128 protein-coding genes, 1 other RNA gene, 2 pseudogenes, 1 riboswitch and 2 other annotated features are annotated in these 115,343 nt (G+C 34.2%); of the genes and pseudogenes, 61 read left to right on the top strand and 70 right to left on the bottom strand.

Annotated features, from left to right (window positions below):
- The first annotated feature begins 50 nt into the window (after positions 1-50).
- Both NYQ66_RS11385 and NYQ66_RS11380 read left to right on the top strand, forming a co-directional pair.
- On the top strand, positions 51-929 hold the full coding sequence (locus NYQ66_RS11385; protein ID WP_259869524.1) for a 5'-3' exonuclease: 879 nt from the start codon (positions 51-53) through the stop codon (positions 927-929).
- 63 nt (positions 930-992) lie between these two features.
- A complete protein-coding gene (locus NYQ66_RS11380) occupies positions 993-1,133 on the top strand; it encodes a small, acid-soluble spore protein L (protein ID WP_259869523.1) in 141 nt (46 codons plus the stop codon).
- A 33-nt stretch (positions 1,134-1,166) separates the two neighbouring features.
- Here the strand turns inward: NYQ66_RS11380 and NYQ66_RS11375 are convergent, their stop codons facing one another.
- A complete protein-coding gene (locus NYQ66_RS11375) occupies positions 1,167-2,069 on the bottom strand; it encodes a LysR family transcriptional regulator (protein WP_259869627.1) in 903 nt (300 codons plus the stop codon).
- A 135-nt stretch (positions 2,070-2,204) separates the two neighbouring features.
- On the opposite strand from NYQ66_RS11375, the gene gltB reads away from it, so the two are divergent.
- Both gltB and gltD read left to right on the top strand, forming a co-directional pair.
- Positions 2,205-6,761, top strand: coding sequence for a glutamate synthase large subunit (gene gltB / locus NYQ66_RS11370; RefSeq protein ID WP_259869522.1), 4,557 nt, complete (start codon positions 2,205-2,207; stop codon positions 6,759-6,761).
- 15 nt (positions 6,762-6,776) lie between these two features.
- Positions 6,777-8,273, top strand: a complete 1,497-nt coding sequence (gltD, locus tag NYQ66_RS11365; RefSeq protein WP_259869521.1) for a glutamate synthase small subunit — start codon at positions 6,777-6,779, stop codon at positions 8,271-8,273.
- 360 nt (positions 8,274-8,633) lie between these two features.
- Here gltD and NYQ66_RS11360 read toward each other — a convergent pair whose 3' ends face one another.
- Positions 8,634-9,053 carry a hypothetical protein gene (locus NYQ66_RS11360; protein WP_259869520.1) on the bottom strand — a complete coding sequence of 140 codons (420 nt, stop codon included), beginning with the start codon at positions 9,051-9,053 and terminating at the stop codon, positions 8,634-8,636.
- 49 nt (positions 9,054-9,102) lie between these two features.
- Positions 9,103-9,846, bottom strand: coding sequence for a CBS domain-containing protein (locus NYQ66_RS11355; RefSeq protein WP_259869519.1), 744 nt, complete (start codon positions 9,844-9,846; stop codon positions 9,103-9,105).
- A 201-nt stretch (positions 9,847-10,047) separates the two neighbouring features.
- Here NYQ66_RS11355 and NYQ66_RS11350 point away from each other — a divergent pair, with 201 nt between their 5' ends.
- The 12 genes and pseudogenes from NYQ66_RS11350 to NYQ66_RS11295 all read left to right on the top strand — a co-directional run bounded on the left by NYQ66_RS11350 (position 10,048) and on the right by NYQ66_RS11295 (position 21,692).
- Entirely contained in the window at positions 10,048-11,124 is a 1,077-nt protein-coding gene (locus NYQ66_RS11350; protein ID WP_259869518.1) for a branched-chain amino acid aminotransferase, read from the top strand.
- 179 nt (positions 11,125-11,303) lie between these two features.
- Entirely contained in the window at positions 11,304-12,227 is a 924-nt protein-coding gene (locus tag NYQ66_RS11345) for an LLM class flavin-dependent oxidoreductase (protein ID WP_259869516.1), read from the top strand.
- A gap of 176 nt (positions 12,228-12,403) precedes the next feature.
- The gene (locus tag NYQ66_RS11340) at positions 12,404-12,694 is read left to right on the top strand and encodes a hypothetical protein (protein WP_311202018.1); all 291 of its coding nucleotides are present in this window, start codon (positions 12,404-12,406) and stop codon (positions 12,692-12,694) included.
- 84 nt (positions 12,695-12,778) lie between these two features.
- Positions 12,779-12,993: a binding site (T-box leader), on the top strand.
- 82 nt (positions 12,994-13,075) lie between these two features.
- The gene (gene proB / locus NYQ66_RS11335; RefSeq protein ID WP_259869514.1) at positions 13,076-14,200 is read left to right on the top strand and encodes a glutamate 5-kinase; all 1,125 of its coding nucleotides are present in this window, start codon (positions 13,076-13,078) and stop codon (positions 14,198-14,200) included.
- Positions 14,193-15,437 carry a glutamate-5-semialdehyde dehydrogenase gene (locus tag NYQ66_RS11330; RefSeq protein ID WP_259869513.1) on the top strand — a complete coding sequence of 415 codons (1,245 nt, stop codon included), beginning with the start codon at positions 14,193-14,195 and terminating at the stop codon, positions 15,435-15,437. The genes proB and NYQ66_RS11330 overlap by 8 nt, the downstream gene beginning before the upstream one ends.
- 168 nt (positions 15,438-15,605) lie before the next feature.
- Entirely contained in the window at positions 15,606-16,529 is a 924-nt protein-coding gene (locus NYQ66_RS11325; RefSeq protein ID WP_259869512.1) for a manganese-dependent inorganic pyrophosphatase, read from the top strand.
- 300 nt (positions 16,530-16,829) lie between these two features.
- Complete coding sequence (ilvA, locus tag NYQ66_RS11320; protein ID WP_259869511.1) at positions 16,830-18,089, top strand: threonine ammonia-lyase IlvA; 1,260 nt, start codon at positions 16,830-16,832, stop codon at positions 18,087-18,089.
- 225 nt (positions 18,090-18,314) lie between these two features.
- The gene (gene add, locus NYQ66_RS11315; RefSeq protein ID WP_259869510.1) at positions 18,315-19,364 is read left to right on the top strand and encodes an adenosine deaminase; all 1,050 of its coding nucleotides are present in this window, start codon (positions 18,315-18,317) and stop codon (positions 19,362-19,364) included.
- A 380-nt stretch (positions 19,365-19,744) separates the two neighbouring features.
- Positions 19,745-19,948, top strand: coding sequence for a hypothetical protein (locus NYQ66_RS11310; RefSeq protein ID WP_259869509.1), 204 nt, complete (start codon positions 19,745-19,747; stop codon positions 19,946-19,948).
- 221 nt (positions 19,949-20,169) lie between these two features.
- A pseudogene (locus NYQ66_RS11305) lies at positions 20,170-20,496 on the top strand (HIT family protein); the annotation flags it as partial.
- Between the two features lie 96 nt (positions 20,497-20,592).
- Positions 20,593-21,045 (top strand): GNAT family N-acetyltransferase, encoded by a 453-nt coding sequence (locus tag NYQ66_RS11300; RefSeq protein ID WP_259869624.1) that lies wholly within the window; start codon positions 20,593-20,595, stop codon positions 21,043-21,045.
- 41 nt (positions 21,046-21,086) lie between these two features.
- Complete coding sequence (locus NYQ66_RS11295; RefSeq protein ID WP_259869508.1) at positions 21,087-21,692, top strand: YdcF family protein; 606 nt, start codon at positions 21,087-21,089, stop codon at positions 21,690-21,692.
- A gap of 116 nt (positions 21,693-21,808) precedes the next feature.
- Here NYQ66_RS11295 and NYQ66_RS11290 read toward each other — a convergent pair whose 3' ends face one another.
- From NYQ66_RS11290 to NYQ66_RS11255, 8 genes are all read right to left on the bottom strand, one after another.
- Entirely contained in the window at positions 21,809-22,162 is a 354-nt protein-coding gene (locus NYQ66_RS11290; protein WP_259869506.1) for a cupredoxin domain-containing protein, read from the bottom strand.
- A gap of 110 nt (positions 22,163-22,272) precedes the next feature.
- Positions 22,273-22,842 (bottom strand): hypothetical protein, encoded by a 570-nt coding sequence (locus NYQ66_RS11285; protein WP_259869505.1) that lies wholly within the window; start codon positions 22,840-22,842, stop codon positions 22,273-22,275.
- Positions 22,843-22,845: 3 nt separating this feature from the next.
- Positions 22,846-23,481, bottom strand: a complete 636-nt coding sequence (locus NYQ66_RS11280) for an SCO family protein (protein ID WP_259869504.1) — start codon at positions 23,479-23,481, stop codon at positions 22,846-22,848.
- Between the two features lie 66 nt (positions 23,482-23,547).
- A complete protein-coding gene (locus NYQ66_RS11275; protein ID WP_259869503.1) occupies positions 23,548-25,227 on the bottom strand; it encodes a cbb3-type cytochrome c oxidase subunit I in 1,680 nt (559 codons plus the stop codon).
- Positions 25,228-25,243: 16 nt separating this feature from the next.
- On the bottom strand, positions 25,244-25,705 hold the full coding sequence (locus NYQ66_RS11270) for a cytochrome c oxidase subunit II (RefSeq protein ID WP_259869502.1): 462 nt from the start codon (positions 25,703-25,705) through the stop codon (positions 25,244-25,246).
- A 13-nt stretch (positions 25,706-25,718) separates the two neighbouring features.
- A complete protein-coding gene (locus tag NYQ66_RS11265) occupies positions 25,719-25,865 on the bottom strand; it encodes a cytochrome c oxidase subunit 2A (RefSeq protein WP_259869501.1) in 147 nt (48 codons plus the stop codon).
- A 391-nt stretch (positions 25,866-26,256) separates the two neighbouring features.
- Positions 26,257-27,183, bottom strand: coding sequence for a 3'-5' exonuclease (locus tag NYQ66_RS11260; protein ID WP_259869500.1), 927 nt, complete (start codon positions 27,181-27,183; stop codon positions 26,257-26,259).
- Between the two features lie 92 nt (positions 27,184-27,275).
- Entirely contained in the window at positions 27,276-28,211 is a 936-nt protein-coding gene (locus NYQ66_RS11255) for an AEC family transporter (RefSeq protein ID WP_259869498.1), read from the bottom strand.
- A gap of 164 nt (positions 28,212-28,375) precedes the next feature.
- Between NYQ66_RS11255 and uvsE the strand changes: the two genes are divergently transcribed.
- The 3 genes from uvsE (at position 28,376) to cysK (ending at position 30,667) form a co-directional block, all read left to right on the top strand.
- Positions 28,376-29,341: a UV DNA damage repair endonuclease UvsE gene (gene uvsE, locus NYQ66_RS11250; RefSeq protein WP_259869497.1), complete on the top strand. Its 966-nt coding sequence runs from the start codon at positions 28,376-28,378 to the stop codon at positions 29,339-29,341.
- A 90-nt stretch (positions 29,342-29,431) separates the two neighbouring features.
- Entirely contained in the window at positions 29,432-29,728 is a 297-nt protein-coding gene (locus NYQ66_RS11245; protein WP_259869495.1) for a rhodanese-like domain-containing protein, read from the top strand.
- Positions 29,729-29,746: 18 nt separating this feature from the next.
- Entirely contained in the window at positions 29,747-30,667 is a 921-nt protein-coding gene (gene cysK, locus NYQ66_RS11240) for a cysteine synthase A (protein WP_259869493.1), read from the top strand.
- Between the two features lie 174 nt (positions 30,668-30,841).
- Here cysK and NYQ66_RS11235 read toward each other — a convergent pair whose 3' ends face one another.
- Positions 30,842-31,192, bottom strand: coding sequence for a hypothetical protein (locus tag NYQ66_RS11235; RefSeq protein ID WP_259869491.1), 351 nt, complete (start codon positions 31,190-31,192; stop codon positions 30,842-30,844).
- Positions 31,193-31,398: 206 nt separating this feature from the next.
- Here NYQ66_RS11235 and NYQ66_RS11230 point away from each other — a divergent pair, with 206 nt between their 5' ends.
- The 3 genes from NYQ66_RS11230 (at position 31,399) to ssrS (ending at position 32,232) form a co-directional block, all read left to right on the top strand.
- On the top strand, positions 31,399-31,545 hold the full coding sequence (locus tag NYQ66_RS11230) for a hypothetical protein (protein ID WP_259869490.1): 147 nt from the start codon (positions 31,399-31,401) through the stop codon (positions 31,543-31,545).
- 25 nt (positions 31,546-31,570) lie between these two features.
- On the top strand, positions 31,571-32,002 hold the full coding sequence (locus NYQ66_RS11225; protein WP_259869489.1) for a VanZ family protein: 432 nt from the start codon (positions 31,571-31,573) through the stop codon (positions 32,000-32,002).
- A 45-nt stretch (positions 32,003-32,047) separates the two neighbouring features.
- A non-coding RNA gene (gene ssrS / locus NYQ66_RS11220) (6S RNA) lies at positions 32,048-32,232 on the top strand.
- A 117-nt stretch (positions 32,233-32,349) separates the two neighbouring features.
- Here the strand turns inward: ssrS and NYQ66_RS11215 are convergent.
- From NYQ66_RS11215 to NYQ66_RS11205, 3 genes are all read right to left on the bottom strand, one after another.
- A complete protein-coding gene (locus tag NYQ66_RS11215; protein ID WP_259869488.1) occupies positions 32,350-33,807 on the bottom strand; it encodes an NADP-dependent isocitrate dehydrogenase in 1,458 nt (485 codons plus the stop codon).
- Between the two features lie 89 nt (positions 33,808-33,896).
- Positions 33,897-34,181 carry a DUF6407 family protein gene (locus NYQ66_RS11210; RefSeq protein ID WP_259869487.1) on the bottom strand — a complete coding sequence of 95 codons (285 nt, stop codon included), beginning with the start codon at positions 34,179-34,181 and terminating at the stop codon, positions 33,897-33,899.
- 289 nt (positions 34,182-34,470) lie between these two features.
- Positions 34,471-34,911: a YaiI/YqxD family protein gene (locus NYQ66_RS11205; RefSeq protein WP_259869486.1), complete on the bottom strand. Its 441-nt coding sequence runs from the start codon at positions 34,909-34,911 to the stop codon at positions 34,471-34,473.
- A 121-nt stretch (positions 34,912-35,032) separates the two neighbouring features.
- On the opposite strand from NYQ66_RS11205, the gene NYQ66_RS11200 reads away from it, so the two are divergent.
- From NYQ66_RS11200 to NYQ66_RS11190, 3 genes are all read left to right on the top strand, one after another.
- On the top strand, positions 35,033-35,887 hold the full coding sequence (locus NYQ66_RS11200) for a CvfB family protein (RefSeq protein WP_259869484.1): 855 nt from the start codon (positions 35,033-35,035) through the stop codon (positions 35,885-35,887).
- A 137-nt stretch (positions 35,888-36,024) separates the two neighbouring features.
- Positions 36,025-37,182 carry a M20 family metallopeptidase gene (locus tag NYQ66_RS11195; RefSeq protein ID WP_259869482.1) on the top strand — a complete coding sequence of 386 codons (1,158 nt, stop codon included), beginning with the start codon at positions 36,025-36,027 and terminating at the stop codon, positions 37,180-37,182.
- 89 nt (positions 37,183-37,271) lie between these two features.
- Positions 37,272-37,523 (top strand): sigma-G-dependent sporulation-specific acid-soluble spore protein CsgA, encoded by a 252-nt coding sequence (locus NYQ66_RS11190; RefSeq protein ID WP_259869481.1) that lies wholly within the window; start codon positions 37,272-37,274, stop codon positions 37,521-37,523.
- Between the two features lie 55 nt (positions 37,524-37,578).
- On the opposite strand, the gene dapA is transcribed toward NYQ66_RS11190, so the two are convergent.
- The 3 genes from dapA to NYQ66_RS11175 all read right to left on the bottom strand — a co-directional run bounded on the left by dapA (position 37,579) and on the right by NYQ66_RS11175 (position 40,869).
- The gene (gene dapA / locus NYQ66_RS11185) at positions 37,579-38,466 is read right to left on the bottom strand and encodes a 4-hydroxy-tetrahydrodipicolinate synthase (protein WP_259869480.1); all 888 of its coding nucleotides are present in this window, start codon (positions 38,464-38,466) and stop codon (positions 37,579-37,581) included.
- Between the two features lie 154 nt (positions 38,467-38,620).
- A riboswitch (Lysine riboswitch) is annotated at positions 38,621-38,811 on the bottom strand.
- A gap of 163 nt (positions 38,812-38,974) precedes the next feature.
- Positions 38,975-39,790 (bottom strand): ATP-grasp domain-containing protein, encoded by an 816-nt coding sequence (locus NYQ66_RS11180; RefSeq protein WP_259869479.1) that lies wholly within the window; start codon positions 39,788-39,790, stop codon positions 38,975-38,977.
- 128 nt (positions 39,791-39,918) lie between these two features.
- A complete protein-coding gene (locus NYQ66_RS11175; RefSeq protein ID WP_259869478.1) occupies positions 39,919-40,869 on the bottom strand; it encodes a nucleotidyltransferase domain-containing protein in 951 nt (316 codons plus the stop codon).
- A 135-nt stretch (positions 40,870-41,004) separates the two neighbouring features.
- Here NYQ66_RS11175 and NYQ66_RS11170 point away from each other — a divergent pair, with 135 nt between their 5' ends.
- Positions 41,005-41,838 (top strand): deoxyribonuclease IV, encoded by an 834-nt coding sequence (locus tag NYQ66_RS11170; protein WP_259869477.1) that lies wholly within the window; start codon positions 41,005-41,007, stop codon positions 41,836-41,838.
- Positions 41,839-41,887: 49 nt separating this feature from the next.
- Here the strand turns inward: NYQ66_RS11170 and NYQ66_RS11165 are convergent, their stop codons facing one another.
- Positions 41,888-42,136 (bottom strand): DNA alkylation repair protein, encoded by a 249-nt coding sequence (locus NYQ66_RS11165; protein WP_259869475.1) that lies wholly within the window; start codon positions 42,134-42,136, stop codon positions 41,888-41,890.
- Between the two features lie 191 nt (positions 42,137-42,327).
- Here NYQ66_RS11165 and NYQ66_RS11160 point away from each other — a divergent pair, with 191 nt between their 5' ends.
- The 12 genes from NYQ66_RS11160 to NYQ66_RS11105 all read left to right on the top strand — a co-directional run bounded on the left by NYQ66_RS11160 (position 42,328) and on the right by NYQ66_RS11105 (position 54,238).
- A complete protein-coding gene (locus NYQ66_RS11160; RefSeq protein WP_259869473.1) occupies positions 42,328-43,296 on the top strand; it encodes an HD-GYP domain-containing protein in 969 nt (322 codons plus the stop codon).
- Positions 43,297-43,314: 18 nt separating this feature from the next.
- Complete coding sequence (locus NYQ66_RS11155; RefSeq protein ID WP_259869472.1) at positions 43,315-43,503, top strand: hypothetical protein; 189 nt, start codon at positions 43,315-43,317, stop codon at positions 43,501-43,503.
- A 185-nt stretch (positions 43,504-43,688) separates the two neighbouring features.
- Positions 43,689-44,441, top strand: coding sequence for a nucleoside phosphorylase (locus tag NYQ66_RS11150; protein WP_259869471.1), 753 nt, complete (start codon positions 43,689-43,691; stop codon positions 44,439-44,441).
- A gap of 198 nt (positions 44,442-44,639) precedes the next feature.
- Complete coding sequence (locus NYQ66_RS11145) at positions 44,640-44,783, top strand: hypothetical protein (RefSeq protein WP_259869470.1); 144 nt, start codon at positions 44,640-44,642, stop codon at positions 44,781-44,783.
- Positions 44,784-44,847: 64 nt separating this feature from the next.
- Positions 44,848-45,375: a P-loop NTPase family protein gene (locus NYQ66_RS11140; RefSeq protein ID WP_259869469.1), complete on the top strand. Its 528-nt coding sequence runs from the start codon at positions 44,848-44,850 to the stop codon at positions 45,373-45,375.
- 143 nt (positions 45,376-45,518) lie between these two features.
- Positions 45,519-46,535, top strand: coding sequence for an ABC transporter ATP-binding protein (locus tag NYQ66_RS11135; RefSeq protein WP_259869468.1), 1,017 nt, complete (start codon positions 45,519-45,521; stop codon positions 46,533-46,535).
- Positions 46,528-47,319: an ABC transporter permease gene (locus tag NYQ66_RS11130; RefSeq protein WP_259869466.1), complete on the top strand. Its 792-nt coding sequence runs from the start codon at positions 46,528-46,530 to the stop codon at positions 47,317-47,319. The genes NYQ66_RS11135 and NYQ66_RS11130 overlap by 8 nt, the downstream gene beginning before the upstream one ends.
- A 2-nt stretch (positions 47,320-47,321) precedes the next feature.
- Positions 47,322-48,107, top strand: a complete 786-nt coding sequence (locus tag NYQ66_RS11125) for an ABC transporter permease (protein ID WP_259869465.1) — start codon at positions 47,322-47,324, stop codon at positions 48,105-48,107.
- A 695-nt stretch (positions 48,108-48,802) separates the two neighbouring features.
- Entirely contained in the window at positions 48,803-49,504 is a 702-nt protein-coding gene (locus NYQ66_RS11120) for an ABC transporter ATP-binding protein (RefSeq protein WP_311202020.1), read from the top strand.
- Positions 49,473-50,510, top strand: coding sequence for an efflux RND transporter periplasmic adaptor subunit (locus tag NYQ66_RS11115; RefSeq protein WP_259869464.1), 1,038 nt, complete (start codon positions 49,473-49,475; stop codon positions 50,508-50,510). Before NYQ66_RS11120 ends, NYQ66_RS11115 begins: the two co-directional genes overlap by 32 nt.
- Positions 50,511-50,520: 10 nt before the next feature.
- Positions 50,521-53,343, top strand: a complete 2,823-nt coding sequence (locus tag NYQ66_RS11110; RefSeq protein WP_259869463.1) for an ABC transporter permease — start codon at positions 50,521-50,523, stop codon at positions 53,341-53,343.
- A 1-nt stretch (position 53,344) separates the two neighbouring features.
- Positions 53,345-54,238: an ABC transporter ATP-binding protein gene (locus tag NYQ66_RS11105; RefSeq protein WP_259869462.1), complete on the top strand. Its 894-nt coding sequence runs from the start codon at positions 53,345-53,347 to the stop codon at positions 54,236-54,238.
- Positions 54,239-54,445: 207 nt separating this feature from the next.
- Here the strand turns inward: NYQ66_RS11105 and NYQ66_RS11100 are convergent, their stop codons facing one another.
- The 5 genes from NYQ66_RS11100 to NYQ66_RS11080 all read right to left on the bottom strand — a co-directional run bounded on the left by NYQ66_RS11100 (position 54,446) and on the right by NYQ66_RS11080 (position 59,092).
- The gene (locus NYQ66_RS11100; protein ID WP_259869461.1) at positions 54,446-55,315 is read right to left on the bottom strand and encodes a peptidoglycan-binding protein; all 870 of its coding nucleotides are present in this window, start codon (positions 55,313-55,315) and stop codon (positions 54,446-54,448) included.
- 561 nt (positions 55,316-55,876) lie between these two features.
- Positions 55,877-56,158, bottom strand: a complete 282-nt coding sequence (locus NYQ66_RS11095; RefSeq protein WP_259869460.1) for a hypothetical protein — start codon at positions 56,156-56,158, stop codon at positions 55,877-55,879.
- Between the two features lie 265 nt (positions 56,159-56,423).
- Complete coding sequence (locus tag NYQ66_RS11090) at positions 56,424-57,059, bottom strand: hypothetical protein (protein ID WP_259869459.1); 636 nt, start codon at positions 57,057-57,059, stop codon at positions 56,424-56,426.
- A gap of 550 nt (positions 57,060-57,609) precedes the next feature.
- Entirely contained in the window at positions 57,610-58,023 is a 414-nt protein-coding gene (locus NYQ66_RS11085) for a Mov34/MPN/PAD-1 family protein (protein WP_259869457.1), read from the bottom strand.
- Positions 58,016-59,092 carry a hypothetical protein gene (locus tag NYQ66_RS11080; RefSeq protein WP_259869456.1) on the bottom strand — a complete coding sequence of 359 codons (1,077 nt, stop codon included), beginning with the start codon at positions 59,090-59,092 and terminating at the stop codon, positions 58,016-58,018. The genes NYQ66_RS11085 and NYQ66_RS11080 overlap by 8 nt, the downstream gene beginning before the upstream one ends.
- 241 nt (positions 59,093-59,333) lie before the next feature.
- Between NYQ66_RS11080 and NYQ66_RS11075 the strand changes: the two genes are divergently transcribed.
- Both NYQ66_RS11075 and NYQ66_RS11070 read left to right on the top strand, forming a co-directional pair.
- The gene (locus tag NYQ66_RS11075) at positions 59,334-60,014 is read left to right on the top strand and encodes a BMQ_0737 family morphogenetic spore coat protein (RefSeq protein WP_259869455.1); all 681 of its coding nucleotides are present in this window, start codon (positions 59,334-59,336) and stop codon (positions 60,012-60,014) included.
- A 117-nt stretch (positions 60,015-60,131) separates the two neighbouring features.
- The gene (locus NYQ66_RS11070) at positions 60,132-61,424 is read left to right on the top strand and encodes a surface carbohydrate biosynthesis protein (protein ID WP_259869454.1); all 1,293 of its coding nucleotides are present in this window, start codon (positions 60,132-60,134) and stop codon (positions 61,422-61,424) included.
- A gap of 182 nt (positions 61,425-61,606) precedes the next feature.
- Here the strand turns inward: NYQ66_RS11070 and NYQ66_RS11065 are convergent, their stop codons facing one another.
- On the bottom strand, positions 61,607-61,996 hold the full coding sequence (locus NYQ66_RS11065) for a hypothetical protein (protein ID WP_259869453.1): 390 nt from the start codon (positions 61,994-61,996) through the stop codon (positions 61,607-61,609).
- Between the two features lie 650 nt (positions 61,997-62,646).
- On the opposite strand from NYQ66_RS11065, the gene NYQ66_RS11060 reads away from it, so the two are divergent.
- The 4 genes from NYQ66_RS11060 to NYQ66_RS11045 all read left to right on the top strand — a co-directional run bounded on the left by NYQ66_RS11060 (position 62,647) and on the right by NYQ66_RS11045 (position 67,361).
- The gene (locus tag NYQ66_RS11060; RefSeq protein WP_259869452.1) at positions 62,647-63,651 is read left to right on the top strand and encodes an SDR family NAD(P)-dependent oxidoreductase; all 1,005 of its coding nucleotides are present in this window, start codon (positions 62,647-62,649) and stop codon (positions 63,649-63,651) included.
- Between the two features lie 25 nt (positions 63,652-63,676).
- Positions 63,677-65,305, top strand: a complete 1,629-nt coding sequence (locus NYQ66_RS11055; RefSeq protein ID WP_259869451.1) for a glycosyltransferase family protein — start codon at positions 63,677-63,679, stop codon at positions 65,303-65,305.
- Between the two features lie 15 nt (positions 65,306-65,320).
- Entirely contained in the window at positions 65,321-66,718 is a 1,398-nt protein-coding gene (locus NYQ66_RS11050; RefSeq protein ID WP_259869449.1) for a hypothetical protein, read from the top strand.
- A 61-nt stretch (positions 66,719-66,779) separates the two neighbouring features.
- On the top strand, positions 66,780-67,361 hold the full coding sequence (locus NYQ66_RS11045) for a class I SAM-dependent methyltransferase (protein ID WP_259869448.1): 582 nt from the start codon (positions 66,780-66,782) through the stop codon (positions 67,359-67,361).
- Positions 67,362-67,365: 4 nt separating this feature from the next.
- Here the strand turns inward: NYQ66_RS11045 and NYQ66_RS11040 are convergent, their stop codons facing one another.
- Positions 67,366-68,076, bottom strand: a complete 711-nt coding sequence (locus NYQ66_RS11040; protein WP_259869447.1) for a hypothetical protein — start codon at positions 68,074-68,076, stop codon at positions 67,366-67,368.
- Positions 68,077-68,235: 159 nt separating this feature from the next.
- Between NYQ66_RS11040 and NYQ66_RS11035 the strand changes: the two genes are divergently transcribed.
- The 11 genes from NYQ66_RS11035 to NYQ66_RS10985 all read left to right on the top strand — a co-directional run bounded on the left by NYQ66_RS11035 (position 68,236) and on the right by NYQ66_RS10985 (position 77,915).
- Positions 68,236-69,180, top strand: coding sequence for a dTDP-glucose 4,6-dehydratase (locus NYQ66_RS11035; RefSeq protein ID WP_259869446.1), 945 nt, complete (start codon positions 68,236-68,238; stop codon positions 69,178-69,180).
- Positions 69,181-69,201: 21 nt separating this feature from the next.
- Complete coding sequence (gene pseC, locus NYQ66_RS11030; RefSeq protein WP_259869620.1) at positions 69,202-70,401, top strand: UDP-4-amino-4,6-dideoxy-N-acetyl-beta-L-altrosamine transaminase; 1,200 nt, start codon at positions 69,202-69,204, stop codon at positions 70,399-70,401.
- An 11-nt stretch (positions 70,402-70,412) separates the two neighbouring features.
- On the top strand, positions 70,413-71,144 hold the full coding sequence (locus tag NYQ66_RS11025; RefSeq protein ID WP_259869445.1) for a glycosyltransferase family protein: 732 nt from the start codon (positions 70,413-70,415) through the stop codon (positions 71,142-71,144).
- Between the two features lie 4 nt (positions 71,145-71,148).
- The gene (pseG, locus tag NYQ66_RS11020; protein ID WP_259869444.1) at positions 71,149-72,240 is read left to right on the top strand and encodes a UDP-2,4-diacetamido-2,4,6-trideoxy-beta-L-altropyranose hydrolase; all 1,092 of its coding nucleotides are present in this window, start codon (positions 71,149-71,151) and stop codon (positions 72,238-72,240) included.
- A gap of 3 nt (positions 72,241-72,243) precedes the next feature.
- Entirely contained in the window at positions 72,244-72,795 is a 552-nt protein-coding gene (gene pseH, locus NYQ66_RS11015) for a UDP-4-amino-4,6-dideoxy-N-acetyl-beta-L-altrosamine N-acetyltransferase (protein ID WP_259869443.1), read from the top strand.
- 3 nt (positions 72,796-72,798) lie between these two features.
- A complete protein-coding gene (gene pseI / locus NYQ66_RS11010) occupies positions 72,799-73,848 on the top strand; it encodes a pseudaminic acid synthase (RefSeq protein WP_259869442.1) in 1,050 nt (349 codons plus the stop codon).
- A 137-nt stretch (positions 73,849-73,985) separates the two neighbouring features.
- Positions 73,986-74,438 (top strand): hypothetical protein, encoded by a 453-nt coding sequence (locus tag NYQ66_RS11005; RefSeq protein WP_259869441.1) that lies wholly within the window; start codon positions 73,986-73,988, stop codon positions 74,436-74,438.
- Between the two features lie 123 nt (positions 74,439-74,561).
- Positions 74,562-75,539 carry a ring-cleaving dioxygenase gene (locus NYQ66_RS11000; RefSeq protein WP_259869440.1) on the top strand — a complete coding sequence of 326 codons (978 nt, stop codon included), beginning with the start codon at positions 74,562-74,564 and terminating at the stop codon, positions 75,537-75,539.
- Between the two features lie 249 nt (positions 75,540-75,788).
- Complete coding sequence (locus NYQ66_RS10995; protein ID WP_259869439.1) at positions 75,789-76,595, top strand: polysaccharide deacetylase family protein; 807 nt, start codon at positions 75,789-75,791, stop codon at positions 76,593-76,595.
- 148 nt (positions 76,596-76,743) lie between these two features.
- A complete protein-coding gene (locus NYQ66_RS10990) occupies positions 76,744-77,013 on the top strand; it encodes a hypothetical protein (RefSeq protein ID WP_259869438.1) in 270 nt (89 codons plus the stop codon).
- A 170-nt stretch (positions 77,014-77,183) separates the two neighbouring features.
- Positions 77,184-77,915 carry a hypothetical protein gene (locus tag NYQ66_RS10985; RefSeq protein ID WP_259869437.1) on the top strand — a complete coding sequence of 244 codons (732 nt, stop codon included), beginning with the start codon at positions 77,184-77,186 and terminating at the stop codon, positions 77,913-77,915.
- A 158-nt stretch (positions 77,916-78,073) separates the two neighbouring features.
- Here NYQ66_RS10985 and NYQ66_RS10980 read toward each other — a convergent pair whose 3' ends face one another.
- Positions 78,074-78,448 (bottom strand): SLAP domain-containing protein, encoded by a 375-nt coding sequence (locus NYQ66_RS10980; RefSeq protein ID WP_259869436.1) that lies wholly within the window; start codon positions 78,446-78,448, stop codon positions 78,074-78,076.
- Positions 78,449-78,600: 152 nt separating this feature from the next.
- Here NYQ66_RS10980 and NYQ66_RS10975 point away from each other — a divergent pair, with 152 nt between their 5' ends.
- From NYQ66_RS10975 to NYQ66_RS10965, 3 genes are all read left to right on the top strand, one after another.
- Positions 78,601-79,278 carry a serine/threonine protein kinase gene (locus NYQ66_RS10975; RefSeq protein WP_259869434.1) on the top strand — a complete coding sequence of 226 codons (678 nt, stop codon included), beginning with the start codon at positions 78,601-78,603 and terminating at the stop codon, positions 79,276-79,278.
- Positions 79,279-79,415: 137 nt separating this feature from the next.
- Positions 79,416-81,428, top strand: coding sequence for an ABC transporter permease subunit (locus NYQ66_RS10970; protein WP_259869433.1), 2,013 nt, complete (start codon positions 79,416-79,418; stop codon positions 81,426-81,428).
- A 318-nt stretch (positions 81,429-81,746) separates the two neighbouring features.
- A complete protein-coding gene (locus tag NYQ66_RS10965; RefSeq protein ID WP_259869618.1) occupies positions 81,747-82,553 on the top strand; it encodes a YitT family protein in 807 nt (268 codons plus the stop codon).
- Between the two features lie 82 nt (positions 82,554-82,635).
- Here NYQ66_RS10965 and NYQ66_RS10960 read toward each other — a convergent pair whose 3' ends face one another.
- Positions 82,636-83,208 (bottom strand): DUF2087 domain-containing protein, encoded by a 573-nt coding sequence (locus NYQ66_RS10960; RefSeq protein WP_259869432.1) that lies wholly within the window; start codon positions 83,206-83,208, stop codon positions 82,636-82,638.
- A 315-nt stretch (positions 83,209-83,523) separates the two neighbouring features.
- Here NYQ66_RS10960 and NYQ66_RS10955 point away from each other — a divergent pair, with 315 nt between their 5' ends.
- The 3 genes from NYQ66_RS10955 (at position 83,524) to NYQ66_RS10945 (ending at position 85,661) form a co-directional block, all read left to right on the top strand.
- Positions 83,524-83,655 carry a hypothetical protein gene (locus tag NYQ66_RS10955; RefSeq protein ID WP_259869431.1) on the top strand — a complete coding sequence of 44 codons (132 nt, stop codon included), beginning with the start codon at positions 83,524-83,526 and terminating at the stop codon, positions 83,653-83,655.
- Between the two features lie 513 nt (positions 83,656-84,168).
- Complete coding sequence (gene xerS / locus NYQ66_RS10950) at positions 84,169-85,251, top strand: tyrosine recombinase XerS (protein ID WP_259869430.1); 1,083 nt, start codon at positions 84,169-84,171, stop codon at positions 85,249-85,251.
- Between the two features lie 32 nt (positions 85,252-85,283).
- Positions 85,284-85,661, top strand: a complete 378-nt coding sequence (locus tag NYQ66_RS10945) for an rRNA methyltransferase (protein WP_259869429.1) — start codon at positions 85,284-85,286, stop codon at positions 85,659-85,661.
- Positions 85,662-86,150: 489 nt separating this feature from the next.
- On the opposite strand, the gene NYQ66_RS10940 is transcribed toward NYQ66_RS10945, so the two are convergent.
- The 42 genes and pseudogenes from NYQ66_RS10940 to NYQ66_RS10745 form a co-directional block, all read right to left on the bottom strand.
- On the bottom strand, positions 86,151-87,050 hold the full coding sequence (locus NYQ66_RS10940; RefSeq protein WP_259869428.1) for a PhzF family phenazine biosynthesis isomerase: 900 nt from the start codon (positions 87,048-87,050) through the stop codon (positions 86,151-86,153).
- A gap of 257 nt (positions 87,051-87,307) precedes the next feature.
- Positions 87,308-88,807: a UDP-N-acetylmuramoyl-L-alanyl-D-glutamate--2,6-diaminopimelate ligase gene (locus NYQ66_RS10935; RefSeq protein WP_259869426.1), complete on the bottom strand. Its 1,500-nt coding sequence runs from the start codon at positions 88,805-88,807 to the stop codon at positions 87,308-87,310.
- Positions 88,808-89,073: 266 nt separating this feature from the next.
- Positions 89,074-89,328: pseudogene (locus NYQ66_RS21520) on the bottom strand (GNAT family N-acetyltransferase); the annotation flags it as partial.
- 24 nt (positions 89,329-89,352) lie between these two features.
- Positions 89,353-89,952: a hypothetical protein gene (locus NYQ66_RS10930; protein WP_259869425.1), complete on the bottom strand. Its 600-nt coding sequence runs from the start codon at positions 89,950-89,952 to the stop codon at positions 89,353-89,355.
- Positions 89,953-90,139: 187 nt separating this feature from the next.
- A complete protein-coding gene (locus NYQ66_RS10925; protein ID WP_259869424.1) occupies positions 90,140-90,640 on the bottom strand; it encodes a hypothetical protein in 501 nt (166 codons plus the stop codon).
- A gap of 134 nt (positions 90,641-90,774) precedes the next feature.
- Positions 90,775-90,966: a hypothetical protein gene (locus NYQ66_RS10920; RefSeq protein WP_259869402.1), complete on the bottom strand. Its 192-nt coding sequence runs from the start codon at positions 90,964-90,966 to the stop codon at positions 90,775-90,777.
- Between the two features lie 332 nt (positions 90,967-91,298).
- Complete coding sequence (locus NYQ66_RS10915; RefSeq protein ID WP_259869423.1) at positions 91,299-91,646, bottom strand: hypothetical protein; 348 nt, start codon at positions 91,644-91,646, stop codon at positions 91,299-91,301.
- Between the two features lie 494 nt (positions 91,647-92,140).
- Positions 92,141-92,338, bottom strand: a complete 198-nt coding sequence (locus NYQ66_RS10910) for a hypothetical protein (RefSeq protein ID WP_259869422.1) — start codon at positions 92,336-92,338, stop codon at positions 92,141-92,143.
- A 74-nt stretch (positions 92,339-92,412) separates the two neighbouring features.
- A complete protein-coding gene (locus tag NYQ66_RS10905; RefSeq protein ID WP_259869421.1) occupies positions 92,413-92,994 on the bottom strand; it encodes a hypothetical protein in 582 nt (193 codons plus the stop codon).
- A 101-nt stretch (positions 92,995-93,095) separates the two neighbouring features.
- Positions 93,096-93,506: a CPBP family intramembrane glutamic endopeptidase gene (locus NYQ66_RS21515; protein ID WP_407652074.1), complete on the bottom strand. Its 411-nt coding sequence runs from the start codon at positions 93,504-93,506 to the stop codon at positions 93,096-93,098.
- 416 nt (positions 93,507-93,922) lie between these two features.
- Entirely contained in the window at positions 93,923-94,252 is a 330-nt protein-coding gene (locus NYQ66_RS10900; protein ID WP_259869420.1) for a hypothetical protein, read from the bottom strand.
- A gap of 189 nt (positions 94,253-94,441) precedes the next feature.
- Positions 94,442-94,636 (bottom strand): hypothetical protein, encoded by a 195-nt coding sequence (locus NYQ66_RS10895; protein WP_259869419.1) that lies wholly within the window; start codon positions 94,634-94,636, stop codon positions 94,442-94,444.
- Positions 94,637-94,762: 126 nt separating this feature from the next.
- The gene (locus NYQ66_RS10890) at positions 94,763-95,266 is read right to left on the bottom strand and encodes a DUF6199 family natural product biosynthesis protein (RefSeq protein ID WP_259869418.1); all 504 of its coding nucleotides are present in this window, start codon (positions 95,264-95,266) and stop codon (positions 94,763-94,765) included.
- A gap of 709 nt (positions 95,267-95,975) precedes the next feature.
- Entirely contained in the window at positions 95,976-96,608 is a 633-nt protein-coding gene (locus tag NYQ66_RS10885; protein ID WP_259869417.1) for a nucleoside phosphorylase, read from the bottom strand.
- A gap of 232 nt (positions 96,609-96,840) precedes the next feature.
- On the bottom strand, positions 96,841-97,284 hold the full coding sequence (locus NYQ66_RS10880; protein ID WP_259869415.1) for an HIT family protein: 444 nt from the start codon (positions 97,282-97,284) through the stop codon (positions 96,841-96,843).
- Between the two features lie 132 nt (positions 97,285-97,416).
- A complete protein-coding gene (locus tag NYQ66_RS10875; protein ID WP_259869414.1) occupies positions 97,417-97,827 on the bottom strand; it encodes a hypothetical protein in 411 nt (136 codons plus the stop codon).
- A 114-nt stretch (positions 97,828-97,941) separates the two neighbouring features.
- A complete protein-coding gene (locus NYQ66_RS10870) occupies positions 97,942-98,100 on the bottom strand; it encodes a hypothetical protein (RefSeq protein ID WP_259869413.1) in 159 nt (52 codons plus the stop codon).
- Between the two features lie 128 nt (positions 98,101-98,228).
- Entirely contained in the window at positions 98,229-98,360 is a 132-nt protein-coding gene (locus NYQ66_RS10865; RefSeq protein ID WP_259869412.1) for a hypothetical protein, read from the bottom strand.
- 261 nt (positions 98,361-98,621) lie between these two features.
- Positions 98,622-99,152, bottom strand: a complete 531-nt coding sequence (locus tag NYQ66_RS10860) for a hypothetical protein (RefSeq protein WP_259869411.1) — start codon at positions 99,150-99,152, stop codon at positions 98,622-98,624.
- Positions 99,153-99,335: 183 nt separating this feature from the next.
- Positions 99,336-100,265: a hypothetical protein gene (locus NYQ66_RS10855; protein WP_259869410.1), complete on the bottom strand. Its 930-nt coding sequence runs from the start codon at positions 100,263-100,265 to the stop codon at positions 99,336-99,338.
- 105 nt (positions 100,266-100,370) lie between these two features.
- Positions 100,371-101,249, bottom strand: a complete 879-nt coding sequence (locus NYQ66_RS10850; protein WP_259869409.1) for a GNAT family N-acetyltransferase — start codon at positions 101,247-101,249, stop codon at positions 100,371-100,373.
- A gap of 145 nt (positions 101,250-101,394) precedes the next feature.
- Positions 101,395-101,781 carry an outer membrane protein assembly factor BamD gene (locus tag NYQ66_RS10845; protein ID WP_259869408.1) on the bottom strand — a complete coding sequence of 129 codons (387 nt, stop codon included), beginning with the start codon at positions 101,779-101,781 and terminating at the stop codon, positions 101,395-101,397.
- A gap of 174 nt (positions 101,782-101,955) precedes the next feature.
- A complete protein-coding gene (locus NYQ66_RS10840) occupies positions 101,956-102,609 on the bottom strand; it encodes a hypothetical protein (protein WP_259869406.1) in 654 nt (217 codons plus the stop codon).
- Between the two features lie 123 nt (positions 102,610-102,732).
- Positions 102,733-103,026 carry a hypothetical protein gene (locus NYQ66_RS10835; protein ID WP_259869404.1) on the bottom strand — a complete coding sequence of 98 codons (294 nt, stop codon included), beginning with the start codon at positions 103,024-103,026 and terminating at the stop codon, positions 102,733-102,735.
- A complete protein-coding gene (locus tag NYQ66_RS10830) occupies positions 103,001-103,147 on the bottom strand; it encodes a hypothetical protein (RefSeq protein ID WP_259869403.1) in 147 nt (48 codons plus the stop codon). The genes NYQ66_RS10835 and NYQ66_RS10830 overlap by 26 nt, the downstream gene beginning before the upstream one ends.
- A 68-nt stretch (positions 103,148-103,215) precedes the next feature.
- Positions 103,216-103,407, bottom strand: a complete 192-nt coding sequence (locus NYQ66_RS10825; protein WP_259869402.1) for a hypothetical protein — start codon at positions 103,405-103,407, stop codon at positions 103,216-103,218.
- A gap of 51 nt (positions 103,408-103,458) precedes the next feature.
- Positions 103,459-104,172: an alpha/beta fold hydrolase gene (locus tag NYQ66_RS10820; protein WP_259869401.1), complete on the bottom strand. Its 714-nt coding sequence runs from the start codon at positions 104,170-104,172 to the stop codon at positions 103,459-103,461.
- A 132-nt stretch (positions 104,173-104,304) separates the two neighbouring features.
- Positions 104,305-104,505: a hypothetical protein gene (locus NYQ66_RS10815; protein WP_259869400.1), complete on the bottom strand. Its 201-nt coding sequence runs from the start codon at positions 104,503-104,505 to the stop codon at positions 104,305-104,307.
- Between the two features lie 162 nt (positions 104,506-104,667).
- On the bottom strand, positions 104,668-105,123 hold the full coding sequence (locus NYQ66_RS10810) for a GNAT family N-acetyltransferase (protein ID WP_259869399.1): 456 nt from the start codon (positions 105,121-105,123) through the stop codon (positions 104,668-104,670).
- A gap of 182 nt (positions 105,124-105,305) precedes the next feature.
- Entirely contained in the window at positions 105,306-105,473 is a 168-nt protein-coding gene (locus tag NYQ66_RS10805) for a hypothetical protein (protein WP_259869398.1), read from the bottom strand.
- Positions 105,474-105,643: 170 nt separating this feature from the next.
- Positions 105,644-106,237: a hypothetical protein gene (locus tag NYQ66_RS10800; protein WP_259869397.1), complete on the bottom strand. Its 594-nt coding sequence runs from the start codon at positions 106,235-106,237 to the stop codon at positions 105,644-105,646.
- 141 nt (positions 106,238-106,378) lie between these two features.
- The gene (locus NYQ66_RS10795) at positions 106,379-106,597 is read right to left on the bottom strand and encodes a hypothetical protein (RefSeq protein WP_259869395.1); all 219 of its coding nucleotides are present in this window, start codon (positions 106,595-106,597) and stop codon (positions 106,379-106,381) included.
- A 125-nt stretch (positions 106,598-106,722) separates the two neighbouring features.
- Positions 106,723-107,256 (bottom strand): hypothetical protein, encoded by a 534-nt coding sequence (locus NYQ66_RS10790; RefSeq protein WP_259869394.1) that lies wholly within the window; start codon positions 107,254-107,256, stop codon positions 106,723-106,725.
- 242 nt (positions 107,257-107,498) lie between these two features.
- A complete protein-coding gene (locus tag NYQ66_RS10785; RefSeq protein ID WP_259869393.1) occupies positions 107,499-108,059 on the bottom strand; it encodes a GNAT family N-acetyltransferase in 561 nt (186 codons plus the stop codon).
- A gap of 138 nt (positions 108,060-108,197) precedes the next feature.
- Positions 108,198-109,445, bottom strand: a complete 1,248-nt coding sequence (gene tyrS / locus NYQ66_RS10780; protein WP_259869392.1) for a tyrosine--tRNA ligase — start codon at positions 109,443-109,445, stop codon at positions 108,198-108,200.
- Between the two features lie 47 nt (positions 109,446-109,492).
- Positions 109,493-109,702 (bottom strand) — a binding site (T-box leader).
- Positions 109,703-109,898: 196 nt separating this feature from the next.
- A complete protein-coding gene (locus NYQ66_RS10775) occupies positions 109,899-110,657 on the bottom strand; it encodes a class I SAM-dependent methyltransferase (RefSeq protein ID WP_259869391.1) in 759 nt (252 codons plus the stop codon).
- 160 nt (positions 110,658-110,817) lie between these two features.
- Entirely contained in the window at positions 110,818-111,210 is a 393-nt protein-coding gene (locus NYQ66_RS10770) for a hypothetical protein (RefSeq protein ID WP_259869390.1), read from the bottom strand.
- A 51-nt stretch (positions 111,211-111,261) separates the two neighbouring features.
- Positions 111,262-111,528 (bottom strand): hypothetical protein, encoded by a 267-nt coding sequence (locus NYQ66_RS10765; RefSeq protein WP_259869389.1) that lies wholly within the window; start codon positions 111,526-111,528, stop codon positions 111,262-111,264.
- A gap of 109 nt (positions 111,529-111,637) precedes the next feature.
- On the bottom strand, positions 111,638-112,261 hold the full coding sequence (locus NYQ66_RS10760; RefSeq protein ID WP_259869387.1) for a hypothetical protein: 624 nt from the start codon (positions 112,259-112,261) through the stop codon (positions 111,638-111,640).
- Between the two features lie 516 nt (positions 112,262-112,777).
- The gene (locus tag NYQ66_RS10755; protein WP_259869386.1) at positions 112,778-113,140 is read right to left on the bottom strand and encodes an NIPSNAP family protein; all 363 of its coding nucleotides are present in this window, start codon (positions 113,138-113,140) and stop codon (positions 112,778-112,780) included.
- Between the two features lie 169 nt (positions 113,141-113,309).
- On the bottom strand, positions 113,310-113,885 hold the full coding sequence (locus NYQ66_RS10750) for a hypothetical protein (protein WP_259869385.1): 576 nt from the start codon (positions 113,883-113,885) through the stop codon (positions 113,310-113,312).
- Between the two features lie 210 nt (positions 113,886-114,095).
- A protein-coding gene (locus tag NYQ66_RS10745; protein WP_259867866.1) for an IS3 family transposase occupies positions 114,096-115,258 on the bottom strand; the annotation gives its coding sequence in 2 pieces (ribosomal slippage) (positions 114,096-114,976 and positions 114,976-115,258; 1,164 coding nt in all).
- Between the last annotated feature and the right edge of the window lie 85 nt (positions 115,259-115,343).

Genomic DNA, 115,343 nt, shown 5'->3' with positions numbered 1-115,343 from the left:
TATATATGTAATAAAAATTCTCGTAAAAAATATACAAAAGGATAGATGATATGAATAACAAAGAAACGATCTTACTTGTAGATGGAATGGCTCTTCTTTTTAGAGGGTTCTATGCTACTTCTTATACAGGAAACTTTATGATCAATAGCAAGGGTGTTCCAACCAATGGGATTTATGGATTCCTAAATTATTTCATTAATGCTATTGAAACATTTTCTCCAACACATGTAATTTGTTGTTGGGATATGGGAAAGAAATCATTTCGAACAGATATGTATGATGGATATAAATCCAATCGTGGTGAACCGCCAATAGAACTATTACCTCAGTTTGATTTAGTGAAAGAGGTTGTGGAAGCTTTTGAAGTACCAAATGTAGGCTTAGAAGGCTATGAAGCTGATGATTGTATCGGAACGTTAGCAAGGCATCACAGTAAAGAGCAACATGTCTTAGTTGTAACGGGGGATCAAGACATGTTACAACTTGTAGATGAACAGATTTCCGTTGCAATTATGAAAAAAGGACAGGGGAATTATGAAGTGAATACACATGATTCTTTTTATGAACAAAAGGGGCTATTACCACTTCAAATTATCGACTTGAAAGGTCTGATGGGTGATTCTTCTGACAATTATCCTGGTGTCAAAGGAATAGGAGAAAAAACAGCTTTAAAGCTAATACAACAATATGGTTCGATTGAGGAGATTCTAAATAATTTAGATCAGTTGTCTAAAGGAATTAAAAAGAAAATTGAAGAAGACTTAGACATGCTGCATTTATCTAGAGATCTTGCGAAAATCTATTGTGAAGTACCAGTAACGTGTTCATTAGAAGATGCATATTGGCAGTTGAATAATGAACGTGTGATGAATAAGTTAAATGAATTAGAATTTAAAAATATCTCTAGGTGGATGAACAAAGTTATATAATATCGTTTTATTGTGGGATAATAATCCGTTTTTATCAAACACTACTCAATGGAGGTGTTTGATATGAGTGAAAAGCGAAACAATAGAAATGATGTTAGACCAACATCTAGTGTGAACCCCCAAGGCTTAACAGAAGATGTTGCCAATCAACGACCTGACAGTCAATTAGAACAAAAGGCCAAAAAAGATAATACGAAAAGATAAGGTCATAACCTTATCTTTTATGAATTACCCATATTATTGAAACTGTTGCAACATGGAGAAAAAGTCTTTTACAAAGTTATAAAAAACTTTTTCAGAAGGTGCAAGGTTCCGGTGTTTTGGAATAATGATCCCAACTGTTCGTCTAATTTCCGGCGAATGGATGGGAACTTTTTTGGTATAAAGTGACTTCGTCTCACTGAACGCACTATCGGGAAGTAAAGTCATACCAATCCCAGCAGCTACTAGCCCTTTGATTGCGTCTAGATCCTCACCTTCCGACGTTACATTCGGTCTATAGCCAGCTTGCTTACATCCGTCAATAACTAGCTTGTGGAGAATGAAACCTTCTGGGAATAATACGAATGGTTCATTTCTTAATTCACGTAAGTTTAAACTCTCCTTTTCAGCTAACGGATGAGAGCTAGGTATTAAGGCATTAAGGTTTTCCGTGAAAAGGATATCCCCTTTTATTTCACTATGATCAGTCGGAACAGGCCCCAGAAATGCTACATCAATTTCGCGATTTACAACGGATTCAATTAAAAAGTTATAGGAACCTTGTCTTAACTGAAATCCGATTTTGGGATGTTTTTTCTTGAATTCAGAAACAACTGTGGGTAATAAATTACTTGCAAGACTAGTCGGAAATCCTATTTTAATTGTACCGCGTTCCGGATCTATATATTCATCTATTTGCTTTTTGGCATGATCAATTGCCTTCATCGCTGTTTTCGTATGTGCTAGAAATACCTTTCCTATATGTGTTAATTTAACGTTTCTACCTTCTCTTTCAAATAAAGATACGCCTAATTCAGCTTCCAAATTTGCTATTTGTCTACTAATGGCTGATTGAGCAACGTGTAATGCAGCTGCAGCTTCTGATACATGCTCACGTTCGGCCACTTCCATAAAATATCGTAATTGTCTGAGTTCGATTTCTACCACTCCTATCCAATGTATATCAAAATGAGATTGTTCTTATCTATATTATATATTGTTTCGATGAATAAGAAAACCTACAATAGAAATAGACACTGTAAAAGTATAGAAAGTAAATGGGGGGCGTATGTGATGAGTTACAATCAGATGCCTAGTGCACAGGGGCTGTACCGTCCTGAATTCGAACATGACGCGTGTGGAATTGGATTATATGCGCATATGAAAGGTTTAGCTACACATGACATCGTTAAGAAAGGTTTAAACATGTTATGTCAATTAGATCACCGTGGTGGTCAAGGTAGCGACCCGAATACAGGTGACGGTGCTGGTTTAATGGTTCAAATACCGGATAAATATTTTAGAAAAGTATCTCCTGAATTGGAATTACCTGAAGTAGGACGTTATGGCGTTGGAATGGTATTTTTATCTGATGATGAAAATGAAAGAACGCAGGTAATAAGTCGTATTAATACATTAATTGAACAAGAGGGACAAAAGTTGCTTGGTTGGAGAGACGTACCAACCGATGCAAGTAACATCGGTACTGGTGCAAAAGAAACATGCCCTGTTGTGAAACAAGTATTTATTGGTGCAAATGACGAATTAAAAGATGATTTGTCTTTTGAAAGAAAACTATATGTAATCAGAAAGCAAGCGGAACATTGGGGAACAGAACGCGAAATGCGCTTTTACTTTGCTAGTCTTTCTAACAGAACAATTGTGTATAAAGGATTGTTAACGCCTAAACAAGTAGATGAGTTCTATCTAGAGCTACAAGATGAAGATTTTGTATCCGTATTTTCTCTCGTGCACTCTAGGTTTAGTACAAATACATTCCCAAGCTGGGAACGTGCCCATCCAAACCGCTATTTAATCCACAATGGTGAGATTAATACGATGCGTGGAAATATTAATTGGATGCGTGCTCGTGAACAACAGTTCGTTTCTGATGCGTTCGGGGATGATTTAAAGAAAATCCTTCCTATATTAAATGCTGATGGAAGTGACTCCTCTACGTTAGATAATGCGCTAGAATTTTTTACACTTGCAGGAAGAACACCAGCACATGCAGCAATGATGCTAATTCCTGAGCCGTGGAAAAATAACCCGCATATCTCTGAAGAGAAACGAGCGTTTTATGAGTATCACAGCTGTTTAATGGAACAATGGGATGGACCAACTTCCATTACGTTTACGGATGGAAAACAAATTGGTGCTATTTTAGACCGAAATGGTTTACGTCCTGCAAGATATTATGTAACAAAAGATGATTATATCATTTATTCCTCTGAAGTAGGCGTTATTGATGTAGAGGAAGAAAATGTAATATATAAAGATCGTTTAAGTCCAGGAAAAATGCTTCTAATCGATTTAGAAAAAGGACGAATCGTCTCTGATGAAGAAATTAAATCAGAGGTGGCAAATGCACAACCTTATCAAAAATGGTTAGATGAAGAATTAGTACAATTAAATGATACGATCGCGGATGATTCAGAACAACCAATGCTTGATCTATTTGTTAAACAAAAAGCGTTTGGTTATACAACGGAAGATATTGAAAAGTATCTCATTCCACTTGTAGAACAAGGAAAAGATCCAATTGGTGCGATGGGTAATGATATTCCGCTTGCGGTATTGTCAGATCGACCACAATCGCTGTTTAACTATTTTAAACAGTTATTTGCCCAAGTAACAAACCCACCAATTGATGCGTATCGTGAACAAATTGTAACTTCTACCATGACATTGTTAGGGCCAGAAGGAAATATTTTGAAACCAGATCAAATAAATTGTCGTCGAATTCAATTAGACTCTCCAGTTCTTTCAAACTATCAACTGCAAGAATTAAAAGATAAGAAGTATGATGGATTTGTTGCAGAGACAATTGAGTCGTTATTTACTGATGACCTAGATTCAGCTTTAGAAGCTGTATTTGATCAAGCTGACAAAGCAATAAAAAATGGTGTTAACTTACTTGTATTATCTGATCGCAACATGAATGATAAGCGCGTTCCAATTCCTGCATTACTTGCTGTTAGTGCACTACACCAACACCTTGTAAGACAGGGAAGTAGAACAAAAGTAAGTATTATTGCCGAATCAGGTGAAACAAGAGAAGTACACCATTTTGCTGCATTACTAGGCTATGGTGTAGATGCTATTAATCCATATTTAGCACTAGAAACATATAGAAATGAAATCGAACGTGGAAATCTTTCTTTATCGTATGAAAAAGCGGTAGAAAAGTATATTGAAGGCGTTACAGAAGGTGTAATAAAAGTAATGTCAAAAATGGGGATTTCTACTGTTCAAAGTTATCGTGGTGCACAGATTTTTGAAGCAGTTGGTATTAGTAATGATGTGATGGCCAAATATTTCACTGGTACTGCTTCTCAAATTGATGGTATAGGTCTAGAAACGATCGCAAAAGAAGCTAAAATACGTCATATTGATGGCTACAAAAAAGCAATCGATCAAACATTGGAACCAGGTAGTGATTTCCAATGGAGAAAAACAGGTGAACATCATGCGTTCAATCCGAAAACGATACACACGCTTCAGTGGGCTTGTCGTAGAGGGGATTATAACCTGTTTAAGGAATTCTCTAAAGCAGCAGATGAAGAGCGTTTAGGATTCTTACGTAACCTATTCTCTTATGAAACAGACAATTCCATTTCTATTGATGAGGTTGAATCAGTAGATTCGATTGTAAAACGCTTTAAAACTGGTGCGATGTCCTTTGGCTCATTGAGTCAAGAAGCACATGAAGCCCTAGCTATTGCTATGAACCGCCTTGGTGGTAAGAGTAATAGTGGTGAAGGTGGAGAAGATTCAAGACGTTATATCGTAGATGAAAACGGTGATATCCGTAAAAGTGCGATCAAACAAGTTGCTTCTGGGCGTTTTGGCGTAACAAGTCACTATTTAGTGAATGCGGATGAACTTCAAATTAAAATGGCACAAGGTGCTAAGCCTGGTGAAGGTGGACAATTACCTGGTAAAAAGGTGTACCCATGGGTTGCGGGTGTTCGTGGATCTACTCCTGGTGTAGATTTGATTTCACCACCTCCACACCATGATATTTATTCAATTGAAGATTTATCACAATTAATTCATGATTTGAAGAATGCAAACCGTGATGCAAGAATCAGTGTAAAGCTAGTTTCTAAAGCTGGTGTTGGAACGATTGCTTCCGGTGTAGCGAAAGGGAATGCTGATGTAATCTCCGTAGTGGGTTATGATGGCGGTACTGGAGCATCACCTAAAACAAGTATCAAACACACAGGACTTCCTTGGGAACTTGGTTTAGCGGAAGCGCATCAAACATTGATGCTTAATGGCTTACGTGAACGTGTCATCTTAGAAACAGATGGTAAGCTTTTAACGGGTAAAGATGTTGCAATGGCAGCATTACTAGGTGCAGAAGAATTTGGTTTTGCAACTGCTCCGTTAGTTGTACTCGGTTGTGTTATGATGCGTGTATGTCACATGGATACATGTCCTGTTGGTGTAGCAACGCAGGACCCAGAGTTACGTAAGAAATTCACTGGAGATCCAGATCATATTGTTAACTACATGCGTTTTGTTGCCGAAGAGCTTCGTGAAATTATGGCTGAGCTTGGCTTTAAAACGGTTGATGAAATGGTTGGACGCACAGATGTACTTGGAATTAGTGATCGTGCAAAAGCACATTGGAAAGCAAAAGACCTTGATCTATCTAGACTTCTTTATCAACAAAAAGGTGGTCGTATTAACATAGAAAAACAAGACCATAAAATAGATCAATCATTAGATATGACTGAGATTTTACCTGCAGTCCAAAAGGCAATTGATAATAAAGAAAAAGTGGAAGCAAGCTTTTCAATTAGAAATATCAATCGTGTGGCTGGAACGATTGTAGGTAGTGAAATATCTAAACGTTATGGTGAAGAAGGTTTACCTGAAGATACAATTACACTTCGCTTTACAGGTTCAGCAGGTCAAAGTTTTGGTGCATTTGTTCCAAAAGGAATGACGATGTTGCTTGATGGTGATGCGAATGACTTCTTTGGCAAAGGATTATCTGGTGGTAAGCTAGTAGTTTCATCACCAAAACAGTCATCCATTGTACCAAGTGAGAATGTTATTGCGGGTAATGTATGTTTCTATGGTGCTACAGCTGGTGAGGCTTATATTAACGGTATTGCTGGTGAACGTTTTGCAGTTCGTAATAGTGGAGCTAGTGTAGTAGTCGAAGGTATTGGTGACCATGGCTGTGAGTACATGACTGGTGGACGTGTTGTAGTCCTAGGTGATGTAGGTAAAAACTTTGGCGCAGGTATGTCTGGTGGTGTCGCTTATGTGTATGCCGAGGACAAAGAAAAGTTTAGACACCTTAGCAACATGGAGTTAATTGAGTTTGAATCGTTAGAAGACGAAAATGAAGCGAACGATTTAAAAGGTATGCTACAAAAGCATATTCAATATACAAATAGTAGTAAAGCGATGAACGTGCTTGAAAATTGGGATGAGTCTGTAACTAAATTTGTTAAAGTAATTCCAAAAGATTACAAGCTTATCATGAATCAAATTCAAGCCTTTATGGATGCTGGTGAAACAGCAGAGCAAGCAAACATGAGTGCATTTATGGCTAAAAAAGAAAATAAATCAGTTTCTACTAAGAAACCTGAAAAAGTAATCGCACAGTAGAAAGGAGAAAAGAATATGGGAAAAGCTACAGGTTTTATGGAAATTAAGCGTGAAGAAGCAGTCGAGCGCGATCCAATTGAACGCTTAAAAGACTGGAAAGAATATTCTGCTCCTTTCTCTGACGAAGTTATGAGCAGACAGGGGGCACGCTGCATGGATTGCGGCACCCCTTTCTGTCACATTGGTATGGAGATTGGAGGAGCAACATCAGGTTGCCCTGTTTATAACTTAATACCTGAATGGAATGACCTAGTTTACAAAGGAAAATGGAAAGAAGCATTAGAACGTTTGTTAAAAACAAACAATTTTCCAGAATTCACTGGACGTGTATGTCCTGCACCATGTGAAGGTTCTTGTACAGTTGCTATTTCTGATCCGGCAGTTGCTATCAAAAACATTGAACAAGCCATTATTGATAAAGGATTCGAAAATGGATGGATTACACCTCGTATTCCAGAAGAACGTACTGGAAAGAAAATTGCAATCATTGGATCGGGCCCTGCTGGAATGGCAAGTGCAGACCAATTAAATCAAGCCGGTCACTCTGTAACCGTATATGAAAGAGCGGATCGTGCTGGTGGGTTATTAATGTATGGTATCCCTAACATGAAGCTTGAAAAAGACGTTGTTCAAAGAAGAATCGATTTGCTTCAACAAGAGGGTGTAGAGTTCATTTTAAACACAGAAGTAGGAAAAGATATCTCTGCTGAAGCGTTAAAAGAACAATATGATTCAGTTATTGTGTGTACAGGTGCTCAGAAGCAACGTAATCTTGTTATTGAAGGTCGTGAAGCTGATGGTGTTCACTTTGCGATGGATTACCTTACAACTGCAACACAAAGCTTATTAGATTCTAACTTTGAAGATAACAATTATATCGATGCAAAAGGTAAAGACGTGATCGTTATTGGTGGTGGGGATACTGGAGCTGACTGTATTGCCACTGCGCTTCGTCAAGGTGCAAACAGTGTTACACAGTTTGGTAAACACCCACAACTACCTTTAGCAAGAACTTCTGATAATATGTGGCCTGAATATCCTCAAGTATTTGCTCTTGAATATGCCCACAAAGAGGCAAAAGCTAAATATGGTGAAGATATTCGCCAGTACTGTATTCAAACGAAGAAATTTGTTGCCGATGAAAATGGTAAGTTGATCGAGTTGCATACAGTAGAAATGAAGAAAACAAGAGATGAAAATGGAATGTTCGTTTATGAAGAAGTTCCAGGTACAGAAAAAGTATGGCCTGCACACCTTGTTCTAATTGCGATTGGTTTCGAAGGTCCAGAACAGCCTTTATTAAAGGAATTTGGCATTAACATTGTTAATCGTAGAGCAGAAGCGGAATATGGCAAATTCACTACAAATGTAGACGGTGTATTTGCAGCGGGTGACGCAAGAAGAGGTCAAAGTCTTATTGTTTGGGCAATTAACGAAGGCCGTGAAGTTGCTTATGCAGTGGATGAATACTTGATGGGAACAACAGCGCTACCAACTGTAGCATCTATGTAACAAAAAAACCGATTCTTAATTGAATCGGTTTTTTTCTTTCATCATCCAAATCAGTGGTTGGCAGAAAAATACTAAATTAATCGGACATTTATTCCGTTATTCCAGTATTTCCTTAGTAATTTAGACTGTTTACGAACATTTGTTCCGATATTTCATAGAAAATGTAAGAAAACTGCTTCAAAATGAGGAAATAGCGGAAGGAATGTCCGCGAGTAGTATCAAAATGGCAGATTTTAGAGAAATAAAGGAATAAATGTCCGTTTGCAAACTTGCCATTGCTTCTAATAACGAGAACTAGAATCTAAGTTTTAATTTACGGCTCAGTCTATAGAAATTAAATAATCTTATAGAAAATAAAGTCTATCTTATAAAAAAGCTATGTTTCCTATTTCTTTGACGCTTTTTAATTAGTGCTACAATAATTATGATAATGAGGTAAGCAAAAAAGAAAGCAATAAATCCCCACAATCCTATTACGGCATCTGCAAATTCCATATTACCTCGATTTGTAATAGCTTGTTGAATTTCTATTGCAAACACAATGACGATCATAATCGTTAAGGTATAAATAAACGAAAACAAAGCTGTACTCCATTTTAATTTTTCAAGTAACTTAAACAAACCATAGACGATGATATATGTAATGATACCTATTATCCCCATGATCCAGAAATGTAACGATTTATCAGATAGCTGCAAACCTAATTGATCAGAAAGGGTAATAAGTAGATCATGAAATGCATTAACTAAGTCAGCCAATAGCTGAATAACTTCTCTCATATTCAACCTCCTTCATTTTATATTCAGAAACAAACAGGATGTTAGTACGTTAAACATGACTGGCAATCGATAATGTTGTATGGTCAATCTGTACTAAATCCCATGAAGTAACAATACCGATAGGCTTCTGATTTTTAGCACCCGTTTGTGTAATGATAATGGCCTCAAGTTTCATATTTTTATCAAAACAATCTTCAAAAACGGCTTCTAAATCATAAATCGAACTTTTACGATTTAAAATAGCCACATTATGGTCTTTCTCATGCTGGAGGATATCGGCAGCAGTAAGCTCTTTTAGAGAAATACTCTGATCTGCTAGTTGGTAAGATAACCATTTAGAAATGCCACCTGCTGTTAATAGACCTTTGAAACCAGTTTCATCATAAATAGGAAACTGTGAATATCCTTTCTCTCTAATCACTTCAAGAATTACGTTCAATGATGTTGACGGGGAAAAGCTAATTACGGGTTGAGACGCAATGGAAAGTGCTAGTGGTGGTTCATGTATTAACTCTGATAATTTCTCTATTTCCTTTACGATGTCTTCATGTGGTTCAGCGATATAATAATCTTCTCTTATTTTTCGATGTACAATAGCATTCCTTAACCGACCAAATTGTTTTAACGTGTCATAGTTATTGCGAACAACATTATGCGTTTTTCGAGATAAGTGTAGGATATCTCCATAGGAAATATAATCACTTTTTTCTTTCGATAAAGCGGTCAATTTTTTGTGAATTCGATTAAATGCCGCTTCAAATCTTTCAACTTTTTCACTTTTGTAGTATTTCATACGTACATCTCCTAAACAATGTTATTCATATAGTATCACAATATAATTAACGTTTTCTAAATAAAAGATAAATTGTTAGAATTTTTTAATAGTAATTGGTTGTTTTTCCTAACCACTTAGTAATAGAATAGAGTTTATAGATCATTTAAGTCAAACCAATTACATACTAATTAACGAATTTATATACAAGGGGTAATCATAATGACTAAGCAAAAAATCAGTACTAGAATAAGTGAGTCCAAAAAAGAAAAACCAGCATCTGAGCAGCTAGAGTTTGGTCGCGTTTTTACTGACCATATGTTTGTAATGGATTATAAAGAATCAAAGGGATGGCATGATCCAAGAATTGTACCATATCAACCAATTACTTTAGATCCTGCTTCTATTGTCTTTCACTACGGTCAAACGGTATTTGAAGGATTAAAAGCATATGAGACGAAACAAGGTGAAGTGCAGTTATTTAGACCAGAGAAAAATATGCAACGCTTGAATCGGTCCAATGATCGTATGTGTATCCCTCGCATTGATGAAGCTTTTGCTTTAGAAGCCATTAATCAGCTTGTACATTTGGATAGAGAATGGGTACCTAATGCACCTGGAACATCGCTTTATATCCGACCGTTTATCATCTCGACAGAACCTTATCTTGGTGTAGCTCCTTCTAAACAATATCAATTTATTGTTATTCTTTCTCCTGTTGGCGCTTATTATAAAGAAGGAATAAATCCTATACGTATTGCGGTGGAAAATGAGTTTGTTCGTGCGGTTAAAGGTGGAACAGGTGAAGCGAAAACAGCAGGGAATTACGCGTCTAGTTTAAAAGCACAAGAAATCGTATCAGAACAAGGGTTTGCACAAGTACTTTGGTTAGATGGACTTGAAAAGAAATATATTGAAGAAGTAGGAAGTATGAATGTATTCTTTAAAATTAGTGGAGAAGTAGTTACACCGGCTTTAAATGGAAGTATTTTAGAAGGGGTAACTAGAAATTCAGTCATTCAGTTATTAAACCATTGGGATGTTCCTGTTACAGAACGTAAAATCTCAATGGATGAAGTGTATCAGGCATATAAAGATGGCTTACTAGAGGAAGCTTTTGGAGCAGGTACAGCTGCTGTTATTTCACCAATTGGGGAACTCTCATGGAACGGTGAATCATTAGTTATTAATGAAAGTCAAACAGGTGACATCTCCAAAAAATTGTATGATACATTGACAGGTATTCAATATGGATCAGTTTCTGATCCATTTGGATGGACAGTGAAAGTGAATGAATAATAGTTAGCGCCCTTAACCTAAGGGCGCTTTTGTTTTATATTTAGGACGCTTTGCTAATAATTTTATAGCCTATAACAAAATCTACATAAACTATAGCTTAACTTGAACATGGATAGTCGCCTTATGCAGTGTACTACGATGCGTGATAATATATTATGAAAATAAGGAGATAGTTTAGAATGAAACTCAGTATCTTGGATCAATCACCAGTGTTGGAAGGGAAATCCGCAAATGAAGCATTACAAGAATCATTGAGATTAGCTACGTTTGCTGAAGAAAATGGTTTTCATCGGTTTTGGATTGCAGAACACCATGGATTTGATCAGCTAGCTAGCTCCGTACCCGAAGTGATGCTTGCCTATCTTGGTTCTCATACACACTCCATTCGTCTTGGTGCGGGAGCAATTCTTCTTCCACATTATCGACCATATAAAGTGGCGGAGACCTTTAACATGTTAGCTACTTTATTCCCAAATAGAATTGACTTAGGAATTGGCAGAGCTCCGGGTGGATCGGCCGAAGCTTCTATTGCACTTTCAGGAAATTTCTTGGAAAATGTCCGAAAAACACCAGCATCGATCGTAGAATTGTTTCACTTTTTATATCATGATTTTCCACCAGATCATGCATATGCCAATGTAGAGGCTTTACCGTTTCCTTTAGATCCTCCAGAACCTTGGATTTTAGGCACAAGTATGAAAAGCGCACAGTCTGCGGCAAAACATGGAACGGGATATGCTTTTGCTCACTTCATGAGTGATAACAATGGGAAAGAGATTATCAGAACTTACAAGGATAGTTTTAAAGTAAATAAGAGCATAAAAAGACCTTACGTCATTGTTGCGGTTCATGTGATATGCGCAGAAACAATGGAGGAGGCAGAGGCAGTAAGGAAATTAGCAAACAGTAGGATGGAAAGTGATAGTGGTAAAGCAGAAGACCAGCAAATGAAAGTGGTTATTGGTGATCAAAAAACGGTGAAACATCGCTTAAAACAAATCAAACAAGCCTACTATGCTGATGAAATCATGATTATAACGATGACCGATAAATATGAATCGCGTTTAAAATCTTACGAGCTAATTGCAAAAGCATTTATGTAAATATTGAATACGTCACTCTATGTATGAATTAGTGAATTCCGTTCATGATAAGAGTATCAGGGTTTCTGTTTACTACATACTTCGGAGAAATCTGTTGAACGATATTCTTTATGAACGGGTGAACAAAGGTTCATCCTTTCATTTATTTAAAAAATGATACATTTTGAAGGGGTGCAATGAAAATGCAAATATACTTTTCACCAGAATTTTTTAAAGAAGATGCACAAGTGTTAAATATAGTAAATGACAAGAATAAGGCAGTGGGTTATATGGCCTTTTTAATGAATGAAACAACGATGTATGTGTACGGACAATTAGAGGAAGAGGGCGTACAAGAAGATTTTAAAGATCTAGTAGAACCATACCTACAAGGGTTAACAAAATTAAAACCTGACTTAGAGGTCTACACATTTCTATCTGTAGGTGGTAAAAAGATCGAGGTCAAAGCGGAAAGTGAAGATGAATAACAAAACGAGGATTCAAGAAAATTGATTTTTCTGAAACTAGTGTTGACATGGGGTCAAGTATGAAGCTATAATTTTGTATATATATCAAAGGCAAAGATAAGGGCCAGTAGATGAAGTAATAACGGAAGAGAGTGGGATTCGAGTGGCTGAGAGATCCCATCGTTTGATTGCGCATTGAACCTACCCTTTGAGCTGTTGAGCTCAAAACTCAACCGTATTCCCAACGTTATGGGCGAAGAGGGCATAAGTAACTATGCCAATAAAGGTGGTACCGCGGTTATACTCTTTCCGTCCTTTACATGAAAATGTAAGGGATGGGAAGAGTTTTTTGTTTACTTAGATAAAAAATTCTCTCTAGCACACAGAAGGCGCGTGATACGGGTGGCAAAAAAACGAATAGTAGTAAAAATTGGTAGTAGTTCTTTGACAGATAAATATGGATCCCTAAGTTTAGAAAAGGTCCAAGAGCATACGGCTGCATTAGCAGCCTTAAAGCAACATGGATATGAAGTAATCTTAATTTCTTCCGGGGCTGTATCGGCGGGATTTAGCGATCTAGGATATCCAACCAGACCAGTCACCGTAAGTGGCAAACAAGCAGCGGCTGCAGTTGGGCAGGGGCTATTAGTCCAGGCTTATACGGAAGCATTTCGAACATTTAATATTGTTGCTGCACAACTTTTAATTACTAGAGATGTTTTTATCAATCAGGAGCAATTCACTAATGTTTATGCAACATTATCAGAATTACTAAAACGATCAGTGATACCCATCATTAATGAGAACGATTCAGTAGCTATTGATGAGCTTACCTTTGGTGATAACGACATGCTATCTGCATTGGTTAGTGGTTTAGTAAATGCTGATTTTCTTGTCATGCTAACAGATATTAATGGATTATATGATGATAATCCAAACACGAATCCATTGGCGAAAAGATATGAATATCTAGATTCCATTTCTGAACAAATTTTAACACAAACGCGGAGTGAATCTGGATCTAAGTTCGGTACAGGTGGAATGAAATCAAAAATATTAGCTGCGCAAACAGCATTATCTTTAGGTGTAAACGTCTTCGTGGGTACAGGTTCTGGTCCTTCTAAGTTGTTAGATGTTATGAAGGGTAATGGGGATGGCACTTATATCGGCGATAAACAAACGCATAGTTATCGAAAACAAAAACAATGGATTGCTTTTCATTCATCAGTTAATGGGAAGATTTTTATTGATGAAGGTGCAGAACGTGCCATCATTAAAGAAGGTAAAAGTTTACTTCCGGCAGGTATCATCGCTATTGATGGTTCTTTCCAAGCAGGTGATGTGGTTGAGGTAGCAATAAATAAAAGAGTCATAGCAAAAGGACAAGTGAATTATTCTGCAGAAGAATTGCAGTTAATTAAAGGGATGGCTAGTCAAAAAGCGATGACGCAAACAAACCATAAGAAACCAGAAGTGATACATCGTGATCGACTAGTTATATCCGTAAAGGAGGATTTTTATGAGTGATCTTTTACAAAAAGCAAGCAAAGTAAAATCGTGTGTAGTAGAAATGGGAAAAAAAACAACGGAACAAAAAAATGATGCACTACGACTCATTGCTGATGAGCTAGTAAATCAGATACCTTATATTGTTCAAGAAAATCAAAAAGACATTGTGAATGGCAGAGAAAATGGGTACCACGAATCCTTGCTTGATCGTCTATTATTACATGATGATCGAATTAAAGATATGGCTGATGCATTGATCCAGCTAACAAAACTAGATGATCCGATTGGGGAAACAATCGATTCATGGGATCGACCAAATGGTTTAAAGATTCAACAAGTGAGAGTACCATTAGGTGTCATTGGGATGATTTATGAAGCAAGACCAAATGTTACAGTTGATGCTGCTAGCCTCTGCTTAAAAACAGGAAATGCGGTTTTGTTAAGAGGAAGCTCCTCTGCCATTCATTCCAATACAGCTATTGTCAAAGTAATTCATGACGCTTTAGCAAAGTCAGAATTGCCTATAGAAGCAGTACAATTAGTAGAGGATACAAGCAGAGAAACTGCATCAAAGATGTTTAAGATGAATGAATATTTAGATGTGTTAATTCCTAGAGGTGGCAAAAAATTAATAGACACGGTAGTTGCTCAAGCATCAGTGCCAGTACTAGAAACGGGTGCAGGAAATTGTCATTTATATATTGATGAATCTGCTCAAGTGAAGATGGCGATTGATATTGCCATTAATGCGAAGACGCAACGTCCATCGGTATGTAATGCAATCGAGACACTATTAATCCATGAAAAGTGGGCAGCCTCCCATCTGAAAGACTTAATTTCTACTTTACAAGATAATCAAGTAGAAATTCGCGCCGATGACAAAACACTAGCACTTGTTGATGGTTTAAAACCTGCATCAGATGAGGATTGGAAAACGGAGTTCCTAGATAAGATCATCGCTGTAAAAATCGTCGCATCAACGGAAGAAGCAATTGACCATATCAATACGTATGGATCTAAGCACTCTGAATCTATCATCTCTGAAACAAATGAACATGTGGTTGATTTCCTCAACACGGTAGATGCAGCTGCTGTTTACCATAATTCGTCCACTAGATTTACAGACGGATTCGAGTTTGGATTCGGTGCTGAGATAGGTATTAGCACACAAAAATTACATGCAAGAGGTCCGATGGGGTTAAAAGCTCTTACGTCTTCTAAGTATTTGTTATACGGAAATGGACAGATTAAATAAAAGTGTAATATGCAAGGCTCACACCTTTTCTTTTTGATGGCGTGGGTCTTACGTTTTTCTTAAATTTAGGTTAATTTATTCACAATTAATGAAACGAAATAAATTTTAAGTTACAATAGGGTGTAGCTTTAAGATACTACATATGAATAATTAAAGGAGCGCGTTAAAATGGGTAAAGTATTAATTTTTGGACACAGAAATCCTGACACAGACACAATTACATCTGCTATTGCTTATGCAGAGTTGAAAAAGAAACTTGGCTTCGATGCAGAACCTGTTCGCTTGGGTGAAGTGAATGGCGAGACGAAATATGCGTTAGATTATTTTAAAGTGGATGCGCCTCGATTAGTAGAAACTGTATCAAATGAGGTTAATCAAGTTATTTTAGTAGATCATAACGAGCGTCAACAAAGTGTAAAGGATATCGATCAAGTACGCGTTTTAGAAGTAATTGATCATCACCGTATCGCTAACTTTGAAACAAGTGATCCGTTATATTATCGAGCAGAGCCAGTAGGTTGTACAGCTACGATTTTAAATAAGCTATATAAAGAAAATAATGTGGAGATTGATAAAGCTGTTGCTGGATTAATGTTATCTGCCATTATTTCAGACTCTTTGCTATTTAAATCCCCAACATGCACAGATGAAGATGTCACTGCAGCGAAAGAGTTGGCTGAAATTGCCGGCGTTGATGCAGACGCTTATGGATTAGAAATGCTCAAAGCTGGAGCAGACCTAAGTGATAAATCTGTTGAAGAGTTAATCTCTCTCGATGCAAAAGAATTTAATATGGCGGGTAACAAAGTGGAAGTAGCACAAGTTAATACTGTAGACCCAAATGATGTGTATGCACAACAAGCGGAAATTGAAGCTGCTATTACCGCTACAATTGACCAAAAAGAATTAGACTTATTTGTTTTCGTTGTTACGGATATCTTAAATAATGATTCAGTTGCGCTTGCTCTTGGTAAACAACAGGATGCAGTAGAAAAGGCATTTAATGTTAAGTTAGATCAAAATAAAGCAGTGTTAAAAGGTGTTGTTTCACGTAAGAAGCAAATTGTTCCTGTTTTAACGGAAGCATTTTAAGACAAAGAAAAAGAAGCAACTATCCATGATGATAGTTGCTTTTTCCTACATGGAATAATGAATCATTTCCTGGGAAAGCGCATGTTGTGACAATAATAGTAAGAATATTGTCACAATTGATAGATATATAGTGGATAATTAAGGTTGTTGGAGCCGATTCGATGTTTCGTATATCATTACATAGCTATATGTATTATAATTATATAAATATTTAGAATTTTAGCGTATATTACAGTTTTATCGTTTATATGATTATGGTAGTATGAGTCTAACAATTTTTCTTCAGGAAGGGTCTTATATATGAGTACAATGTTAAATACTATTCAAATTAAAGATATTATAATTGCAAATCAAGTGTTAAAAGACGTGGTAGTCAGAACACCACTCCAAAAAGATACGATTTTATCTGAGCGTTATGAATGCAATGTGTATTTAAAACGAGAAGATTTGCAGGTTGTTCGGTCGTTTAAAATCAGAGGTGCTTATAACCTTATGCAGGGTCTTTCGAAGAAAGAGCTTGAGAAAGGTGTTGTATGTGCGAGTGCAGGAAATCATGCGCAGGGTGTAGCGTTTTCTTGTAAAGCACTTGGTGTAAAAGGAAAGATTTTTATGCCTACAACAACGCCAAGGCAGAAAGTGAGTCGGGTTGAGTTTTTCGGTGGTCCTTTTGTAGATATCATTCTTGTAGGAGATACATTTGATGATTCCTATGATAAAGCAAAAGAATATTGCGACGAGCATGAAATGGAATTTATCCATCCATTTGATGACCAACGAACGATTACTGGTCAAGGAACAGTTGGCTTAGAAATTATCGACAGTATGGAAGAACCTATCTCTCACGTATTTATGTCCGTTGGTGGAGGCGGGTTAATCTCAGGCGTAGGATCTTACATCAAAAGCATTAGTCCACATACACAGATCGTAGGAGTTGAGCCTGCTGGTGCAGCTTCTATGAAGGAGTCGCTTGCTCAAGATAAAGTGGTTAAGTTGGACCAGGTAGATAAATTTGTTGATGGTGCTAGTGTGAAACAAGTTGGAAATATCACTTTTGACATTTGTAAAGACATCATTGATGACATTGTTGTTGTACCAGAAGGTAAGGTTTGTACGACGTTGTTAGATCTATACAATGAGAATGCGATTGTTGCCGAACCTGCAGGTGCACTTCCAGTAGCGGCACTAGATTACTATAAAGATCAAATCAAAGGAAAAAACATTGTATGTATCGTAAGTGGTGGGAACAATGATATTGATCGGATGCAGGATATTAAAGAAAGATCGCTTATCTATGAAGGGTATAAACACTATTTTATCGTTAATTTCCCACAAAGAGCAGGTGCTTTAAGAGAATTTATGGATGAGGTACTAGGTGAAACAGACGATATTACGAGATTTGAATATACAAAAAAGAACAACAGAGATAAAGGGCCAGTCCTTGTCGGTGTAGAACTAAAACATAGAACGGATTACAATGCTCTCATCGATCGTATGAATAAAAAAGGCTTTACCTATGTTGAAATTAACAAGGATCCAGATTTATTTAATTTGTTAATTTGATTACTACTCTTTTCGAAAAGACTTGGGAATAATCCAAGTCTTTTTTCTAATCCCACCACTCCCTCAAAGATAACCCATGGTCCCCCTTTACCTGAAATTACATTTCTATAAGTACTATCCAACTAATAAAAAGACTGTGAAGGAAGCTAACAACAATGTGGTCCTGTTTTAAAGATTGTATTACAATCAATACAATATTTTCAGTCAAAGAAGGGAGAATTTCTTATGAAACTGGAAAATATAATTGAGAAGTTACCTAAGGTGGATCTTCATGTACATCTCGATGGTAGTGTAAAACCAGAAACAGTCTTCGATTTAGCATTAGACCAAGGAATCACGTTACCAACAAATAATATAAAAGAATTATCTGGGTATTTAAAAATTGAAGGTGATTGTGATAGTTTAATTGAGTATCTCCAGAAGTTTGATTTCGTATCCCAGGTGCTTCATACAAAAGAAGCATTAGAACGTGTTGCATATGAAGTAGTTGAGCAGGCTTATGAGGAAAATTGTAAGTATATTGAAGTTAGGTTTGGACCGCAGCTACACACAAATAAAGGACTAAGCCTAGAAGAAGTGATTTATTCCGTTATAAAAGGGCTAAAACGCGGTGAAAAAAGATATGGTGTTCAAGCTAACGTAATTGCTTGTTGTTTGAGACACCACTCAACGGAAGAAAATAAAGAAGTTATAAGAGCTGCAAGTGCATTTCATGGCAAAGGTCTAGTTGGTGTAGACTTAGCGGGTGATGAAGCCACTTATCCAGCACATCTTTTCAGAGAGGTGTTCGAACTGGCTAAACAAAAGGCTATCCCTGTTACCATTCATGCTGGGGAAGCGGCAGGACCAGAGAATATTCGAGAAGCAATTACGAATCTAGGTGCGTCTAGAATCGGCCATGGGGTTCGTCTGAAGGATGATCCTGAGTTATTAAACTATGTTTTGGAAAATTGTATTCCACTAGAGATGTGTCCAATAAGTAACATTCAGACTAAAGCATCTGCAAGTTGGGATCGTTATCCAATTCGATATTATTTTGATCGTGGGCTTATGATTACCGTAAATACCGATAATATGACCGTTTCAAACACATGTTTGACCAAGGAACTGTTAATCTTAGTTGAAAAATTCGATTTCACACTTATGGAGATCGGCCAAGTAATCATGAATAGTATTGATGCTTCCTTCCTTGATGCTAGAGCGAAGAAAAAGTTGAAAAATAAGTTCTTAGCCGAGTATAAGCGGTTAGAAATGACAAGTCAGCAAGTAATTTAGTAGTAAGGATTAAAGATAACAATGCGTGGATTCCAAATGGGTCCTCGTATTTTTTTTGTTAGGATATTTTCAAAAAATAAATCTTTAAGATATGGATATAAATTAGGGCTATTTCAGAAAAAACACTTTTCCCCTTTTTATTTATGAGAGATTGATTGGAATTATATGTTAAAATGGTGTTGTGAAGAGAGAAGTGGGCGTAAAACATCCGGTCTATATTTCTTATTTCAACATCGACTTGTTTTAATTTTAAAATGAGATTACATCGATTTAAATAGGAAAAGTCATTCCCCTTAATTTTCCCATCATTAAAGCAAAACTAGAGATTTAATGAACAAAAGGCATTTTCACTATTAGTTTATTAGAAAGGATGAAATGATTTGGAAAAACTTAGAGGAGCTATTATTTTCTTGGGGATATGTATTTTATTTGCAGGTTGCACAATCGGTGGTAGTGCAAATACAACCAATCATTCTTATACTACCGACTACAGTTATGAATTATCTAGAGTCACAGAAGAATTGGAGAAATTGAACGATAGAATAAATACTTTAACACAAACCATCTATAAATCAAATAACTAAAAGAACTGTGTTGATTAAAGTAGTGAATATAGGTCGTTTAGCGTTAGCGTGAACAAAAATAAACAAAATAAGTAATAGTAGAGGTATAAAGTAAATCTTACTCTAGAGCGTAGGCGTTCAGGTTATTTGGTTAAGAGAGATAGGTTTTCAACATGCAGATTGCTACTTCAAGTGGATGGAACTAGCTGTATTTGGCGGAGTGAAGTAAATAGTTAGGAGATATGTGTATGTCTTATGAAACAGATTGCCCATTTTGTAACCCTAAGAATGATAAGGATCAAAATATTATCTTTGAAAACGAAAATTGTTTCTTTCTGCAACACAATGAACATCAAGAGATACTTGAGGGATGTGGAATAATAGTCCCAAAGAATCATCGGTCAAATGTTTTTGAGTTAACAAAGGAAGAATGGAACGATACATATGAACTTATACAAAAAGCAAAAGAATATATAGATTCAAAGTATGCACCAGATGGTTTTACGATGGGTTGGAACGTTGGTAAAGTATCAAATCAATTTATTTTTCATTGTCATCTCCACGTTATACCTAGATATAACGACGAGCCTTTAGCTGGAAAAGGGATTCGATATTGGTTAAAGCAACCAGATAATAAGAGGAAAAGTCTGAAAGAACGGGGGAGACTGGAGATTAGGTTACTTAGAAAAGAAGAAAAACCGCCTATGGATCTGTTGTTATTAGCGGACCCTTCGATCGATCATGTAGAAGCGTATTTAAAAAAGGGATATTGTTTTCTAGTAAAACAAGATACTCAAGTTATTGGCGTTTATGTGCTTCTTCCATCTACGCTAGAAACCGTTGAATTAAAAAATGTTGCAGTTTCAGAGGAACACCAGGGAAGAGGTATAGGGAAACTGTTGGTAATGGATGCAATGAAAAAAGCTAAAGAAAAAGGATTTAAAAAAATTGAAGTTGGTACTGGGAATTCAAGTATAGGACAACTTGCCCTTTATCAAAAATGTGGTTTTAGAATTACAGGTATTACTAGAGATTTTTTCATTGACCACTACCAGGAGAAAATAATGGAGAATGGCATACAATGTAAGGATATGATCCGTCTATGTCAAGAATTATAGAAGTACATAAAGAACGATTGATAAAAGATACGAGGTGTCACATGTATATATCAAATTTAGATGTTGATGCATTAACAAAAACTCACATGACTAATCTATTATTCTCTGATCTTGAAGATGATGGGATGACAGGAGATTGCATCTTTGTTGTTGGTAGTAGTATGGCAATTCAATACCGTTTGCCGAAAGCAGTTGAACTTTATCAACAAGGTAGAGCAAATAAAATCTTATTTTCAGGTGGTGTGAAGTGGAATGGATTTGAGCACGCAGAGGCACACGAATTAAAAAAGGAAGCATTGGTATTTGGTGTACCTGAAAAAGATATTTTGATTGAAGATCATTCGTTACATACGCTTGAAAATGTTCTTGCATCCATGATGATTCTTGATCGAGAGTTCCATCTGTTTAAATTGAATCGCATTTTAGTAGTAACGAACTCCTATCATATGCGAAGATTGCATTTAACTTTAAAAACCTATATGCCTGACTGGATCAACTTTACCTTATGTTGTGCCGAAGATAATAATACTAGGAAGGAAAACTGGTTTAAAAGTGAATTAGGTATAAAAAGAGTTAAGGCTGAGTCTACTAAACTTATTAGGTACGTTAAGCAAGGGGCATTGCGTGATGAAGATGTAAATATATAATTTGACGGTATCAAAATAAGGAATACAATAAAAAGAGCATCAAATTGAAAACAATTTGATGCTCTACTCTAGCTTAGTCATATTTCTTTATGGATTCACGAAATATTTTACCGGTATTACTCTACAATTAACGTTGCAACCATTTCCGTATGACCAGCTCCACATGGCACTGTACAACGGATTGTATATTCACCAGGCTCCATCGCTGCTACATCAGAACCTTCGCCTTCGATGCTAATACCCGTACCTTCTACTTTAATTCCGTGAAATCCTTCGTTGTTAATTAAATTTACTTCAACGTTTCCACTAGGAACTGTATAAGTGTCTTGTTCAAACTCCCAGTTAGAAGCTACTAAATCTATGGAATGATCTGGTGTTAGATTACTTTCACTTCCTGATTCATCTCCACCACAAGCTGCTAATACAAAAACGGATGCTGCTAATACAAGCATTAATATTATTTTTTTCATTTTTATTTCCTCCTAATGTATTCATATTTTTATTAGCAAATACATATACTAATATATTTCACATAATTATCGTTGTAAATACCCATTGATTAACATTACATTCATGACCATTACAAGTCAACTTTTTGGTATTCTGATTGATCGGTAAAATGCCAATAGAATCCAAAGATCACAAAACACACTGCCATTGCTAGAGACCCCCAACCAAGCGTTTTCTGTTCAATGATAAGATAGTTATTACATATTTGATCCTCTATTGCCAAGTATAGATACCCCATGATGATGAACTTTAAAGTGAAAAAGATATACATGATGCTGAATTCAATGTTGCCTAGCTTTTTCCAACTATCCCTTAGAGCTATTCCTGCTAGAAACGTCAGACTAAAAAACTTGAACAACTCCATAAAAGGAGAGGTAAGTGCTTCATCCATTGCTCTTGGTACCATCCAGTATAGCCAGATGATTAAAAACAACAGCATACCTGGGACTCCGTTTGCATTCCACCTTTCAAAGAATTGCGGAAATTTAAGTTGGAAAAAACGAGCGATTAGAAATCCTGCGAAAACGAGTAATGGCATTTGCATATGCATATGCATAATCATAATTGACTCTAACAAGTTTGCTACGGGAGGGAGGGCTAAGAATGTAAACAATATAAGTCCATAGATTGCCTGTTTCATTGCTTAATCCCTCACTTTTTTGTCTAGATGATCTAATAATATGCTTGCTGCTGTATCTACTTTTGTAAAATCCATAACTTCAACTAACTGACCCTTAGGACTTATTAGATAAAAAGCTGAATTATGTTGGAAGTTTCCATAATCATCTGGTATCACGATCACACCGAGTGTTTCTAGAAGGTTAGTTAATTCCTCGCTATCATTCACCCTAGCCATTCGCCAAGTTTCTCCGTCACTATCAAAATAAGTTCTGTACTTAGCTAATACTTCTGGGTTATCTCTTAATGGGTCAAAGCTAATACTTAAAAAAACAAGATCATTTTCAAAGTAATGGCTTGGTATTTGCTTATAAACATCGCGCATATTTAACTCTAGTTGCGGACATACCGTGCCGCAGTTCGTGTACATAAACGTAATAAACACATATTTGTCTTTTGCTAGCTCATCAAATGAATAAGTCCTCGCATGACTATCTTTAAGTGTTACATTTGGTAAAGTAGGTTTCTCTTGTTGTAAATCATACATCCTAGCAGACTCTGCCGTGTAGGCTCTAAATCCATCCGTACTGATATAAAAGAGTCCTATCCCGAAAATAATAACTAGCAAGATCGCGAGTTTCGTATTATCTTTTTTGTTCATGGTGGACACTTCCTTTATAAATATAGGGGAGAAGAGGGAAGTCCCTCTACCTCTATATCCATTTATCTACCAAGTTCTAATTGGCGGTGATCCCGGTGGTGCATTTAAGATCATATCAACAATCGGAACTACGTAGGCCATTGCTACAACTGCAAGTAATAGGACAATCCATAAACCCCATCGTTCTGTCCAAAGCGGTACAGGGGCAGCATTGTCTTCTGGTTCAGCTACAGGAAATTCTGTTTCACCTTTTGGTGCGAAGAACATCATGTTAAATACGGCATAAACTTGAATCAATACACCAACTAGAAGAATAGTTGCCCCGATTCCAAAGATAAGCTCATAAGATATCCAACTTGCAGCTACTTCGTGACCACCATAAGATGTGTCAGAAGTTCTTCTTGGATCTCCAAACAATCCGGCAATATGCATGGAACCAGCCATAATGGTCATCCCAACTGTCCAAACGATCGTTTGAATCACACCGATTTTGTTCATCTTCGGTGTTAACTGGCGTTTAGATAGGTAAGGAATTAACCAATAACAAATACCGAAGAATGTAAGAACAACTGACATACCAACTGTGACGTGGAAGTGTCCTACGACCCACATGGTATTGTGTACTACTTGGTTTAATTGGTTACTCGTGTTGACAATACCACCAGCGCCACCAGGAATAAATGAAATCATAGCGATCATCGGAGCTAAGAATCGAACATCTCCCCACGGTAGTTTTTTCAACCAACCAAGTAAACCTTTACCACCTAGCTTTCTACCTGTACGTTCAAACACGAAGAACATCGCAAATGCTGTCATTAATGATGGTACAGCAATAGATAAACTCATAAACACGTGCAAGAATTTAATGGATGTTGAGATTGCTGGATCGATAATTTGGTGGTGAAAACCACCCGGAATATTTAACACCACGATTAGAATAACAACAAGCCTGATTAACTTTTCATTGAAGTGTCTACCACCAATAATCTTAGGTACAATTACATACCAAGCGGAGGTAGCAACAAGATACCAAATGTTAACAAGTGTATGACCAAACCACCAAAATAGCGTTCTGGCAACCATAACATTGGTTGTTTCAACTAGCCCCATTGACCATGGAATTAGTGTTAAAACTTCAATTGTTACACCGATACTTGCAAAAAACCATAGTACGAACACACCCATAGCGAAGTAAGCTAATAGTGGAGTTACTTGACCTCGATGGTTCTTTCTCCAGTGACGATAGTTAATAAATACACCAAAGCAACATGCCCAAATACCAACTACCACAAATACTAATCCAACGTAAAACAGGGGATGAGCAGCTAGTGGGGGGTAAAATGTATATAATACCGATGCTTCATTTAAAATGATCATAACGGTAACCAAAGCAACACCAAAGACCATTAAACCAAAGCCGATCCAAGCCAATTTACGCACTTTTGGAAGTAACCCACCAAAAGAATGTGATAGATTTGCAAATTGATAACCAATCGTAAAAGTAGCGGTAAAAACAACTAATAATAATAGACCATGTGCAGTTAATACTTGATAATAATTAAGCCATGATGGCAATTGGATTAGATCTGCACGTTCCAATCCTTGAAGTAGTCCTAAGATTCCTCCAAGAAGTAATGAGACAAAAGCAACTGTAAAATACGAAAGTGCTACTTTTGCATCCTCTGTATTTACACCTAATAGCTTTTTAGGATTTTGACGTTTTGTTTCCTTTAACGTTTGTTCCATTTTCAATTCCCCTCCTTTACTTCACCGTAATTGTGGTACTCATGGCTTGGTGACCAATCCCACAATACTCATTACATACCACTAAAAATTCTCCTGGTTCAGAGAAGGTATGTGATATCTTCTGGATATGACCGGGCATAACCATTGCATTTATGTTTGTCCCAGGAACTTGAAATCCATGGGTTACATCCTTAGAGGTCATGATGAAATGTACTTTTGCACCAACAGGAACTTCTAAATTACCAGGGTTAAAAGCAAAGGATTCTAAAGTCATAACAACTTCATATTCGTTACTCCCAATCTGTTTTACTCCGGGTTCACTAAAGCGTTCATGTTGATCTACTTTTTGTGGATCAAGCGTTTCTTTATGACTTGGAGGACCCATACTTAAAGCAAAAGTTTGATAACCAATAATGATCATAAAAATTACTAATATACCGATACTGACTGTAAGCCAAAGCTCTTCTAGTCGTTGCATGTTTTATCCCTCCTTAAACTCTCTCCATGTATAACCAAAAAACAGCGGCCCACATGACAACTATAACTGCGGCTACCATACCTACTGAGAATAAAGTGCCTGATAAAGATGCTTCATTATCCGTATCTTTGTTGAGTTGCTCTTCTTTATTAATTTTCACCCACATATCCTCCTCACATAGATTGCTTACTTATATGGTAATAAAATTTCTAAAGTAGGATAGTGAACTAAATCACTTGATAGATGTGATATTAAACACGTCTGGTGAAGAAGGAGTGACTTATATAGGGAGTTTTGATCAGGAGCTTATAAATAAATATGTGGATACTTAAAATGACGGTGTCTTCTAAAGTGAGATGTGATTACTTTGATATAAGAACCTCTTTTGTGCGCTTACATACAATCGATCCTATTAGAGGTTTTAAATTTGTGATATTACGCTAGAAAGTATATTTAAAAAAAGATTAGTAGAAAAGGGGGGATGAAGTTTAGGTATTGCAACTCTTTACGATTAAGCCTATGTACGAAGGAAGATGAAAGACATCCTCACTTCAAATTGCTATCTGTTTAATTGGTTTCACGAGGTGATCATCTAAAATCATTACTTTAGATGCATGTGCGTGGTGTTCATGATAGCTATTTAACAATTCTTCATAAAATGATTTAATTAATCGAACGGTTTGAATATTCTCATTGGAAAAGATACCCGAACGATTGATTAGGATATTTTCATACTTTTTTACGAGTCGTTTTACCCTTTTTATAACTTTATGCGCTTGTCTTAATTTATACATCTCCTGAAGTTCGTTAAGCAAAAACACTAGATCTTGCTTCAATTGCTTTTGTAGCAATCTGTTTATATTTGAACGATTATTTAACTCTTTTTCGAATACAAATTGGTTAAGCATGATTAAATCAGATTTGAGTGGTTGATTTGAGAAACATAGGTAGATGCGTAATGTGTTGAATGCATCATACATCGGGTTGTGTTGAGAACCGATAAAATGTAAATCATACAAATCTAGTGCATTTTGAACAGACATGTTATCTTTTGAAACTCGCTTAGATAAAATAGCTTGGAAATCGACATATCTTTTTTCAATTTTATCAATCGTATTATTAGAGATATTGTTTAACTTCGCATCAAATTTAAGTCTAGTTAAGTCACTTTTAGACCAAGAAAAAAATCTCGCTTTTTTCACTCCACCAACCCAAGAAAGAAAATCAGCAAATACATGATCAAACCGTTCTGCATGTAGCAAGTCCGAATCTTCAATTCCAGTTAACTTCTTACAGAATTTTGTTAAAGGATTTAATGAACTAGGTTGGATAAATCGGTCAAAATACGTTACCTTCTCAGTTTCTATATTATATTTAACTGCACCTAAACGAATTGCTTCCATCTCTTCGTAAGGCATTCCTCGATTAGAACAAAGCATTTCAAAATCAAAGAAAATAAAATGTTTCATTTCAGCCATGCCTGAGAACCTCCTCTCCAATACATAAGTATAAGGAAATTACCAGCAAGAAAGAAGGTGTAATTATTTCCAACTATTATCCTGCTAATCTATTAGCTTATGTAGGAGCTAATAAATGCAATAAGTGGAATCGTGAGAAGAGATAGAATCGTTGAATAGATTGTTGTAACAACTGCAGTTTCTTCATCATTGGTGTATTTAGAAAAGAGAACGGTTGCTAACATGAATGTAGGCATTGCTGATAAGATAATGACGACATTCTTTATCAATCCATCAAGAGATAAAAAACCAACCAGTGTTATCGTAACGATCGGAATAATTAGTAGACGTAAACAAAGCGGCATCCATAATCCTTTATAAAGTTGAATCCCTCTTGCTTTAAACAATGGAGGAATTAACATCCCAATATATAGCATAGCAAGCGGCGCAGCAATTGCTGATAACATTTCTGTTAACTGTTTCAGGAAAATCGGGGGTGTAAACCCGGTACTTGCTGCAGTTAATCCAAAAGTAATAGCGATTAAGGGTGGATTAAGTAATGCTTTTAATTGTTTTAATTGAAATCGCCCTTCTGATTGTAAAAGGTACACAACCAGAGAAAATATAATGACATCTAATCCAGCATCAAAAATAGCAGCTAGAAACCCTCCGGTCGGTCCGAAAATCGTTGCACATAATGGAATACCAATAAAACCCGAATTCCCCATAGAAGCTAAAATAGCAAGCTTAGTTGAAAGTCTAGACTTAAATCGAAACAATCGAGCAAAAATGTAACCAAATATTAGGCCGATAAGATGATAAATAATAGAAATAAAAAAGATCGTGATGACATTCTCAAAAATAGCTTCTGTGATTTCTGTACTGAACACACCATTCAAAATGATTGAAGGAACAGCAAGGTTAATGATGATAAACATGAGACCTATTTTTAACTCATTTGTTATTGGTGTTCTCGTGGCTAGTAAAGAGCCGAAACCAATAATAATTGCCATCACAAAGATGGAAGTAACTACAACACCGATATCCATAGACTTTCCTTCCTTTACAAACTTTGTTTATATACACAGTACCTTCTATTCTAATATATCCCTATATTTATTTATATCATTTCGCTTATCGTCCTATATGCATAATCAATAATTATTCGATATTCGTTCATAATATCATCAAGACCAAATATTGGGGGATGAATATGACTGTATTTCGTTTCGGCTATGTAGCAATGAGCAAACATGTGAAGAATAGCTCACCATCACAGACGATGACTTACACGAATTTTGAACAACATAAAGATCGTGAAGCGGCAATAAGAAGGTTAGAAAAAATAGCAAACACCAACATTGAAAATTGCATCCGTTTATTAAAACATAATCAAGCGTTTGATATTTCATTATTTCGACTTAGTTCTAGGTTGATCCCGTTAGCAAATCATGAAGAATTAGCAGATTGGAATTACTTAAAGCATACGAAAGAATCATTAAGAGAGTTAGGGAATTATGCAAGGGACAAAAACATGAGAATTGGTTTTCATCCAGATCATTTTGTTGTGCTTAATTCACTTAAACAGGATATTGTAAAGAATTCTGTGCAAGTTTTGAAGTTACACTATGACCTTTTAAAAGCGATGGGGATCAACACCATGCATCGTTGTGTGTTGCACGTTGGTGGTAGCTATGGGAATAAAATGGAAGCCTTAGAAAGGTTTATTGATAATTGGGGAAGAATTTCGACGAGAATACAACAAACAATTATACTTGAGAATGATGATAAAACCTATAATGTTGAAGATGTCCTATACTTGTGTGAGAAATTATCTGTGCCACTCGTATTTGATCTTCATCATCACCTTGCCAACCACGAACAACCCGATTGGATGATTTATTGGGAGCGAATAATCGATACGTGGAAGAACTCTCCATTACCTGTAAAGGTTCATCTTTCAAGTCCTAAGAGTGATAAGGAATTCCGAAGTCACGCAGATTATGTAGATGGTGATTTTTTTATCGATTTTGCTAAAAAGGTAAATGGAAGTGTGCCGCAGGTTGATTGTATGATTGAGGCAAAGCAAAAAGATGAAGCATTATTTAAGTTAATTAGAGATTTGAAAGAAAGAAAAGAGGTAGAAATGGTAGATCAAAGTTCTATTCGATTATTGTAGAATTCACATCATGAATCAAAACGGTGGTATGTCAGCGATGGAATTGATAAAATATGCAATAGGTTACTATATAAAAGGGAGGATTCAAATATGAAAGAAGTAACACCGGAGCAAGTACTTGAATTATTAAATAACAAAACGAATGTAAATATAATTGATGTTAGAGAAGATGAAGAAGTTGCTACAGGCATGATCCCTGATGCTAAACATATTCCTCTAGGATTTGTTGAAGCGAGTATGGATGAGCTGGATAAAGAAAAAGATTATATTATCGTGTGTCGATCCGGGCGCAGAAGTGCAAATGCGTGTATGTTTTTAGAAAGCGAAGGGTTTAAGGTATCAAATATGGTTGGTGGTATGCTGGAATGGGAAGGACCAACGAAATAGTAGGAGGAACAAACTCATATGAAAGTAGTTAATAATATTACGGAATTAATCGGAGATACACCTCTTGTTAAATTAAATAGAATTGTACCTGAGGATGCAGCGGATATTTATGTAAAGCTAGAAATGTTTAATCCTTCTGGTAGTGTAAAAGATCGAGCAGCATTTAATATGATTAAAACAGCTGAGGATCAAGGTGTAATCAAACCTGGGGATACCATTATTGAACCTACTAGTGGTAACACGGGAATTGGATTAGCAATGACGGCTGCCGCAAAAGGATATAAAGCGATCTTGGTGATGCCTGATAACATGACGAAGGAACGAATTAATATCCTTAAGGCCTTTGGCGCTGAAGTGGAGCTAACGCCGAGTGATAAGAAAATGCCAGGTGCGATTGAGAGGGCAAAAGAGCTACATAAAGAAATTCCAAACAGTTTTATTCCGCAACAATTTGAAAACAGTGCTAACCCAGATGTTCATCGCTCCACTACGGCTTTAGAAATTTTAAAGCAAATGGATAACCAGTTAGATGGTTTTGTTGCAACTGCAGGTACTGGTGGAACAGTAACAGGCACTGGTGAAGCATTAAGAGAAAAGTTGCCAAACTTGCATATAGCTGTCGTAGAGCCTCAAGGATCACCAGTTCTTTCAGGTGGGAAACCAGGGAAGCACAAACTTGTCGGTACAAGTCCAGGTTTTATTCCACCGATTCTAAATACAAGTATTTATAATGAAATTATTCAAATTGGTGACGATGATGCGATTAATACTTTTAAAGATTTAGCATCCAAAGAGGGGATTTTTGTCGGACCATCAGCAGGTGCTGCAGTTTTTGCAGCGATTGAAGTGGCGAAGAAGTTAGGGAAAGGCAAAAGGGTAGTATGTATTGCTCCAGATACAGGGGAGCGTTATCTGAGTATGAATTTATTAAATGAATAATGCTAATTTAAAAGCTTGTTAGGTACTGTTTTGACCTGACAAGCTTTTCCTGTTTTTCCTGTCTTACATAGGTGACACTCAAAAATTAATCAAACGTTTGTTTAAAAAATAAAATGTATGTAGTAGCTAGCCTGTAGAACAGAGACTCTACAGACTAGCTATCGGTAACTCTATTTAAAATGGACCGGGGCCATAGCCAAACCCAGCACCAGGTCCAAATCCAGAACCAGGACCAAATCCGGCACCAGGACCAAATCCAGAACCAGGACCAAATCCGGTACCAGGACCATAACCATAGCCAGGGCCAAATCCAGGACCAGGACCATACCCGTAACCAGGACCATAGCCATAGCCAGGTCCGAATCCACCACCTGGGTAATTATCTACTAATTCTCCACCTAGATATCCAAGACCTAAACCTAGTAAACCTGCACCAAGTGGTCCAAAGCCGAACGGCTGTCTATAGTCATTTTGTGATAATGCGTAAGCTTGATGTTGTGTTTGATAAGGATTATTTTGATACATTCGCAAAGCTCTCCTTTCGTCTCCCCTTAAATTCTATTGGGTTATGCGTTAGTAGCATATGTAGACAAAGATATTATTGCTATGGACAGATACCTAATTTTGTTATATTCACCCTAAGAATCATTGGGAACATTTCTAGTTGAATTAGATAGGAAGTTCGGCTATTGTAAAGAATGAGGCGTAATAAAAGATGAGGAGCATATTTCATGATAAAAGTAAAAATGCTAGTTCAAACTACATATAATGGGCAAATACTAAGACAAGGAAAAGTTTATGAAGTAGCCAAAGATACAGCTGAGCGTTGGCATATCAGTAATATTGCTACGTTAATTGAAGAAGAGGAGTCAAAGTAGTACACAATCCAGTGTATGAATGATGATGTGGAGTAAATTACGAAAGTCCTTACTTGTCGTTTGCTTTTTAATTTATTTAACATTTTTATTGTATTTATTGTTTTTTTCACATTACCGTCAAGCAGTAAAAGGTAATGTAGGTTATAATATCATTCCATTTGAATCAATCTTAAGCTATCTTTCAAACTTTGATAAATTTAGTATCTACGTATTGACAGACAACTTCTTTGGGAATATTTTGGCATTTATTCCATTTGGATTTTTACTACCTACAATTTGGACAAAGGTAAGAGCATTCATAAAAATCTTAGCTTTATCCTGTTGTTGTTCTCTTTCGATCGAGTTGGCACAGTTTCTCTTCCAAGTGGGTGCATTTGATGTAGATGACATTATTTTAAACACAGTGGGTGGGGGAGTAGGATTTTCATTGTACTTACTAATTAAAAAAGGCTTTTGATTATTTTTCCATTGAAATGTATTGTGGAATCATGTAATATAGCAATACAAGCTGCGATGTACGTAATGATATAAGTTTTAACCTTTATGCTGTACAAGGGAGTTTTACATTGTAACTGAAATGTCATGCCTCCATTGTTGTGGAAGACAGGAAAGTTACTGCGAACACCCACTTTGAGGAGTGGTGGTTTAAAACTTTCTATCTGACGTTACGGCATTTGTGGCTTCTCTACTACATATGATCATCTAACCAGTTCCTACTGAAAAGAGGAACTGGTTTTTTAGTTATAAAGACAGAAACAAAAATAAGCACTGCTATAGAGTGCTTATCTTTGTGATTACATGATTTTATTGTCCTTGACCTAACGAATAGCCGAGTTCTCCATCAAACGTATAGAGATTTTCCGTTTTAATGAAGTCTAAGTTTGCGTCATGGATCCGATTTAATAGTCCAACTATATCTTTATTTTCGCCGTTTTTCTGAGTAAGTTGAAAACGACAACGCCAATGGTCAGTTGTAAACGTTTCAGGAAAACCTCCTGGATAAACCTTCACGCCACGATTTGTAATAACCTTTAAGCTGAATTCCGGTCCAGCCAGTTCTTCCAATTTCTCACCAATTTCATCTGGTGTATGTTCATTGTTAAATAAGAAGACATCAACACCGTCTAATGCTCGAACAACATCAGGTTTTGGACGATTTTTAACAGCAGGGTCTAATTTAGTGTTTTGTTCATTTGCGTTATCTGTTTGCTTGTATTCCACTGGCTGATAAGTTTCTGGTTTTTGTCCTAATCTTTCGATAACAGCCTCTGCAAACGCCATTGTTCCTACTGATTTTTCACCTTTGGAGATATCACCAGTAAAAACACGCTCTTCTAGAGTTTTTAACCAAGCATTGTGAATTTTTGTCGCGACTTCAGGTTGTCCAATATGCACGAGCATCATAATCGCACCATGTATGAGGCCTGAAGGGTTAGCAATGCCTTTTCCAGCAATGTCTGGTGCACTACCATGAATAGCTTCAAACATAGCCACATGATCTCCTATATTTGCTGAACCGGCTAGGCCAACGCTTCCGGTTATTTGTGCGGCAACATCGGATGCGATATCCCCGTATAAGTTTGGCATTACGATCACATCAAAGTCTTGAGGCGAGTCTGCAATTTTGGCCATACCAATGTCGATAATCCAGTGTTCCGTCTCAATCTCTGGATATTCTTTGGCAATCTCTTTAAAAACTTTATGGAAAAGACCATCAGTTAATTTCATAATGTTGTCTTTGGTAAAACAGGTCACTTTTTTTCGATTGTTCTTCCTTGCATATTCAAAGGCATAACGAACAATTTTTTCAGATCCAGGTCGGGTGATTAGTTTTAGACACTGTACAACCTCTGGTGTTTGTTGATGTTCTATGCCAGCATATAAATCCTCTTCATTTTCACGTATAATCACAAGATCCATATTTGGATGTTTTGTTTCAACAAATGGCGCATAGGATACATTAGGTCTTACGTTTGCATATAAACCTAACGTTTTTCTAATCGTTACATTTAAACTCTTATATCCTCCACCTTGAGGAGTTGTTATAGGTCCTTTGAAAAATACTTTTGTTTGTCTTAGAGATTCCCAAGCCTCATCAGGGATACCTGTCGAATTACCCGCTAAATATACTTTTTCTCCAATATCGATAAACTCCGGTTCAATCATTGCACCGGCATGTTCCATTATCTTTAAAGTTGCGTCCATGATTTCTGGACCAATTCCGTCTCCTCTAGCTATGGTAATGGCTCGTTTATTAGTCATAAGTATGCTTACCCTCCGTTGAAAAATAGAATTACTAATACATTCCCTTATCTATTTTGGGTTAATCTTGAATAATTATGAAAAAATGTTTAATAATCTCTGATGATATAGCCTTCATACACGGATTCAATATCGTGTTCACCATTATGATCCAGTGCTAGTTTTACAATTTTTGATAATACATTCTCTTCCATCATGGAATATATATGTAAATACCTTCTGTTGGTTGATTCTGTTTTTTCTACTTCTTCAAAGGAATCTAATTCGTAATATTCTATAGCTTTTCTAACTAATTCTCTAATACTATCTAGCTTATTATGATCAAAATCACTTATCTTCGTTATTTCTTTTGTAACAAAATCTTGAAAATTCATCCGAAAGCCAACCTCCTTACATTGCGTTTATGAGCATTGTGCTTTTTGTTATTTAGTATATATAAACCTGGAGCTGTATTCTGGAGTTTAAGTGGTATTTCTCCTTATTGTTTTGACCATAGATTTAATATTCCTATACAAAATTGATGCAGTTTCCGTAAAATACCTCTTTAAACCAACAAAGAATTGACTACCAAATTAGCATGCAATTTGATAGTCAAATTCATTTACATTTTTTATGTTTGCGATAGGTAACGGAACCCGTTAATATATCAAGCCTTTTTTCCATTCAGTTAGATATCTTTTGCTTTAAAAGAGTCCTAAACTTTTCTCGATCTTCTTCCGTTAACGCTTTTGGCCCTTTTGTTCTGAATCCGCCGCGCCTTGCTTTTGCATTGATGTGTCTCGTTTGTAGTAACGCATCGATATTACTTTGTGTGTAGGTAAATCCTTTATGATGGAGTACAATACACCCTTTCCCGAGTGCAAGGGAGGCTAGACCGTAATCTTGTGTGACGATTAGGTCATTTTTTTGAGCTAATGCCATGATCCGGTAGTCTGCTGCATCAGAGCCATGATCAACATAGATCGTTTCCACGCCTTCAGGATCATCTGCATTTGAAAAATGGGAAAAACTTTTAACGATCTTAACGGGGATACTTTTCTTTGTTGCTTCATCGATGATAATATCTTTAACTGGACATGCATCTGCATCTACGTAAATCTTCATAAAATATTCTCCTCGTATATTCAATTGAGAGTTGTTCGTTTATCTTGTCTACATTTTATCGTATCATTGATTAGGTTATAATAAAAATATAAGAAAAACTCAAAAAGGAAGAAGGCTTTAAATGAAATTACAATTAGGAACGATTCAAACATTAAAAGTAGCAAGAAAAATAGATACGGGTTACGTGTTATCGAATGGAGAGAAGGAAGTCCTTTTACATATAAGTGAAGCTAAAGAGGAATTAGAGGCAGAACAGGAAGTTGAAGTATTTCTGTATCAGGATAAAAAAGGACAAATTGTTGCAACGATGACGATTCCAACTGTTCGATTTGATGCATTTGATTGGGCAGAAGTCGTGGAGGTAGTAAGCGGATTAGGTGTGTTCGTCGATATAGGAATTAAAAAAGAGATACTTGTGTCCTCCGATGACTTACCATTACTTTCCTCTGTATGGCCTGAAGTTGGGGATGAGTTATATGTTGCTTTAGATAAAGATAAAGGTGATCGTTTAATTGCAAAACCTGTGAAAGAGGGCGACTTTGGTGACGATTGGGATCAAGCTCCAAAAACATTACTAAATGCGCCAATTAGTGGGCGCGTTTTTCGGACGAGTAAAGAAGGAGCAGTAATTATTACCGAAGAAGGTTATCGAGGCTTTATTCATCATACCGAGCGCAAACGTGACCTTCGTTTAGGTGAATGGGTAAAAGGAAGAGTTATTGAAGTGAAAGAGGATGGGACACTTAATGTATCGTTACGACCACTGAAACAAGTTGGAATGATTGATGATGCACAAATGATTATTGACTATTTAGAAGCAAAAGACGGAGTAATGGCTTTTACGGATAAAAGTGATCCCGAGGCTATAAAAAAAGAATTCCATATAAGTAAAGCTGCATTTAAGCGAGCTTTAGGTAAATTAATGAAAGAAAATAAAATAGAACAAAAAGACGGTAAAACATATCAAAAAAAATAAATATAAACACCTGTCGATGAGTTGTCAAGCTAAAATAGATAGCTATTGTACGTAAATTGTAGTATTATTTTGATAACTTATATATTTAGATAGTATTTATTTTAGAACTATCTTTTAAGACGGACAGGGGAAGTAAGATGCTTAATTTTTTAGAATGTCATCAAGAAGAAATGATGCAACTATTAGAAAGATTAGTAAATATTGATAGTGGAAGTTACGATAAACAAGGTGTAGACCAAATTGGGAATATATTAACGGAACTCTATTCGGCCTTAGAATTTAATGTAGAAGTTTCTCATCAAGAGGAGTTTGGGAATCATCTAGTCATCAAACACAAAGATGCAAGTGAACCCAAAATAATCATATTAGCACATATGGATACCGTTTTTCCAAAAGGAACTGTAGCGGAAAGGCCTTTCCGAATTCAAGGAGATCGGGCATACGGACCTGGAGTTATAGATATGAAGGCTAGTCTAGTAACCCTCCTGTATGCCATAAAAGCATTAAAGAATGCTCAACATCACGGTTATAGAAACGTTCAAATTGTGTTAAATACCGATGAAGAAATTGGTTCTATGACATCAAGACCAATCATTGAAAAAATGGCTGCCGGAAAAAAATATGCGCTCGTAATGGAACCTGCACGTAAAAACGGTGCACTTGTTTCGGCGCGAAGAGGAAAAGGTAATTATACGATTCATGTCCACGGTAAAGCTGCCCATTCCGGAATTGAACCTGAAAAGGGAAGAAGTGCTATTGAAGAATTGGCACATAAAGTGATTCAGTTACATGAACTTTCCGATCCAGAATTAGGAATAAATGTGAACGTTGGTATGATTGAAGGTGGCTCATCTGTAAATACGATTTCTGAGCATGCATCTGCCCAAATTGATATTCGAATATCTGAAATGGGTCAGGTAGAAACATTGGAAGAAAAACTAGAAGAGATTTGTTCATCGACCGATGTATTAGGCACAAGCGTTTCTTTAGAGGGAGAATTTAACCGCCCTCCTATGCAAAAAACAAAAAAGACCGAATTCTTGTTAAAAATCATAAAAGAGGCAGGAGCTTCGATTGGTGTGAAAATTAAAGATACGGCAACGGGTGGAGGATCTGATGCATCGTTTACAGCTGCTCTTGGGATCGCAACCATTGATGGGCTAGGTCCTGTTGGTGGCGATGCTCATAGTGAAAGCGAATACCTAGAGATCCAGTCATTCGTGCCAAGAACGTTGTTGTTAGCAACGATTATTGAGCGATTAACAGAAAAAACTGGTGTACAGCATGCCAATTAAATTTGGTAACGACATGTTGGAATAAAAACTTGCATAAATAGTCATCCTATTTCTAACAGTTCATTTTGTGACTTGAAAGGATGATAGGCATGGATCAAAACCTGGCATATTTACGTGAAGTATTGTCCAACTATACCGAAGAAAATGAGGCTATTAGCCATATTGTAGAACAATTAGTGCATTCAAATTATGCATCAGAAAAGGATTTCGTTGATGCATTAGAGCAAGAGGATGTAGAGATGCTTAGTCAATTATTAAATAAAGAAATGCACTATGCAAATGAGTCAGGCGATCATGAACGTGGATATCAACTTAATGAAATCTACGAGATTCTATACTAGTTCACTATTCAAAAAAGGAAATCCCTATCTTTTTCACAAGATAGGGATTTTGCGATTAGCTTACATGATATCTTTGCAGGAAATGTAGGGTATGCTCCAGCACTTGTTTTTCTTCAGCGTTTAATGGCACTAAAGGTAAGCGAACAGAGCCTACGTCTACCCCAGTAAGGTTAAGCGCTTCTTTAACAGCAGTAGGATTCGGAGCCATAAATAAGGCTTTTATTATTGGCAATAAATATTGGTGGATCGAAGCCGCTGTTTGAAAGTCTCCAGTTAGAAAGCGTTGAACCATATCCTTCATTTCATTTCCAATGATATGGGATGATACAGATACTATTCCAGTACCACCGATTGATAAAACTGGTAAAGTCAAGCTATCATCACCACTATATAAATAAAAATCATTTCCAGTCTCGCGAATAATGGCAGTCATAAAATCTAAATCGCCACTTGCTTCTTTGATAGATGTAATATTTTCGATGTGTGAAAGTTTAACAATCGTGTCCAAGGTCATACCAACAACACTTCGGCTTGGTATGTTGTATAACATTACTGGTAAAGTAGTAGCATTTGCAATTGCTTTAAAGTGCTGATACATACCTTCTTGAGATGGCTTGTTGTAGTAAGGAGTTACAAGCATTATCCCATCTACACCAATTGTTTCAGCTTGTTTTGTCAGTTCAATGGACTCTTTTGTATTATTAGATCCTGTCCCAGCGATAATGGGAACTCTTCCTTTGACTGTTTTAACAACGAATTTTAATAATGATAGTTTTTCTTCTTTCGATAGGGTAGGAGATTCACCAGTTGTCCCAGCTACCACTAATGCATCTGTACCATTCGTGATTAAATGATTAATAAGTCTTTCCGTTCTTCCGTAGTCAATATTTTCATTTTGGTCAAAAGGCGTCACCATAGCAGTTAATACACGACCAAAATTCATATTCATCACCTCTATTCATAGATTTCAACACAAATAACGACATACAAGATTCCAACAGTATGAATAGAGGGTATCTCATCACAACGAAGGTATAAAAAGCAAAAAAGCAACAACGAAGGGCTCGTTGTTGCATCACTAGTATTTCCATTATGATGCGTGAGATAGCCCTCCATATAGCGAATTAAAGTAAGCTATATGACAGCCCTGTATTTATTCAATACAGAACCAGTGTATGCAGGTGAATGAGTTCCTGCTCACTTCGGCAAATTCCCCTTTCAGTAGCAATCAACGGATCTCATTATCCTCCGACTACCTACTAATGGTCTTTGCACCTCTATCCTCACTTCAATCTTATTATTGAAGTAAAGCAAATTTAGTTGTTGCCTAAACTATAACAAACATTAGAGTGCCATGCAATGGAATCCGCAAAATTCCATAAAAAAATACGTAGAAAATCTTACAATTGCGTGAAACGCTTTTTTGTAAATCATATTTCTACGTAATAACTTTAAGAAATTCCCTTTAAAGGTGTTAATGGAGTTGTTGGGAAAGTTGGGCGGATCGTCGATAATAAATACTCATAAATCTTTTGTTCAATGATAATTCCTTGCTCACGTAAACCTTGATTTCCGAATAACACATTAAATTCTATAATGTAAGGTTTTCCGTTTGAGAAGATCACATCAAAACCAGCGTGATTAATATTTAAGGTTTTGGCAATATCTAAAATAAGATCAGTAATGTCTTCTGGAATAAAATCAAAACATAGACTCCCACCTTGTGCAACATTGTGAAGAAAAGACCCTTCATCTGCGATACGCCAATAAGCGGAAACGACTTCTTCCCCAACAATACAAACTCGCAAGTCTCTGTTGTCATTCGGTAAATATTCTTGTACATATAGTACATCTGTTTTGTTGCAATATTCCTGAAAGTCTTCTTCGCTTTCAATTAAATAGACACCTTTTCCCATTGAGTTTCTAGGTTCTTTTGTTACAAAAGGGAAAGGGAAGGTTTCTAGTATAGTTTTACGGTTGGATTCTGTGTTTGCTAGAATTTCTGTGTATGGAACATTTTCTGGACATACCGTCCATAACGCACGTGTCATCTCAATCTTACTATAGCCTAACTGAATCGATTCAATGCTCGGAAAAATTGGCTTTTTTAGGCCGTAAGCTAGAAAAGTAGTTTGCCAGTTTTCGGGGAAAAGAATAACATCGGCTTCCTTTAGCGCTGCTACTTCACGAAAACTATGTTCAGGCTTTATATATTTGATACCCGGAATACCTATGGTACGTAACGGATTAAAAGTTACAATTTTCAATGTGTTCGCCTCTTTACAAAAAATTGTCATATAAACTAGATAATTATATGTTTCCGTTAGACGTACGTCAATCTATTTTTAAACAATTTGATTACTTCCTTACCATCTTTTACAAGAAGCCTTATTTTCTAAGTCTGCAAACCGAAATAATCCACCATCATGTTTGTATAAAGTTGATTAATTTTTTCTTTATCAATTTTCTTTGGTAGTGGTGAATGTTCCTTTGCTTGTTCTAATTCAACAAACAATTTTTCGGTTAACAGAAACAATTCATCCCAACTCATCTCTTGGTTTCGGATCGAACGTAATAAGGCTTGATCTTTTTGACGATATACAGTTAGTTCAGCCGTTTTTAACACTTCGATCCCAGTTAGCAGTAATCTAACCAAATGCATGGCGTGTTTATATAATTTTTCTTCAGGCTTCTTCACTTGTTTTCTTTTCTGATAACTCTTTAATGTATTACCTAACTCTGAAATCATAGGGCTTAATTGCAATAAATCTATATTGTTAGCTCTTAGATTGCATAAAGCAATGTGTCTATGGTCATTTTCCACCCTTACCTCATTAATATTCATTTCAATTTGTTGCAAGTCGTATTTATCTTTACAGGCATCGATCATATTCGTAAGCTTTAATTGCAAATGGCTATTTTGTTCTTCTTCCGATAGTCCAAACAGACTGTTTTTGATTCTAACTAATTGATCTCTAGCATATCCCCCGAAAGTATAAAAGCATTGTTGGCTTAAAAAAATGTCTCGATTTTCTCGTATTTTCCTACCGAATGCTGTTTGTTCTACTATACAATTTTCGGGCACAAATAACGTCTCAAGCATGGTAGGATTTTGTACGCTTAAAAGAAACAAGGCCTTTTTCAAGGAGTGGTACTCTATATCCGGATTATGGAAGGTTTCTGTTTCCCATTCTTTACCTAATTGAAATTGATAAGCAATTGGTAAGATTACAAATGCTTTTTCATCGATGTCACTATGCTCGTTTGCTAAACCGTAAGCTGTTGATCCAGTTATTACCCGATATAACGTGTTTTCTTCTAGTATGGACAAAAAATCATTACGCATAAGGGTCTCCTCCAAAGCATTTTTAAGATCAATTTTGTTTTCATTTATACTATCATACACAAACCAATGCATGATAAAACACGAAATGGATCAAAATAAGCGATGTTACATACTTTTATACAACGGGGGATGTTAATGAGGATTGGAAGCCATGTCAGTATTAGAGAAGGATATCTTGGTGCAGCAAAACAAGCTAATCAATTACAAGCATCTGTTTATCAATATTTCCCTAAGAACCCCAGAAGCTTAGACGTGAAAACATGGAATAAAGATGATGCAGCATGCTGTAAGCGGTATTGTGTAGAGCATGACATGCAATCCGTTTCACATACACCATACCCTACTAACCTTACAGCTCCTGAGGATAAAAGGGAGAAAGTTATTCAATCACTGTTAAATGATTTAGAAATATCGGAAGCTTGTGGTTCCATTGGTGCAGTGGTTCATTTCGGTAAAGTAGTAGACAAAGATAATCCGATCGAGAGTTACCAACATATAATTAAAACCTTAAATCAGACATTAGATCAATGGGATGGATCGTGTAAAATCCTTCTTGAAAACAATGCGGGTGGAACGTTTGGCACAACGATTGAGGAATTAGTTCAAGTGAGAAAGTTATGTCATCAATCGGAACGAATCGGTTTTTGCTTAGATACATGCCATGCATTCGCAAGTGGTGTGTGGAATGGTGACAATTGGAAAGAAATTGAAAGGAATGATGTTGCACAAGATTTTTTTGATCATTTGGCTTGTGTCCATTTTAATAATTCTAAGTATCCACCTGGTCAAGGTAAGGATCGGCATGCAAACATACTAGAAACTGGACATATTACAAAAACGCAATGGGATGCTTTCATCCATAGTCCTTATTTAATAGATGTTCCATTTATATTAGAAACACCAGATGAAAACCTTTCCCATGAAGAGGAAATAGAAAGAATCAAATTGGAGTGGGGGATTTTCACTTAAATTTTATTTTTGGGATTTGATAAAGAAGCCCACAAGGAAAGTGGCTTCTTTATCTTTTATTTAACTCCGCTTGTTTTATAAATCTTTTTTCATCTTCAATAAGTCCACAGGCACCACATTGCACTTTGTGGGACGGTCCATTATAAGCAGCGTGAAATGGATCTAAGTTCCCATCGGTATATTCATTTACAACATCACCAGTCTGTGGATCCAACTTTACAGAAGTAACTACTTGTTCGATCATATTGAATCTAGAGCGATTTGTTTTACAATTAGGACATACATATGGTGTTCCCATCCTATCACCTCCATTTCATATGTTTTCCTACAGGGTTATAAATTATGTAAATTGCGTTAACAACACTCGAAAATTGTCGTGGTTTGTTGAAAAAGATTGCTGATTAAGGTATTATTACTAGGAATTACTAATAGAGACAAATAATTCAAAACACAACTATATTACAGACTTAGTAGAAAAAGAGGGTAATGATGCGTTTAGTAAAGATTAGTGAATACAATCATCACACAATGGTACTAGCAAAACCTATTTATGACTCAAAAAGAAGAATTCTATTAGCGGCTGGTAGAACCATTATCCCTAAAATAAAGATTAGATTACAACAAATGGGTATTCGATTTCTTTTTATAGAAGATGAGGTCTCAAAAGGAATACATATAGATGATCTAATTGATATGCCAACTTGGACAGAATCGATTGGTGTAGTTGCCACTTTTCACAATCGAGTAAATAGTGGATTGACTCCTGATCTTCAAGAGCTTCAGCAGGTAGTAAAGAAATTAATTGACGAAGTAAAGTCACGGCCTATTTTGATCTTGATTCCTGCCAGTACAATGCCAAAAGAACTGCAATTTTATGCACATACAGTAAATGTAGCAATCTTATCACTCATCACTGCAAAGAAAATGAACTATATAGAACGTAAATTACATGACTTGGCTTTAGGCTGTCTGTTGCATGACATTGGAAAAATGATAACTGATCAATATGAAAAACACCCTGAAATTGGGTTTAACTATTTACGAAATCTTAGTCAATTTAGTGTTGTTTCTGCCCATATTGCCTATCAACATCATGAAACGATGGATGGAAAAGGATTTCCTCGTGGATTAGAAGGAGACGATTTTCTGGAGATGGCACAAATTTGTGGTGTAGCAAATTATTATGACAACTTGATTGCACAGGACCAGTTACCTCCACACGATGCGATGGAGGCTATTATGGCTAGTGCAGATCAATTGTACAAGCACAGTATAATTAATGCTTTTCGTCAGTCCGTTCCAACATATCCACCAGGTACAAAAGTCATGGTGAACGGCGAAGAAGCAATCGTAACACAGATTAATAAACACTTGCAAAGACCAATTGTAAAAGTGTTGTCAAATAATAAAGAGTTAGACTTAGCAGAATTACCAACTATGATGATCTATCCCAATTAATTGGAGGAAGATGACGATATGGAACCTAAACAAATTGTTATGCACATTACGGATATGATGGAAAAAGATCATGCAATTACGATGAATGACAATAATAAAAATGAAATTATTATGTTACTAAAACAATTGTATGGCAATGCATACAAGTCCGGAATGGAAGAGGGAATCAGTGTCGCTAACCAAGTTCGTAGTTTAAAAGAAAGATAGAACAAGTTGAACTAAATAGAAGAAGAGTGTATAGACCAAATCGAATGTATTGTGATTTGGTCTATTGTTTTATCATTGGATCATTAGTTTAATAAGAAATCATAAATATATACAATAATGATTCACGGATTAATTGTAAATTTATGTTAAAATGGGGTAAATATTTAAATTGTGAGGCTTAAATTATGAAGTTGTATGGAGATTTCACAAAAGAAGACTGGCTAAAAGCCTTAGACTTGGATCAAGGTAAAATCCCTCGTTCCTTTGTCATTCATGGTGAGTGGGAGCATAACGACAATCTCCAGAGTTGGAAGCGAATATTGAAGGATGACAAATGGATTCCTAAATGGAACACGGTAGTCGGAAACTATAAGGGTGCAAGGATTGGTTTCGCAAATGTTTATGGTGGTCCGATGGCAAGTACAATCGTACATCAATTTGGTGCTATTGGAACAGAAGTATTTATTCAAACAGGCTATTTTGGAGGATTATCTCTTGATGTTGCATATGGTGATATTTTTATCGTGACAGAAGCTGTCATGCAAGATGGTGTTTCCCATTTGTATTTGCCTAATCAAACTGTCGTTAAGGCGGATGAAAGGTTAGTGAATGAAGCAGTAGAATATTGCGAAAGGAGAGGGTATCGCTATTCGACAGGACGTATTATTTCTACAAGTGCCATTTTTTTAGAAACAGAACAAATGATTCGTGATTGGTCTTTGGATGGTCATCTAGGCGTGGATATGGAGACGGCAACTACACTTGCTATTGCAAAGAAGTTTAACAGAAGGGCAATCGGATTGTTAAATTTATCTGATCATTTATGTAAAGGAGATACTTTGTACGATTGTACGATAGATAGAGAATCTATAGAAATGGAAACGGATGAAAAGATAAGAGATCTTGCTCTTTATCTTTCTATAAATCTAGGAAAATAAGGAAGTATAAATATATAATGCGAACAATTATTTTAAGATAGGGTGCTGTTGATTCAATGTTGTATTTTCATCTACCAACTGCATGTGATTTTGCAAATTTTGGGTATTAAAAGTTTTAATTATAAGACCGGTTAAGATTATGCTTACAGACAATAAGGCATTAGTAAAAATGTATGAACAAGAAAGAAGGAATTTTATTTGGATATATTAATATTAGTTTTGATTTTCATGGGTATCTTTGCTTTATATGACGCCATAAGAAAAGTGAACAACAACATTACAGAACAGACGGAAGAGTTAAAAAAGTTGCGTGAAGATTTAAGGAAGAACTTAGGAAGATAGAGTTTAGTGAATCTACCATTACATTTAGCGTGATATGCATGATGAACTTTTGGGAGGGGTGGTAATGCAAGATCATTTTCCTGAAAAAGTCCATATTATAGGGTCTGTTGGAAGTGGTAAAACAACGTTGGCAAAGAAGCTATCTTCTAGGTTTCAAATTCCGTTTTATGAGTTAGATAATGTAGTTTGGATTAGGAAAGAATCAGGTGACTTAAAAAGAACAGAAGAGCAGAGAATGCAGTATTTAAATACTATTATTGGAATGGATTGTTGGATCATTGAAGGTGTGCACAATGAAGATTGGGTTGCGGAAAGTTTTAAACAGGCTGATCTAATTATTTTTTTAGATACGAAGTATACAATAAGAACCTATCGCATAGTCAGAAGATTTTTGCTCCAGAAAATCGGATTAGAAAAGTCCAATTACAAACCAACACTAACAATATTTAAAAAAATGTTCAAATGGAATAAGATATTTGAGGAAGTAGGAAAACCTAATTTCTTTCAAAAATATAATGTGTACCAGGAGAAGCTACTAATTGTGAACAAAGATCATCAACTTAGGAACTATTTTAACAAAATTGCCCAATAAGTTGGAAAAAGCTAACCAAATATAAACATACGAAGGACTTCTATTAATTGGAAGTCTTTTTTTAATGCTTACAGACTACAAATATTGTTTCCTTCTAGCATTTCGGATAAACTAGTTTAGTGTCATAAGGGGGAGTTATTCAGATGGAAAATATTATTCATGTCGAACAACTTAGAAAAGAATTTAAATCTTATTCTAGTCGTTCGGGTTTAAAAGGTGCTTTTCGTGATTTGTTCACGCGTAATTATAAAATAATGCCTGCTGTTAATGATATTTCTTTCCAAGTACAGCCTGGTGAGATGGTTGGTTATATCGGAGAAAATGGAGCAGGTAAATCTACTAGCATAAAGATGTTGACCGGAATATTAACACCAACGTCAGGTATGGTGAGCGTTAATGGAATGAACCCACATAAAGAAAGAGAGAGATTTGTGCAGACAATTGGTGTAGTATTTGGACAACGTTCTCAACTTTGGTGGGATATTGCAGTTCAAGAATCCTTTCGTTTATTGAAGAAAGTGTACAACGTTTCGGACCAAGCATATAAAGATCATATGGAACACGTGATTGAATCTTTAGATATTGGACCACTATTAGATAAGCCTGTTCGTAAATTATCGTTGGGACAGCGGATGCGTTGTGAACTCGCAGCAGCACTTCTTCATAATCCGACTTTACTATTTTTAGATGAACCAACAATTGGACTTGATGTATTGGTGAAACTAAAGATTCGGAACTTTTTGAAGGAAATGAATGAAAGATACAATACTACAATACTACTAACAACACATGACTTGTCTGATATTGAAGCGTTATGTGATCGTGTGATTATGTTAGATGAAGGTAGTGTTATTTATGATGGTAAATTGGCACAGCTTCGTTCTAACTGGGGAGAAGGAAAGCAAATACAGTTTCAATTTGCAGACAGTAATATAACTGAATTAAAGTTATCCATGGTTTGTAATGAGTTGCCTGTAGAATGGGTGCAAGGAAACAGAAATAATATCTGGATTGCTAGTGTGAAAAATGACGAAAGTGTCATTTCTGCATTAATTGGTAAAGTAGTAGCCGCACATAAAATTACTGATATAAAAATACAAGAAATTACAACCGAAGAAATTATCCGTAATATTTATGAAGAGGGAATCGTGTATGGCTAAGTATATTGAAATGATACGAATTCGTTTCTTAATGATGCTAGCTTATCGTACAAACTACTATAGTGGCATATTGATTTACAGCATTAATATTGGTGCCTATTATTTCTTGTGGGGTGCGATTTATGGTGGTAGTGAGTCAATAGAGGGTATATCTGTCACACAAATGACTACTTATGTAGCAGTAGCTTGGATGGCAAGGGCGTTTTACTTTAATAATATAGATCGGGAAATTGCACAAGAAATTAAGGAAGGAAAAGTAGCAATTGAGTTTATTAGGCCTTATAACTATTTAGTTATGAAGACGATGCAAGGTCTAGGAGAAGGATTGTTTCGATTGCTTTTCTTCTCGGTACCCGGAATGATCATTGTTGCGCTCGTATTTCCGATTTCTTTTTCTGCTTCGATCGAAACTTGGGGATATTTTGCAATTGCTATTATTTTTAGTTTCATCATTAATACACAGATCAATATCCTTACTGGGGTTTTAACTTTCTTTTTATTCAATAATGACGGACTTATTCGTGCGAAACGAGTGATTATCGACCTCTTTTCCGGTCTATTGCTACCGATCAGCTTTTACCCTGGCTGGGCGCAGGAACTAATGAATTTCTTACCATTTCAAGCGATTAGTTATATTCCAAGTATGATATTTACAGATGGATTTGCAGGTAGTGAAGCAACACAAGCAATTCTATTCCAAATCATTTGGGCTTTGTTACTCATCATACCCATTCAGTTGTTTTGGCTTTTCGCCAAAAAACGCTTGGTTGTTCAAGGAGGTTAACGATGAGATATATTTCAATCTTTTTTCAATATGTTGCCCAATATATGAAAACCAGACTTACTTATCGTGTTGACATGGTAATCGAAATCATGTCTGATTTATTATTTCAAGCAGTAAATTTAGTGTTTATTCTTGTTGTGTTTAGTCATACCCAATTCTTAAGTGGATGGACGAGAGATGAAATTATCTTTATTTATGGATTTTTCCTCGTACCATATGCAATATTCGGTGCTTTCTTTAATATATGGGATTTTAATGAACGGTATATTGTTAAAGGTGAATTGGATCGTATTCTGACTAGGCCAATTCACAGTCTTTTTCAAATTATCTTAGAAAGAATGGAACTCGAATCCTTGTTTGGGGTAATTACAGGGGTCGCTATCATGTTTTATGCAGGAGGTCGGTTAGACTTAACAGTATCTTGGTATGATCCATTCATATTTGTCATGATGGTCCTTGGTGGAGCTGCTGTCTATGCAGGTATTTTTATTTTACTAGCTTGTATTAGTTTTTGGTCAGATAGTAGAACTAGTATCATGCCGATGATGTATAATATCGGTAACTATGGCCGCTATCCTGTTGATATTTATAACAATGTGATACGGTTTGTTCTTACTTGGATATTGCCATTTGCATTTGTGGGTGTATATCCATCCGCTTATTTCCTCGGAAGAGAAGAATGGTACAATTATGCTTTTCTGACGCCATTTGTTGGTATCGCATGTCTTAGTATATCCGTTGTCGTATGGAATATTGGTGTAACGAAATATCGAGGTGCAGGTAATTAAAAATGGACACGAAGGGACGGTTCTTTTGTTTCCAATTATTAAATTGGAAACGGAAGAACCGTCCCTGCGTTCACTTTGTTGTGTTCCAGTAATATATTCTTGGTAAGCCAATGTTAAGCCAGTATTCATGGATGAGTGTTGTTAAGACAAATAAGAGTAGTTGCCAGTCAAGTTGTTTCAATTCTACTCACTCCTCTTGTTTTTCTATGTATATGGTTGATGCTACTTGTCTAAGAACAGAGGAGTAGTTATATCTTTGCATTAGAACTTTGAAGCATGAAGCCACATTATATCTGTAATTGTATTACATTCAGTAAAGTTATATCCTAAAACGGAAAACTTTGAAAAGATTTTCTAGAATTTTATGTTAATATGAAGGGAGGAATTTAGTTTTGATCATAGCATCTACATTAGGATATATAAAAATAGAAGTCTACTTTTTAAAGAAAAAGAACTCTATATGAATACGAAAAACATAAATAAACTAGCATTATAGACAAATTTTTATTCCCTACATCGTGTGGCATAAATCCCCTCAAGGGTATTTTAATATAACATCATGATGGATTTGTTTATGTTTTTTATTCCTATTTCATCAATATATGGTAATCTATTCATATACTTTTGAACATTTCATTGAAAAAATGCAAGCGCTAACTAACGCGTGTTAGAGAAGATATCTTTGAGAGGAGTGAATAGCGCTGGAACCACTATTATCTTTACACCAGGTTGAAAAATCGTTTGGAAAAGGAAACAAAAAAGTAGACGTCTTACATAATATTAACATGACTGTTCCTTCGCATAGCTTAACAGCTTTACGAGGAAGATCAGGTTCAGGTAAAACAACTTTACTAAACTTGATTGGTGGCCTAGACGTTCCATCAAAAGGTGAGATTTTTTTCAGGAATGAACCGATCCATACATTATCGGAAAAACAATCTGCAGAGATCAGAAGAAAGCAAATTGGTTTTATCTTTCAATCATTTGGGCTAGTTCCATTGATGACTGTAGAAGAAAACGTAGCCTTTGGTCTACGGATTGCTGGCATCCCAAAAGAAGAATGGAAGGAACGAATCCAGGATGCTATAGAGTTTGTACAATTAACGAAAAGAGTAACACACCGTCCATTTGAACTATCAGGTGGAGAACAACAAAGAGTTGCAATTGCTCGAGCTATTGCACCAACCCCCTCATTAATATTAGCAGATGAACCAACTGCTGAATTAGATTCCAACATGGCCTACCACATCATACGTACATTTCAAGAAATTACAAACCAACATAAGACAACGATTATTATGACAACACATGACCCAGGTATATTAAACATATTAGATCATGTGTACACATTGGAGGATGGATACATTGTTGAAGATCAAATGGAAAAAGAGGTATAACTATGTAACTATGGTTAATAGTTTTGTATTGGTATTTCTGTTAACCGGTTGTTCCTTATTACCAAAAGAGGAAGAAACACTTGCTCCGCCTTTAGTTGAACCTGCAGAAATTGAATATGAAATTGCTGAAGTCACTCTCGGTGAAGTAGTAAAACGAGTATCAGGGACAGCAAATGTTATACCAGCTAATTCAGAAAGTCTATTTTATAAACAATCCGGTGGAAGACTAGAACAGATCTTTGTAATAGAAGGTGATCAGGTTGAAAAAGGACAGGTCTTAGCTGAGGTCGACACTGGAGACCTATCCTATGAAATAGATCAAATGGAAATAGAACACCAAAAGGCGGAGTTGCGTTTACAACAGTTACGCGCACAAGGGGCCGATCAGTATGCAATTGAGATTGCCAAGTTGGATGTAGAAGGACTGACTTTACGTCTAAATCAATACAGGGATCAGCTAGCTAATGCTCAGATTACCTCCCCTATAGATGGCTTAATAACATACAGTGCTGATTTGAAATCAGGCGACTATATAGAAGCATTTCAACCCATTGTTGAAGTAGCGGATACATCAAATGTACAGTTAATTTATACTGCAATGGCTGCAAACGATTTAGATGATGTTAAAGTTGGGATGCCTGTTAGCGTCACCCTTGAAGGAGATAATCTAGAAGGAGAGGTTGTTCAAACACCTGAGAATGTCCCAGATGATGTTTTATCACAAGACCCTGATCTTTATAAGCGTAGTATTCTTATTCGTACTATAGAATCAGATGATACGTTTGATATAGGTATGGTTGCACAGGTAGAAATTATCACCTCTAAAAAGGATCAAGCGTTGTATATTCCGAAGAATGCACTTCGTACTGGATATGGAAGAAACTATGTACAAGTATTAGTAGATCAAACAAAACGTGAGAAAGATATTGAACCGGGAATAATTTCAGATACAAAAGTTGAAGTAATAACTGGTTTAAGTGAGGGCGACCAAGTCATTCTGAAGTAGGGGGATAGCCATGGCAATTTTAAAAATAATACTTAGAAAAATGATAAATAATCGTTGGTTGACAGCGAGCTTATTCCTCGGGCTGCTCATTACTGTGTCTCTAGTTTCTACTATACCAACTTATACTTCGTCGGTCATTCATAAGTTACTTGTAAAAGATCTTGAAAGCTATCAGCAAGAAGAAGGGAAATATCCCGCTACATTTTCTTATTCTGTTAATTTTTCTAAAGATGATGGAATTAACCGTGCGAATACGCTTCAAACACTTGAAGACTTCCATGGAGAGTTAGTAAAGAGTACGACTATTCCTACAGTTAGTGATTCAAGAATTCTGAGTACTGCTCCGCTTCCGATATCACTACAAGAAGACAACACAACACAAGTAAGTGGAAGGATTATGGCATTTTCTAATATAGAAAATCACATTGAAATCACGGATGGGAGGTTGCCTGAAGATACAGATAATGAAAAAGTCTATGAGGCAATCGTGCCAGAAGAAGCTTTACTTGAAAGGGAAATGGTCATTGGGACAACGTTTACGGTCACGAATGGAAACAATTCCTTTTCGATCAAACCAGTAGGAACATTCATTGTTAAAAGTGGAAGTGATCCGTATTGGTCATTACCTCCTGATACATATAATAAAGATTTCATCATACCTGAACAGAGTTTTCGAAATGACTTAATCAATGAAAATGAAGCTTTATTAGAAACAGGAAAATTTGTTACTGCCTTCGATTATACTACGATAAAGCAGGAACAAATTCCGGTTCTCCTTAACCTAGAACGAAAAGTAAATGCGAAGATTAGTGGAATGATGGAAACCATTCTTATTACCGATTTTGGCATACAAGATGTTTTACAACAATATGAGCAACGAAGCCAACAACTTACGGTCATGTTATGGTCTTTAAATGCACCCATACTTGTCATGTTAGCTATTTACCTTTTTATGGTTTCACGTCTGATTATCGATCGGCAACGGAATGAAATTGCTGTATTCGCAAGTCGTGGTGCAAACAGATTCCAAATATCTTTCATTTACTTAATTGAGGTTGTCATATTAGGTACAATAGCTCTTCTTATTGGACCTTATATAGGGTTATTGTTTTGTCAGATTCTAGGTGCGACAAATGGCTTTTTACAATTTGTTCAAAGAACAACACTTCCAGTGGAGATATCTTTTGATGCTTATCTTTACGGTCTAGTTGCCCTTGGTGCTTCCATTATCATGATCATGTTACCTATCTATTTTGCATCAAATAAAAGTATTGTGCATCAAAAACAAAACCTCGCGCAATCAATTAAACAATATAAATGGTATTCCATTTTGTTTGATCTAACTTTTATTGGTGTTGCTTTATATGGGTATTATTCTTTTCAAACAAAGCAGACCCAGTTGCAATCGGTAGATGGTAACCTCTATATGGATCCTATGTTGTTTTTCTTACCTGCAATTTTCTTAATTGGCATGGGATTATTTTTATTACGAACGTATCCACTTCTATTGAAACTTATCTTTAAAATCGGGGAAAGATTCTGGTCACTTTCTCTATATGGTACGTTGTTACAAGTTAGTCGGTCAGGTAAGCAATATCAATACTTTATGTTATTTTTAATCATGACGATTGGTTTAGGTGTATTTAGCGCTAGTGCGGCTAGGACGATTAATAGTAATCTGGAAGAACAGATAAGATACGACAATGGAGCGAATATAAGAGCAGATGTAAAATGGGAAAGTAGTGATATTGCTATATCGCCATTAAGTAATGAGACATCATCTGATTCTGAAGAACCACCCATTAGTAAAGCGGTGTACACCGAACCACCTTTTGAGCCATTTTTGGATGTAAACGGAATTGAGCAAGCAACAAAGGTATTTTTAAAAGAACCGATAAAAGTAGAAGGAAAAGGGCAACAACTTTTCTCAACGCAATTAATGGCAATCGAACCGAAACAATTTGGAGAAACAGCCTGGTTTAAATCAGATTTGTTACCTCATCACTGGCATGCTTACCTGAACTTACTTGCAGCTGAGCCGAGTGCTGTATTAATTTCATCTTCAGTTGCAACATCTTTAGGCGTAAAAGAGGGGGATTATCTTTCTTTAGCATGGGAAGGATCCGAGCAGGCTGACTTTGTTATCTATGGTGTAATTGACTACTGGCCATCTTTTAATCCGATAGAAACTTTGCAAAATAGTAATGATCCTTCACTCATTGTTGCCAATCTTCCTTACGTACAAAATACAATGGGACTAGAACCTTATCAAGTGTGGATAAATGCTAGTTCAAATAATACAAGATCAACATTGTATAGTGAAATGCGACAAGTAGGTTTACCGATTATTGGCATGGATGATGTACAACCAAAACTAACAGAATTAAAAAATGATGCGTTTTTGTTAGGCCTGAATGGAACGATGACATTAGGATTTATAATATCGATCGGCATTACGTTCATTGGTTTCTTGTTGTATTGGGTGCTAACGATTAAATCTAGAACACTACAATACGGGATCTATCGAGCAATGGGCATGCCGCTCTATAGCCTTTTTGGAATTTTATTTTGGGAACAAATACTAACTTCAGGTTTAGCATGCATCCTCGGTGTTCTCATTGGTGGACTTACTAGTTTTCTTTTTGTTCCTTTATTCCAACTAACCTTTCCACCGGAAAAGGTGGTCCCGCCATTTGAAGTGATTTTTGACGCCAGTGATGAATGGAAGATATATATCTTTGTTTCTTTTATGTTAGTTATTGGTTTAGCTGTGTTAACTGTTTTATTAAGGAAAATTAAAATACACCAAGCGATAAAGTTAGGTGATGATTAGAATGATTTCTTGTGAAAATTTAATGAAAATATATAAAATTGATGAAGACCATGAAGTAATGGCTCTACAGGGGTTAGACTTACAAGTGGATGATGGTGAAATGATGGCCATTATTGGTAACAGTGGTAGTGGTAAGTCTACTTTATTGAATATGCTAGGTGGTCTGGATCGACCGACAGCAGGTAAGCTAATTATTAATGGCGTCGATTTATTAAAACTCTCAGATAAAGATTTAATTACGTATAAACGCGATACAGTTGGCTTCATCTGGCAAAATAACGCTAGAAATTTAATACCTTATTTAACTGCTGTTGAAAATGTGGAGTTGCCCATGTTATTAAAAGGAAGAACTAAACGTGAGCGAGCAATCCAGTTGTTAGAAATGGTCGGATTAAAACATCGAATGAATAGTAAATTGAGTATGTTATCTGGTGGTGAACAACAACGTGTAGCTATTGCAATTTCGTTAGCGAATGAACCTAAATTAATATTAGCAGATGAGCCAACAGGAAGTGTCGATACAAAGACTGCTGATATGATCTTAGAAGTTTTTCGCGACCTTAATCAAAAGTTGGGTGTAACGATCGTTATTGTTACGCATGACTTAGAATTGACTAAAAAAATGGATCGAATTGTTGCAATTAGAGATGGAAAGACGTCTAGTGAAATAATTAAACGATCGTATCCTGAAGCAACATTCAATCAAGAAGATGTATCGAATGGAAATAACAATCAGGAAACACATGACGAGTATGCTGTTTTAGATAGCGCTGGTCGAGTTCAAGTGCCAAGAGAATATCTTACCTCTATAGGTATGGAGAAGTCCAATAGGGTGAAGATTACATTAGAAAGTGGAAGGATTGTATTAGTAAACCCGAAAAATGACATAAAGTAATATAGTGAGTTTGTTTAAGAAGCTTAATCTATGGATTTTAAGCTTCTTACCACTTTTTATTCAGTAACTACCTATTGTTATCTTGCAATTACTTATCCTTTGTTGAAGTTCAACACCCTAAAGACGACCCTTAATTTGCAATAGGTGTTTGGATTGTGGTCAATGCTCGGTTAAATATATACGGAAACTATATAAAATACATATACGCTAAAACAATACCTTCCAAGTATTTGGTCCTACAATTCCATCTACCAGTAAATTATGATTGCTTTGAAACTTTTTAACGGCTGTTTCCGTCTTGGGACCATAGATTCCATCCACACGTGTGTTTACGATTCGCTGAATCCGCCTAACATTTTCACCGGTGCTTCCACGACTAAATGTCGATCCGGGATAAGGAATTGTTTGATCAGCAATTGCTTTATCCAAACTTTCGTGTGTAACAGGTCCTACAATTCCATCAACTGTTATATTTTGATCAGATTGAAAAATTCTCACGGCAGCTTCTGTCTCATCACCAAAACGTCCATCAATACCATACTTTGGTAACGAGTAACCAAGAGATACTAATTTTTGTTGAATCTTCTCAACTTCTTCTCCAACATTACCATTTCTTAGTGTTAATTTTTTATTTTGATCACCACTGTTATAGTTTTGAAGGTATTTTGTTGGATTTAAACAATTATTTTCGCGATCTGCTCTCCAACCGTAAGGTGGGGATGACTCAGCGACCTTTCTAACTTCAAAGTGAAGGTGCGAGCCGGTAGTGTACCCAGTTTCACCTTGATATCCAACAATTGATTCTGGTTTTACATGTTGACCTTTAGTTACTTTTACACTATCCAAATGAGCGTAAAGCTGTCCTCTATTATTTTTATCTACTAAAAGTACAACGTTTCCGTACCCACCAAAACCAGTTCCGTCTTTCCCTTCACCTGCATATAAAACTTCTCCACTTGTAAAAGCTTGAATCGGGGCTTTGTGACTTTTGACTAAATCGATTCCAGTATGAAACTTATTGCTACCTGGAATTGGACCATATTCTCTGGTAACTTGGTAACCTCTAAAATTTTTCATGTTTCAGAAACCTCCTTAAGTTAACTATTTATAAATTCTACAAAGACAACAGATGCTAATAGGGATTACTATAATTTTAAAATAGTAGAAAAGTTGCAACTTTAGAAAGATTAAATTTCCCCTATTCATATTGTTATCTTATGAATGAATATAGCTATTGGAAAGGCACTTATATTATTGTTTACGCCTGATTTTAAATTAGCTTGGGCAGATGGAGGAGAGGTGAGATTATTGTTCTGCGTTAGGAATGTATAATTAATTTTGCTAAGAAGTCCTTTGACGATGTGAAAATTTTACCAATAATAAAAAAAAGAGGCGTGGTCACACAGTATATGTAGTAGGATAATACATTTAAGAAGTGAAATCTTAACATATTTATCGAAGGGTTTAAGAGCTTATCATAATTATGTAATGTTCACTGGCTGATTTAGATTAAATTCAGCTTTTGTTAAACACTAATATTTATTCTTAAACTCCCTTTACAAAGAGAAAATGCCATCGTTTTATCTTTAATTAGTAATTATGAAGGATGGATCATTTTATGAAGAAAAAAGACAGAGCCTATTGCCCTGTCTTTTTAAATGATTCAAGTATTTCATCAAACTGTATACGGTTATTTTCAATTGCTTGATCAATTTCCACGAAGACTTCATCATATAACTGGTTATATTGGCTACCTGCGTTTTCGCCATTTGTTACTATTAGATTTTGTGTTCTTAATTTAATAAGAAGAGATAAAATCGATACATCTAGAGAAACTGAACTATTAGAGTTTTCCTCGACGTAAGGAATGTAGTCACCTACAACTTTATCTATTAACGGCCATAATTTATCATCAATCATTATTTTCCTCCCTATAATTTATTTAATACCTGATAATGCCACAGTACTAATCGTTTTTAACGCACTATTTGTGGGATAGATCAACCCCGAAATTTTGGATGAAAGGAGGGCAGCTGCTATGGAATCACTTATAATTTGCTGTTGCAAACTATACTTGTGAAAAGGTGGAAGTAAAAGGTGTTATGCCAATGAAGGCTTAAAAATGTTGATCTAGCAATGTCTTCCTGAGGATCCTTGTAATATCTTGCGTTTTTCACATCACATCCTAATTGATCGATAGATTGATTGAATTCAATGATGTAATTCCATCTACTTCTCTTTCCGTATATACAAAACCCACAATAGAACATGTAAAGGCTTCGTCATTACCCCAGGTGACTTGCATATCGGAAAAAGAGATTGATTCATAAGGATCTAGTTGTTTATTATCGGCAAGTTTAAACCAAATTTCCTTTTCATCATTACTGTTATCAAATCTGATCCATGTAACTGGCATTTCATTATTATTTGAAGATGACATGTTACGGAACTTTCCAGAAAAGTGGTATTGATTTTCTGTATCAATTTTTAAACAAATATATATATTTTTAAATGTATTTGGACTTAAATTTTTTATGTGAAAGCCTCCGATCAAAAAACTTTCTTCATGTTCTTTGCCTGTAAGATTTATAGAATGTGTAAAATAACTTAATAAGGATAAAGAAGGAACGTCTGTTACTAATTGTTGTTTTAATTCGCTTATGAAATTTGTAGTTTGATTATTTAATTCTAATAACTTTTCTCGTAATTCAGCATGGGTATTCACATTTCCACCTCCAAAAAAGAAAATTTTAAATTTATTCCTTCTAATGAGTATGCAATTATATGTGAAAATATGATTATTATCGTGGTGTAAAACCATTACTAAGCATCCCTGAACTGAGCACAAAAAGAATGAGTCAAGGGCTATTTGACAACTTTAGTTGTTTATTTAATTTCAGAACAGTATGATCAATCTTTAGACCGAGAAAAGCTAACTTCTGTAGTTTATATGTAATTTTGTTGTTTTATTTCATTATACAATCGGAAATATGTATTGAACGAAAAACAAATACATAGTTAATCTACTGTTATCAGATCGACTTCCATATGTGTTCCATTATTTAATCGAGGTTGTCAAGAGTGAGTGGAGAATATTCAAAAACGATGATTCCATATTATGCGTATCTTATGATAAAAAAAGCTATCCATAAAACGTAAGTTTCTATGGATAGCTTTATTAACATACACTATATTGACTTCATACAACATCCACTTTTTTTTGTTGAGGAGGTACTAAGCTTAACCGATTTTTTAGATCGACGTAAGGTGTTGTCCGCCTTTCGTGTTATTATTTTTGCCTTCATAATTAATCAACTCCTTTTTAAAATATGTTATATAATAGTATTTAGATGTAGATAATGACTGGTCTATTATAATTTATCTATTAAAAAAAGGCGTTCTGCATACTTTACACCATGAATGCTATACCATTTTAAAATCGGTTCTTTATACTTAAAGGAAATGATTACCATGTCGATTTCGTTATCTATGTGGTTCTTCAGGTCCAAACTAGAAGGAATAGCAGAAGTATTTGGATGGGTATGATAAACAGCTAATATATCTTCTTGTTTTTCTTGAATTTTCATTACCGTATCCTCAACTATTTGCTTATTAACAAAGAAACGATTTGGAGATCTTAATTCATTGTCCAAATACCAAGCCGTCTTTACATACCTATTACTTCCTGATAAAATACCACATCCTTCAAAAGGTAATAGATCACGGTTTTTCTCAATTAATTCACTGTAAATACTTTGTGGAATGATTATGTCTTTATCACTCATTATTATTTTCTTTCCTTTTTTTGAAAAATGAGAAGAATGGGGTTAGTTCAATTTTATTATTAGATTTATTATTTAAATTGTCATCTTTTTTTATTTCATCTTCTTGACTTGATGAATTTAGTGCTTTTTCTCCTTCGGTAGATTCCTCAGACTTTTTAGATGTTTGATCTGCGCTAACGTTTTTATGAGTTTGGTTAATATTGGATTCTTTATCTTGAACGGTATCGTTAGTGCTATTGTAATCTTTTACTTCTGTAGGGAGGTTCTTCTCCAAATTAGTTCTTGAGTTAATGCTCTCTTCGACTTTCTTTTCATCGTTTTGTTTGTTTTTTCTTTTTGTTGTCGTGGTACGAGTGATAATGTTTTTATGATGTTCAAGTGGAATCGCAGAAGATTCCTTGTTAATATTAAATGAGTTTGTGTGCTGCTTGTGCTGAAATGAGTTATTTCTAGGCGTATTCTGCTTTGCATAAAACGGATGATTGGCTTTTTTACGATTTGAATTGTTTTGAGGATAGTTATCTAATTGATTATTATAGTCATTTATTGTGTTAAACAAGTTTTGTATTTGTCTGAATTCAGAAATCTTTGGAGAATCTTTTTTTATAGTTGGTTTCGAAACTAGATTCTCTTTTAATTGAATTATTTCATTCTTCTTTAAATCAAGCTCATCTATAATTCTATCTAAATGTGTATCCAATTTATGGAGGCTTATTTTAAGGGTTTTCTGGAGCTCTTCAATTCGTATTTTCTCTAATTCACCATTAATCATAGAAACATCTTGTCTTAAAATATTTAAGGTATTATTAATCATTTTAATTTGACTAAAAATATCTTGTTTTTCCTTTTCATAACCATTTATCTTTTCTTGATAGTTTTCTTTCATCGTTTTCATGTCCCCTTTTATATTAGAGAATCTAACTTTTAATTGTGATAATTCTCTTTTGGTTAGTAGTAATTCCGCTGAGGGGTTATTTGTTTCTAATGAGTCTAAAGTTTGCTTGTAAAGTTCCAAATCAGCTAGTAAATTCTCAATGTCGTTTGAATTATATAATTTATATTGATACAAACAACTCACCCTTTTCTTCATATTAATATACTATTGATGAATCAACAGATTGTTACACCAGAATATCTATAATCAAAATTTGTGAATTTGAATATAATCTTCTTTGTAAGAAGAACTATTGTAATATGGATATTCGCACAACTTTTTAATTATTATGATAACTAAGCATTTTCCCCAAACATTTCGTTACACAATTTCATAAGGTATAAGTGTAACTAATAATATTGGAGGTGCTTTATTTATGCAATTAGGAAATTTAAATGGAGGGCAGGAGTTACTCTGTATTAATACAGAAAAAGTATATGACTGGATTCTCAATGAAGCAAATTTTGATTTAAGCTTGTCGGACTTAGATTTACCTTTAAACCCAATTACAGGTGATCAATTAGAATGTGATGATATTGATATAAATAGCGTGTCATGTACGGTTAGCCCTGCTGAAGTTGATCCTATTGTTATCGTTGACCGAGTAGATCAACAATTTGTAGTTGATGGAGCAGAAGTAACATTGCAGCTAGTAAATATCAGAAAAAACTTTGAAGTAACCGTTTTTGTTGATTTAATACCAGAGCTTGGTGGAGCTACTGTTGAAGTTGGAACTGCAGACTTTACCCGCTGTGAACAGGCAATTCTTTGTGCTCCAGAAGGTACTGATATCAATGTAACATTTACTGATTTAGATTGCTTTGTTTGTACAGCAACTTGTGATGCAGGAACGACAACAGATGTTGATGAAATTGATGTAACAGTATCAGTGCGATTGTGTCAGAGCATTCAGTCAACTTATGATGTGACACTTGAAATTACAGCTGATTTTTGTCAACCAAGGGATATCTTACCAATACCTCCATGCCCAACTCCTACAATACCACCACAATGTCCAATTGTTTTTCCAAACAATGAAAACGGAAATAACGGTTGATAGGTAATAAGGGGTAAATGCATTGCATAGTAATTAAGAGAGGAATTCGCAGAATTTCCTCTCTTAATTTTTTGTTTATCACGATTAGTTATATATACATAGAAGGGTTGGAAAACATTGCATAATGTAATGAAAAAGGGAATTATTTATTTGCCAGTAGAAGTGAAAGTGAGAGAGTTGGATGCGAAATTATTGCTTGCATATTATGCAGCTAAAAATGGTTTTCTTGTAGTAATAGGTGATCATGAGATGGTTGAAATAGCAACGGGAAAATTTAAACAGGGAATTTTCTTTTCCAAAGGTTATCCACACGGTTTTAGAAAAAGGGTAATAACGAGTGCGATAAACAATGGTCATACGGTAGTAGAATTAGATGAAGAAGGCTTAATTATGAATAGAAAAAGATACCTTAGGGATAGAATGAAAAAAGACATGCTACAACTCGTGACGCATGAATACTGTTGGGGGGGAAATCAAAAAGATATAATTATTGATGCATATCCAGAATATCGAGAGAAGTGTCATGTAGTTGGAAATCCTAGATTTGATTTGTTGAAACCTAAATTCAGAGACATATATAATGATGATGCTGAAAATATTAAACAACTGCATGGCGATTTTGTATTAATTAATACTCGTTTTTCTCAATATAATTCTGCCAATGGAAAGAAAGAGAATGTTCATTTCAGGCATATAAAGAAACTGTTTTATTATTTTATAGAAATGATAAAGAATATATGCGAAAAATTTCCAGACTTAAACTTTATAGTTCGACCTCATCCCGGTGAGGATTTCTCCTCATATCGTAAGGCTTTATCTCAGTATAAAAATGTACATGTAATTCATGAAGGCAATATTATTAAGTGGATATTAGCTTCCAGAGTAATAATACACAATGGGTGTACTTCTGGAATCGAAGCATTTTTGCTAGGTAAGCCAGTTATCTCTTATGTTCCAATTACTACGAATAAAATTGAATCAAACCTTCCGAATACATTAGGTGTTAAGGCAACCTCGATTACATCCGTTCAAAATTATTTGAGCCATTTACTTGATCAGCCAAATATAAATGAAAATAACTTTGACGAGAATGAAGTAGAGGATACAGAGAGAGAGCTATTTTCTTATATTCAATGGTCGAAAGATAACTATTCGTATGAGTCCATCATAGATTTATGTAACACGATAAAGTTGCAAAACATCACGCATGAAGACATTCCAACAGGCAACATTGGCAACTCGGAAATAAAAGTAAGTAAGAAGAAATATAAACGGAATTTTCATCTTACAGAAACGGAGATACATAGTCTTTATAACAAATTAGATAAAATAGAAGGCGTTCATAATAGTATGGAAATTAATAGAATAGGAAACAATCTTTATCAAGTTCAAAGTAGCTCAGGAAGTTAAAATTCCCTTTTAATTAAATAAACCCTCTATTTAGTTAGAGGTAGACTTATATAGAGGGTTTAAAAAAGTTGATGCCAAAACAAGGTGTAAAATGATATAAATCCTTAGTGTACTTTCATCTATGATCTATACTACTAAGACCATTAAAGTTGTGAAAACAACAGTTTTTTCATTCGCATTTTCTATTTGTGCTTTTTAGATTTGAATTTCTTCCCTGTGTTCCTATTAATTACATTAGTACTAGGTGCTTTTTTTGTTTCAATATTTTGGGAAGTTTGTAGAATGCTTTGCATTCTTCTAAATTCAGAGGTGGCTGGGTTTACGCTATGATCTTGATCCTTTGTATTAATCTGTTCTTTTAATTGGATTAATTCATTTCTTTGCAAATCGATCTCATTATTAATTCTGCTAAAATTATCTTCCATCTTCATTATTAACTCATTTACTTGTGTTACCAATTCGGAAATTTGAAAATCTTCCACTTCTTCTTTCATCTCATTTACATCTTGATGAAGTTGATTTAAAATCTCAGTCATTAATTGGACTTCATGAAGAAGCTCCTGTTCATTCATTATAAATTACACTCCTTTACTTCAAATTAATAAAATTTCCCATTTGATTGTATGACTATAAAATCTATACTAATCGCTAAATACTTCACAATATTATTCTATTACTTTTAGATTATTTCGTGACAAATAAGTGGTTTTTTGATTATTTAAAGGCGTATGTACTAGAGTTATTCTAAATTGTAATTTATCATTCACTTGCCTTATTTTCTAAATTGGAGCAGATGAAAGTGGGGATGTTGAGATGAACATTCCTTGCTGACCCACCAATTAAAGATTAAACAACAATAAGTGTTTAACAGAATAGACTAAAATTAGGACCTTTTCACGTTGATTCATTGTGAAAAGGTCTTTTGCTGTATTATTTTCAAAACGATTTAACATATTTTGCACTCATTTTCTCTGTTATCGATAGTGGATGTGAATTTAATCAAATCTTACCTTTTATTAATTGACCTTTATTTCTGGATACCTAGTAACTTTTATTTCTGCTGATGAAAATAATAGGACAATGTCTAATAGTCTATTATCCAAAATATAAAATGGGTGAGATTAATAGGCCGTGGTCTTTATCTAATAAAGAACTTTTTAATATACATAAGTATTAAAACCGCTTATTTACTACTACGCCTAGTAAGAAGGAGAGGATGAACGTGTTTTTTGAAGGGAAGAAAGTGTTAGTTATCGGAGGGACCGGAACGATTGGCAAAAACATTGTAAAACATATTCTAAAAGAAAATCCCGATACTATTAGAATATTTAGTAGAGATGAATATAAACAACAGCAATGTAAAATTGAATTAGGTGACCATAAAACGATACGTTATATTATTGGAGATATTCGTAATTATGATAGCTTATTCGATGCTATGAATGACATTGATTATGTTATACACACAGCTGCAATGAAGCACGTTGATTCGTGCGAAAATAATCCATTTGAGGCTGTAAGAACTAATATACAAGGAACAAATAATGTCATTCAATCTGCAATAGTAAACCGTGTAAAAAAAGTGATATTTACTAGTTCTGATAAAGCGATCGCACCTACTAATACGTATGGTGCAACGAAACTAATAGCAGAAAGGTTAATCTCCTCAAAGGTATCTAATTATTCAGACGAAAAAACTATTTTTGCAAGCGTTCGGTTTGGAAATGTTATGGGATCGAGGGGGTCTGTCATTCCCTTATTTAACAAGCAGATACTAGAAGATAAGAAGATTTTCATAACTGATATGTCTATGACTCGATTTATGATGTCTGTAAATCAGGCAACAGAATTGACATTAAAGGCTTTGAAAGAAGCAAAGGGTGGTGAGGTTTTTGTTTTAAAAATGCCTGTAATTAAACTAGGAATCTTGGCAGACACTTTAATAGAGGAGGTTTGCAACAAGCATGGTATGAACAAAAAAGAGGTAGAAGTTAAAATTATTGGATTAAGGTCAGGAGAAAAAATGTATGAAGAATTAATGACTGTGGATGAATCTAAAACGGCACTGGAATTACCTGATATGTACATCATTCCCGCTAAAGATAGATCAATAGAACATTATCCAAACATGAAAAAAGCAAGTGCTGGCACTTATAGTTCTAAGGGACAAAAGCCTTTAGACGTGCAGAGTTTACGTTTATTGCTTAAAGAATCCTCTCTAATATAGGTGGAGTTATAGAAGGAGCAGACACATGGATACCTTTATAAAAAATTATTGGTCTTTATATATGGATTTCTTGGAAGACTTCGAAGAAATAGAATATAAAGGGATATCATTACCATATTTATGTCATCTTCCTAGTTTGATTTTAAAAGATGACCAACTGTTAAATGAATTAAAAAGCGATGATTTCTCCAAAAATTTAAAACATCAAATCAGTAATCAGAAAGAGTTTCAAGAAGTATTTAACCATTTTATTAAATTGCACGAGAATCCCTTGCAAACGAATAAAGATGGAAAGGTTGTAATACATTCTGATAAATTATTGCGCATTCCTTACAATTCTATAATGGAATATTTTAATCCATCTAAAACAATTATACTCGGTACCAAATTAGGTAAAGTAAAACAAACACCATATTATTACAAAAATAAAGATAAAATAGATAAATATACTCGGAACAACTTCAGAATGAGAACTGATGAAAAGAAATATCAAAAGTATAGAGCAAAATCATTAAAAGAAAACATATCACAACCCAAAAAATTACGAGCGAAATCTTTACTCGATGTTGTTAACTGGAATATGAATTGGGAGAACCTTAGAAAAAAACGAACAGAGAACAACATTAATACTCAATATATAAAAAGAAAAATGTCAAACTACTATTTAAGCAATTATGAAGTGAATGTAAAAGAATCAATAAATCAAGTTCAAAAAAAAGCTATAGATCTGTTTGATTCTTACAAGGGTCACTTCTTTTACGATAAGAATGAATTTCAAAAATGGTTTTTAAATATGATAGCTACAGTAATTAATTATGTAGAAATGTCTGAGCGTTTTCTAGAAAAGGTTTCTGTTTCCTGTATTATTGTATCTACTACACATAGCTATATAAACAGAATTCTAGCTATTGCTGCTGCAAAACGAGGAATACCTACTATTTGTATGCAACATGGCATCATCTCAAGTGAACTGGGATATCTTCCTAAAATAGCAACAATTGATGCTGTCTATGGGAATTTTGAGCGCGATTGGTATAAGAAGATGGGTGCTCCACGAAATGGTATCGAAATTATAGGACATCCAAGGTTTGACCAAGTGTTTAAGCCTTCTAGAAAATCGAGGGCTAAGTTTCTTAAGAAATTAGGTGTTAATCCTAGGAGAAAAGCAATATTGATTGCTGTTAGAGGGGATGCAGATAATAACAGTTGGCGTCAACTAATAAGAACTATTTCAAATAATTTAAATGTGAATTTTTTAATTAAAAATTATCCGAGCAAACAGCCTCATAGATTAACTAAAGAGTTTTCAAATGTTTATTCAACTGAAAGAATGGATATTTATGATATATTTCCTCACGTTGATCTGGTAGTAGCGTATTCATCTACAGTAGGTTTAGAAGCGATGTTAGCAAATAAAGAAGTGTTCATTTTAAATAAGGGTGTAATCGGAGATACAGATTATTATCAAAGATTAGGGAGTTTATTACAAAAAGAGCCAAGAATCTTAGGAAGGTATATTGTAGAGTATTTTACCAATTCAAAATTTAAAAAACATTCAAAAAAGAATCGTAAAATCTTTCTGCAATATGCGTATCCTGATACTGATAAATCTGGAGATCGATTACAAAAACTAATTCAAAAATTAACAAGCTAGAGAGGAGGTAGAAGAATGAAAACTTATTTGCAAAATTATTGGTCCTTATATCTTGATTTTATTCATGATTTTAAAGATATAAAATATAAAGGGTATTCTTTATCTTATTTCATTCACTTTCCTAGCTTAATAAGAAAAAACGAAAAAATATGGCATGCATTACACGAAAACAAATTTAGTGAACGAGTAAGAAATAAGGTATCAAATCAAAGTGACATACAAGTTGCTTTTAATCAGTATATAACAACTATTAAAAAACAACAGTCTGTTAAGAAAACAACTGGAAATGTTTTAGTAATTAATGACTCATTAATTCGATTTCCAAATGAAACATATAATGACTATTTCGAACCCCAAAAAACGGTTATCCTTATGACGAGTAATAGGGAGAGGAACATAAAGGAGTTAAACATTCCGGTTAGTCATATAGATGATTTCAAAACAAATAAGAAGAAAGCTATTATTCAAATTCAATATCAAGCAAAGTTAATATTGAGGTCATTTGGCTCTCATCATTTATATAAAAATGATACATTTCAAAAAATATTATTATCAAAATTAGCCGCAATTGTTAATCAAATCGAGATAGTTCACAAGATGATTGAAGATATTTCTCCATCCTGTATTATTACATCTAGTCCTAATCATTTTGGTCGTGTCGTTACATTAATAGCAACAGCGAGCGGAATACCTACCATATGTATGCAACATGGAATAATTGGGAATGAGTTTGGATATATTCCCAAAATAGCTACTATCGATGCTGTTTATGGCCAATTTGAGGTAGATTGGTACCAAAGGTTAGGTATTCCAAATAATTCATGTGAAATAATTGGTCATCCTAGATTCGATCAAGCGTTTAAACCTCCTTCTATTTCGAAATCAAATTTTTACAAAAAACTAGGTCTTGATAAGGGTAAAGAGTCTTTATTAATCGTCGTACGAGAAAAACGTAGTATCGGAAAATGGAGGATATTGATAAATACTATAGTGAAAAAAATGAATGTAAATATATTAATTAAGGATTTTACGAATGAAGTTCCTCATGATTTGACTAAGGAATTTGCTTTCGTTCATTCTACGCAAGGATTAGAACTTTATGATATTTTACCAAACATTGATTTTGTAGTTTCCTATACTTCAACGGTTGCTTTAGAAGCTATGTTAGTAAACAAACCTGTATTTATATTGCATAATAAGTTACCGAGTTATACAGGCTATTTTAATAGTTTAGGGGATGCAGTTCAACTTGATCCTGAAATGTTAGCAGAATTAATTATTAAATACTCTAATGATGAGAAATGGAGAAGCATTATGAAAGCAAAACAGGACAAATTCATTGAATATGCTTACCCTGACTTTAGTTTGTCTGGAGAACGACTTAAGAAGTTGATTACAAGAATAACAAACTAGCCATTCTAAATACTATGAAAAAACAACATTATCCTGACTTTAATTTTTGGAGGTGGAGCAAGTGTATCAAGACATTTGGGTGAAAGGACAAATGGTTAAAAAAGGGCAGAGAGAGTGTGAAGATCGTTATAATCATATTAAACATGAGTTACTCAAATACAATTCGAATAAAACATTCACTGTGCTAGATATAGGAGCAAATTCTGGTTATTTCTCATTTAGAATCGCGGAAGATTTTAATGCTGAGGTGACCATGATAGAATCCAACAAAGAAATTAAAAAAATTGAGAAGCAAAATCAAAGAAATAATGTTAAGTTAATTAATCAAAAAGTAACAGTAGAAGAATTGAAGCATATTATTCAAACTGAACAGTTTGATGTTATATTGGCACTCAGTATTTTACATCATTTTGAAGACTACGATGAACTAATTAATATTATTTTTGAAAATTCTGAGCTAATATTTATCGAGGCTTCTGCATTAGAAGAAGCTGAAGGTGGATATAATAGCAGCAGAGTAAAAGGAATTATGAACAATCTAGAATTAAGAAAACCAGAGATTTTAACATATACCAATAATTTAAGAAATCTCGGTGCTCGCCCCTTGATGAAATTCAGCCAATCACCTAATGATAAGGGTTAATTATTTAATGGTGTAAAAGATTTAATCGTTTAGCCTTTTCCCTACCAATGGTTGAAAAGTACGCATCAAATATATTAGTAGCTTCTTCCTTATTAAATGATCCATTCTGAACATTCGGCCAAAGATTAATATCTTCTATATCTATTAATTTTTCCCATTTCGGTTGAATTTTAACTTCTATAGTTTTGAATCCCAAAACACTAATGGCTGCCATCCTGTGTTGTCCACCTGAAATCATAAATCGATAATCATCATATTTTTTTAGGAATTGGCCTCTAATATAACCGTCTCTAAATCTATGTGGTTGGTAGCCTTCGGAAGCAATCTTTTTATATATTTCTATTGTTCGGTCAAATTCATTTTTAGTAAATGTATCAGAATTAGGTCCAAAATGTTGATTGTTCTTAGCCTTCATATTTATAGGAGTGCCCCAGGGTAAAAAAGAGTGTTTGTCCTGTGTTTCTGTATTGCATTTATAGTTTGGAAGTAATATCTCAAACAACGATTTTGGTTGAAACGCACTGTAATACCTATTTAATATAGAATTCTCGTATTTAATGGATGGTTGTTTGATGTATTCCTTTAAGGTTGCACACAAATAATGCCAACCATCTTCAGTGTAAGAAAATCCTTGCCAATCACAACACTTACTAACTTCAACATGGATAATAGAGGAATTGTTTTTCATTATTTTGTTGAAATCTGGGTTACACATAATCCGATCTCCTTCATGTACTTTATTTTTCTAATACTTTTACAAACAAACCTGAAGTCTATATGACTACGATATGATTTTATGGAGATAAATGTTATTCTCTGCTGTTGAACATATGTATTGTGTTTCAAGCGTATTTTACAAGAAAGGATGGTTAATATGAATATTCTCGTTACCGGTGGTGCAGGTTTTATTGGAAGGTGGGTAGTTGAACGAATTCTTAAGGATGGACATAAGGTATGGGTGCTTGATGATTTGTCAAATGGGAGGGAAGAAAATTTAGATGAATTGTTAAGCGATAAAAATTTTAAAGGGTTAATTAAAGGTGATATTAAGGACAATAAACTACTCAAAGATTTATTTGTAAATAAGTTTGACATTTGCTACCACTTGGCAGCAAGTATAAATGTACAGGATAGTATAGATACACCAAGAACTACGTTCAATAATGACGTAATTGGAACGTTTAATATATTAGAACAATGTAGAAAAGAAAAGGTGAAGATTGTTTTTATGAGTACTTGTATGGTCTATGAACGTGCATGGAGTGAAACTGGAATAAGTGAAAGCAATCGGATAAAACCTGCTTCGCCGTATGCTGGAGCAAAATTAGCTGCAGAAAATATGGTGTTATCTTACTATTATGCTTATGATCTCCCCGTGACAATTGTTCGGCCATTTAATACGTATGGACCTTATCAAAAAACAGGTGGAGAAGGAGGAGTAGTTGCTATATTCATTAAAAATAAATTAGAAAATAAGAACTTAAAAATATATGGAGATGGAACACAAACCCGTGACTTATTATATGTTGAGGATTGTGCTAAGTTTGTCGTTGATGCAGGATATTCAGATAAGGCTAATGGTGAAGTTATCAACGCCGGTCTCGGGAAAGATATAAGTATTAATAGCTTAGCAAAACTAATCGTAGAAGATGATTCAAGAATCACGCATGTTGAGCATATTCATCCACAAAGTGAAGTTCCTATGTTGCTTTGTGATTCTACTAAAGCTTACGAATTGCTTAAATGGGAAGCAAAATACAGTCTGGAAGAAGGAATAAAGATGACTGAGCAGTGGATTAAAACTACTAATCTAATATAAAAGGAAGGACATAAATTGAAAATGATTAATGAGAAAATAGCACTTTATGGTGGTGAACCAATACGGAATTCTTATCTACCTTATGGAAAACAATGGATTGATGAGGAAGATATTAAAAGCGTGAAAGCCGCTCTTCAGAGTGACTTTTTAACAACCGGTCCTATTCTATCTAAATTTGAAGAAAAAATCGCTAGATATGTGAAAGTAAAGCATGCAGTTGCATTCTCTAGTGGTACGGCAGCTTTACATGCTGCCTGTTTTGCTGCTGGTATTAAAAAAGGCGATGAAGTAATAACAACCCCTATGACATTTGCCGCTACTTCAAACTGCATTTTATATATGGGCGGTATTCCAGTATTTGCTGATATAAATCCTCAAACATATAATATCTCTTCTAAATCTGTAAAAAGTCTTATAACCAACAAAACAAAAGCGATCATCACGGTTGATTTTACAGGTCAACCTGCTGAATATGAAGAATTAGTCTCTATAGCAGAAGATCATGGAATAATTATCATAGGTGATGCTGCTCATGCGTTAGGTGCTAGCTATAAAGGGAAAAGTGTTGGCTCTATCACTGATATGACTATGTTTAGCTTTCATCCTGTCAAACATATTACAACAGGAGAAGGTGGTATTATTACGACCGATGATGATGAATTTTATCAACAATTAATAGATTTTAGAACACATGGTATCACACGTGATGCTAAAAGGTTAATGAACAAAGGAGAGTCTTGGTATTATGAAATGCATGAGCTGGGTTTTAATTATCGAATGACAGATATCCAAGCAGCACTGGGACTAAGTCAAATTAATAAGTTGCAAAAGTTTATTGAAATTAGAAGAAATTATGCAGACAGATACAACAAAGCTTTCAAGGATATAGATGAAATTATAATACCTTTTCAACATGAAGATAGTAATTCAAGTTGGCATTTATATATTATAAGGTTGAATATTAATATGTTGAAAACAGACCGCGATGAAATATTTAAAGCATTACAAAAAGAAAATATCGGTGTAAACGTTCATTATATTCCTGTTTATTTGCATCCTTATTATCAAGAATTAGGTTATGAGAAAGGGTTATGTCCCCAGGCTGAAAGCGTCTTTCAAGAAATCATTACACTTCCTTTGTTTCCAGCAATGTCAGATAATGACTTGGATGATGTAATAAAAGCGGTAAAAAAGGTGATTGCTTATTATTCCTTTAATTGAGGTGGTAAAAAATGAAAATAGTAGGAATAATTCAGGCTAGAATGGGTTCATCAAGATTACCTGGAAAAGTACTTAAACAAGTACTGGATAAACCTCTTCTAAGCTATCAATTAGAACGAGTATATAAATCTAAATATCTAAATGATGTTTTAGTTGCTACAACTGACAATCCAATAGATAACGACATCGTTTCTTTATGCGAGAAATTAGAAATGCCTTATTTTAGAGGACCTGAGGAAGATGTGTTAAAAAGGCTATATATGGCTGCACGCCATGTCGATGCAGACATCGTTGTTCGGTTAACTGGAGATTGTCCGATTATCGACCCAGTGTTAATTGACAAAGTGATTAAAGTGTACAATTTGGATGAAACTGAGCTTCGTTATGTGTCTAATACAATAAAGAGGACTTATCCAAGGGGGATGGATGTAGAAGTATTTTCTGTAGAAAGCTTACAGGAAGCATATGAAAAAGCAAAATTAAAATCTGACAGAGAGCATGTAACTCGATACATGCGAGAGCATCCAGAGAAATTTTCATTAGTAAACATTTCAGAAAATATAGACTACAGTTATCACCGTTGGACCGTTGATACAGTAGAGGATTTTGAACTTATTAAAAAGATTATTGAAGCATTATATCCTCAAAAAAAGAACTTCACTATGGAAGACACGATCCGGTTGTTAGAGGCGAATCCAAGTTGGCAACGGATAAATTCTCATATTCAACAATATAAAGTGTGAGTATATGAATATCTTTATCAGAACAGACGGTTCTAATCAAATTGGAACTGGTCATGTGATGAGATGCCTAGTGTTAGCAAGTGAACTTTGCAATGTTAATGTGAATGTGAATGTTTCCTTCATTTGTAGGAGTTTAACTGGAAATTTGGTAGATTATATTGAGGATAATGGATTTAAGGTATATAAGTTACCTGATCCATGGCATAAAAATAAGAAAGACAAGGATTGTTCTCATCTTGAGTGGCTAAGACAAAACTGGACAACTGATGCGAAACAAACAATGGAGGTTCTTACAAAAGAACCTAAGGTAGATTGGCTAATCCTTGATCACTATTCATTTGATCAAAACTGGGAAAGTGCAGTTCAAACCTGTGTTGACAAATTAATGGTGATTGATGATTTGGCAAATCGTTTACATGATTGCCACTTACTCTTAGATCAAAACTTATATCGCAATAGGAGAGGTCGTTATGGACATAAGATTTCTGACAGTGTAATTACTTTACTAGGACCGAAATATCTATTATTAAGAAGTGAATTTAAAAATAAAGAATTAAATAGAAAAAGAACTGGATCTGTTGAACGCATCTTAGTTTCTTTCGGTGGGGCGGATCCTACAAATGAGACATTAAAAGTTTTAAGAGCCATAAATCAAATTAATAGAACAGAAATAAGTATTGATGTGGTACTGGGGCACTCTAGTCAACATTATCAAATGGTTAGAGATTATTGTCAAACAATGAAACAAGTAACACTTCATTTTCAAATTGATTATATAGCTAAATTAATGTCGAAGGCGGATTTAGCAATTGGAGCTGGGGGTAGTACAACATGGGAAAGGTGCTATTTATGTTTACCTACAATAACTATTGAAACTGCTGATAATCAATCAGAAATTCTAACTTATTTAGATGAATTAGGTGCAATAAGACATCTAGGAGTAAATCAAATGGTAAGTGAAGAAAAAATAGTAGATACACTGAATAATATCATCAGTTGCCCAATTGTGATTCAAAAGATGTCGGAAAATTGCAAAATAATTATGAAAGAATATGAGCATTACTCAGTAGTGAATCAATTGATGAAGGGTGTATAACGAATGTTAAACATAAATAATTATCAGTTGAAGCCGATCACCAAAAATGATTTAGAGGTTGTTTATCAATGGCGAAACTCGGAGCATATAAAAAAATGGATGTACACTGATCACCATATTAGTTGGGAAGAACATGATCAATGGTACAGAAATATAAGTAATGATCCAAGTCAAAAAGTAATGATATTGTATAACATTGACCACCCTTTAGGAGTGGTCAATGTTTCAAATATAAACATCGAGCACTCTCGATGTTATTGGGGATTTTATATAGGTGATAAGAATACAATTAAAGGGGTCGGTACCATTTTAGGAATTTTGGCGTTAGATGAAATTTTTAATAATATAGGTCTACGTAAAGTTTGCTCGGAAGTAATTGCTACGAATACGCATAGTTATCATTACCATCAAAAACTGGGCTTTATAGAGGAAGGTAGACACATTGATCATGTTTCTAAAAACCAACAATTTCATGATGTAATATCAATGGCTTTATTTTCAAAAACATGGTTAGATATTAAACCAGAATTATTGGAAAAATTGAGAGGAGTATAATAAATGGAAGAAATTAATATAGACGGAAGGAAAATTGGGAAGGCGCATCCTCCGTTTCTCATTGCCGAAATGTCAGGAAACCATAATCAGTCTTTGGATAGAGCTCTTAAAATAGTCGAGGCGGCTTCAAAATCTGGAGCTAATGCTGTAAAGATACAAACGTACACGCCTGATACCATGACTTTGAATGAAACAAAAAAAGAATTTATGATACAGGATTCGAATAGTCACTGGAATAATAAATCATTATATAATTTATACAAAGAAGCATACACTCCTTGGGAATGGCATGAAGCAATTTTTAGCCGTTGTAAGGAATTAGGTATGGTTGCGTTCAGCTCCCCGTTCGATGAAACAGCAGTTGATTTTCTAGAATCATTAGATGTTCCATGCTATAAAATTGCTTCTTTTGAGAATAATGACATTCCGTTAATAAAAAAAATTGTATCTACAGGAAAACCTATTATTATGTCTACAGGAATGGCTACTGTAGCTGAATTATACGAGTCAGTCAATATTGCAAAGGAAGCGGGTTGCAATGAATTAGTATTATTAAAGTGCACAAGCACATATCCTGCAACACCTGCAAACACAAACATTAAGACTATACCACACATGGAGGAGTTGTTTGATGTACAGGTAGGATTGTCCGACCATACTTTGGGTAATGGTGTTGCTGTAGCAAGTGTTGCTCTTGGTGCTACAGTAATTGAAAAGCATTTTACCTTATCAAGAGAGGAAGGCGGTGTGGATTCTAGCTTTTCCATGGAGCCTTCAGAAATGGAGTTATTAGCTATTGAATTAAAGCAATCATGGCAAGCCTTGGGCAAAGTGGTTTATGGTCCAACAAAAAATGAAAAATCTTCCTTGCGATTCAGACGGTCGATTTATGTTTCAAAAGATATAGACGAAGGAGATTATTTTACGAAAGAAAATCTAAGAGTCATAAGACCTGGGTATGGTCTACCTCCAAAGTATTATGAACAAATGATAGGTAAGCAAGTACGAAAAGACCTGAAAGCTGGCACCCCTTTAACTTGGGATAGTTTCTGAGGTAATAATTCACAAATTAATTTTGCTACTCTGACAAAATTTTGAACTAAAATTGTTTCGTGGGCACGTTTCCTTAAAGTTCATAAGAATTTACAGTGTTAACAAGTATCGCATCGAGTAAAAGAGGGGGGATACTGATGCGATCAGAACATAAGAAAGATAATTCCACGTTAAAAAAATCTGAAGCCTCTAATCACATTTCCATTCCAATTACGAAGAGCATGATGGACTTTATGTTGAAGTATAAAACTCCAAAAGGTATAGATGCTTTACATGTCATCTTGCATAACGGTTTCATAGAACTCTCAGGCATAGCTACAAAAAAGTTAGTGAAAATACCGTTTAATATTAAGTTAAAACCTATAAAAACAGAACATCGAAAAATATATTTTGAAATTTTAGAATTAAAACCAGTAAATCTAAAGTGGTTAAATAAGCTAATTTTTCAGAAGCCTCCGATTTTATCGTACAATGACGTGGTGATAATGGATTTAAATGGTATAAAGCGTTTAAGGACTCTTCCTTATGGCACAATCAGTGACCTTGAAGTGAAAGAAAACTTTATCTGGTGCCATGTAGATTTAAAGTGATGTCAAACACCTACATTGACAACTAATTTTCTTACATGGTACATTTATCTTGAATTAAAGATATTTCTTAAACCATTCTTTTTTTATAGTTCAAATATACAAGCAATTTACGGAGGAAAAAATATGAATCAATTAAAGGGCATTCACCATGTCACAGCAATTACAAGTAGTGCAGAGAAAAACTATGATTTTTTTACGTATATTTTAGGGATGCGACTAGTTAAGAAAACCGTCAACCAGGATGACATTCAAACATATCATTTATTTTTTGCAGATGATACTGGTAGTCCTGGTACGGATATGACATTCTTTGATTTTCCAGGTATTCCAAAGGGGGTACACGGAACAAATGAAATATCCAAAACATCTTTTCGTGTGCCAAGCGACAAAGCACTAGATTATTGGGTAAAACGCTTTGATCGTCTTGAAGTAAAACATACTGGCATTAAAGAACAATTTGGCAAAAATACATTGTCTTTTGAAGATTTTGATGAACAGCAGTATCAGCTTATTTCAGATGAAAAAAATGAGGGTGTTGAATCAGGAACACCATGGCAAAAAGGTCCAATCCCCTTAGACTATGCAATAACAGGTTTAGGTCCAATTTTCATCCGGATTCAAAACTTTGATTACTTTAAAGAAATGATGGAAAAAGTACTTCAATTTAAAGAGATTGGTAAAGAGGGTTCTTTTCACTTATTTGAAGTTGGAGAAGGAGGAAATGGTGCACAAGTCATTGTGGAACATAACGTTATGCTACCTCCTGCACAACAAGGTTTTGGCACTGTCCATCACGTTGCTTTTCGAGTGGAAGATCGTGCAGCATTAGATGAATGGGATGAGTGGTACAGAAAATTTGGGTTCCAAACTTCTGGTTATGTTGATCGCTTCTTTTTCAAGTCGTTGTACACACGTGTAGCTCCACAAATCTTGTTTGAGCTTGCAACAGATGGTCCTGGTTTTATGGGAGATGAGCCTTATGAAACATTAGGGGAAAAGCTTTCCTTACCACCATTCTTAGAGCCAAAGCGTGAAGAAATTGAAAACTATGTTCGACCAATTGATACAGTGAGAAGCACGAAGGAATTTAAAAAAGAATAGTTAGCGGCATTAGTACAATGTAGATATAGAACGAAACTACAAAAAGACCAAATTTCTTAAAAAATACTCAAAACAGGGTATTCTATATGAGATTTGGTCTTTTTTTATTTTGCGATTTTGCTAAGCTTCTGTGTTTGATAAAACGATTGTTTTAAAGTGAGATAGTTGTTTATATAGTAATTCTGGAATAAAAGCGTACCTTTTAATTAGAATAATGTGTATATTACGGTTTAAATAGGAGTTGACCAAATGTACACGTTCTTAAAGAAGATAGTTTTTGCTGTATGCTTCCTTTTATTTTGTGCAATACAACCGGAAATCACAGTTATTGCGCAACCGGAAGAATTACCTAACTTAGAGGATGGATCCGAATATAAAGAGCGAATAAAAAATCCTGTATCCAATATTGTATTGCAACAAAGGTACCCTGAGGCGGTTGTATTAAGCGGCTCGCCAACTGATAATACAGTCGCCTTAACATTTGATGATGGGCCAGATCCTCGCTTTACACCACAAATTCTTGATGTATTAAAAGAATATGATGTAAAAGCTACTTTTTTTCTATTGGGATCTAGAGCAGCAGCCTTTCCGGATTTAGTACAGCGAATCCAAGATGAGGGGCATGTCATAAGTAACCATACTTATTGGCATCCGAACTTGGTGGAACAAGCCGATATTGGGGTATTAGAGAATGAAGTTACAAGAACCGAGAATGAATTGGCAGAGCAAATAGGATATAAGACAAAGTTGTTTCGTGCTCCATATGGATTCTTATATGATGAGTTAGTGGAAAAACTCGCAGTTATGAATTACTCGGTAGTGGGATGGTCTGTGGATTCATTAGACTGGCAGGAGTCTCCTCCAGAAGAAATTGCATATAATGTACTAAATAATATACATCCTGGCGCTATTATTTTGATGCATGACGGAGCAGAATGGGAAGGTGATCGAACCAATACCATTAAATCACTACGTCAAATTATACCTGCATTACAAGAACAAGGTTTTGCCTTTGAAACCGTTCCAGAGTTATTAAATATTCCTTATAAAAAATGATTGGTAAAGATGTCGATTTAGTAAGCTCGGCATCTTTTTCATTTTTACTACGCGATAAATCAAAACCTAGCTTAATTCAGAGAATTTAGGAAATATATGTTAAAATAAGAAAAGAACTTGTGAATTACTATTAGCAGGAGTGGTTTTATTGAGCAACGGTAAATCAAAAAAAGTCTTAAGAATCGTAACTAACATCATACTTGTTATAATTTTAATCGGTGCTACACAAATGTTTTTTGATAACAATTATCATAATGATCACTATGGATGGCTATTTATTTTAGCTTTTTGGATGGTTCGATGCCTATACGAATTTATTATTAATATACAAGATGGCAATAAGAAATCGGCAGTATTCGATTTAGCATTATTAATTGTTGCTTCCTACTTTTTTATTAGTGGAATCGATTATTTATAACGCACTAGAAAATCATGAGAAATGTCCATATATAGTATTAAAGCGCAAGAGATTTGATTATTACATATGTCCAAAGCCGTATTAACAGATTAATATGAAACCTATCATCCTGCCATAACGTAGAAATAGGAGAGAATTACTTATATATCGTTAAGTAGGGGAGTGAATTTGTGTCGTTAAAAAAATTCAAACAAATGATCTCAGAGAATATATTATTGAAAATTTTGCTATCCATTATCATACTTGGATTGGCATTTTTATATTGTAAATCATTTTTCTCCTATGGTATTTATTTTGGTCATGATCAAGTATTTTTGAAAAAGAAAGAAACAGTATCTGAGATACAATATATTGGGGATAACTGGCGTGGAAATTATCAGATTACGATTAAAGGTGAGAAAAATGACCGAGCTAGTGCAGATGTAACGTATGAACTTCCCAATAATATTAAGAGAGACTTTAAAATTAAACTCAAAGATGCTAATAACTGGGAAAAGGGAATTGAGAATATTGAGAATGAAAATGGAAAGATAGTATTGTCCGAAAATGGTCAAATCGTTGATGAACCAATCGTGGATATTGGTTTTGAAGAATATGGAGAATCCCCATATACGGACGATTACCAAGTGCCATTGAGAAGTATCGAAGACTTAGTTATTGGTGCTGAGGATAGAATACGCGGAGAAGTAACACTGGTGATTATAGCTTTTTTCATTTTTATATACACAGCAATTGACTACAAGTTTCCTTTACTTTTCTTTAAACTTAGTAATTTTCTCGAAGTAAGAGACCCGGAACCACATGACTTTTACCTATTCATGCAAAGACTTTCATGGTATATGTTTCCCATAATTGGATTGATTATATTAGTCCTGGCACTATACTGGGCTATAATAATGTAGTTTAATAACATAATGGCCGTGGAAGGGGGGCAGAATTTTCTGAGCTTTTTGTACTTCTTCCATCATCTTTCTTAAAAAAACATACCCTTTCTTAAGAATTAAAAAGCCAACGGATCGTTATTATCAAAGGCGATTGTTGGCTTTAGGTCATTGTATTATTAGTCCAGTTCTAACTCTCCACCTTTAAATTCCATAGAATTATCAATTTGATCGATTGGAAAAATAAATGTCCATGGCATACTAGTGTGAGGAGGAATTTCTAAGGCTGGTATTGAAAAAATATGATTAGCGATGGTTGCTTCGTTACTTATATAACTAAGCTTTGTTTTAGTAAAAGACAGGACCTGCTTACTTGTGTTATGTATAATAACAGTAACCAGTAAGTCTCCTTTATGATTTTTCGCCTCTCGCAATGGAGTGAAGTAAGGAAACTCAGAAGTAGATAATAATTCTGAAAAGATATTTTCTATGTGTATTCGATCTTTTTCCGCTATTTGTTTTTGCCATGACTTTTCAAATAAGAGTTTCTGCAATATATTTCACCTCTTTATTAGTGGTTTAGTTTAAATAATGCTTTTAGTAGTCGAACAAGTATTCTAATCTTATTACAGTTGGGTAAAAGAAGTCAAAATTGTATGGTAGAAATGCAGACATACCCATAGAATGAACTAAAGGGGGAAGATACATGACAAATAATTGGGATTCTGCAATACAATCTCTTTCCCAAATAACGATCTACTCAAATCCAAACAATGAACCAGTCACCATACAAGGTAGTTCTGATGAATTACGATGTGTTGGGGTTGGAACAGATGCAGCGGTGTTTCAATCCATTCATGTGCCTGCATATGCTTTTAAGCTGTATGCAGAGGATCGATTATCAAAAATAGAAGTGGAAAGAGAAGTATACCGATTAATAGGTGATTCTGATTACTTTTCTACATGTTATGCTTCCTACAAACGATTCCTTGTATTGAGTTATGAAGAAGGACATACGTTATATGATTGTCTATTACAAGGGATCCATATTCCAGAACAAGCAATTGAAGATGTAGAACGAGCGAGAGATTACGTAAGAAGCGTCAACTTAAACCCGCGCGACATCCATTTAAAAAATATTCTTTTACAAAACGGCAAAGCAATGATACTTGACGTATCGGAGTATGTAAAACCCGGAAATGATTATCGCTGGGAACATCTGAAAAAAGCATATGATGATTACTATCACTTGATTGATAGCAAGTCTGTTCCATTTTGGTTATTAGAGACGATTAGAAAATGGTATAACCATTGGAATAAGTATGCATCGTCCTTTGAAGATTTTATGAAATATGTGTTAAAACATACAACATTTAAAAAATAAACTAGGAAACTAGTACCCTTTTAATCCAGTAAAGTTAGAATTATGTATAGTAAATGGTTTATAATATTAGTAATATTCCTACTATTTATTATTTTACTTAAAATTAAATGTCCTTGTAGTCATTGGAGTGAATCATATTGAAACTATTAAAGCTTCCCATGCATTTTTTATTCGGAATCATAGGGATCATCTTTATTTCCTGTACACCAGTTCTTTTTCAGAATGGATTTGAATTTTCAATTACAAAATACTTACAAAGTGTTTGGTCTACAATAAAGTCCTTTGTTACGCCATCAGAGTGGTACTTTATACAGTTTATTGGTGGGCGTGAGGTAGAGAAGCCTATACTGTCCTATTTATTTGATAATTATCTTTATACGATGACCGTGTTGTTATCAGCAATTGCAATTGCTATTATTGTTGGCTTTATGTTAGCAGTTATAGCTTTTCAATTGCCATCAATATTTAAAAAAACAATCTTACGTGTTCTTTATTTACTAGAAGCTTTTCCTGATGTTCTTTTTATTTTTTTACTACAATTGTTTATCGTCTGGTTTTATAAATCATACGACGTGCTATTATTTGGCTTTGCTACGTTAGGGGATGAGAAGGTGTATGTATCACCTATTCTATCGTTAGCGATCGTTCCAACGGTACTCTTTTTGAAAATTACGTTTCTTTTGTTAGAAGAAGAGTGGACTAAAGATTATGTTCAGTTAGCCAAAAGTAAGGGGTTTAGTAAATTTTCCATTCTTATGCGGCACTGTGTCCGTAATATAAAACATCAATTATTTATACAATCCAAACCTATTATATGGATTACGCTTTCTGCCTTATTAATTATCGAATATTTACATAACTTTCAAGGCATTATCCGTTTAGTTACTACGGATTCGCGTCCCTTTATTTTTGCAGTGGGCCTAACTTTAATTTTCACTCCATTCTACATCATCTTTAATTGTTTAGAACTATTACTTAACATAAATGACAAACGATTTCATGACGATAATGCAAAATTATACAGACAGATCACGTTATTTTCTCGTATCAAAGTAAACAATAGTGTCATTAACAATCGCAAAGTAAAGGCAAAACAATTTAGTGAAACATTTTTATCATTATGTAGAAAACCAAAATTTGTTTTGAGCATCATTTTTTTACTTGGGTTAACAGTGTTTAGCTTTTTATATGATGTTTTAAAACAACAACCAATAGCTAAAGTCGAAATGTTTCGCGATGACTCAGGCGAGTTGCATGGTCCACCTCATCCACCGGGATTCTTTTTATTGGGATCGGATGCATATGGTTATTCTGTTTTAGATATGTTAATCGTCGGGGCGAAATATACGATCCTTTTTGCAGCGCTTATTGCATTCCTGCGAATATTGCTAGGTTATGTTTGTACGATTCCTTATATGTTTTGGCTAGGACGTGGCGCCAAACAAATGATCAATAAAGTTGCGGATGGTATGCAGTTTTTACCATTAACATTAATTGCTTACATCTTATTAGCACGGGTAGTGATTTTCGGTAGCAATGCTAGACCATTAGCAGAATCTCAAATTGTTCCTAATCTAATTTTAACAGTGCTAATTCTTACGGTCGTTGTTATACCTGTCATCCTAAATAATCTTGGAAGTGAAGCAAATGAGTTATTAAAAAGTGACCATATACAATCTGCAATTGTACTCGGTGCAAGTCGCAGCGGGATTTTCTTTAAACATATTACGCTTCACTTATTTCCTAAGATGATTTATTTATTTGGCCAACAAATGGCACAAGTATTGCAAACGTTTATTCATTTAGGGGTGTTTGGGATTTTCTTAGGGGGAGGTCTTGCTGGTACGACGTATCCGTTTAAGCCACCTCAATCATTGTTAAATGATTGGACCTATTTCTTTACCTATTTAAGAGAAGTAATTTCTTCTAATCAGTATTGGTTGATTGTTCCGGTGCTCATTCTTTATATTGGATTAATCTTGTCCATTCAAGGCTTAACAAAGAGTATGATTGAAGACCAACAAAGTAAAATTGGTGTTTATCAAAAATTGCCAATCAGACGAAAGAAAAAAAGACAGAATCATTATTCTACATCACCAATAGATCCACAACAAGAGCTATTCGTCTATACTCGAAATATTCATCAATGATAATATAACAACTGAAAACTAACTGTACAAATGTTTAGAATATAATGTGAATCAGTAATAGTATTGACATAAGCAGTGCTATTTTGTTAAATTTATCCTTGCCATTATATGAAGAAACGAGCGTATAGTTGTTCTCACATAAGAAGAAATTATACGATTTCAAGAAATATTTAACTCGTTCCAATAAAAGGGACGAGTTTTTTTATTGGAGAAACAGACAAAGACGGATTAAATCGAACGGAAAGTCAAATACTAGGTAATTGTGATAGATACATAATTCAAAGTTACTTATATTTTATGGGAGGGATAAGTATGATGATGAAAAATTTAATTGTTATCGGTGGGTCATTAATTATAGCATTTGCATTTAACTTCTTCCTTGTCCCTTATGGAATATTAAGCAGTGGTGTAAGTGGTATTGCTATATTATTTGGGTTATTAACTCCTTTTAACATTGGTTTCTTAAATTTAGTGCTTAACTTGCCCTTATTAATATTAGGTTTTATCAAGCTAGGAAAAGAAATTACGATTAATACGATAACATGCGTTGTTTCGCTTTCCATGTTTTTGTATGCTATTCCAGTGGCACCGATTTCAGATAATATTTTGTTATCAACGATCTTTGGTGGTGTAATAGGCGGAGTAGGTATTGGTATCATTTTAAAGTATTCAGGTTCCTCTGGTGGCTTAGATATCATTGCCATCATCATCTCAAGAACGAGTAATGTTAGTGTAGGGCTACTTTTAACGGGAATGAACGGTGTGATTGTCCTTATCTCTGGAACAGTCTTTAGCTGGGATATTGCACTATACACGCTTTTATCGATTTACTTAACTGGTAAGATGATTGATACGATTCATACTAACCATATAAAACTCACGATGCAAATAGTGACATCAAACGGCGAACCAATCCGACAGGAGCTATTGAGCTCAATTTATAGAGGCATAACGATCATGGATGGATATGGGGGATATACACAAGAGAAGAAGCATATCTTAATGATGGTTGTGACGAGGTACGAAACAATTAAGATAAAAGAAATAGTTCGTAAACATGATAAAAAAGCGTTTATCAATATTTATGAGACAGTGGAAGTAGACGGAGAATTTGCGAGAAATTAACTATAGGACGAACGTGTATTTTAAACACGTTCGTTTTTGTGTGATTATATAAGACGAAAGTTATTGTTATTTCTAACATTTTTTATACTGGCCACATTTCTTCAGGGTTTAATTCATAAATGCTATTTTCTCTAAACATAAATCTACACATGATAAACTCTCTACGTATGGTTGCAAAATCTTCATGAAATTGTTTAATATGCTCATTTATTTCTGGTTCACTGTACCTTTGTCCTTTCTTTAACCCCTTTAACATGTGTTCTAAAATAATAAGTTTTTTCTTCCGTTGTGCAGGAATTGTTTTTAACTTTCCGTTTTCACCAAAAAAGTTATTGATGACTTTAAATTTCTCTTCATTATCTACTTGGAACGGTTTCATTTCCTTTTCATCTCCTATACGTAAAATTGCCTTTGCAGCAAATTCAAGTTTCTTTTCATCTAAATGAAAGTAAATTGTGTTTTTGTCTCTACGTTGATAAACAATTCCTATTTCTCGTAGCTTATTAACATGGTGTGAAATAGTCGGTGCCGTAAGTCCTAACTTTCCAGCAATGGCCTGACCGTGAAGAGGTCCTTCTTTTAACAACGCAATGATCTTTATTCTAGTCTTATCACCAATTGTTTTGTGGAAGTTCACTATTCGATCCAATTGCATAAACTTCACCTCCTAAGATGGATATCTAATTAGATTATAATCTAATTAGATATCCATGACAATACATATGGGGTTTAGAATATAAGGAAGTAATCTATTCTGATTCTAACAAGAAGAAAAAAGGGGAAACAATTGGAATTTTATGCTAATATTTAGATATTATGTAACAGCACGAAGGACAGAGATTTTCATGACCACATCACAATCCAGGCGTTGGTTAGCGATGGTGCTACACAAGTTAACGAGACAATAAATGTTCATACCATTGATCATAATTGAATCTAATAGTGTGTTGGAAAGGGAGGAGGAGGTACTGTGGAGTTTATAATAGTAATTGGTATAATTATTATTACAGTTAGCTGTTTATCCATTGATGGAAAAATGAAAAAAACGATAGAACAAAACGATGAAATAATTGAATTATTAAAACAAGGAAAAGATAAATAAAGTAAATTTATAGGTTACTAGGACTTATTAGAAGCTTACATAAATATTTGAAAAGACTAACTAGAGAATTTCCTAACATATAAAGTTACGCGACACTATGAAAAGTGATCAAGTTACTTAAAAACAGAGATTGATTTTTAGAGAATGTGTTTAATGAATGACTGTGTGCCATTATAAAGTATTCCTAATAATACGGTAAGTAATTGCTAATGGAAAATAATTTTGAGATATTCGTTGCAATAGATTTCGAGGGAACCAAAATTATGATCATAATATATTGGCTCTTTTGGTTCCTATAAAACTTAGTCCTGTAATCGAAAAAAATATCTAGCAAGGCGAGAGTATTAGTTTATCATCATGGTTAAGAGGGATGAATGGTTATGTTAGTTAATGGAGATGATTTTATAGTACATATATTAACAATTTAGATTATTACGTAAAATATAAATTTGACGTAATAAAGAAGGAATTTGAAAATAGGGCGTCGAATATATACAACTAGAGGTGAAAATTATGGTAAATCAATCACAACAAAACCATTACAAGAAGCTACAGCAACTACTTACAGAATTACCTTGGTACGTTGAGGAATATATCGATCACAAACGTCGCAAACTTTCTCCGGCATCCTTACTTAATTACGCACATGACTTTAAGATCTTTTTTAACTGGATTATTACGGAGAATTTATATACTGGTCATATGAAAGACATTCCTTTAGATTTAATAGAAAAATTAACGGTGCAGCAAGTTGAATCGTTTTTAAACGCTTTAAAATATGAATTACATAATAAGGATATTACAGTAAATCGTAAGCTATCTGCCTTAAAGTCGCTATTTAACTACTTGCAAAACATCGCAGAAACACGTGACTTAGAACCTTATCTTAGTCGTAATGTTATGGCCAAAATCGAGTTTAATGAGCTCAAAGAGTCTATGGAAACAACAGCAAACAAAATGGAAGGAAAAATTCTTCTAGGTGATGAGTACGAGAACTTCCGAAGGTTTATTGCCATGGATTATGGTGAGTTAGTGAAAGATAATAAGAAACTAGAAAACTTTTATGCGATGAACCAGGAGCGCGATACTGCGATCGTTTCGTTGATTTTAGGCTCCGGATTACGTCTTTCTGAGCTCGTAAATCTGGATTTAGACGATATTGACTTTAGTAAGTTCACAGCAAGAGTTATGCGTAAAGGTAATAAAGAACAATATGTTTTCTTTAGTAAAATTGCCATGGATGACTTACAACAATACTTAAAGATTAGAGAAAAACGATACAAAGTTGAAAGCAATAATAAAGCACTATTTGTTGCTGCCGCTATGGGACCAAAAGGCAAAACAAGACGCCTAACTCCACGATCTGTCGAGAAAATGATCGAAAAATACGCAAAAGCATTCGGGAAACCCTCCCTCTCTGTCCATAAATTAAGACACTCTTTTGCGACAAGATATCACTCAGAGATCAATGATGTCCCAAAACTACGAAGACAACTGGGCCATTCATCGATACAAACAACAATGATTTACACACACATACGCAATGATGACTTAAAAAGTGCTGTGGATCGGATGGATATGCCAAAGGATGAATAAATTTATTTATCAAGATATGAGGAGTAATTAGAATGTGGAAATTAGTAAATGGTAATTTAATTCAAACTACAGATGAATCGAGAGTTAAATTTAGAACAAACATAAGTAAGGCTATTATAGAACATTTAAATGAACTTGCTAAACAACATTATACACACCCGAATTATCTACTTGAAAGTGGCTTGCAGCAAGTATTAGCTCAAGGTGTAATCGACTATAATAAGAAAAACAGGCCTAAGGATCGGATTCAATATAAAACCACGTATGATAAGGAATTATTAGACCAGGTGAAAGCATTTGCTAAAGAACATTCCCTTTTCATTAATGATGTCATTGAATATAGTGTGGAGCATATCGATTTTAACAACATTAAGAAAAGTGGTCATAAACATCGCATTGAGAAAGCTTAATGCGTTTTTATAATAACGCCCCGAACATAATATATATTATAGGAAGTTAATATAAAAATTGTCTCATTATCTCATTGATTAAGTATTCTTATGATATTGAGACGAATTAAAAATAATAGTATTTTTTTTAAGTGTTTAGAGTCTTTATATAAAAAATGAATTGCTAAGCCCAATTATTTCTCTCTAAATAGATTATACCTGTCATATTGACACTAGTTCTCTTCCCTATTCAATAACTTCAATGACAATACTTCCATAAAGTTTCTTTCCAATGTATGCGTCCAAGCGCCAATTCCCAGTTTTTGGAACAGTTATAAGGGCCTATCTTAACTGTATCTTTTAAATGGATAAGTTTGTGTACATCTTTGTGTAGGATCATTAAGTTATGAAACATGTCAGTTCCACCAATTGTAATGGGTTAAGTATCTCTCCCCTAGTTACTTTGTTGTATTATCTCTCTTTATTTTAAGTGAGTATATTCACAAACTCTTAATTTTCTAACAAAACTTGAATATCTTTAACAAAAACTGCATTTCCAGTAATCTGAACATCAAATGATTCACTATTTTTTGAAACCCGCACTACAACCTGACCATCTTTTTCAACTTCATGACCCTGTTCAACTATAAGATTCAGAGGTTCTATAAAACTATTTTTTATGTATTTTGCATAAAAAGCCCCCATTACTCCTGAAGCAGTACCAGTAACTACATCTTCAATAGTACCTGAATAGGGTGAAGAGAAGTGACGAGCGTGCATATCGGCTTTAGAATCATATGTTTCCAGACAAAAAGGATGAACAGATGATTTAGGCATTTCCTTTAAAATTTTAGGAAATTGCTTATTATTCGGTACCATTTTTTGAAAAGCACTAAGCTGTTTTATCGGTATTAGCAAAGTCCAAGTACCTGTACTTCCATAAAGTATAGGTAAATCAGCATGAAGGTCAGATTCTTTTAATCCTATTGAGTTCGCTAATTCCTCTTTTGAACCTGTAAATTCCTTGAATTGGGGAGAAGCCTGTTTCATCTTAATAAACATTTCACTTTTAACAGATGCGTTAATTTTAATCGGTAGAATGCCTGCGTTTGTTTCAATTGTTATCTCTTTTTTATCTCCCAATAACCCCTTACTTTTTAATGCATAAACAGTTGTCATTGTTGCATGACCACATAAATTCATTTCATGACCTGGTGTAAAAAATCGAATTCTAAGGTCAGCTACATCTGATTTAACTGGAAATGCTGTCTCATTAAAGCCAACTTTGAAAGCAATTTCTTGCATTTCTACATCTGTCAATTCATCACCGCTTAAAACTACTCCCGCAGGATTTCCCTTGTCAGGCTCTTTACCAAAAGCATCATAATGATAAACCGTTATCGACTTCATAACCAATTCCCCCTAAGTTCAAAATATACTTTTCATTATTTTACCATTTCTATTTAATTTCTTGGTCAAAAATAGTCCTATCTAAATAAAAAATAAGTGTTTCTACTTGTACCAGAAACACCACCTTTTTCCACTCATTGTTTAATTAACCTGTCACTTTAACACAATCGAAGCTGTCGCATCGACAACTCCTTGTTCAACTCTTGCACCCTTTAGCATAAGTGCAACAATTCAGATAACACGAAAACGATGCCGATTCAGGCATCGTTCCTGTTAATATAGCTTCTCATTATTGCATTTCTAGCTATTTCTCTATCATCGAAATGAATTGTGTTATTTTTTAATATTTGATATTTCTCGTGACCTTTACCAGCGATAATTACAACATCATTTGAAGTAGCAACTTTTATAGCTTTATAAATAGCCTCTTCTCTATTTACTATTAATTCATATTGTAATGAATGAGAATCCTTCATACCTTTTTCTATGTCTTTTATAATATAATCAGGATCTTCTGAACGAGGATTATCAGAAGTTACAATTACATAACTACTGTATTTGCTAGCGATTTCTCCCATAATTGGTCGTTTATTTTTGTCTCTATCCCCTCCACAACCAAATACAGTTATTACTTTTCCTTTTGTAAACTCTTTAAGTGTTTTTAATACATTATCAAGAGCATCAGGTGTATGAGCATAATCAACTATCACAAGGAAATCTTGACCCCCATCCACTATCTCCATCCTGCCATTAATACTTGTTAACTTGGTTAGACTATTTTTGATATTTTGAAGAGGTATTCCTTCAACTAAAGCTGCCGTGATTCCAGCTAAAGCGTTATAAACATTAAACCGCCCCACTAATTGAAGAACTATTTCAATATTTCCTTTAAAGGAATTAAGTGAAAACCGGATTCCTTTTGAAGTCATGGAGATATTATTTGCGGACACATCAGCTATATTGTTGATTCCGTAGGACAAAACCTCTGCCGAAGTTAAATTTCTAAAATACTCAAAACTTTGGTCATCTGCATTAAGAATAGCGTATTTCTTATCATTAGAATAAAAAGAATTTCCTAGCCTTGAGAATAAAAGTCCCTTTGTTTTCCTATATTCTTCAAATGTACCATGATAATCCAAGTGGTCTTGAGTCATGTTGGTAAATATAGCTGTTCTAAAGTCACATCCTATAACACGCTTCATATCTAATCCTTGAGATGATACTTCCATCACGCAATATTCTGTGTTGTATTCCCTCATTTTTCGGAGATTTCGTTGCAATATTGGGGGCTCCTGTGTATTTATGTCGGTGGGTAACATCTTTCCATTTATCTTTATGCCGTTATTACCCATCACACCTGTATTAAATCCGTAATCCTCAAAAATTTTATCAATAATGTATGAAGTCGTCGTTTTGCCGTTGGTTCCAGTAATGCCAATGAGTTTCATTTCATGTGAGGGATAATTATTAAAATGTGAGGCAATAACTGCCATTGCATATCTAGCATCTTTAACAAATATCTTAGGTACATCAATATCAACATCACGTTCAACAACAAGGGCAACTGCGCCGTTTTCGATAGCAGACTGTGTGAAGAGGTGTCTATCTTCTAAAAATCCCTGGATGGCTGGTACGCAGATAAATAAATTTCCTTCTTCCACTTTCCTTGAATCCATTTGTACCCCTGTAATATCTACATCTATATTCCCTTTTGTTTCTTTGACCATAAAAAGATCTGCTAATTCTTTTAAATTCAAGTTAGGACCCCTTTCAATGAATTATTTATTCTACTTTTATTTACATTTTTTAATTTTATTCCGTATTCTTATTGAATAACTGCTACTTTAGAGCAATAGGAGCTGCAACATCAGAATTGGGGCTAGAAGAAAAACTAAGAATACTGGAATAAATAATATTCTAATAATCGATATCCTATTTGGTAAGTTCATATTAATATAAGCACTCTACAGTTTAGGTGAATTCTTTCACTTTCACATGTCACTCGTAAAATTATATTTCAAAATTAGCCATGCCAATAAAATTTATAATGAGAATGCTGCTCGAATCCTAAAGATTTGTAAAAAGGTGCATCGGAAATAACGTAAGCTTTTTTAGCACCTTCGGAATAACATCTTCTTAAGGATTCTAAAAGCAATGCTTTACCAATTCCCTTACCACGATATTGAGGAATTGTACAAACTGGTTCTACATAAGCGTAATCAGTTTTTGGGCTATACCAACATCCACAGTAGGCAACATACTCTCCATCTTCATTTTCTGCAACTGTATGTAAGTTTGGGTTTTAATGAGGTGCATTAAGCATTCTTTTTTGTTGGATAACAGTTTGTTCGTCAAAAGGTAAATCTCCTTCGTTTTCAAAACCCTCCCACAATACTTTGTGACGCTTATAAAAATCTTCTTTTAAATTCATACTTTTTATTTTGATTCCATTCGGGAGAGTATAATCGAAGTTATTAAACTCAAGATGCTTCTCAAGTATATTTTCAGAATTGGTATCCTTTCTAAAGCCATAACTATGAAGCAAATCTATAGTGTAGCTATCAGATTCATTAACTGCAATACCAAGTCCATTTTCGTTACTAAAGGTATTAATCGCATATTCTAATATTTCTTTTTCAAGTCCTTCGTAGCCTTTCTGAACTGCAAAAAACGCCTCTCCATAATAATGGTCGTAAGTTGTCATACCAATCAAGTCATCACCATCAAACCATAAACCTATTTTTTCAGCTAAACTATTATCAAATTCAGGGTGAAAAAACATCCATTCCCACCTTGCCCAATTCCAATTTATATGTTTGCGTTCACCTTTTGATAATACAATCAAAAAATCACAAACTGCCTCGTAATAAGAATTATTAAATGGTTTAAATACCGTTTGCAATACAATCATCCTTTACTAAATTAATTGAAGATTATGTAATTTTCATTAACAACACTTACAAAATCCCCTAATTAAAGTAACCTGCTTCTTAAGCACAATAGTAGCTGCCAGTCTCGACAACTACTTGTTCAACATAAGCTCCCGTTTGTTTAAAGTGAAGTTATTCACTTTTTATTTACTTTTATACTTAGAATAGAAGAAACAGAACAAAGAACAACAAAAGCGTCCAAACAAAAGAAAAATGTATAGATTTTTTGCTTTGTTGATAAGAACTTTGATTTTTATTTTCCATCGAGAAAATAAATAGGAAAATTAAAAAAAGGAAATAAATAAAAAATACATAAACTAGGGAACGCCATTGTTCTACCCAAGTCATAACGGGACCTAAAGTTCCCCCAATTATAAACAGAATAATTGATGAGACACCTACAATAACAGAAATTTTTGGCATAATAGCCCAGATTGGATGGTTAAGGAAACTTTTTTCTTTTTTCGCCTCAAACAAAAATATTAAATAAAAAAAGGTTAAAACCAATGCAACAATGAAGAAAGTGCCGTATGCAGAATTAACAGCCGTCCACTCCCCAGACAATGGTTGAGTAGTTTTATTTCCACTTATGTATTCTAACGACCACATAGACACCACAATTAAAGAAATCATTAGTATCTGATATATAGACCATTTCACACTATATCACCCCTAATAGCTTATACGAAATGCTAGTATTAAAGTTTCATTTTCCTCTATCACAAAACTGCTCCACATATAGCAAAGCGATCAGCTGTAGCTGACCGCATTTTCTTGTTCCACTCTAGCCCCCTTTAATTGAAGATAAAATTTCCGAACAAGCCTAATAGTATCATCAGAATAATTCCGCCAAACATAAAATAACCGATTAACCTAATAGGTAGAGGTAATTGCCCCCCTTTATTTGTTGGAAATCCCTCGACTTTGTGTTGATGTTCCATTGCGTCATTAAAAGGTTTATCTGGATCTTCATTATGATTAGGCATTATTCAACCTCCTTTATTAAAGATAAGCCCAGTTACTACAATAACTTATCAGCTAAAAAAGTTATGAAATAGAGAAAAAGACTAGGCACTAAAATGTTAAGTATTGATTGTTTAATGGATGTGGTACTTTTAGAGTCATAGCGTCTAATTATTTCAAATATTGTGCATACAAGTATAATAAAAAGAAGACCTTCTTTGTAAATAATATCCACCACTCCCTTGAGTATCTAATTCCACATTCCTGCTACTTTAGTTTAACATTAATTTCCTTTTGTTGGCATAGAAATAGCGTCCCTGCCTAATTGCATAAACGCTCCCGTTAGCTTAATATTCTAACTTACCTCTTCTACTTCAAATTTTAATCTATCTAAATCCCAGGCATGTTCATCATAATCTTTGATAACCTTTACCTTTACTTTTTGCCCTTCCTCATAATCTTCTGGATTTGAAACTCGGATGGTTTGTGTCATTGGCTTCTCTATAAAACCATATGACTCTTTAGAAGTATCTTCTTCCTCACTAACTGTTGTCCATAATTCGATGTCAATTTCCATATCTCCACTCGTTTCATTAATTTCCGTTATGTTCCCTTGAATAAAAGTTCCTTCTTCAACCTGAGAACAACCTATCAACATAATAGTTATAGTTGCAACAATGAAAAATATTCTACTTTTTGGCATTTGGTAATCCCCCTTGAACTTATTCAATAATCCCCTTGCTTCTTTAGCACAATAAGCAATCATTCTTTTTTAACAATCGCCACCCTTTAGCTTAAGTACACTACTTCACAATCTACTCATATAGATGTAAGTTTTTGAATAGGGTCTTTCCTAATTCTCATATTTGGTTGCTACTTTTTCAAGAAAAGGTACTAGTTAAAACCCATATCTTTCTCTGCTCGAATTTTTGATGCGGAGTCTAATGTACCACTGGCATCGATTCTCTCGAATTGGATTTTCCTGTTGTATTTTTGACTAAGTTCTTCAGCCTTATGGTGCAAAGATTTCGCCTTTTCATAGATTTCCTCCGTATAACAAATCAAAACAAAAAAACCGTAGTCAACTTGTTCAGTCAATAAGTAAGTAGGCAACTGGAAGGTTAAACCATCTTTATACCTTCCGTGATTTCCTAGTTTAAGTTCTATGAGAGCTTGGAAATCTGAGCCTTTCGAAAGTTAAAAATCAACGGTTCCTCTTCCAGTGTCAACTTCAGGTGAGATTACAATTCCAGATTCTTGTAGAGCTAGATTAGCCATCATTCCAAATGCCGCTTGAACCTGTTTTTCATTAGCTTGTCCCATTTTATTATTGAAAAGAATATGTACTTTTTTGTGTTCAATATAATGCTTGAACGTAGCAATTAAGTAATCCACTTTTTTATAGAAATCACCTTTGCTATTTATATTTTCTGTTACTGCTTCAACGTCTATGTCCTGTTGAGTGCTCTTTACTTCAAGGTATTCTTGAATTTGGTTGTACTCAGATAAGATGTCATCAGCAACAAGTCTTTATAATATTCTAAATCGACATGAAGAAAATCGGTTACAATTTTCGGGTTGGTTTTGTATAAGTCAAATATCTCTTCAACATCAAGAAAATCCAAATCCTCAAAACAAACTCCAATTAAATCTTTAGGCGTTTCAATAGAGTTTAGTACGTTTAATTCATCTTCATCAAGGCTGTTTTCCGTTCTTTTCTTTATGGATTTTTGAATCGTGTCGGAAAGTAAAAAGGTTCCTTCTGAACCTTCATGTACAAACAAGAGAATTTGATATAAAACATATTCTTTTAAAGGAGAAAATTCATGGGAAAAGTTATCAATGATTTCTCTATGCAATTTTTTAAGAAAAACCAATCCTTGATGTACTCTATCCTCTTCATCTTGTTTATGTAGCGGAAATACATTTCCGTATATTTCATCGAATTCAAGGTTGCTTCCCACTTCCATAAAATGTTCAACAACAATATCTAACGCTTCGTGGACAATTTTTTTATAGACATTAGAGTTTCCCTGAAATAAATCTAACATAATTTCTCCTCCTGGAGTTTTCATTGTCAAACCGACCTTACTTTTCTAAAAGAAAGATCGACAAAAAAAGAATCAATTCCTGTTATTTAACTGTATGTCAATCAAATGTCTTGAGTTGTGAAACCGTATTGTCGCAACAAAAAATTGAAGAGACTGTTGAATAAGTTCCATAAAGAATGAGCAAAAATCGGAACGAGAATGTTATTAAATCTAATTGCAAGGATGCCAAGACCTAATCCTAAAAAGAATTGAAAAGTTGGTTCTGCGTGGATAAATGCAAATAAAAGGGAAGAGATAAATAACATTAAGTATTTTATCCTTTGGCTTGGAATCAGTATAAGCAATCCCCTATACAATAATTCTTCTTGAATTGGGAAAATAATGGAGAGTATAAAGACAAATTGCAGATATTGAGTTATAGATAATGGCAATAATCGAAACGAACCAAAATTAATAAAACCATCTATTGTTTGTAAAAAAAGTAATTCAATAAAAGAACACCTAATATCCACAAATAAGTATCTTTCTTTTTAAAAGGGTCAAAATCAAAAATATACATATATCTCTTCTTGTTAATTAAAAGTAATACAAGAAAAAACACTATAACTATTATTCGGTTCTGTAATTTAAAATTTATATTACCTTCAGGGAGTGTTGAATGAATAATAATATATTTATCTGGTAAAACAATACTACTTAAAATAAAGGCTAGTACTGAAATGATAATCAGTAACAATGTTTTAGTAGCTAAATGAATTATCTTCAATAGTTTATATCTCCTCCGCAAGAAATTTCCCTTTTTTATTTTAAGTTTACTGTGAGAAATCTAACCTCTCTTATTAAGGATTATTGCTACTTTAGTAAACGGGGAGCAGCTGCAACGACAACTCCTTGTTGAGTTATTGCCACCCAATAGTTGAACAAGGAATTATTGAATATCTTCTAACCATTCAATAGCCTCTTCAATGTCATATGTTTTCATTTCTAGTTTCTTTAATTCCGCCCCATTATCTTCAAATATTAAAATTGCTGGTGCTTGTTCTATATCATATTTTGGATATTTTTCTTGGGCAGCTTTTAGATTTGTCACATGCTTGTATTCAATTATAGGGAAGTTGGTGTACTCCGTGAATTGTTCACTTATATTTTCTTCCCCAGAAACCAGGATAATAGAGTAAGTTTCTTCTTCCTCTTTTGATGAACAAGCTGATAACAAAAACACAACAAAAATAAATATGATTATTTTTATTTGTTTCAAACAATCCCTCCTAATTCACATTCTTACTATCTTCCATGTTCAACTAATCTCCCTTTGCCTCAATAAGATCGAGTACATATAATTTAATTTTACCATATAAATACAATTAACCAATTTAATACCCAAAGAAAAAGATCGCCAACTTGACGATCTTCTTGTTCAACTCATGCTCGTTTGTTTAATAAAGTGTTAAAAATCATATGCTATTAGAATAAACACAATCGGAATAAGAAGACCCAAGCCAAGACACATGATTGCTACTAATTTTGACTGTTTGGCGATTCGTTTATCTCCTTGATGTATGTTTTCAATAAAAGTAAGGGTATAAGAAAAACATAGAATAATTAGCAAAACTGAAATAATACTTATCCAACCTAAATTCACATTTACACTCTCCCTAGCTATTCAATTAAACTTCCACTTTTCTTAAAAGCATTTACGCTTGTTCCATAATCGCTACTCGTTAGCGAAAAAGATAATACTCAGTAGCTTGAATAGTTATGCTATTAATTATAGTAAGATAAATAATCCAAATATCGCAGCTAAGATACCCCCAAATCGATTTGCAATTAATGCAAACTCACTAGGTTCAGCATCACGTAGTTTCCAACCAATTTCTAGATACCAAGCTGCTTGTGGAAACACCGCCCCTAATAAACCGAATAAAATGATTACTATACCAACTGGATTTCCAGATGATTTACTATTAGGTTTAGTTGCATCTCCATTTATTTGCTCATATTTATTAATAGCCCCTTCTGCCAAATTCATCTCATCACTTGTTAATTCAGCAGAGCCACCACCATGACCAGTATTTCCTGATTTTTCATAATAGTATGTATGACCGTTTTCAAATTCAACTTCATATCTGTAACCATTAGAGCGTTCTTCAAAGAATACCTTCACTATCTCTCCATTCGATATTTCAATTTCTTCTGGAGACTTTGCTGATGTATTAATTGTGATAAAAAGGCTTAAAAATATCAATACAATTAATTGAATGGTAAGCCTCATCAAGTCACCTCCTTCAGTAGCCTCAAAACTAAAAATATATTTCTTAAAAAAACACCTTCTGACCGTATATTTAATTTTCGGATACAAACTTAATAAGTTTCGTTGTTGAATAATCCTGCTCTTTACCTTCACAGATTCACATTATATTTTAACATATAATCCCAATAATTCTTGAAGATAATCAAAAGAAAAGGATCGCCAATAATATATGACGATCCATTTGTCGCACTAAAGCACCCAATAGCAACATTATATTCTAAATAAGAATTCACTAATTCAAGATAGAAAGTATTATAAATCCAATTATTCCTATCCCTGTTAGCCAAACATAAATCTTGATAATTAGTTGTGCTAAAGTATCTTTGTTAAGGCCAAATAAAAATAGGATTATTTCTAATATTATTCTAATTAATGAGTACATAGAAAGGTTGTTAGAGGAGAAATCGAAAATAAAATTAAGTATTGCGGCAATAAGAAAAAGACCTATATACACTTCGTCTTTCTTTTCTTTAAATTCCCAACTTTGCTTGTAATCTATTATTTATTTCCCCCCTCGACAAACGATTCTTTTGCGATTATAGTTTATGCTTTCTCATAATAAATAAAATTCCCCTCAATATTCCCGACCTTTTAATTCCACAATAAAGGTACTACTCCTACATTGTCAGTATCTTTGCTTGTTCAACATAAGGGTGCTTAGTTTAACAAGTTATTCAACTACTTTTGTTGAGAGGTATAGTGCAACATCTCTTATTTTGTCATCAGTATCCATTTCTAGCGTTTCTCTTTCTTCCGTGTATGAATAAAGTGTATCTCCTTTGATTATATGATCTGACAAGTTTAATAAACCAATTGCCTTCTTATTGAATTTCTTTGCAATTGCTAATGTTGTTGCAGTCTCCATATCAACACCTAAATAACCCTTATCCGCCCATCCATTTACCATTTCATCTGTTTCTAACAGCATGGCACTTGTAGAAATAACCGTGCCAGTTGAATAACTGTATCCTTTCTTTGCACAATAATCTATTGCTAACCTTACTAATTCTTCATTTGCCTGAACTACGTCTTGGTTAGGTAGGTACCAATGTGATACACCATCTTGCATTACAGCGTCTGTAACTATAAAAATATCTCCATATTTTACTTCGTGTGATAATCCACCAAAATAACCAGTTTGAATAAACATTTCAGTTCCAGCTAAACCAAATTGATGTACTACCGAACTTGTCATCGGTCCTCCAAAAACATTCGCGAAGCCGACTTTGGTTCCATTATATTTTCCTGTCACAGTATTCCATTTAGGTAACCATACCTCATTTTTTAATAATTCCTTCCACATTTCCACATTTCCAAATTATAGTCGTGTTCCCATTCACCATGAATAATAAATGATAAAGGAATTTTGTCTTCACCAACACCAAGTGTATCTAACCAATCTTCTTTCGTAAAATCCCCATATAACTTCTTTGATTTCCCCCAGTTATGTTTAGTCTTATTTCATAATCCTGCCTCTTCAGCAGAATAAGAGCTGCCGCATTGACAACTCCTTATTAAGATTTGTACCCGAGCGCTTAGGAAGAATATTTTAACTTATCAATTACTTCCCTTATCAAATTTTTTGTATCTGATAATCCTCTTATATTTTCGTCTAACACTACATCCTCATTGTAGAAATCTGAAAACGATTGGTTTTCATATCTTGGAACAACGTGCATATGATAATGAGTTAATTCATTAAAAATTCCACCATTTTGTGTAACAGTAATACCGTCTGGTTTGTATAACTGCTTCAATGCTTTTGACAGTAGAATAGAGGCACTCATAATCGCACTTGCAGTTTCATTATCAAGTTCATCAACATCTACAAAATGTTCTTTTGGTAAAATTAGGGTATGTCCTTCATTAAAAGGAGCATGGTCTAAAAAACAAGTTACATAATCATTTTCATATACAATATTTGTTGGTTGGACTTTATTTGCTAATCTACACCCTAAACATTCTACTCCTGATTCCATAGTTCTCCATCTCCTACTTACATTCTTCTTGTACAAAACTGCTCTTTAGCACAAGATGCAACTGCTCTTATTGAACACTCGCTCCCGTTACTTCAATATGCTGTTATCTGTACAGCAAAAAAATTTACTATATCACAAGGAAATTTCAGTAATTATGGGTTCATGTTCAGAGATTATGTCAACATGATGTTCAAAACAAGCTAATGAATAGTGTTCTACCTTCTTGTCCTGCAACTTAAACTCCTTTTGGACATAATCAAGATAAGTAGACTTTTTATAGATACGAAATGATTCACCTTCAAATATTTGTTCATCATTCCAAACAGTATAATCATCATATACTACCGAATATGTAATATAATTCGGAAAGTCAATTTGAAAGGTTGTTACCTTACTATCTGGATGTGGGAAGATGAGCAAATCAGATGCATCCTTACTTCTATTAACAATAAGTCTTAACGCTACACTTTTCGTTCTTGGCTCGGATATAGCCTCAAATGAAATATTATATCCTAACTCTTTAACCAAGTCTGTAAACTCCAATATTATTCCTCCTTTCTTATGTACTGTCATTCAACTCTTCTGCTTCGTTAGCACAATAGGAGTTGCCGCATCGACAATACCTTATTCAATATTTGCTCCTGTTAGCACAATAAATTATTCTTTATCTTTTTTCTGTTTTTTACCGACACTGAATCCAACTGCCGCACCAAATAAAAGTGCAAATAGTGGTGTATCATCAAAGTCACTTGTAATAAATCCTAAAATAAGCCATCCTGAAATCATTCCTGATAATAGTAATAATAATGATTTCATATTGTCCCCCCTGTTAATGTTTTTGGAAATTCAAGTAATGTTATTAAAAATACCTGCCCTTTAACACAATAAGGGATAAATCCTTGTTCAATATAAGCACCCTTATGTTGAATAGTAGCGTTAAGGTTTTACTTGTTTTTTATCTCTTCTAATAAAGAAATTACCTTTTCATTTTGTGCTATTATCGTATCGTTTTGTTTTCTAAGTCTCGTAAAGTCGAATAAAAATACTATTAAAATTACAGCGATAAAGATAAGCATCCGTTCACCTCATATATTTTTTTACACTTAATATACTCCAAAATAATACCTATTTTACTATTGCTCCCGTTAATTGAATATCTCCAACCCCTCTCTTCTTACAATTGAGGGAGTATATAGGCAATGTACAGTAATGTAATTGTGATAATAGATAATAAAAAAACCTTGAATTTTTCCATCTATAATCCCCCTTTTTCTTGCTTCGTTAGACTTAGTTATTTCACTAAAGCCACCCGTTAACACAATAAGGCTCTTCAATTCTTACTCAAGAATAAAGACTCCAGCCACAATTGCCATCCAAAGTTTCTCTGGAAATATACTATCAAATACATTGATTTTATACCTTTTAAAATTCATTAATCTTCCTATAAATGATGATATCAATTCCCCTTGAATAACAACTTTGTGTTCAGAATCCTTTACTGCAAAAGACTTGTCTGCAATTTTAAATTGAACACTAAATTCTTCATTTTTAATTCTGATATAATATTCCTTGAAAATGGTACTTTTTTTATAAATAGGAACCTCTTCGATTGTTGCTACATGGGTTCCCTGTGAATTTTCAATCTCAAACTTAAACCTCAGAACATTAGATTTTCTCAAGATTGCTTTATAAAGTAATTCTGAACCACTATAAAAGTGATAATGAGGATTGAATTTTATCTTCGGTTTAACTGTTAATATTATTAAACCATTCTCTCTTTTTATTTTTTGTTTCAAAAAGCCTAATATTGGATAGGTGTAATAAAAAGTGTTCTTTATAACCACCACTCCCTCAGTTGATTTTTCCACTAACCTTTCATTAACACAATAAGAGGTATCACGAAGACAACACCATATTCAAGATAAGCTACCGTTAGCACAATAAAATTTGATTGTCACATAGGTGGTTACTTATCCATAAAAAAATAAACCGTAGTAGGAACCAATTAACACTTCCTTTAAATCAATCGCTAGTTATCACAATTCTATGTACTATTCTTTCTCAACGTCCTTTATTTGTTCTAAAAAAATAGCCATTCGGCGATTAGTATTTATTGCAGGTAATAGAGAAAAAACTCCTGCAATTATAACTATATCAATCGTGTATTCTAATCTGTTGAGCAATCCCACCCCTGCTAGAATACATAAAAGGTATCCCCCAAATGCTATTGAAGAGTCTTTTAAGAAAATTCTTCTTGCACTTTTTTTATCAACATAGAATAAGTGGCATTTATTATATGAAATACTTAAAAACCACATAAAAGAACTCAAAGACATACAAAATAATATTATTGTTCTTGTCACTGAACTAGTTGCGCTTGGAATACTTATGGCAATACCAATTGCAAGTCCGCTTGCTACAAATATTGAACCAACACCAATTGCAACCGCCTTCTCCATATTGGAAATATTATTTATCTCTTCCTTGGTTGGATTAAATTCCTTTTTTATTGGATTCACATTCGATACATATTTCTTTGATTTCTGATACATTCTGTATTCTAGATAAAAACTTATTAACATAAAGGAAAAAAGTAATACTAAAATGTAATTATTATTTGCAAGTAAGAAATCAAAGTTATATAGTTGGAAAACTAAAATATACGCCAACAAACGTAAAAACCAATCTAGTATTGCTTCTCTCCTAAATCCTAAGAAAGACTCTCTTTTTGAAAAGACAAAGGAAGTAATAAATAAAAACAGATAAGGTAATAACCCGCCAAGAAGTACAACACTAAAAAAATTGCCATCTATTTGGTGTCTTCCTTCTACAAATGCTTCAACATTATAATACAAATAAATGATATGTATGTATGAAAGTAAACTTAGCCCCATTAATATTCTGATTGATTTACTTGGGTTATCAACCAATCTTTCTATAAAATCTAAAATACTAAAAATTACATTTCCAATAATGTTCAATAATTCTCACCTCTTTACATGATTGTAACTACCTTTAGTACAGCCCCCTTTAGTTTAAGTGAATTTCTTCACTATTACATAAAAATCGAAAATTATGTTCCATAGTTAGTCGTGCCAATAAAATTTATAATGAGAATGCTGCTCAAATCCTATGGACTTATAAAAAGGTGCATCGGAGATAACGTAAGCTTTTTTAGCACCTTCGGAATAACATCTTCTCAAAGATTCTAAAAGTAATGCTTTACCAATTTTCTCTCCACGATATTGAGGAATTGTACAAACAGGTTCTACATAAGCATAATCAGTGTTTGGACTATACCAACATCCACAATAGGCAACATACTCTCCATCTTCATTTTTTGCAACTGTATGTAAGTTTGGGTTTAAATGAGGTGCGCTAAGCATCCTTTTTTGTTGGATGATAGTTTGTTCATCAGAAGGCACATCTCCATCGTTTTCAAATCCCTCCCACAATACTTTGTGACGCTTATACAAGTCCTCTTTTATATTTATACTTTTTATTTTGATACCTTTTGGTAGAGTATAATCGAAGTTATTAAACTCCAGCGGCTTCTCGAGTATGTTTTCAGAATTGGTATCCTTTCTGAATCCATAACTATGCAACAAATCTATGGTGTGATTATCAGAGTCATTAACTGCAATGCCAAGTCCATTTTCGTTACTAAAGTTATTAATCGCATATTCCAATATTTCTTTTTCAAGTTCTTCGTAGCCTTTCTTAACAGCAAAAAAAGCCTCTCCATAATAATGGTCGTAAGTTGTCATACCTACCAACTCATCACTATCAAACCATAAACCAATTTTACCAACCAAACTATTTTCAAATTCAGGATGAAAAAACATCCATTCCCATCTTGCCCAATTCCAATTTATATGTTTACGGTCATCTTTTGATAATTCAATCAAAAAATCACAAACTGTTTCGTAATAAGAACGATTAAACATTTTAAATACAGTTTTCAATACAACCATCCTTCACTAAATTTATTGTAGATGACAATACTTTTATGATTTCCCTTATTTAAGTAATCTGCCTTCTTCAAAACATTCCAGTTGCTGTGACATAACCTTCTTCAAGATTTGCTCCCTTTACTTTAAAAAGATATAACTAAAGTTCTAATATACTTTTCAACTTGGTAGTTTGTTCCTTCGTTAAGGTAGAGTAACTTGAACCTCCATCGAATAAAACTGCACTACCATCATCTTGAAACCATATATAACGTCGAATTTCCGAAACACTTTCATCAGGTCTATCGAGTTGAAAGAATACTTCTGCCTCATTTTCTATATTCGGTTTATCAATCTCTTTTGAATTATCAATAATTGTTTTTAATTCAGTTATTGCTTTTTCATCTGTGATTTCATTATTAAAATTTACTCCTTCAGTACCTTCATCATTGAAAGGATTACCTACCTTAATAACCTCATTTGCTGAACACCCTAAAAGCATTACTGACATTCCTATGATTGTAAAAATCCAAATAAAATTTTTCATTTTAGTTCTCTCCCCCATATATTCTTGAATAATCGCACCCTTTATTTTAATAAAGGCTATATTAATAATTAATGTTGATATTAGCAGAATAATAGATTCCTCATATAATTGGAAGTTCTTAATTTTGATTATTGTCGCTTTAAATTTGACTACACATTAGAGAAATTTAGATGTTTACCACTCAACATATCTTGCTTCACCTGTTCCAAATAATTTATCTGCAATTAGATTACCATCTTTATCAAGCGCTCTTATTGTCCATGTTTCCTCGGAATACTCATTAAGTACAAAGAAGGCATGATTATCAACTATATCTTTGACATGGTAGCTATTAGGATATTCCTCAACTGTTTCCATATTGAAATTATAAGGATCTGATGTCGTTAGGTCTTCCAGATGGTTACCGACCACAATATACTTTATATTTGGGTTACCAGTTTTAATTCCAACCATAAAACCATCTTGTTCATCACTTCCAAAACCAACAGCTTGGAATGGCTCATTCCCTTCAAGTATGTATTCAGAAGCGCCGCCTGAGTAATGATATAGAAACCCAATACTTCGATGTATTTCCGCCAAGCCAAATGTATGGTTATTTACATCTTCATATAATATTGCTTTCCCGTAAATTGTTTCTATACTTTCTATTGGTTTAGTACCATTAGGTAAAGCACTTGAAGCAGTAAAACGAAAGCCGATTAGTAATAAAGCACCTATGATTATTACCAAAATTATTACAATGAATTTCCACGGATTCCTTTTTGTAATCGTTAAATATAGCATTATTCCAATAAAAGCTATCGCTAAGAAAACCAGAAAAATATACATATAGTCCCCCTTTTAAAACAATCCTGACCCTTATTTCAAAAAACGATAGGAGTAGTCATAAAAACTAAAACTCCTTCTTCAACATTCGCTCCCGTTTGTTTAAGTAAATTGATTCACAATCTACTATTCCTCTTCTTCAAGCAGAGAGTATGTCATACCATTTTTAACAGAGAATGCACCTACAACTTTTTCATCATTCATAATAACTGTGACAAATATACTACCTAATCCAAATACATTACTTAATGGATGGTTGTTTACATAGAAAAATTCGTGATGCAGTTCTTTATCCGTATAAGATTCTGCATTTATACTTTGTACTGATAAGTAGTCACTATAAGGTTTATCATCTATGTCATCCTTAGTTAAAGAATACGGTCCATATTCACCTTTATGGTAGAGAAAATAAACCTTCATCTTTTAAAAAGTTCATAGCAATATTGCTTGACTCTGATAAGTTAGCTAAGTTAACCCATCTTATCCCCAACAACATAACTATCAAAATTGAAACTAAAACTAAGATAAATTTCTTCTTCATATAGCACCACCTAATATTTATTGTTTTGAGCACCAGTTCGTAATTCTTTGTTTAAAATTAGCATCCCTTTAATTGAAGATAAAATTTCCGAACAAGCCTAATAGTATCATCAGAATAATTCCGCCAAACATAAAATAACCGATTAACCTAATAGGTAGAGGTAATTGCCCCCCTTTATTTGTTGGAAATCCCTCGACTTTATGTTGATGTTCCATTGCGTCATTAAAAGGTTTATCTGGATCTTCATTATGATTAGGCATTATTCAACCTCCCTTATTAAAGATAAGTAACCCTTTAGTTCAACAAAAAGTTTAATTATTAACCCTGTTAATAAACTTTTCTAATATTTTTGTATATACATCTGGTTGTTCAGAATGCACTAAGTGTGATGCGAAAGGAATGATAGAAACGTGAACATCATCTTTTATTGAAGGGTATAATAATGCACCTTTGGTTTCAGGTTTATTGCCCTCCCCCACCATAAATAGAACAGGAGAGGTAATACCTTCCAAATCTTTTGTGATTTCAAATGGATACCAATTTTCATCCTTTGCGATCTCAAGGGATTGCTTCCAATCTGACTTATGTAAATTACTAAAGTAACCAATAATTTCATCATTCTTCATTAACTGCTCTTGACGTTCCATATCCTGCTTGTGTAGTTCTAACCAATTATTTGGTTTTTCGCACATAACACCTGAGATAGTCAGACTCTTAGTTTTTTTAGTAAATCTTTTTGCGAAAGACAAACCCACCAAAGCCCCTAATGAACATCCTACAATATGGGCAGAATCCACATCTAAATTGTTAAGAGTATCTGCTATATCTTCTGCTGAATCTTCAAAGAAGTTGGACAGGTCATCTGTTACTGACTCTCCGTGACCACGCAAATCAGGCAGAATAACTTTATATTTATCTTTAAAGTAATCTCTCTGAATTTCAAAATCAGTTAAACCAGTTTGTAAACCAGTATGAAGAAATACAATTGGTTCTCCATCTCCCAAAACTTCAGTATGCAAAATCATTTAATCCCTTCTCTCTTGTTTTCTTTTGCAAATTATTTAATTCTCTTCTTTCATTAACCTGCCCGTTAGTCAAAAAGCGAATGCTCTTATTGAACACTCGCTCTCGTTACTTTAAGTGTACTTCCTCACAAATCAACTCATTCTTAGAAAAAAGCTACTTCCAAAAAGCCATATCATTGGAGTTAGAATAATTAGTAAAAATAACCCTGTGAACATATATTTTATGTATTGTTTTCTATTTACACCTTCTCTTAATTCCCAAAACCCTAATGTAATGAAATATAGACCAACCAAAATTGAAGCGATTGGAAATACAAAGACTAAGCTACCCATTTACACATCCCCTTAAAGTTTTTATTAACTACATATAATTCCACAATCAAATTTATCGCAATATTCCAATAATAGATTATAATTTCAATAGAGGAACGTCTTCTATCTATCGTTCCTCTTGTTACATTAAAGCCACCCTTTAGCTTCCTTAATAACTAACTTTTACCTATGCCCATCTTTCCGTGCTTTTATATACCCGTAATAAGCACAAGTTCCATTTTTGGTTAGGTCTTTTACTTCAAAACCACACTTCTCATAGAAACTGAAATTATTAACTGATGTATGTGCAAACCAATCTCCGTGGGGAATTTTTTGAACACAGAGTTCCACGAGTTTCTTACCTATACCTTTCCCACGATATTCTGATAAAACAACTAAATCCATTATATTAGCAACCATAATTCGGTCGGAAATAACCCTAACCATACCAATCATTTTGTTATTATCCCAAACAGTAAATGCCCAAGTTGAGTTTCTGAATATTAGTGAGAACTTCTCTTTCTGCCAAGATGGAGTATTCCTTACCCATCCTGCATCTTCAAACAAACCTTCCACATATTCAGCAGGAATCCCCTCAGTACCTTCTCTTATAACTAAGCCGTTGAAATATTGATACATATTTACTCCCCCTTATTACATTTGCATACCATAAAAATCCAATGTCCTTATTGTAGATTACTGCCCCTTTAGCACAATAGGAGTTGCCGCATCGACAACTCCTTATTCAATATTTGCACCCGTTATAAATTGCAGTCCATACTTTGACGGACTACACCCTTTGTAAAGGTAATTTCCGACATTTAATTTTTACTATTGCTATAATAATTCCCTATTGTTGCTCCCAAACCCCCAATAAAAAAAACAAGTATTGCTTCAACAAAGAAATTAGATTTAATTATAGCAAAAATTATTACTGCTACTATTCCTACAAGAACCGCAATTAGTAAACCCTTAATTTTAAGTTTCAAATTAAACTGCTCCTTTGTTTTTGTACAGTATGAATATCCCATTGCTTCTTATTTCCTATCCTGCCAGTTCAATAAGGATTAGGCGCTGGGACATCAATAACGCCTTGTTCCACTATCGCTCCCCGTTTGTTTAAGTGTAGTATTTCACAACTACTTAAAATAATCGGTCTTTAATCAAAGGATATAATTTTTCCATCGCTATCTATCCCTCGAAAACTGAAACTACCTACATCTCCATTTGGTAACTTACTGTAATGAACTGCAAATCCATCTTTTATATCCATTTCAATAAAAACAGTAGATTGCTCTTCGACAATACTTAATGGTGTATTTTTTTTATCATCTTGTTCATTACTAACAATCACCTTTTCAATTTCCTTATCTAATAACTCTGCTGCAAATATTACATCATAAAATTCATCTTCTATTTCGGCTCCAGACCAAGTAACTTTCATTTTTTCATCAATTGTTTCTCCGCTAATTGAACTTACATTGGTGACCCGCTTAAAAATACCTAATGGGCTTTCAATTAGCTTTACATAATTGACCTTACCTGTATCCCAAACAACTATATTTCTATCTTCTATTTCTTTTTCAGATACTACTTCACCGTCTTGGTTGGGGAACGTAAAACGAATTGCAGAATGCTCAGTTAAAGCGTATCCTCCAAGCACTGAAGGACCAAAATACATACCTAATAATAGTAATAACAATAGGCTAAATGTTATTAAATAGCGTTTCTTGAATTTTTTATTTGATTGCACTTTGCCTACCGCCTCTCTGTTGTGGTTCACGAAAAATGCAAAATATCTTATTCAATTCTCCTGCCTCTAAAACGTAATAGGAGCCGCAAAACTCGACAGTTCCTTGTTAAGCTATTGCACCCGTTAATGCAATAAGGACTTTTACTTTTTATTACCCTTTATGACTTTAAAGGACAAGTTAGATAAAATAAACGAAACCAATATTAGTAGTGGTGCTACTATAAAGATTCCTAATAGGTCAGTTTTGTAATTCCATGGTACAAAAGCTTCCCAAAATTCACCCATGATTTTCCATAAAACCACGAAGATAAATATTGTGAACCCAAAATAAATTATTTTTTCTAAAATTCGATTTATCATGTTTGCCCCCTCTAACTTACCAAAAGATTTTCCACATAACTGCCACTTTAGCACAATAGGAGCTGCCGCATCGACAACTCCTTATTCAACATTTGCACCCGTTAGTTAAACAATGTAACGTAACATTACTCTTCTATCAGATTTTGTTCATTAAGTTTACCGTTGAAAACAAATGGTACAGCCTCACCACTCGGTAAAGTAACTATAACTTGTGTTTCGAAACTGTCAACATCAATTACTTGATAACCTATGTGAACCTCCATTTTTCCTGTTTTTGCTGGTATCCTAATAGAACTAACAACACCATCGGAGTGTGTGTCATCCCCTTCTCCATCAACCAGTGTACCGCCTGAACTCATTATATTATGGAAACTTCCTTTACCATCTTTTAAATAGCTTGATTTAGTTGAACTGTCAGAATCTTGTTCACCATGTTTAATATTAACTTTGATTTCTTCTTCTGAATTGTTGGTTATTAAGTAGTGAAAAGTCGTAAGAGCATAATGGCTATTTGTATGTTCTTCAACACGCTTTAGTGTTACTTCAATATCTTTCTTTTCTTCTGTTAAAGAAAAACTGTAATTCCCTGGACTATCAGAATTACACCCAGATAATAAAAAAACAATAAATAAAGTGGACAAACAAATCAGTTTTTTCATTTTATGCCTCCTCCTTATAAACTACGGATAAATCAGATTTAAGTTTCACCTTCTCAGGACCTTATTTCACATTACTGCCACGTTAATTGAAGAACCATTGAATATAATTAAATTTTATCACAACATTCCGTCTTTTCCTTTTATTTTCCAAAAAGAAAAGAACGTCACCTTAAACCTGACGTTCCTCTTGTTGTGTTAAAGCTCCCTTTACTTTAAGTGTATATCTTCACAATATACTTTGATTAAACTTTAGCATAAATACAAGTATCAGTTAGTTTACTACCATCTGCTGAAAAGTCCTCATTCTTTAAAATCCCTTCTAATTCAAACCCTAATTTTTCAGGAATAGAACGACTCTTTAAATTTGTAGATTCACATCTTATCTCAATTCTCTTAAATTTTATATGATTTAAACCAAGTTCACATAACGCTTTTACCGCCTCTAACATATATCCCTTACCGCTAAATTCTGTGTTAATCCAATAACCAATATGACATTTGGGAATATCCCAGTCCAAACCTTCAAAACTTGTTACTCCTATAAAATCTTTAGTGCCTTTATGGAAAATAAGGAAACGAAAACTATCTCTTTTCAAGAAATTAATATATGCTTCTCTCAAATTCACTTCTGTTTCTTCAACGGTGGGAATTGTTTGAGCAAATGGTAACCAAGTCTTTAGTTCATTAAAAGATTTATTTATTGCTTCATTAACAATACTACCGTCTCCAAATTGCTTTGGTGCTCGTAATAATAACCTCTCTGCCTCCAATTGTAATGGAATATCTAATAATATTGGATTCACCATAATTCCCCCTTTTTACAAAGCATTTCTTTGACTTAATGGCTCAACTATTAAACAATTTGCATTTAGCCTTGTTGTAGTAAGAGTGCTTAGTGTTCACAGTCCAGGATTATTGAATATGAACTGATCTGAACTGATCTATTCTGGTTTCAGTTTAATAAATTTTCGTTTACCAACTTGAATAATTGGCTCATCAAAAGTTTTTACTTGTAAATGTGTATCATTTACCTTTTCAGTATTTATCCTAACACCACCATTTTGTATCATTTTGCGGGCTTCGGTTTTTGATTTTAACAACTTTAGTTCTACAAGCAACTCAATTATGGGAATTACCTTTTCTCCTTGCCATTTTACAACTGGAATTTCATTAGGAAGTGTTCTTTTTTGGAACACGGCTTTAAAAGATTCCTCTGCTTTTTCTGTTTCCTGCTCGTCATGATACATTCTAACGATAGTTCTTGCTAAGAACATTTTTGCTTCTTTTGGATGAAGATTACCGATCTCTAACTCTTCTTTAAATTCATTTTTTTCTATGAGTGATAAATCTGTAATTAAAGTTATATATTTTACAATTAATTCGTCAGGTATAGACATTGTTTTTCCGTACATATCAATTGGATTATCATCAACACCAATGTAATTATTTTTTGATTTTGACATTTTTTCAACACCATCAAGCCCTTCAAGTAGAGGAAGCAAAATCACTATTTGTTTCTCTTTTCCGAAATGCTCTTGGAGTTGTCTTCCCATTAATACATTAAAGTGTTGATCAGTTCCACCAAGTTCTACATCACTTTCGAGTTCAACAGAATCATATCCTTGCATTAAAGGGTAGAAAAATTCATGTAGAGAAATTGGTTTTCCTGTGGAATAACGCTCAGAGAAATCGTTTCTTTCAAGTAAACGGGCTACTGTAATGCTGGATGATATACGAATAATATCTTCTAAGTTAAGTTTGCTTAGCCATTTTGAATTATAATATAACTCTACTTTCTCCATATCTAATACCTTACTAAATTGCTCAAAATATGTTTTAGCATTATTCTGAACTTCTTCATTTGTAAGTTGTTTTCTTACTGACGACTTTCCTGTTGGATCACCGATCTTACCAGTAAAATCCCCTATAATTAGTTGAATAATGTGTCCGTTTTCTTGAAATTGCTTTAGTTTATTTAATACAACGGTATGACCAATATGAACATCAGGAGCAGATGGGTCTAAGCCTAACTTTATTTTTAATGGGCTATTTTTTAGTAATGACCGTGCTATTTTGTTCTTTAATTCATTTTCAGGAATAATATCATTTGCTCCATTGGAATAAATTTTAAATTGACGCTCTACTTCAACTAATTGCTCACTTGATAATTCTTCCAAAAGGTTTTTCACATTTCTCTCCTCCAATTTTATAAAATAAAAAAACACGTCCCCTAATAAAAAGGGACGTGGTTAACGTGGTACCACCCTAATTGAAGATTTCTCTTCCACTCATTTCGAATAACGGTTCGTCCGTTCTTTACTACTTGTATGTTCGTAAAGAAAGTTCAAGGAGGTAATTCGTTCTTATTTTTGTACTGATTTTCACCAACCATCAGCTCTCTAAAACAGGGAAATAAGTAACTACTGATTCCTATCATAACTTTTAACTTGAAAATATTTCTATAAATCATAACCTTAAATCAATTAAATTTCAAACACTTCTTACAAATATTTCAAATGAAGCTCTTTCATTATTCTGCTCTTATCTATAATAACAATAAAACGACCAGACCTTGAACTGACCGCAAATTCTTGTTGAGCATACGCACCCTTTACTTGAACAAAATATATTTCTCAACCCATTTATTTTTTTAATTTGAACACTATAAAATCAGCACATCTAAAATCTTCTTCAAATGAAGGGTATTTTTTTAGCATTTCTTTTGATGGCATAGGTTCTACAATGCTCTCCAAAACGAATCCAGTTTTGATAAGAGTATTTATATAACTCGTTAATGTTCTATGAAATAACAACATTTTTTCTTTACCACCTAAACCTTGTTCATAAGCACCTTCATAAAAATATTTATCTACGTTCCAGTGCAACTTTTCACCGCTTTCTGTTCTCTCCCATCCACATTCTGGAGTAACAAAGCAAGGATGCAATATCGAAAAAATAAAACTACCTCCATCTACTAATAACCGATACATTTCTTGAAATGCTTTTTCATAATTCGCAAGGTCTTGAATAACCATATTTGAAATAATTAAATCAAAACTTTTATCTTCAAAAGTATTTAAGTCTTCACAATTACCTTGTCTGTAATCAATTAACAAATCATTTTGGGTTCTTTCTTTCGCAATTGCTATCATCCTCGGAGAATAATCAACTGCTGTAACAGTGGCACCAGACTTGCAAAGCATTCTACTTAAATACCCTTCACCACACCCTGCATCTAAAACCTTCTTATTTTTTATATTCCCAATAAGCGAAAATAGAGTTGGGTTTAAGAATACCTCTTTATGAAGGTCTCCTTGTTCAGTATGATTTTTTGAATATGTATCTGCAAAGGCATCCCATCTTTTTATCGCTTCTTCAGTACCTACATCAATTTGTTTCATTTTCTTATTCCCCCTCAAATGTCATACTCTTTACCCCGTAGAATCCTCCCATCGCTTTCTATAACCTTACCTTTCTAAATGAACGTGCTTTTTAACACAACAAGAGCTGTCGCATTCGACAACTCCTTGTTCAACTTTCGCCACCCTTTAGTTGAACACTTTACAAATTTATTTCTTCACCTATACTTATAGCACGAAAAGGATTTCTCTCCTTCGTTTTTAACGATTCGATAAAGTCTGAAGTTAAGTCCTCCTTGTTAAAAATTATTCTAGTCGAACCAGATACTCCACCATTTAAGAAAATGGGTTCGATTGATTCAGGATTTTTAATTCGTTGATAAAAGAAACTGTCTAAAACAATAGTTGCATAACTAAAATTGTCTGTACTGTTACGGAACTGATAGTGCACGTCAAAAATAAGTTCGTCATTGTTTTCTTCGATTTCATAAGTGAAACTTCTAACTTCTGCACTTTCATTAGGAAAAAACATCCACCATATAACCACTAAGAAAATCACAGACAAAATGATTAACATTACTTTGTTTTTTGTCAAAAGATTAGCCCCCCTGTTATTGTACTAACCTGCTTCGTTAGTTCAACAATATTAATTCTTATTTTCTTCGGTTTGATTAAACGAATCACTATCTTTAAAACTTCCATATAAACCAATAGCTAAGCCTAACAACATAATTAAGAAACCTATTACTAACATGTCATTAATTATGAACCCACCAAATATTGTTAGATGGATGCCGAATAGTTGTATTTGTACCGTGGTTGGTTTAATAAATCCAGCTACGTTGAAAAAGATAAATCCAATTACAATTAAGAGAATTATAGTAAATGAAAATATCCCAATAAGTTCTAACATAAACTAATCCTCCTCGTATTCCCTTAATCACCCAATAAAATACTCGTTTGTTCCACTCTAGCCACCCTTATATTGAATAAGCCTTTCAATTAGAACCATGTTAGCATTTCTAATTTAGACGATAACTAGAATCTGTTACTTTTTCATATCCCTTAAGCAATTCAACCCAATAATCATCCTGTATTCCTAGTTCGAGATAATAGTCAAAGAACTTAGATGGTTGTCCCGAAACTTTAGCTTCACCTGTAAACATTAAAGTATCCTCAACAACCTTACTATAATTCTGCATTAAACGTTCCATTTGTTCTATTTCTTTTAGCTGTTCTGGTGTTAGTTCGACTTCATTACTTTCCATTTCATCTTTCAGAAACATAAAGAATTTCCTATATTCGTCATTTATAGTGACAATTTCATCATCGTTATAATTTCCCAAACGACCAAGGTACATATCCATCTCAGTTATGTCTTGCGTATCAAATGCTAAATAGTAAAAGCTATTTTCTAATTCTGCAGCCTGTGCTTTGGTAATTTCACCTTTCTCCAATACGTCTTGTATGATGCTTAATGCGTATGGTGGAGCACTTGATATAGGAACGATTTGATTTACTAATTCCCCAGATAGATATCGTTCGTATTCTCTATTATCTCTTTCAGAGGAAACCCATAAAGCTAGAAATGTTATAATTCCTAAGCCTAAAACAGTGAAAATAACTGCTTGTCTTTTTATTTTCAATTTAACTAACCCCCTTTTCGCATCTCAAGTTATTAATGAATCCAGCTTCTTTAACGAAAGAAGCGAATACCTGTTAAGCATTCGCACCCGTTTGTTTAATATGAATCATCAATACTTTTATTGGTACTTTTCTTTTTTTCATAATAATTCCCAATATAATATACAATCCAAAAAAGTATAGGAACTGTAAGCACATAGTACATTTTATTTTCTGGTAAAAAGTAAATTAGTAACATAGTAATTATTAAGAATGGTGGCGTTAGTACCCAGTAACGCTTATTTTTAAAGTGTTTGATTACAATTCATCTCCAGTCCATATATCCTACTCTGTTAGGACAAAAACAATTGTTTAATTATTAAAGATTCCTGCCCTTTACTTTAAGATCAGTATTTCACACTTATATTTTAACATAAAATTCCAATAATTCTTGATATTGTTCAAAAGAAAAGAATCGCCATTAAGAAATGACGATCCTCTTGTTGCACTAAAGCTCCCCTTTAGTGTAACAAGTAAAATTACTTTATTGACAAGATAGTTTTATCTAAAGGTACGGTTGTTTCTATAAAATCTTGCTCTATACTAAAAAATACTTCTTTCAATTTTTCTCGTCCGCCCATTTTTTGAAACCATTTTTGGACTCGCTTAACGTGTTCTTCATCACTTTTAACTTTATTTTCAATGATTTCATAATCTTCGTAGCTATCATATTCCCATATTGCGAAAATATCTATAACACCGTCGTTCTCTTTAGTCATCCATCTACCAACTAACCTTGCACCATATTTAAGTTGGGTTGGTAGAAGCGTTTGATTAAAATGCTTGTTAAACTCATCTAAGATACTTGGTGCGACTTTGTACATTTTTCTACGATAATTCATATTTCACTCTCTCCCTTTTTATAAATAACTATTTCACCACAAAAAAACATTATGCCTTCTTTCACTAATGTACCTGCCCTTTAGCACAATAGGAGCTGCCGCATCGACAACTCCTTATTCAACGTTAGTGAAAGATTTTCATTTTATTCTCCTCTTCGTTTAACAATAATTATTCCATCTCCTGAAATGCCTCTTGCTGCGAACCCTTTGGCTCCAATTGATACAGTTTCTCCTTCTTTAGTTCTCCACTGTGTTTCCAAAGTAAATCGCTTTTATTATAAATCCTATAAAAATATCTAATTCCATCTATTTCAAATAAGTTTGCTTTTGTATAATTGGTTTCTTCGTTACCTACTTCCACCCTTATAATATCAGGGTTATAAACACGCCCATACATTACTGCAACATTTTTCACTTCTTGCTCATCCTTATAAAAGATTGTATCGTCATATACTTCCATTTCTGAATGGTTATAATTAGACCAACCATTTTCACCAAGAAATTCCCAGCCATCTTCTGAGTTACCTTTAAATATAGCGATATTCAATACATCGTCTAATTTCTGCATTTTGTTACCCTGTTCAACCTCTGCTTTTAGTGTATAAAAAACCAAAACTAAGTTATCTGTTATTTCTATTTTCTTGATTACTTTATTCACATCATAAGGCACATACTTTTCAATTGCTGTATCAATTGATTTTGGCTTACACCCAGTAAGAACCAAAACGATAACTGATAAAATCAATAGTAGGTTCACTTTTTAACCATTTTATTCCCCTTTTAATTAGATAATTTCCCCATATTTTTTGTTAAAGTATTCTGCCTCTTTACATTAAGATCACTTATTCACATTTTATATTAACATAAAATTCCAATAATTATTAAAACCATTTCAAAAGAAAAGGACCGTCAATAATATTGAACTGACCTAGTAATATGAGACAAGAAAAAGCACCTATGCTGCCTTTGCCCTGAATTGAACAGGGGAAAGGCAGTTTAATTTTGAAAACGGTCGTATATAGTTGTAATAATACATGTAAGATTCGACTTTTTCTAGTACAATAGAGTTTGTAAGACGCGCCTTTTGGTGTGTGTAGAATTCTTCCGACTTTATGGTGGAGTGGAAGGATTCAATGACGGCATTATCAAAGCAATTGCCTTTGCGGGACATGCTTGTGATAATGCCTTTTTCTTCAGCTAACTCTTGAAAAGCATACGAAGTGTATTGCGATCCCTGGTCACTGTGAAGTATCAGTCCTTTCGTTTCTCGCCCATTACAAGCTGCTTTCAATGTTTCTAGCACTAGATCTACTTCTTGGTTATGACTAACTCGATAAGCAACAATTTCATTATTGTACAAATCCATGATGGATGATAAATACATCGTTGACTCTCCAAAATTCAAGTATGTTATATCTGTAACCCACTTTTGGTTAGGTCTATCTGCTTTAAAATTCTGTTCCAACAAATTTGGAACGATACATTTACTTTCACCAGCAATTTTTGATTTTCTTTTAGGTTTGACTCGACATTGGATGTTGTATTTTTGCATGATTCTTTGCACAGTTAACCTATTTACAGAAATATGATGATCCTCTTTTAATATTTTTTTAACCATTCTATGTCCAACTCTGTATTTTAGGGTTTTACAAATATCGATTATTTGTTGTTCTAGCTCAGTCGGTTCCCATGACTTTTGAAGCCAACGATAGTAAGTAGATCTAGGGACTCCAATACAATCACATATCATCGATACCGCATAAACTTCCTTTAATGACTCCACTAGCTCTATTACTACTTCTGGTACCAACTCCCTTCGATTTCCTGGTACTTTTTTAAGATTTCATTTTTAATTTTTAGATGCTTAACTTGCCGTTTTAATTGGTCTATTTCACTTAGCTCCTCAGGACCTTTCCCAAAGGAATATTGTTTACCAATGGGTTGCGACAGTCGGTGTTCCTCCCCATCACGAAACCATTTCATCCATCTTTTGATTTGACTAACGTTACGTATACCGCACTTCTCCATAATCTGTTTATTGGTATATTTTTTAGACAACTTCATTTCAATGACTTTCCTTTTAACCTCTTCAGAATAAACATTTTTATTTTCTCCCATGAGAAAAGCACCTCCAGTAGTCGTTTAATTTATATACGACTCAGGGGGTGCTTTTTCCTCTGTCTCATTTAGTTAGGTCACTCCA

Source organism: Aquibacillus koreensis, assembly GCF_025154055.1.
In the GTDB taxonomy this organism is placed as follows: domain Bacteria; phylum Bacillota; class Bacilli; order Bacillales; family Amphibacillaceae; genus Aquibacillus_C; species Aquibacillus_C koreensis.
This window is presented reverse-complemented; position numbering and strand designations above follow the sequence as displayed.

Coding starts and splice junctions, on each gene's coding strand:
- NYQ66_RS11385 (WP_259869524.1), top strand. CDS start 51: ATGAATAACAAAGAAACGATCTTACTTGTAGATGGAATGGCTCTTCTT.
- NYQ66_RS11380 (WP_259869523.1), top strand. CDS start 993: ATGAGTGAAAAGCGAAACAATAGAAATGATGTTAGACCAACATCTAGT.
- gltB (WP_259869522.1), top strand. CDS start 2,205: ATGAGTTACAATCAGATGCCTAGTGCACAGGGGCTGTACCGTCCTGAA.
- gltD (WP_259869521.1), top strand. CDS start 6,777: ATGGGAAAAGCTACAGGTTTTATGGAAATTAAGCGTGAAGAAGCAGTC.
- NYQ66_RS11360 (WP_259869520.1), bottom strand. CDS start 9,053: ATGAGAGAAGTTATTCAGCTATTGGCTGACTTAGTTAATGCATTTCAT.
- NYQ66_RS11355 (WP_259869519.1), bottom strand. CDS start 9,846: ATGAAATACTACAAAAGTGAAAAAGTTGAAAGATTTGAAGCGGCATTT.
- NYQ66_RS11350 (WP_259869518.1), top strand. CDS start 10,048: ATGACTAAGCAAAAAATCAGTACTAGAATAAGTGAGTCCAAAAAAGAA.
- NYQ66_RS11345 (WP_259869516.1), top strand. CDS start 11,304: ATGAAACTCAGTATCTTGGATCAATCACCAGTGTTGGAAGGGAAATCC.
- NYQ66_RS11340 (WP_311202018.1), top strand. CDS start 12,404: ATGAAAATGCAAATATACTTTTCACCAGAATTTTTTAAAGAAGATGCA.
- NYQ66_RS11330 (WP_259869513.1), top strand. CDS start 14,193: ATGAGTGATCTTTTACAAAAAGCAAGCAAAGTAAAATCGTGTGTAGTA.
- NYQ66_RS11325 (WP_259869512.1), top strand. CDS start 15,606: ATGGGTAAAGTATTAATTTTTGGACACAGAAATCCTGACACAGACACA.
- ilvA (WP_259869511.1), top strand. CDS start 16,830: ATGAGTACAATGTTAAATACTATTCAAATTAAAGATATTATAATTGCA.
- add (WP_259869510.1), top strand. CDS start 18,315: ATGAAACTGGAAAATATAATTGAGAAGTTACCTAAGGTGGATCTTCAT.
- NYQ66_RS11295 (WP_259869508.1), top strand. CDS start 21,087: ATGTATATATCAAATTTAGATGTTGATGCATTAACAAAAACTCACATG.
- NYQ66_RS11290 (WP_259869506.1), bottom strand. CDS start 22,162: ATGAAAAAAATAATATTAATGCTTGTATTAGCAGCATCCGTTTTTGTA.
- NYQ66_RS11285 (WP_259869505.1), bottom strand. CDS start 22,842: ATGAAACAGGCAATCTATGGACTTATATTGTTTACATTCTTAGCCCTC.
- NYQ66_RS11280 (WP_259869504.1), bottom strand. CDS start 23,481: ATGAACAAAAAAGATAATACGAAACTCGCGATCTTGCTAGTTATTATT.
- NYQ66_RS11275 (WP_259869503.1), bottom strand. CDS start 25,227: ATGGAACAAACGTTAAAGGAAACAAAACGTCAAAATCCTAAAAAGCTA.
- NYQ66_RS11270 (WP_259869502.1), bottom strand. CDS start 25,705: ATGCAACGACTAGAAGAGCTTTGGCTTACAGTCAGTATCGGTATATTA.
- NYQ66_RS11260 (WP_259869500.1), bottom strand. CDS start 27,183: ATGGCTGAAATGAAACATTTTATTTTCTTTGATTTTGAAATGCTTTGT.
- NYQ66_RS11255 (WP_259869498.1), bottom strand. CDS start 28,211: ATGGATATCGGTGTTGTAGTTACTTCCATCTTTGTGATGGCAATTATT.
- uvsE (WP_259869497.1), top strand. CDS start 28,376: ATGACTGTATTTCGTTTCGGCTATGTAGCAATGAGCAAACATGTGAAG.
- NYQ66_RS11245 (WP_259869495.1), top strand. CDS start 29,432: ATGAAAGAAGTAACACCGGAGCAAGTACTTGAATTATTAAATAACAAA.
- cysK (WP_259869493.1), top strand. CDS start 29,747: ATGAAAGTAGTTAATAATATTACGGAATTAATCGGAGATACACCTCTT.
- NYQ66_RS11235 (WP_259869491.1), bottom strand. CDS start 31,192: ATGTATCAAAATAATCCTTATCAAACACAACATCAAGCTTACGCATTA.
- NYQ66_RS11230 (WP_259869490.1), top strand. CDS start 31,399: ATGATAAAAGTAAAAATGCTAGTTCAAACTACATATAATGGGCAAATA.
- NYQ66_RS11225 (WP_259869489.1), top strand. CDS start 31,571: ATGTGGAGTAAATTACGAAAGTCCTTACTTGTCGTTTGCTTTTTAATT.
- NYQ66_RS11215 (WP_259869488.1), bottom strand. CDS start 33,807: ATGACTAATAAACGAGCCATTACCATAGCTAGAGGAGACGGAATTGGT.
- NYQ66_RS11210 (WP_259869487.1), bottom strand. CDS start 34,181: ATGAATTTTCAAGATTTTGTTACAAAAGAAATAACGAAGATAAGTGAT.
- NYQ66_RS11205 (WP_259869486.1), bottom strand. CDS start 34,911: ATGAAGATTTACGTAGATGCAGATGCATGTCCAGTTAAAGATATTATC.
- NYQ66_RS11200 (WP_259869484.1), top strand. CDS start 35,033: ATGAAATTACAATTAGGAACGATTCAAACATTAAAAGTAGCAAGAAAA.
- NYQ66_RS11195 (WP_259869482.1), top strand. CDS start 36,025: ATGCTTAATTTTTTAGAATGTCATCAAGAAGAAATGATGCAACTATTA.
- NYQ66_RS11190 (WP_259869481.1), top strand. CDS start 37,272: ATGGATCAAAACCTGGCATATTTACGTGAAGTATTGTCCAACTATACC.
- dapA (WP_259869480.1), bottom strand. CDS start 38,466: ATGAATTTTGGTCGTGTATTAACTGCTATGGTGACGCCTTTTGACCAA.
- NYQ66_RS11175 (WP_259869478.1), bottom strand. CDS start 40,869: ATGCGTAATGATTTTTTGTCCATACTAGAAGAAAACACGTTATATCGG.
- NYQ66_RS11170 (WP_259869477.1), top strand. CDS start 41,005: ATGAGGATTGGAAGCCATGTCAGTATTAGAGAAGGATATCTTGGTGCA.
- NYQ66_RS11165 (WP_259869475.1), bottom strand. CDS start 42,136: ATGGGAACACCATATGTATGTCCTAATTGTAAAACAAATCGCTCTAGA.
- NYQ66_RS11160 (WP_259869473.1), top strand. CDS start 42,328: ATGCGTTTAGTAAAGATTAGTGAATACAATCATCACACAATGGTACTA.
- NYQ66_RS11155 (WP_259869472.1), top strand. CDS start 43,315: ATGGAACCTAAACAAATTGTTATGCACATTACGGATATGATGGAAAAA.
- NYQ66_RS11150 (WP_259869471.1), top strand. CDS start 43,689: ATGAAGTTGTATGGAGATTTCACAAAAGAAGACTGGCTAAAAGCCTTA.
- NYQ66_RS11140 (WP_259869469.1), top strand. CDS start 44,848: ATGCAAGATCATTTTCCTGAAAAAGTCCATATTATAGGGTCTGTTGGA.
- NYQ66_RS11135 (WP_259869468.1), top strand. CDS start 45,519: ATGGAAAATATTATTCATGTCGAACAACTTAGAAAAGAATTTAAATCT.
- NYQ66_RS11130 (WP_259869466.1), top strand. CDS start 46,528: ATGGCTAAGTATATTGAAATGATACGAATTCGTTTCTTAATGATGCTA.
- NYQ66_RS11125 (WP_259869465.1), top strand. CDS start 47,322: ATGAGATATATTTCAATCTTTTTTCAATATGTTGCCCAATATATGAAA.
- NYQ66_RS11110 (WP_259869463.1), top strand. CDS start 50,521: ATGGCAATTTTAAAAATAATACTTAGAAAAATGATAAATAATCGTTGG.
- NYQ66_RS11105 (WP_259869462.1), top strand. CDS start 53,345: ATGATTTCTTGTGAAAATTTAATGAAAATATATAAAATTGATGAAGAC.
- NYQ66_RS11100 (WP_259869461.1), bottom strand. CDS start 55,315: ATGAAAAATTTTAGAGGTTACCAAGTTACCAGAGAATATGGTCCAATT.
- NYQ66_RS11095 (WP_259869460.1), bottom strand. CDS start 56,158: ATGATTGATGATAAATTATGGCCGTTAATAGATAAAGTTGTAGGTGAC.
- NYQ66_RS11090 (WP_259869459.1), bottom strand. CDS start 57,059: ATGGTTTTACACCACGATAATAATCATATTTTCACATATAATTGCATA.
- NYQ66_RS11085 (WP_259869457.1), bottom strand. CDS start 58,023: ATGAGTGATAAAGACATAATCATTCCACAAAGTATTTACAGTGAATTA.
- NYQ66_RS11075 (WP_259869455.1), top strand. CDS start 59,334: ATGCAATTAGGAAATTTAAATGGAGGGCAGGAGTTACTCTGTATTAAT.
- NYQ66_RS11065 (WP_259869453.1), bottom strand. CDS start 61,996: ATGAATGAACAGGAGCTTCTTCATGAAGTCCAATTAATGACTGAGATT.
- NYQ66_RS11055 (WP_259869451.1), top strand. CDS start 63,677: ATGGATACCTTTATAAAAAATTATTGGTCTTTATATATGGATTTCTTG.
- NYQ66_RS11050 (WP_259869449.1), top strand. CDS start 65,321: ATGAAAACTTATTTGCAAAATTATTGGTCCTTATATCTTGATTTTATT.
- NYQ66_RS11040 (WP_259869447.1), bottom strand. CDS start 68,076: ATGTGTAACCCAGATTTCAACAAAATAATGAAAAACAATTCCTCTATT.
- NYQ66_RS11035 (WP_259869446.1), top strand. CDS start 68,236: ATGAATATTCTCGTTACCGGTGGTGCAGGTTTTATTGGAAGGTGGGTA.
- pseC (WP_259869620.1), top strand. CDS start 69,202: ATGATTAATGAGAAAATAGCACTTTATGGTGGTGAACCAATACGGAAT.
- NYQ66_RS11025 (WP_259869445.1), top strand. CDS start 70,413: ATGAAAATAGTAGGAATAATTCAGGCTAGAATGGGTTCATCAAGATTA.
- pseG (WP_259869444.1), top strand. CDS start 71,149: ATGAATATCTTTATCAGAACAGACGGTTCTAATCAAATTGGAACTGGT.
- pseH (WP_259869443.1), top strand. CDS start 72,244: ATGTTAAACATAAATAATTATCAGTTGAAGCCGATCACCAAAAATGAT.
- pseI (WP_259869442.1), top strand. CDS start 72,799: ATGGAAGAAATTAATATAGACGGAAGGAAAATTGGGAAGGCGCATCCT.
- NYQ66_RS11005 (WP_259869441.1), top strand. CDS start 73,986: ATGCGATCAGAACATAAGAAAGATAATTCCACGTTAAAAAAATCTGAA.
- NYQ66_RS11000 (WP_259869440.1), top strand. CDS start 74,562: ATGAATCAATTAAAGGGCATTCACCATGTCACAGCAATTACAAGTAGT.
- NYQ66_RS10995 (WP_259869439.1), top strand. CDS start 75,789: ATGTACACGTTCTTAAAGAAGATAGTTTTTGCTGTATGCTTCCTTTTA.
- NYQ66_RS10975 (WP_259869434.1), top strand. CDS start 78,601: ATGACAAATAATTGGGATTCTGCAATACAATCTCTTTCCCAAATAACG.
- NYQ66_RS10965 (WP_259869618.1), top strand. CDS start 81,747: ATGAAAAATTTAATTGTTATCGGTGGGTCATTAATTATAGCATTTGCA.
- NYQ66_RS10960 (WP_259869432.1), bottom strand. CDS start 83,208: ATGCAATTGGATCGAATAGTGAACTTCCACAAAACAATTGGTGATAAG.
- xerS (WP_259869430.1), top strand. CDS start 84,169: ATGGTAAATCAATCACAACAAAACCATTACAAGAAGCTACAGCAACTA.
- NYQ66_RS10945 (WP_259869429.1), top strand. CDS start 85,284: ATGTGGAAATTAGTAAATGGTAATTTAATTCAAACTACAGATGAATCG.
- NYQ66_RS10940 (WP_259869428.1), bottom strand. CDS start 87,050: ATGAAGTCGATAACGGTTTATCATTATGATGCTTTTGGTAAAGAGCCT.
- NYQ66_RS10920 (WP_259869402.1), bottom strand. CDS start 90,966: ATGCCTAATCATAATGAAGATCCAGATAAACCTTTTAATGACGCAATG.
- NYQ66_RS10915 (WP_259869423.1), bottom strand. CDS start 91,646: ATGCCAAAAAGTAGAATATTTTTCATTGTTGCAACTATAACTATTATG.
- NYQ66_RS10905 (WP_259869421.1), bottom strand. CDS start 92,994: ATGTTAGATTTATTTCAGGGAAACTCTAATGTCTATAAAAAAATTGTC.
- NYQ66_RS10890 (WP_259869418.1), bottom strand. CDS start 95,266: ATGAGGCTTACCATTCAATTAATTGTATTGATATTTTTAAGCCTTTTT.
- NYQ66_RS10885 (WP_259869417.1), bottom strand. CDS start 96,608: ATGTGGAAGGAATTATTAAAAAATGAGGTATGGTTACCTAAATGGAAT.
- NYQ66_RS10880 (WP_259869415.1), bottom strand. CDS start 97,284: ATGGAATCAGGAGTAGAATGTTTAGGGTGTAGATTAGCAAATAAAGTC.
- NYQ66_RS10870 (WP_259869413.1), bottom strand. CDS start 98,100: ATGAAATCATTATTATTACTATTATCAGGAATGATTTCAGGATGGCTT.
- NYQ66_RS10865 (WP_259869412.1), bottom strand. CDS start 98,360: ATGCTTATCTTTATCGCTGTAATTTTAATAGTATTTTTATTCGACTTT.
- NYQ66_RS10845 (WP_259869408.1), bottom strand. CDS start 101,781: ATGAAAAATTTTATTTGGATTTTTACAATCATAGGAATGTCAGTAATG.
- NYQ66_RS10840 (WP_259869406.1), bottom strand. CDS start 102,609: ATGTATATTTTTCTGGTTTTCTTAGCGATAGCTTTTATTGGAATAATG.
- NYQ66_RS10835 (WP_259869404.1), bottom strand. CDS start 103,026: ATGAAGGTTTATTTTCTCTACCATAAAGGTGAATATGGACCGTATTCT.
- NYQ66_RS10830 (WP_259869403.1), bottom strand. CDS start 103,147: ATGAAGAAGAAATTTATCTTAGTTTTAGTTTCAATTTTGATAGTTATG.
- NYQ66_RS10825 (WP_259869402.1), bottom strand. CDS start 103,407: ATGCCTAATCATAATGAAGATCCAGATAAACCTTTTAATGACGCAATG.
- NYQ66_RS10820 (WP_259869401.1), bottom strand. CDS start 104,172: ATGATTTTGCATACTGAAGTTTTGGGAGATGGAGAACCAATTGTATTT.
- NYQ66_RS10815 (WP_259869400.1), bottom strand. CDS start 104,505: ATGGGTAGCTTAGTCTTTGTATTTCCAATCGCTTCAATTTTGGTTGGT.
- NYQ66_RS10810 (WP_259869399.1), bottom strand. CDS start 105,123: ATGTATCAATATTTCAACGGCTTAGTTATAAGAGAAGGTACTGAGGGG.
- NYQ66_RS10795 (WP_259869395.1), bottom strand. CDS start 106,597: ATGATAAATCGAATTTTAGAAAAAATAATTTATTTTGGGTTCACAATA.
- NYQ66_RS10790 (WP_259869394.1), bottom strand. CDS start 107,256: ATGAAAAAACTGATTTGTTTGTCCACTTTATTTATTGTTTTTTTATTA.
- NYQ66_RS10775 (WP_259869391.1), bottom strand. CDS start 110,657: ATGAAACAAATTGATGTAGGTACTGAAGAAGCGATAAAAAGATGGGAT.
- NYQ66_RS10765 (WP_259869389.1), bottom strand. CDS start 111,528: ATGTTAGAACTTATTGGGATATTTTCATTTACTATAATTCTCTTAATT.
- NYQ66_RS10755 (WP_259869386.1), bottom strand. CDS start 113,140: ATGAATTATCGTAGAAAAATGTACAAAGTCGCACCAAGTATCTTAGAT.